Source organism: Streptomyces curacoi (assembly GCF_001513975.1).
In the GTDB taxonomy this organism is placed as follows: Bacteria; Actinomycetota; Actinomycetes; order Streptomycetales; family Streptomycetaceae; genus Streptomyces; species Streptomyces curacoi.
The window spans coordinates 1-115,343 of the sequence record NZ_KQ947995.1 but is presented as its reverse complement, the minus strand read 5'-3'; the positions used below and the strand labels follow the sequence as shown (position 1 = coordinate 115,343).

Annotated in this window: 82 protein-coding genes, 1 other RNA gene and 2 pseudogenes (1 of these 85 running past the window's edge); 35 read left to right on the top strand and 50 right to left on the bottom strand. The window is 70.8% G+C overall.

Translation table 11 applies throughout. From position 1 onward, the window contains the following. The 4 genes from AQI70_RS33020 to AQI70_RS33005 form a co-directional block, all read right to left on the bottom strand. On the bottom strand, positions 1-117 hold the start of the coding sequence (locus AQI70_RS33020) for a carbohydrate ABC transporter permease (RefSeq protein WP_079051580.1). Its footprint begins 795 nt before the window's first position; 117 of the gene's 912 nt are visible here — the first part of the coding sequence; its start codon is at positions 115-117; its stop codon lies off the left edge, out of view. A 14-nt stretch (positions 118-131) separates the two neighbouring features. Then, entirely contained in the window at positions 132-1,424 is a 1,293-nt protein-coding gene (locus tag AQI70_RS33015; RefSeq protein WP_062156128.1) for an extracellular solute-binding protein, read from the bottom strand. A gap of 212 nt (positions 1,425-1,636) precedes the next feature. After that, positions 1,637-1,918, bottom strand: a complete 282-nt coding sequence (locus tag AQI70_RS33010) for a DUF3039 domain-containing protein (protein WP_004000877.1) — start codon at positions 1,916-1,918, stop codon at positions 1,637-1,639. A gap of 29 nt (positions 1,919-1,947) precedes the next feature. Further along, positions 1,948-2,520 carry a YqgE/AlgH family protein gene (locus tag AQI70_RS33005; RefSeq protein WP_062156127.1) on the bottom strand — a complete coding sequence of 191 codons (573 nt, stop codon included), beginning with the start codon at positions 2,518-2,520 and terminating at the stop codon, positions 1,948-1,950. A gap of 252 nt (positions 2,521-2,772) precedes the next feature. Between AQI70_RS33005 and murA the strand changes: the two genes are divergently transcribed. Both murA and AQI70_RS39300 read left to right on the top strand, forming a co-directional pair. Further along, positions 2,773-4,113, top strand: a complete 1,341-nt coding sequence (gene murA / locus AQI70_RS33000; protein WP_004000875.1) for a UDP-N-acetylglucosamine 1-carboxyvinyltransferase — start codon at positions 2,773-2,775, stop codon at positions 4,111-4,113. A gap of 61 nt (positions 4,114-4,174) precedes the next feature. Further along, positions 4,175-4,330, top strand: a complete 156-nt coding sequence (locus AQI70_RS39300) for a hypothetical protein (protein WP_159042725.1) — start codon at positions 4,175-4,177, stop codon at positions 4,328-4,330. A 554-nt stretch (positions 4,331-4,884) separates the two neighbouring features. Here the strand turns inward: AQI70_RS39300 and AQI70_RS32995 are convergent. From AQI70_RS32995 to AQI70_RS32920, 15 genes and pseudogenes are all read right to left on the bottom strand, one after another. Then, the gene (locus AQI70_RS32995) at positions 4,885-5,166 is read right to left on the bottom strand and encodes an HU family DNA-binding protein (protein ID WP_004000874.1); all 282 of its coding nucleotides are present in this window, start codon (positions 5,164-5,166) and stop codon (positions 4,885-4,887) included. A 343-nt stretch (positions 5,167-5,509) separates the two neighbouring features. After that, complete coding sequence (locus AQI70_RS32990; protein ID WP_062156126.1) at positions 5,510-6,931, bottom strand: NAD-dependent malic enzyme; 1,422 nt, start codon at positions 6,929-6,931, stop codon at positions 5,510-5,512. A gap of 321 nt (positions 6,932-7,252) precedes the next feature. Next, positions 7,253-9,541 carry a HelD family protein gene (locus AQI70_RS32985; protein ID WP_062156125.1) on the bottom strand — a complete coding sequence of 763 codons (2,289 nt, stop codon included), beginning with the start codon at positions 9,539-9,541 and terminating at the stop codon, positions 7,253-7,255. Between the two features lie 69 nt (positions 9,542-9,610). Further along, positions 9,611-10,450 carry an anti-sigma factor family protein gene (locus AQI70_RS32980; protein WP_425264651.1) on the bottom strand — a complete coding sequence of 280 codons (840 nt, stop codon included), beginning with the start codon at positions 10,448-10,450 and terminating at the stop codon, positions 9,611-9,613. Then, positions 10,450-10,971, bottom strand: a complete 522-nt coding sequence (locus AQI70_RS32975; protein ID WP_010039908.1) for a sigma-70 family RNA polymerase sigma factor — start codon at positions 10,969-10,971, stop codon at positions 10,450-10,452. The genes AQI70_RS32980 and AQI70_RS32975 overlap by 1 nt, the downstream gene beginning before the upstream one ends. Positions 10,972-11,290: 319 nt before the next feature. Beyond that, on the bottom strand, positions 11,291-11,887 hold the full coding sequence (locus AQI70_RS32970) for a CGNR zinc finger domain-containing protein (RefSeq protein WP_062156124.1): 597 nt from the start codon (positions 11,885-11,887) through the stop codon (positions 11,291-11,293). A gap of 238 nt (positions 11,888-12,125) precedes the next feature. Further along, the gene (locus AQI70_RS32965) at positions 12,126-13,277 is read right to left on the bottom strand and encodes a uroporphyrinogen-III synthase (protein ID WP_062156123.1); all 1,152 of its coding nucleotides are present in this window, start codon (positions 13,275-13,277) and stop codon (positions 12,126-12,128) included. 152 nt (positions 13,278-13,429) lie between these two features. After that, entirely contained in the window at positions 13,430-14,812 is a 1,383-nt protein-coding gene (locus tag AQI70_RS32960; RefSeq protein WP_062156122.1) for a nitrate/nitrite transporter, read from the bottom strand. Between the two features lie 229 nt (positions 14,813-15,041). After that, a complete protein-coding gene (locus AQI70_RS32955) occupies positions 15,042-16,004 on the bottom strand; it encodes a hypothetical protein (protein WP_062156121.1) in 963 nt (320 codons plus the stop codon). A gap of 118 nt (positions 16,005-16,122) precedes the next feature. Beyond that, positions 16,123-16,839 (bottom strand): hypothetical protein, encoded by a 717-nt coding sequence (locus AQI70_RS32950; RefSeq protein ID WP_208607495.1) that lies wholly within the window; start codon positions 16,837-16,839, stop codon positions 16,123-16,125. 127 nt (positions 16,840-16,966) lie between these two features. Beyond that, on the bottom strand, positions 16,967-17,428 hold the full coding sequence (locus tag AQI70_RS32945) for a hypothetical protein (RefSeq protein WP_062156119.1): 462 nt from the start codon (positions 17,426-17,428) through the stop codon (positions 16,967-16,969). 92 nt (positions 17,429-17,520) lie between these two features. Further along, a pseudogene (locus tag AQI70_RS32940) lies at positions 17,521-21,669 on the bottom strand (polymorphic toxin-type HINT domain-containing protein); the annotation flags it as partial. A 9-nt stretch (positions 21,670-21,678) separates the two neighbouring features. Continuing rightward, positions 21,679-22,879: pseudogene (locus AQI70_RS38010) on the bottom strand (bifunctional polysaccharide deacetylase/glycosyltransferase family 2 protein); the annotation flags it as partial. Further along, complete coding sequence (locus tag AQI70_RS32925) at positions 22,879-23,769, bottom strand: hypothetical protein (protein WP_107117131.1); 891 nt, start codon at positions 23,767-23,769, stop codon at positions 22,879-22,881. The gene AQI70_RS32925 and the pseudogene AQI70_RS38010, both read right to left, overlap by 1 nt. A 98-nt stretch (positions 23,770-23,867) precedes the next feature. Beyond that, positions 23,868-24,842 (bottom strand): LysR family transcriptional regulator, encoded by a 975-nt coding sequence (locus AQI70_RS32920; protein ID WP_062156116.1) that lies wholly within the window; start codon positions 24,840-24,842, stop codon positions 23,868-23,870. An 84-nt stretch (positions 24,843-24,926) separates the two neighbouring features. On the opposite strand from AQI70_RS32920, the gene AQI70_RS32915 reads away from it, so the two are divergent. Then, positions 24,927-26,198, top strand: coding sequence for an MFS transporter (locus AQI70_RS32915; RefSeq protein ID WP_062156115.1), 1,272 nt, complete (start codon positions 24,927-24,929; stop codon positions 26,196-26,198). Positions 26,199-26,303: 105 nt separating this feature from the next. Here AQI70_RS32915 and AQI70_RS32910 read toward each other — a convergent pair whose 3' ends face one another. Continuing rightward, positions 26,304-27,677, bottom strand: coding sequence for a cytochrome P450 (locus AQI70_RS32910; protein WP_062156114.1), 1,374 nt, complete (start codon positions 27,675-27,677; stop codon positions 26,304-26,306). Between the two features lie 152 nt (positions 27,678-27,829). Between AQI70_RS32910 and AQI70_RS32905 the strand changes: the two genes are divergently transcribed. Genes AQI70_RS32905 through AQI70_RS32885 form a run of 5 tightly spaced genes read left to right on the top strand, consistent with a single transcriptional unit; the run spans position 27,830 to position 34,131 of the window. Next, a complete protein-coding gene (locus tag AQI70_RS32905) occupies positions 27,830-29,116 on the top strand; it encodes an ABC transporter substrate-binding protein (protein WP_062156113.1) in 1,287 nt (428 codons plus the stop codon). After that, entirely contained in the window at positions 29,113-30,027 is a 915-nt protein-coding gene (locus tag AQI70_RS32900; protein WP_062156112.1) for a carbohydrate ABC transporter permease, read from the top strand. Before AQI70_RS32905 ends, AQI70_RS32900 begins: the two co-directional genes overlap by 4 nt. Then, complete coding sequence (locus AQI70_RS32895; protein ID WP_062156111.1) at positions 30,024-30,857, top strand: carbohydrate ABC transporter permease; 834 nt, start codon at positions 30,024-30,026, stop codon at positions 30,855-30,857. The genes AQI70_RS32900 and AQI70_RS32895 overlap by 4 nt, the downstream gene beginning before the upstream one ends. Positions 30,858-30,868: 11 nt before the next feature. Next, positions 30,869-33,121, top strand: a complete 2,253-nt coding sequence (gene yicI, locus AQI70_RS32890) for an alpha-xylosidase (RefSeq protein WP_062156110.1) — start codon at positions 30,869-30,871, stop codon at positions 33,119-33,121. Beyond that, entirely contained in the window at positions 33,121-34,131 is a 1,011-nt protein-coding gene (locus AQI70_RS32885) for a LacI family DNA-binding transcriptional regulator (protein ID WP_062156109.1), read from the top strand. The genes yicI and AQI70_RS32885 overlap by 1 nt, the downstream gene beginning before the upstream one ends. A 517-nt stretch (positions 34,132-34,648) precedes the next feature. Here AQI70_RS32885 and dacB read toward each other — a convergent pair. Further along, entirely contained in the window at positions 34,649-36,241 is a 1,593-nt protein-coding gene (gene dacB, locus AQI70_RS32880; RefSeq protein WP_062156108.1) for a D-alanyl-D-alanine carboxypeptidase/D-alanyl-D-alanine endopeptidase, read from the bottom strand. Between the two features lie 191 nt (positions 36,242-36,432). Between dacB and AQI70_RS32875 the strand changes: the two genes are divergently transcribed. Continuing rightward, on the top strand, positions 36,433-39,915 hold the full coding sequence (locus AQI70_RS32875; RefSeq protein ID WP_062156107.1) for an nSTAND1 domain-containing NTPase: 3,483 nt from the start codon (positions 36,433-36,435) through the stop codon (positions 39,913-39,915). A gap of 1 nt (position 39,916) precedes the next feature. Here the strand turns inward: AQI70_RS32875 and AQI70_RS32870 are convergent, their stop codons facing one another. The 7 genes from AQI70_RS32870 to ftsE all read right to left on the bottom strand — a co-directional run bounded on the left by AQI70_RS32870 (position 39,917) and on the right by ftsE (position 46,125). Then, positions 39,917-40,900 (bottom strand): extracellular catalytic domain type 1 short-chain-length polyhydroxyalkanoate depolymerase, encoded by a 984-nt coding sequence (locus AQI70_RS32870; RefSeq protein WP_062156106.1) that lies wholly within the window; start codon positions 40,898-40,900, stop codon positions 39,917-39,919. A gap of 87 nt (positions 40,901-40,987) precedes the next feature. After that, complete coding sequence (locus AQI70_RS32865; RefSeq protein ID WP_062156105.1) at positions 40,988-42,043, bottom strand: DUF4232 domain-containing protein; 1,056 nt, start codon at positions 42,041-42,043, stop codon at positions 40,988-40,990. 138 nt (positions 42,044-42,181) lie between these two features. Then, positions 42,182-42,550: a transfer-messenger RNA gene (gene ssrA, locus AQI70_RS32860) on the bottom strand. A gap of 94 nt (positions 42,551-42,644) precedes the next feature. After that, positions 42,645-43,187 (bottom strand): SsrA-binding protein SmpB, encoded by a 543-nt coding sequence (gene smpB / locus AQI70_RS32855; protein WP_037888398.1) that lies wholly within the window; start codon positions 43,185-43,187, stop codon positions 42,645-42,647. Between the two features lie 59 nt (positions 43,188-43,246). Next, positions 43,247-44,413: a S41 family peptidase gene (locus AQI70_RS32850; protein WP_079051576.1), complete on the bottom strand. Its 1,167-nt coding sequence runs from the start codon at positions 44,411-44,413 to the stop codon at positions 43,247-43,249. 67 nt (positions 44,414-44,480) lie between these two features. Beyond that, entirely contained in the window at positions 44,481-45,398 is a 918-nt protein-coding gene (gene ftsX, locus AQI70_RS32845; RefSeq protein WP_062156103.1) for a permease-like cell division protein FtsX, read from the bottom strand. 37 nt (positions 45,399-45,435) lie between these two features. Continuing rightward, positions 45,436-46,125 (bottom strand): cell division ATP-binding protein FtsE, encoded by a 690-nt coding sequence (gene ftsE / locus AQI70_RS32840; RefSeq protein ID WP_004000799.1) that lies wholly within the window; start codon positions 46,123-46,125, stop codon positions 45,436-45,438. Between the two features lie 240 nt (positions 46,126-46,365). On the opposite strand from ftsE, the gene AQI70_RS32835 reads away from it, so the two are divergent. Next, positions 46,366-46,557 carry a hypothetical protein gene (locus AQI70_RS32835; protein WP_062156102.1) on the top strand — a complete coding sequence of 64 codons (192 nt, stop codon included), beginning with the start codon at positions 46,366-46,368 and terminating at the stop codon, positions 46,555-46,557. Positions 46,558-46,660: 103 nt separating this feature from the next. Here the strand turns inward: AQI70_RS32835 and AQI70_RS32830 are convergent, their stop codons facing one another. The 4 genes from AQI70_RS32830 to AQI70_RS32815 form a co-directional block, all read right to left on the bottom strand. Continuing rightward, entirely contained in the window at positions 46,661-47,317 is a 657-nt protein-coding gene (locus AQI70_RS32830) for an LPXTG cell wall anchor domain-containing protein (protein ID WP_062156101.1), read from the bottom strand. Between the two features lie 290 nt (positions 47,318-47,607). Further along, positions 47,608-48,714, bottom strand: a complete 1,107-nt coding sequence (gene prfB / locus AQI70_RS32825; RefSeq protein WP_062156100.1) for a peptide chain release factor 2 — start codon at positions 48,712-48,714, stop codon at positions 47,608-47,610. 280 nt (positions 48,715-48,994) lie between these two features. Beyond that, complete coding sequence (locus AQI70_RS32820) at positions 48,995-50,236, bottom strand: serine/threonine-protein kinase (RefSeq protein WP_062156099.1); 1,242 nt, start codon at positions 50,234-50,236, stop codon at positions 48,995-48,997. Positions 50,237-50,453: 217 nt separating this feature from the next. Continuing rightward, entirely contained in the window at positions 50,454-52,166 is a 1,713-nt protein-coding gene (locus tag AQI70_RS32815) for a serine/threonine-protein kinase (protein ID WP_062156098.1), read from the bottom strand. Between the two features lie 502 nt (positions 52,167-52,668). Between AQI70_RS32815 and AQI70_RS32810 the strand changes: the two genes are divergently transcribed. From AQI70_RS32810 to AQI70_RS32775, 8 genes are all read left to right on the top strand, one after another. Next, a complete protein-coding gene (locus AQI70_RS32810; protein WP_062156097.1) occupies positions 52,669-56,247 on the top strand; it encodes an FHA domain-containing protein in 3,579 nt (1,192 codons plus the stop codon). Positions 56,248-56,530: 283 nt separating this feature from the next. Beyond that, entirely contained in the window at positions 56,531-57,910 is a 1,380-nt protein-coding gene (locus tag AQI70_RS32805) for an ABC transporter substrate-binding protein (protein WP_062156096.1), read from the top strand. Positions 57,911-57,914: 4 nt separating this feature from the next. After that, on the top strand, positions 57,915-59,261 hold the full coding sequence (locus AQI70_RS32800) for a carbohydrate ABC transporter permease (RefSeq protein WP_425264650.1): 1,347 nt from the start codon (positions 57,915-57,917) through the stop codon (positions 59,259-59,261). Then, positions 59,258-60,172, top strand: a complete 915-nt coding sequence (locus AQI70_RS32795) for a carbohydrate ABC transporter permease (protein WP_062156094.1) — start codon at positions 59,258-59,260, stop codon at positions 60,170-60,172. Before AQI70_RS32800 ends, AQI70_RS32795 begins: the two co-directional genes overlap by 4 nt. A gap of 163 nt (positions 60,173-60,335) precedes the next feature. Further along, on the top strand, positions 60,336-62,597 hold the full coding sequence (locus AQI70_RS32790) for a bifunctional glycosyltransferase/CDP-glycerol:glycerophosphate glycerophosphotransferase (protein ID WP_062156093.1): 2,262 nt from the start codon (positions 60,336-60,338) through the stop codon (positions 62,595-62,597). Positions 62,598-62,754: 157 nt separating this feature from the next. Next, positions 62,755-64,956: a bifunctional glycosyltransferase family 2 protein/CDP-glycerol:glycerophosphate glycerophosphotransferase gene (locus AQI70_RS32785; protein ID WP_062156092.1), complete on the top strand. Its 2,202-nt coding sequence runs from the start codon at positions 62,755-62,757 to the stop codon at positions 64,954-64,956. A 1-nt stretch (position 64,957) separates the two neighbouring features. Next, positions 64,958-67,195 carry a bifunctional glycosyltransferase/CDP-glycerol:glycerophosphate glycerophosphotransferase gene (locus AQI70_RS32780; RefSeq protein ID WP_062156091.1) on the top strand — a complete coding sequence of 746 codons (2,238 nt, stop codon included), beginning with the start codon at positions 64,958-64,960 and terminating at the stop codon, positions 67,193-67,195. Between the two features lie 93 nt (positions 67,196-67,288). Next, a complete protein-coding gene (locus AQI70_RS32775) occupies positions 67,289-68,926 on the top strand; it encodes a hypothetical protein (protein WP_244181928.1) in 1,638 nt (545 codons plus the stop codon). 68 nt (positions 68,927-68,994) lie between these two features. Here AQI70_RS32775 and AQI70_RS32770 read toward each other — a convergent pair whose 3' ends face one another. Beyond that, positions 68,995-69,408, bottom strand: a complete 414-nt coding sequence (locus AQI70_RS32770; RefSeq protein ID WP_062156089.1) for an organic hydroperoxide resistance protein — start codon at positions 69,406-69,408, stop codon at positions 68,995-68,997. 124 nt (positions 69,409-69,532) lie between these two features. Here AQI70_RS32770 and AQI70_RS32765 point away from each other — a divergent pair, with 124 nt between their 5' ends. From AQI70_RS32765 to galE, 4 genes are all read left to right on the top strand, one after another. Then, on the top strand, positions 69,533-70,012 hold the full coding sequence (locus tag AQI70_RS32765; protein WP_062156088.1) for a MarR family winged helix-turn-helix transcriptional regulator: 480 nt from the start codon (positions 69,533-69,535) through the stop codon (positions 70,010-70,012). A gap of 131 nt (positions 70,013-70,143) precedes the next feature. After that, the gene (locus tag AQI70_RS32760; RefSeq protein WP_208607494.1) at positions 70,144-71,439 is read left to right on the top strand and encodes a glycosyltransferase 87 family protein; all 1,296 of its coding nucleotides are present in this window, start codon (positions 70,144-70,146) and stop codon (positions 71,437-71,439) included. A gap of 43 nt (positions 71,440-71,482) precedes the next feature. Further along, positions 71,483-73,249 carry a glycosyltransferase family 2 protein gene (locus AQI70_RS32755; RefSeq protein ID WP_062156086.1) on the top strand — a complete coding sequence of 589 codons (1,767 nt, stop codon included), beginning with the start codon at positions 71,483-71,485 and terminating at the stop codon, positions 73,247-73,249. Positions 73,250-73,330: 81 nt separating this feature from the next. Next, the gene (gene galE, locus AQI70_RS32750; protein ID WP_062156085.1) at positions 73,331-74,311 is read left to right on the top strand and encodes a UDP-glucose 4-epimerase GalE; all 981 of its coding nucleotides are present in this window, start codon (positions 73,331-73,333) and stop codon (positions 74,309-74,311) included. 37 nt (positions 74,312-74,348) lie between these two features. Here the strand turns inward: galE and AQI70_RS32745 are convergent, their stop codons facing one another. From AQI70_RS32745 to AQI70_RS32730, 4 genes are all read right to left on the bottom strand, one after another. Further along, positions 74,349-74,669 carry a hypothetical protein gene (locus tag AQI70_RS32745; RefSeq protein WP_159042723.1) on the bottom strand — a complete coding sequence of 107 codons (321 nt, stop codon included), beginning with the start codon at positions 74,667-74,669 and terminating at the stop codon, positions 74,349-74,351. Between the two features lie 107 nt (positions 74,670-74,776). Continuing rightward, on the bottom strand, positions 74,777-75,427 hold the full coding sequence (locus AQI70_RS32740; RefSeq protein ID WP_062156083.1) for a hypothetical protein: 651 nt from the start codon (positions 75,425-75,427) through the stop codon (positions 74,777-74,779). 122 nt (positions 75,428-75,549) lie between these two features. Continuing rightward, positions 75,550-76,260 carry a hypothetical protein gene (locus AQI70_RS32735; protein WP_062156082.1) on the bottom strand — a complete coding sequence of 237 codons (711 nt, stop codon included), beginning with the start codon at positions 76,258-76,260 and terminating at the stop codon, positions 75,550-75,552. Between the two features lie 242 nt (positions 76,261-76,502). Next, the gene (locus AQI70_RS32730; protein ID WP_062156081.1) at positions 76,503-77,141 is read right to left on the bottom strand and encodes a TetR/AcrR family transcriptional regulator; all 639 of its coding nucleotides are present in this window, start codon (positions 77,139-77,141) and stop codon (positions 76,503-76,505) included. 369 nt (positions 77,142-77,510) lie between these two features. Here AQI70_RS32730 and AQI70_RS32725 point away from each other — a divergent pair, with 369 nt between their 5' ends. The 4 genes from AQI70_RS32725 (at position 77,511) to AQI70_RS32710 (ending at position 83,421) form a co-directional block, all read left to right on the top strand. Further along, positions 77,511-78,449 (top strand): ABC transporter permease, encoded by a 939-nt coding sequence (locus tag AQI70_RS32725; protein ID WP_062156080.1) that lies wholly within the window; start codon positions 77,511-77,513, stop codon positions 78,447-78,449. Next, the gene (locus tag AQI70_RS32720) at positions 78,442-79,335 is read left to right on the top strand and encodes an ABC transporter ATP-binding protein (RefSeq protein WP_425264649.1); all 894 of its coding nucleotides are present in this window, start codon (positions 78,442-78,444) and stop codon (positions 79,333-79,335) included. Before AQI70_RS32725 ends, AQI70_RS32720 begins: the two co-directional genes overlap by 8 nt. A gap of 175 nt (positions 79,336-79,510) precedes the next feature. Continuing rightward, the gene (locus AQI70_RS32715) at positions 79,511-81,763 is read left to right on the top strand and encodes a CDP-glycerol glycerophosphotransferase family protein (RefSeq protein ID WP_062156212.1); all 2,253 of its coding nucleotides are present in this window, start codon (positions 79,511-79,513) and stop codon (positions 81,761-81,763) included. Next, entirely contained in the window at positions 81,760-83,421 is a 1,662-nt protein-coding gene (locus tag AQI70_RS32710) for a glycosyltransferase family 2 protein (protein WP_062156079.1), read from the top strand. Before AQI70_RS32715 ends, AQI70_RS32710 begins: the two co-directional genes overlap by 4 nt. A 330-nt stretch (positions 83,422-83,751) precedes the next feature. Here the strand turns inward: AQI70_RS32710 and AQI70_RS32705 are convergent, their stop codons facing one another. After that, positions 83,752-85,245 (bottom strand): hypothetical protein, encoded by a 1,494-nt coding sequence (locus tag AQI70_RS32705; RefSeq protein ID WP_062156078.1) that lies wholly within the window; start codon positions 85,243-85,245, stop codon positions 83,752-83,754. A 93-nt stretch (positions 85,246-85,338) separates the two neighbouring features. Continuing rightward, the gene (locus tag AQI70_RS32700; RefSeq protein ID WP_062156077.1) at positions 85,339-90,273 is read right to left on the bottom strand and encodes an NAD-glutamate dehydrogenase; all 4,935 of its coding nucleotides are present in this window, start codon (positions 90,271-90,273) and stop codon (positions 85,339-85,341) included. A gap of 1,031 nt (positions 90,274-91,304) precedes the next feature. Between AQI70_RS32700 and AQI70_RS32690 the strand changes: the two genes are divergently transcribed. Further along, entirely contained in the window at positions 91,305-91,871 is a 567-nt protein-coding gene (locus tag AQI70_RS32690) for a DJ-1/PfpI family protein (RefSeq protein ID WP_062156075.1), read from the top strand. Between the two features lie 134 nt (positions 91,872-92,005). On the opposite strand, the gene AQI70_RS32685 is transcribed toward AQI70_RS32690, so the two are convergent. The 3 genes from AQI70_RS32685 to AQI70_RS32675 all read right to left on the bottom strand — a co-directional run bounded on the left by AQI70_RS32685 (position 92,006) and on the right by AQI70_RS32675 (position 93,878). Continuing rightward, positions 92,006-92,419 (bottom strand): hypothetical protein, encoded by a 414-nt coding sequence (locus AQI70_RS32685; protein WP_159042722.1) that lies wholly within the window; start codon positions 92,417-92,419, stop codon positions 92,006-92,008. Between the two features lie 149 nt (positions 92,420-92,568). After that, complete coding sequence (locus tag AQI70_RS32680; protein ID WP_062156211.1) at positions 92,569-93,234, bottom strand: HAD family hydrolase; 666 nt, start codon at positions 93,232-93,234, stop codon at positions 92,569-92,571. 128 nt (positions 93,235-93,362) lie between these two features. Further along, a complete protein-coding gene (locus tag AQI70_RS32675; protein WP_062156073.1) occupies positions 93,363-93,878 on the bottom strand; it encodes a DUF6912 family protein in 516 nt (171 codons plus the stop codon). 353 nt (positions 93,879-94,231) lie between these two features. Between AQI70_RS32675 and AQI70_RS38005 the strand changes: the two genes are divergently transcribed. Next, positions 94,232-94,852 (top strand): Rv3235 family protein, encoded by a 621-nt coding sequence (locus tag AQI70_RS38005; RefSeq protein WP_079051575.1) that lies wholly within the window; start codon positions 94,232-94,234, stop codon positions 94,850-94,852. Between the two features lie 145 nt (positions 94,853-94,997). On the opposite strand, the gene secA is transcribed toward AQI70_RS38005, so the two are convergent. Continuing rightward, a complete protein-coding gene (secA, locus tag AQI70_RS32665) occupies positions 94,998-97,817 on the bottom strand; it encodes a preprotein translocase subunit SecA (protein ID WP_062156071.1) in 2,820 nt (939 codons plus the stop codon). 271 nt (positions 97,818-98,088) lie between these two features. On the opposite strand from secA, the gene AQI70_RS32660 reads away from it, so the two are divergent. Together AQI70_RS32660 and AQI70_RS32655 are read left to right on the top strand one after the other, a co-directional pair. Beyond that, entirely contained in the window at positions 98,089-98,682 is a 594-nt protein-coding gene (locus AQI70_RS32660; protein ID WP_062156070.1) for a GNAT family N-acetyltransferase, read from the top strand. A gap of 376 nt (positions 98,683-99,058) precedes the next feature. Beyond that, the gene (locus AQI70_RS32655) at positions 99,059-100,255 is read left to right on the top strand and encodes a winged helix-turn-helix domain-containing protein (RefSeq protein WP_062156069.1); all 1,197 of its coding nucleotides are present in this window, start codon (positions 99,059-99,061) and stop codon (positions 100,253-100,255) included. A 39-nt stretch (positions 100,256-100,294) separates the two neighbouring features. Here AQI70_RS32655 and AQI70_RS32650 read toward each other — a convergent pair whose 3' ends face one another. The 7 genes from AQI70_RS32650 to mtnA all read right to left on the bottom strand — a co-directional run bounded on the left by AQI70_RS32650 (position 100,295) and on the right by mtnA (position 109,501). Continuing rightward, on the bottom strand, positions 100,295-101,041 hold the full coding sequence (locus AQI70_RS32650; RefSeq protein ID WP_062156068.1) for a response regulator: 747 nt from the start codon (positions 101,039-101,041) through the stop codon (positions 100,295-100,297). Positions 101,042-101,242: 201 nt separating this feature from the next. Beyond that, entirely contained in the window at positions 101,243-101,935 is a 693-nt protein-coding gene (gene hpf / locus AQI70_RS32645) for a ribosome hibernation-promoting factor, HPF/YfiA family (RefSeq protein ID WP_374195845.1), read from the bottom strand. Positions 101,936-102,250: 315 nt separating this feature from the next. Then, positions 102,251-103,300, bottom strand: coding sequence for a ComF family protein (locus tag AQI70_RS32640; protein WP_062156210.1), 1,050 nt, complete (start codon positions 103,298-103,300; stop codon positions 102,251-102,253). A 302-nt stretch (positions 103,301-103,602) separates the two neighbouring features. Continuing rightward, on the bottom strand, positions 103,603-105,438 hold the full coding sequence (locus AQI70_RS32635) for an LpqB family beta-propeller domain-containing protein (RefSeq protein WP_062156066.1): 1,836 nt from the start codon (positions 105,436-105,438) through the stop codon (positions 103,603-103,605). Then, positions 105,428-107,500 carry an MtrAB system histidine kinase MtrB gene (gene mtrB, locus AQI70_RS32630; RefSeq protein WP_062156065.1) on the bottom strand — a complete coding sequence of 691 codons (2,073 nt, stop codon included), beginning with the start codon at positions 107,498-107,500 and terminating at the stop codon, positions 105,428-105,430. The genes AQI70_RS32635 and mtrB overlap by 11 nt, the downstream gene beginning before the upstream one ends. 1 nt (position 107,501) lies before the next feature. After that, on the bottom strand, positions 107,502-108,191 hold the full coding sequence (mtrA, locus tag AQI70_RS32625) for a two-component system response regulator MtrA (protein WP_016438163.1): 690 nt from the start codon (positions 108,189-108,191) through the stop codon (positions 107,502-107,504). A 158-nt stretch (positions 108,192-108,349) separates the two neighbouring features. Beyond that, a complete protein-coding gene (gene mtnA, locus AQI70_RS32620; RefSeq protein WP_062156064.1) occupies positions 108,350-109,501 on the bottom strand; it encodes an S-methyl-5-thioribose-1-phosphate isomerase in 1,152 nt (383 codons plus the stop codon). 140 nt (positions 109,502-109,641) lie between these two features. Here mtnA and AQI70_RS32615 point away from each other — a divergent pair, with 140 nt between their 5' ends. From AQI70_RS32615 to AQI70_RS32595, 5 genes are read left to right on the top strand one after another with little or no spacing between them, the layout of a single operon-like run. Further along, positions 109,642-110,970, top strand: coding sequence for a DUF7847 domain-containing protein (locus AQI70_RS32615; protein ID WP_062156063.1), 1,329 nt, complete (start codon positions 109,642-109,644; stop codon positions 110,968-110,970). A 4-nt stretch (positions 110,971-110,974) separates the two neighbouring features. Further along, entirely contained in the window at positions 110,975-111,784 is an 810-nt protein-coding gene (locus AQI70_RS32610) for a DUF4129 domain-containing protein (protein ID WP_062156062.1), read from the top strand. After that, complete coding sequence (locus AQI70_RS32605; RefSeq protein ID WP_062156061.1) at positions 111,781-112,983, top strand: DUF4350 domain-containing protein; 1,203 nt, start codon at positions 111,781-111,783, stop codon at positions 112,981-112,983. Before AQI70_RS32610 ends, AQI70_RS32605 begins: the two co-directional genes overlap by 4 nt. Beyond that, positions 112,983-113,972, top strand: coding sequence for an AAA family ATPase (locus AQI70_RS32600; RefSeq protein WP_107117130.1), 990 nt, complete (start codon positions 112,983-112,985; stop codon positions 113,970-113,972). The genes AQI70_RS32605 and AQI70_RS32600 overlap by 1 nt, the downstream gene beginning before the upstream one ends. After that, a complete protein-coding gene (locus AQI70_RS32595) occupies positions 113,972-115,282 on the top strand; it encodes a DUF58 domain-containing protein (protein ID WP_062156059.1) in 1,311 nt (436 codons plus the stop codon). Before AQI70_RS32600 ends, AQI70_RS32595 begins: the two co-directional genes overlap by 1 nt. Positions 115,283-115,343: the final 61 nt, after the last annotated feature.

Genomic DNA, 115,343 nt, shown 5'->3' with positions numbered 1-115,343 from the left:
GTAGATGGGGTGGACGAGCAGCCCACCGAGGACGACGAGAGCCGGGGCGAGATACAGCCAGGGGGTGCTCCGACGGCGCCAGGGGCGCGGCGCCGTCATCCGGCCGTGCGCCGTCATCCGGCCGTGCGCTGTCATCCGGCCGTACCGAACGCGTCATCCATCTTCTTGGCCGCGTCCTTCGAAGCCGCCGCCACACTCTTCTTGCCGCTGATGACCTCCTGGAACATGGTCGGCAGCACCAGCGAGGAGTCGATCTGCGCCCAGGCGGGCGAGGCGGGGACGAACCTGGTCCCCGCGGCGAGGGTCCGCGCGAAGGGCTTGACGTACGGCTCCTTCGCCGCGACCTGCTGCCGCACGTCGGAGAAGGTGGGCAGGAACCCCATCGCCCCGAACATCGAGGCCTGCGTCTTCTTCGAGGCCAATTGCCGCATCAGCGCGACCGCCAGCGTGCGGTGCGAGGTGCTCTTGAGCACCCCGATGTTGTTGCCCCCGGCGAACGCCGGCGCGACGGACCCCGCCCGCACCCCCGGCAGCGGTACGACCGCGTACTTGCCCTTGACCTTCCCGGCCTCCACGGCCGCATGGCTGAAGTCGCCGCCGATCGCCATGCCCGCCTTGCCGGCCGCGAACGCGGTGACCGTGTCGTTGCCGCCCATGCCCGCGCACTTGGCGGCGGGGCAGTTGTCGTCGGTGAAGAGCGAGGTGTACGCCTTGATGCCCTTCTGTGCCGCCGCGCTGTCGATCGCCGAGGTGTACGAGCCGTCCTTGCCCGTGGCGATCTCGCCGCCGTTGGCCCACACGAACGGCATCGCGCCGTACGTGTACGCCCCGCCGACCACAAGCCCGTACAGCTCGGGCCGGGCGGCCCGGATCCTGCGGGCCGTCGACGCCAACTCGTCCATGGTCCTGGGGACTTCCAAGCCGATTTCCTCGAAGACGTCCGTGCGGTAGTACAGGGCGCGGACGCCGACGTAGAAGGGTGCGCCGTAGACCTTGCCGGCCACGGTGACGGACTGTCTGGCGGTGGGGTCGGTGTCCTTCGCCTCGGGCCAGTCGCCGAACTCCTCGGTGACGTCGAGGAGTCCGCCGTCCTTCACATGACCGGCGGTGTCGGTGTTGCCGTACTCCATCACGTCGGGGGCGGACGCCGGGTCGTTGAAGGCGGCCTTGACGCGCTGGGCGCGAGTCTCGACGGGGATGTACTCGACGTCGACCTCCGTGCCCTCGTGGGCCTTCTCGAAGGCGGCCACGACGGAGTCGACGACCTTCTCCTTCGGCTTGTTGCCGACCTCCTGGAAGAGCCAGACCCGCAGGGTGCCGGTCTTGTCGTCCTTGTCGGAGGAGGAGTTGGCGGAGGTCTGGGGGGCGCAGGCGGTGGCGGCCATGACGGCGAGGAGCACGGCCGGGCGGGCGGGGAGCTTCATGGAGCGATCCTCCGAGCGTTGCAACATATGCAATGAGTGTTTTGCCCTGCACAACACTTCGGAGGCTAGGGACTACATGAACATGGCGACAAGAGGTCTCAACCACTCTGTGACCAGCCGACGCAGCCCGCGCAACGACAAAAGACACAAAGGCCCCGGAGCACGCGAAAACGCGCTCCGAGGCCTCAGGAGGTCCGGATGTGAGCGGGCTGCTACTTCTTGCCGTCGCCCTTGTCGTCGCCGCCGGCGCCCATGGACTCGTAGATCTCCTTGCACATGGGGCACACGGGGTACTTCTTCGGGTCGCGGCCGGGCACCCAGACCTTGCCGCAGAGCGCCACGACGGGGGTGCCGTCGAGGGCGCTCGCCATGATCTTGTCCTTCTGGACGTAGTGGGCGAAGCGCTCGTGGTCACCGTCGCCGTGGGAGACCTGTGGCGTCGGCTCTACGAGGGTCCCCGTACCAGTCCCGCGCTCGGGCTCGAGAGTGCTCATACCGCCAAGAGTACTGAAGCTCACATGTATCAGTTGAGCGAAGGGTCGTCCGGATACGTGGCCACCATCGCGAGTTCGTTGCGCTGGCGGCGCAGCACCTCGCGCCAGAGTCTCTCCGGCGACGGCGAGGAGACGTCTCCGGGCTCCGACTCCACGACGTACCAGGCGCCCTCCACCAGCTCGTCCTCCAGCTGGCCGGGCCCCCAGCCGGCGTATCCGGCGAAGATCCGCAGACTGCCGACGGCCGAGGCGAGCAGCTCCGGCGGTGCCTCCAGGTCCACCAGCCCGATCGCTCCGTGCACCCGGCGCCAGCCCAGCGGGGCGCTCTCGCCGGAGGCGTCACCGGGGATGACGGCGACGCCGAGCGCCGAGTCGAGGGACACCGGGCCGCCCTGGAAGACGACGCCGGGTTCACCGGCGAGATCCGCCCAGCCCTCCAGGATGTCGCCCACGTCCACCGGGGTCGGACGGTTGAGGACGACACCGAGGGAGCCCTCCTCGTCGTGGTCGAGAAGGAGCACCACCGCACGGTCGAAGTTCGGGTCCGCCAGGGCGGGCGTTGCCACGAGCAGCCGCCCTGTGAGCGAGGACACCTCGGTCATGCCAGACATGATCCCGCATCTTCCCCTCGCGTGGGGAGGCAATCCCGGTTCGGGAGTGAATGCAGCTCAGGGCGGAAAGGAGCGCCCCCGGGCGCACAGGGGCGGTGGTGACCGTTCGTGCCCGGCGGCGAACGGTTCGTGTTGTGACACAGCTATGACGTTCCTGGGCCGTACTTGGGCTTACAGAAGGGGGGTCCACGGCGATTACCCTTTCTCTCCGGCCCCTGCCCAACTCATCGGAACGCGAGATACATGACCGTCAACGACGATGTCCTGCTTGTCCACGGCGGAACCCCGCTGGAGGGCGAGATCCGTGTCCGCGGTGCGAAGAACCTCGTACCGAAGGCCATGGTCGCCGCCCTGCTGGGCAGCGCGCCAAGTCGACTGCGCAACGTGCCGGACATCCGTGACGTGCGGGTCGTACGCGGGCTGCTGCAGCTGCACGGGGTGACGGTGCGTCCGGGTGAGGAACCGGGCGAGTTGGTGATGGACCCGTCGCACGTGGAGAGCGCGAACGTCGCTGACATCGATGCCCACGCGGGTTCGAGCCGTATCCCGATCCTGTTCTGCGGCCCCCTTCTCCACCGCCTCGGCCACGCCTTCATCCCCGGCCTCGGCGGCTGCGACATCGGCGGCCGGCCCATCGACTTCCACTTCGAGGTGCTGCGGCAGTTCGGCGCGCGGATCGAGAAGCGGGCGGACGGGCAGTACCTGGAGGCTCCGCAGCGGCTGCGCGGTACGAAGATCCGGCTGCCGTACCCGTCCGTGGGCGCGACCGAGCAGGTGCTGCTGACGGCCGTGCTGGCGGAGGGCGTCACGGAGCTCTCCAACGCGGCCGTGGAGCCCGAGATCGAGGACCTCATCTGCGTCCTGCAGAAGATGGGCGCCATCATCGCGATGGACACCGACCGCACGATCCGCATCACCGGTGTGGACAGCCTCGGCGGTTACACCCACCGCGCCCTCCCGGACCGCCTGGAGGCCGCCTCCTGGGCGTCCGCGGCGCTCGCGACCGAGGGCAACATCTACGTCCGTGGCGCCCAGCAGCGCTCGATGATGACGTTCCTCAACACCTACCGGAAGGTGGGCGGCGCCTTCGAGATCGACGACGAGGGCATCCGTTTCTGGCACCCGGGCGGCCAGTTGAAGTCCATCGCCCTCGAAACGGACGTGCACCCCGGCTTCCAGACCGACTGGCAGCAGCCGCTGGTGGTCGCCCTGACGCAGGCGACGGGCCTGTCCATCATCCACGAGACGGTCTACGAGTCCCGCCTCGGCTTCACCTCCGCCCTGAACCAGATGGGCGCGCACATCCAGCTCTACCGCGAGTGCCTCGGCGGCTCCGACTGCCGCTTCGGCCAGCGCAACTTCCTGCACTCCGCCGTAGTCTCGGGCCCCACCAAGCTCCAGGGCGCCGACCTCGTCATCCCCGACCTCCGCGGCGGCTTCTCGTACCTCATCGCGGCCCTGGCGGCCCAGGGCACGTCCCGGGTCCACGGCATCGACCTCATCAACCGCGGCTACGAGAACTTCATGGAGAAGCTCGTGGAGCTGGGCGCGAAGGTCGAACTCCCGGGCAAGGCACTCGGCTGACGACACCCGCTCGGTCCGGCCGGATACAGCGTCCTCCTGCTGGGACCCGGGGGCCCCGCTCGTGAAGCCGGGCACAAAGGTGGAGTTGCCCGCCAAGACCCTCGGCCGACGGCACACCCTCGGCCCGGCCGGATACAGCGTCCTCCGGCTGGGGCCCGGGGGCCCGCTCGTGGAGCCGGGCACAAAGGTGGAGTTGCCCGCCAAGGCCCTCGGCTGACGCCAGGCCCTCGGGCCCGGCCGGGGGCAACGCCCCCCCCGGGGTGAGGCCCGGCGAGGGACAACGGCCCCCTGGCTGAGGCCCCGGGGCCCACGGCGGAGCCGCTGAAGGGCACAGCCCCCGGGAAGCCCAGCAGGGAGAAGCCCGTGGAGCCGGGCGCAAAGGTTGAGTTGCCCGGGAAGGCCACTCGGCTGACGTCAGGCCCTCGGGCCCGGCCAGGGACAACGCCCCCCGGCTGAGGCCCGGCCAGGGCAACGCACCCGGGTAGGGGCCGACCAGGGCAACGCCCCCGGGTGGAGGCCGGCCAGTGGCCCCCACCCCGCTGAGACCCGGGAGCCCGCGGCGGCGATGAATGGCACAGCCCCCGGATAGACGCCGGGCGCGAAGGTGGAGTTGCCCGGCAAGGCACTCGGCCGGCTTCGGCAAAACCGGCCTGGCCGGCGTTCGAGGCCATTGGCGGCAGCAACCACGATGGGGCGGCACCCGTGAACCGGGCGCCGCCCCATCGGCGTTCTACGAGCCGCACACCGTCCCGTGGTGTACAGACGGCAAGGTCACTTGCCCTTGGCGGCTTCCTTGAGCTTGGAGCCCGCGGAGACCTTCACGCTGTAGCCGGCCGGGATCTGGATCGGGTCGCCGGTCTGCGGGTTGCGCGCGGTGCGAGCGGCACGGTGCGTGCGCTCGAAGGTCAGGAAGCCGGGGATGGTGACCTTCTCGTCGCCCTTGGAGACGATGTCGCCGACGACCTCGGCGAACGCGGCCAGCACGGCGTCGGCGTCCTTGCGGGTCACCTCGGCGCGGTCGGCCAGCGCGGCCACCAGCTCACTGCGGTTCATGTTGTTACTCCCGTGTTCTTCTTGCCGTTGAGGCGTCAGATCGAAGCCGATGCTGCCAGGGTCCTCGGACAGTCCCCGGACCCGGGTCCGTCGTCAGACCCTCGCGCCCAGAGACGCATCCTGCCCCTACCTGCGGCGGGAAAGCCAATCCGGCACCCGGAGGAGTCGTGAGAACACCCTTGGGAGTCACACGAAGAGAGGGCCTGTAGCTTGGCCGTCACCATAAACGGCTGCCAGAGGCCCTTGGTTCCACGACGCGCCGTTACAAGGGCTTGCCGTGGCGATCCTCACAGCCGACGTCCGGGGACGGCCGCCCCCGGACGCCCGCGTCGAGGCCGGGTGCCTACTCGGCCGGAGCCGCGCTGACGGCCTTCGCCGCCTCCCGCACCGCACCGGCGACGGCGCCCGCGACCTTGTCGTTGAAGACGCTCGGGATGATGTAGTTCGGGTTCAGCTCGTCCTCGGTCACCACATCCGCCAGCGCCTTCGCGGCCGCGAGCATCATCTCGGTGTTGACCGTGCGGGACTGCGCGTCCAGCAGACCGCGGAAGACGCCCGGGAAGACCAGCACGTTGTTGATCTGGTTCGGGAAGTCGGAGCGGCCCGTGGCCACAACTGCCGCCGTCTGACGGGCGATTGCCGGATCCACCTCGGGATCCGGGTTCGCGAGCGCGAACACGATGGCGTCCTCGGCCATGGCGGCCACGTCGTCGCCGTCGAGCACGTTCGGGGCCGAGACGCCGATGAAGACGTCCGCGCCGCGCACGGCCTCCTTCAGCGTGCCGGTCAGGCCCTCGGGGTTGGTGTTGTCGGCGATCCAGCGCAGCGGCGAGTCGGCGGCGGCGTCCCGCAGGTCCTCGCGGCCGGCGTGCACGACACCGTGGATGTCGGCGACGACGGCGTTCTTCAGGCCCGCCGCGAGCAGCAGCTTGAGGATGGCCGTGCCGGCCGCGCCGGCGCCGGACATCACGACGCGGATGTTCTCAATGGCTTTGCCCGCCACGCGAAGTGCGTTGGTGAGGGCGGCCAGGACGACGATCGCGGTGCCGTGCTGGTCGTCGTGGAAGACGGGGATGTCGAGGGCCTCGCGCAGCCGCGCCTCGATCTCGAAGCAGCGCGGGGCGGAGATGTCCTCGAGGTTGATGCCGGCGAACCCGGGGGCGATCGCCTTGACGATCTCGACGATCGCGTCGGTGTCCTGGGTGTCGAGGCAGATCGGCCAGGCGTCGATGCCGGCGAACCGCTTGAAGAGGGCCGCCTTGCCCTCCATGACCGGCAGCGCGGCCATCGGGCCGATGTTGCCGAGGCCCAGCACCGCCGAGCCGTCCGTCACAACCGCAACGGAGTTGCGCTTGATGGTCAGACGCCGCGCGTCCTCGGGGTTCTCGGCGATCGCCATGCAGACGCGGGCCACACCCGGCGTGTAGACCATGGACAGGTCGTCACGGTTGCGGATGGGGTGCTTCGACGCCATCTCGATCTTGCCGCCGAGGTGCATGAGGAACGTACGGTCCGAGACCTTGCCCAGCGTGACGCCCTCGATGCCGCGCAGCTGCTCGACGATCTCGTCCGCGTGCTTGGTGGAGGTGGCCGCGATCGTGACGTCGATGCGCAGCTTCTCGTGGCCGGACGCGGTGACGTCGAGGCCGGTCACCGAGCCTCCGTGGGACTCCACGGCCGTGGTGAGCTGGGAGACCGCGGTTCCGCTCGCGGGCACCTCCAGCCGGACCGTCATCGAGTAGGAGACGCTGGGCGCCGTTGCCATGGCCGACTTCCTCTGCTTTCACCGTGTGACGCTGGGTATGCCGTCCGATCGTCGCACCTACCGCCGAGTAGGAGTTAGCCCGGCTGGGATTGCGAACGTATTGTTCGCCACGTCTTCGCATGAAAAGAGGCCCACGTCACACGGTGACGTGGGCCTCTTCGACGTTCATGACACCGACCCGCCATGCTCGCCTCGCGGCAAGTGGTCGCTCGTAGCGACGAAGGTTGGGCCCGGGGGCTTGGATCGGGCCGGTGCCACACCCAGGCTAACAAACAGATCCCGTAGAGCCATTCCCGTACCGAGAGTTCACCTTTACGGCGCTCAGTCCCGCAGCAGATCCGGCACCCCGGCCGCGTCCGGCTCGTCCCGCTCCCCCGACACGACCGTCAGCTGCTGGGTCGCCCGGGTCAGCGCGACGTACAGCACGCGCAGCCCGGCCGGGCTCTCGTCGGCGATCTCCGCCGGCGAGACGACGACCGTCGCGTCGTACTCCAGGCCCTTCGCCTCCAGGCTGCCGAGCGCCACGACCCGGTCGCCGAGCCCGGCGAGCCACTTGGCCGCCTCCTCGCGTCGCTGCATGGCGACGACGACGCCGACCGTGCCGTCGACCCGGTCCAGCAGCCGCGCGGCCTCCTCGCGGACGGTCTGCGCGAGGGAGTCGCGTACGACGGTGAAGCGGGGCTCGACGCCGGTGGAGCGCACCGCCGACGGTGCCGTCGAACCGGGCATGGCGAGGGCCAGCACCCTGGCCGCCAGTTCGGCGATCTCGGCCGGGTTGCGGTAGTTCACGGTGAGCTGGAAGCGGCGGCGCGGGCGGGTGCCGAGGGCCTCGTCCCTCGCCTCGGCCGCCTCGTCCACGTCGGACCACGACGACTGGGCCGGGTCGCCGACGACCGTCCAGGTGGCGTGGCGGCCCCGGCGGCCGACCATGCGCCACTGCATCGGCGTGAGGTCCTGGGCCTCGTCGACGATGACGTGGGCGTACTCGGTGCGCTCGGCCGCCAGCCGCTCGGCCCGCTCGCGCTGCGACTCCTCGCGGACCGGCATCAGCTCCTCCAGGCCGGTGAGCTGGTCGAGTGGGTCCAGTTCGCGCTTCTTCTTCGGGCGGGCCGGGGCGCCGAGGATCGCCTGCAGCTCGTCGAGCATGGCGATGTCGTGCACGGAGAAGCCGACCCGCCTGAGCGAGCGGGCCACCTTGCGGACCTCGCCGGGGTTGAGGATCCGGCGGGCCCAGCGGCCGAGCCGCCGCTCGTCGGCCATCGCCTCCAGGACCGCCTTCGGGGTGAGCTCCGGCCACCAGGCGTCGAGGAAGGTGAGGAAGCTGTCCTCAAAGGTCACGTCCTCGTCGAAGGAGGAGCGCAGTTCGGCGGCGAGCTCCGGGTCGGTGTGGCGGCCGGCGCCGCCCGACTTCGCCCACAGGGCGTCGAGCAGCAGCTTGCGGGCGCGCGGGCGCAGCAGGTTCACGGGCGCGGTGCCGCCCAGGGCGTTCCGGCGGATCCGCTCCAGCTCGTCGGCCTCCAGTTCCAGCCGGCGGCCGAAGGCGACGACCCTGAGGCGGGTCGGTGAATCGTTCAGCTCCAGGGCTCCGCGGGCGGCCTTCCGCAGCACCTTGAGCATGCGGTGGGAGCCCTTGGCGCGGGCCGTGGCCGGGGAGTCGTACAGCGTGGCCTCGGCGCCGTCGACGAGCGAGCCGATCGCGCGGATGGCGACCTGGCCCTCCTCGCCGAGGGAGGGCAGCACGCCTTCGGTGTACGCCACCAGCAGCGGGGTCGGCGAGACGATCAGGATGCCGCCCGCGTACCGGCGCCGGTCCTGGTACAGGAGGTAGGCGGCGCGGTGCAGGGCGACGGCGGTCTTGCCGGTGCCCGGGCCGCCCTCGACGTAGGTCACCGAGGCGGCGGGGGCGCGGATGACGAGGTCCTGCTCGGCCTGGATGGACGCCACGATGTCCCGCATGGTGTGGCTGCGGGCCTGGCCGAGGGCGGCCATGAGGGCGCCGTCGCCGATGACGGGCAGTTCGTGGCCGTGCAGGAACGCCTTGAGCTCGGGGCGCATGAGGTCGTCCTCGACGCCGAGCACCCTGCGGCCCTTGGAGCGGATGACCCGGCGCCGTACGACCCGTCCCGGATCGACCGGGGTGGAGCGGTAGAAGGGCGCCGCGGCCGGGGCCCGCCAGTCGATGACCAGCGGAGCGTAGTCCTGGTCGAGCACGCCGATGCGGCCGATGTGCAGGGTCTCGGCGATGTCGGCGGTGTTGTCCTCGCGGACCGCGCCCTCGGCGGGCTCGACAGCGGTGTACGCGCCGTCGGGCCCCTTCTTTCCGTCCTTGCCGAGCAGCAGGTCGATACGGCCGAAGAGGAAGTCCTCGAACTCGTTGTTGAGGCGGTTGAGGTGGACGCCCGCCCGGAAGACCTGCGCGTCCCGCTCGGCGAGCGCGCCGGGCGTGCCGACCTGGCCGCGCTTGGCCGCGTCGTTCATGAGGAACTCCGCCTCGTGGATCTTCTCCTCGAGCCGCCGGTACACCCGGTCCAGGTGTTCCTGTTCGACGCTGATCTCGCGGTCTCTCAGGGAGTCTTCGAGCGCGGTTTCCTGTTGAGCCTGAGCGGCCACCGGGCCCCCTTCTGACGTGCTGGGCAGCCGTCAACCGTACGCGAAGGGGACCCGGAAAAGCTACGGCGGCTACACGTCGACCTTGACAAGCGTCTTCCCGTCGAAGTCCATGACCTCGATGTGATCGACCTCGCCCTTGGCCATGGACACGCCGCCGGTGATGTACAGCGGGTTCCTGGCCTGCTCGGTCTTGCCGTCCGGGATGCCGTAGCCCCACTTGCCGACGGACCAGGAGGCGGCCGTCTCACGTTCGCCGTTCTTGCCGACGAAGATCAGGGAGCACTTGAGCGGACCCTTGACGCCCTTGAGCTCAAGACCCGTCTCGATGCCCCAGAGCTTCTCCTCCAGGCCGACGGTCGCGGTGACGCCGGTCGCCGAGTCGGTGCCGGAGACCTTGGTCTTCATCCTGGTGAACAGATCCTTGGCGGAGCTGGTCAGCGTGGTCGCCTGACTGGTCTTTCCACCGCCGCCGTCGTCGCCGGTGGTGGCGATCGCGGCGAACGGACCCGCGACGATCAGCGCGGCCGCCGCGGCCACCATGTAGAAGCTGCGCCGGCGCTTCTGGGCGCGGCGCTCGGCGACCTCGTCGACGAGCTTGTTCACCAGCCGCGGGCTGGGCTTCGCCGACAGGGACTCGCCGATGGCGGGCGTACCGGAACCGGGCAGGTCCGCGAGCGCGGCCAGCATCGGCTCCATCCCGGCGAGCTCGTCCAGCTGCTGAGCGCACCATTCGCAGGTCGCGAGGTGGGCCTCGAAAGCGGTTGCTTCGGCGTCGTCGAGGATCCCGAGGGCATAGGCGCCGACGGTTTCGTGCTCGTTCGGGCCCGGATGTCCCTGCATGGGGCTCATGGACCCAGACATACCCGAACCGCCCATCCCGAATCCCTGGTTTCCCCCGTAAACACTCATCACGCCGTCACCCCCCGCTCCTCCAGAGCCAGCTTCATCGACCGCAGGGCGTAGAACACCCTGGAGCGGACGGTGCCGCTGGGTATGCCCAGCGTCTCGGCCGCCTCATTGACGGTACGCCCCTTGAAGTACGTCTCGACGAGAACCTCCCGGTGTGCGGGGGTCAGGTCGTCGAGTGCGTCAGACAGCGTCATCAGCCACAGCGCCTTGTCGATCTCGTCCTCCGCGGGGATGACCTCCAGCGGCGACGGATCGACCTCCTGCGGCCGGGCCTGCCGGCTGCGGTGGCCGTCGATGACGATGCGCCGGGCGACCGTCACCAGCCAGGGGCGTACCGATCCGGTCGCTCGATTGAGCTGTCCGGCGTTCTTCCAGGCACGGATGAGCGTCTCCTGCACGACGTCCTCTGCTCGTTGCCGATCACCGGCGACCAGCCGAAGGACATACGCAAGGAGGGGTCCGGCGTGCTCTCTGTACAGCGCACGCATCAGCTCCTCATCAGGTTCCGAGGGCTGGGACATGCGATGTCGGGCCCTCGATCCACGTTCATTGGCCACGACGGAATCCTTGCGCACGCCCACCTCCGATGTCCGGGGGTTCCCCCAGTCGGTCGCTCGACTACCCGTACGCAGGCGGGGCTTTGAGTGTTCAAAGTGAGGCGACAGATTTCTGCGGAGTGACGTGACGAGCGGGACATGGCGGCACATTCCCGTCCCGCGATCTTTACATTTCCGTCACAGCGGCAAGATCGTGAAGGGCTTTCCCTACGGGCCCGTAGGGAAACGGGGTGTAATCGAAATCACTTCGACAGCCGCTCCGCAGAAGCGGCATAACGGACCGTCAGGCGCGGGCGAGTGCCGCGCGGCGACGGTGCCGGGCGACCCTTTCGCGGTTTCCGCAGACCTCACTGGAGCACCAACGCCTTCTGCGCCCCCGGGACGTGTCGAGATAGACGATGGGGCAGTTGTCGCCCTCGCACTCCCTCAGCCCCGCCCGCGCGACCGGATCGGTGAGCAGTTCCAGCGCGTCCCGCGCGACGGCGCCGAGCAGGGCGGCACACTCCGGCGGGTGGTCCAACTCCCGTACGAGGGTGCCGTCCTGGCCCCGTACGGCGCGGGGTGCCGGGGGTGCGGCGCGGGCGATGTCGTTGACGCGGGCGAGCGCGATGTCGTACGACGGCCAGGGCGCGGGATTGAGCCCGCCGCGCACCAACTGGCCTATGAGTCCGCGCAGTTCACGGAACCCGACCAGCCAGGAGGCGTCGACATGGGCCAGCGGGGTGTCCGGCGGGACGAGCCCGGCGCCGGTGATCCAGGCGCGCAACACCTCGACGGAGTCGAACCGTTCCTCGGGATGTGTGGTCGCGAGGAGATCCAGACAGGTCCGTCCCGCGTCGAAGCGCAGCTCGTACTCGCCCGTGGCCGTACCCAGTGCCATGTGCCTGTCACCGCCTAGGGGTCACCCCGGTCAGGAGGGGTCGGTGAGATGCCGTGAAAAGGGCTGGGGGAACCGTTCCCTCTCACAGTGCCTGCCCGGTGGCGGGCGCGGAACCCCTCGTACCGGGGGTTGGCGCTGGACGAGTGCGGCCGGAGCTGATGCCGGTCAGCCGAAACCGCCCGTCCGGGTCTCCCTTGACGGAGTTCGACGGGCAGGGGCGGCCGGGGCGAGGAACCGCTCAGGCGTCCGCGTACTTCGCGTCCGCCGCCGGGTCCAGCGCCAGCCGGTACCCCCGCTTGACCACCGTCTGGATCAGCTTCGGCGCCCCGAGTGCCGTACGCAGCCGGGCCATCGCCGTCTCGACGGCGTGCTCGTCACGTCCCGCCCCCGGCAGCGCCCGCAGCAGCTCCGCACGGGAGACCACCCAGCCCGGCCGTCGGGACAGGGCCCGCAGCAGGGACATGCCCGCGGGCGGTACGGGGCGCAGCGCCCCGTCCACCAGGACCGCGTGCCCGCGGATCTCCACCTGGTGCCCGGCGATCGGCAACGACCGGGCCCGGCCGGGCAGCTCCTGGCACAGCAGTTGCACCAGCGGGCCGAGCCGGAAGCGCTCGGGCTGGACCGTGTCGATGCCGCGTGCCTGCAACGGCAGCGCGGTGACCGGGCCGACGCAGGCCGGCAGGACGTCGTGGTTGAGGGCGGCGAGCACTTCGGGGAGCAGGCCCCGCTCCTCGGCCCGGGACAGCAGGGAGGCCGCGGCCGGGGCGCTGGTGAAGGTGAGGGCGTCCAGGGCGCGGGAGACCGTCGCGTCCAGCAGGCGGTCCACCGGGCCGATGTCCTCCGGCGGCAGCCACCGGTAGACCGGCACCCCGAGCACCTCAGCTCCGCCCTCCCGCAGGGCCTCCACGAACCCGGGCAGCGGCTCACCGTGCAGCTGGATGGCGATACGGCGCCCGTCGACGCCCTCCTCCAGCAGCCGGTCCAGCACCTCGGCCATGGACTCGCTGGACGGCGACCAGTCCTCCGTCAGCCCGGCGGCCCGTACCGCGCCCTTGACCTTCGGCCCGCGCGCGAGCAGCTCGACCTCGCGCAGCCGGGCCAGCAGGTCCTCGCCGAGCCCCCAGCCGTCGGCGGCCTCGATCCATCCCCGGAAGCCGATCGCGGTCGTGGCGACCACGACGTCCGGCGTCCGCTGGATGATCTCCTTGGTGGCGGCGAGGAGCTCGCTGTCGTCGGAGAGCGGCACGATGCGCAGGGCAGGGGCGTGCAGGACGGCGGCACCGCGTCGCTGGAGCAACGCCCCGAGCTCGTCGGCCCGGCGCGCGGCGGTCACACCCACGGTGAATCCCGCGAGGGGCCCGTGTTCGGGTTGCTGCTGTTCGTCGTACATAACTCTCGTCCCGCACTCGAGTCGTGGCGTTGCACCAGGTGATCACCGAGGGTGCTTCCTGATCGCACTCATGGTGGTTACACCTGCATGCCGATCGAGCCTGTCAACGGTGCGTGACAGGCTCGGTTCGGCTTGATGTCAGTGGTGTTACGTCACACCTCGGCGTAGCTGAGCTGCGGCTTTGCCTCGGTCGCCGCTGTGGTGTGGGTCTCGGAGGCGGCCGGGCGGCGAAGGTATACGGCCCAGGTGACCACGAAGCAGGCGGCGTAGAAGGCGAGGAAGGCGACGAAGGCGCCGGTGCCGGAGCCCACCGTGAGGAAGGACTGGCGGAAGGCGAGGTTGATACCGAGACCGCCGACCGCGCCCACCGCGCCGATGAGGCCCATGGAGGCGCCGGAGAGACGGCGGCCGTAGGCGGCGGCCTCCTCACCGGTGAGCCCCTTGGCGAGGGCCTTGTTGTGGAAGATGCCGGGGATCATCTTGAACGTCGAGCCGTTGCCGAGGCCGGACAGGACGAACAGGGCGATGAACGCGGTGGTGAACAGCGGCAGCGACTTCTGCATCGAGGCCACGATGATGACCGAGGTCGCGGCGGCCATGGCGACGTAGTTCCACAGCGTGATCTTCGCGCCGCCGAACCGGTCGGCGAGCGAGCCGCCCACGGGACGGATCAGGGAGCCGAGCAGCGGACCGATGAAGGTGACGTAGGCGGCCTGGAGCGGCGTACGGCCGAACTGGGTCTGGAGCACCAGCCCGAAGGCGAAGCTGTACCCGATGAACGAGCCGAACGTACCGATGTAGAGGAAGGACATGATCCAGGTGTGGGCGTCCTTCGCGGCGTCCTTGGCGGCGCCGGTGTCGTTCTTGACGGACGAGATGCTGTCCATCTTCAGCCATGCGAGGACGGCGGCGACCACGATGAGCGGGATGTAGATCCCGAGCAGCAGGCGCGGGCCGCCGCTGGCGCCGATGACCGCGAGACCGACGAGCTGCACGACGGGCACGCCGATGTTGCCGCCGCCGGCGTTGAGCCCGAGCGCCCACCCCTTCTTACGCAGGGGGAAGAAGGCGTTGATGTTGGTCATGCTGGAGGCGAAGTTCCCGCCGCCGACGCCGGCCAGCATCGCGCACAGCAGGAACGTCGTGAACGAGGTCCCCGGCTCCATCACGGCGAACGCGGCGACCGTCGGCAGGAGCAGCAGACTCGCCGAGATCACCGTCCAGGCCCGGCCGCCGAAGACGGCGACGGCGAAGGTGTACGGCACGCGGACGATGGCGCCGACCAGTGTGGCCATCGAGACGATGGTGAACTTGTCGGCCGGAGTGAGCCCGTACTCCGGCCCCATGAACAGCACCATCACCGACCACAGGGTCCAGATCGAGAACCCGATGTGCTCGGAGAGGACGGAGAAGAAGAGGTTGCGCTTGGCGATCTTCTCCCCGGTCTCGTTCCAGAAGGCCTCGTCCTCGGGGTCCCAGTGATCGATCCAGCGGCCTCCCCTGCCTGTGGCGGGGGCTGTGCTAGGGGCTGTCATGACGCCTCCACGGTACTTCGGGGCTCGGTCGCACTACGAGTGGCTGATCCCGAAGGTAGGGAGGGCTCGTTTCCGGGCTGTGGCATCGAGTGACCGGAAAGGAACTTTGCTCTCACCTGGAGGGCAGGGCGGATGAGAGGTTGTGTCGGGGGTGCCCCTATATAGGGGGCCGGCTGTATATAGGGGACCGGCTGTATAGCTGTATATAGGGGCGGCCGTCAGGAGGGCGTCAGTGCTGCGGCGGCTGCCAGTGGGGGTTCTGCTGGGGGTAGGGCTGCGGCTGGCCGTACGGCTGCTGCGGATGGGGCTGCTGGGGCTGTTGCTGGGGCTGCTGGGGAGCGCCGTACGGGCCCTGGGTGTGGGGAGCGGCATAGGGACCGGGCGCGGGCTGGTTGCCGTATGGGCCGGGGGCCGGGGCCGCTGGGGCTGGGGGCTGGGCGGGGTAGGCGCCCGGAGCTGAAGCTGGGGGCTGACCGGGATACGCGCCCGGAGCGGCGGGCTGGCCGGCGTACGGCCCCGGGGCCTGCTGGCCGTAACCGGCGGGGGCGGGTGGGGGCTGGTTGCCGTAGGGACCGGCGGCGAAGGGCTGCCCGGGCAGCTGGGTGCCGGGCGGTAGGTAGCGCACCCGCCCGGTGTCGTCGGTGACCGGCATGAACCCGGCGGCCTGGAGGCGGGCCGCGAACTTGACGTTGCGCTTGCGGTTGACGACGAAGACCACGCCGAGGATCGCCATGAAGAACACCCATGTGAGCAGCGCCGCGATCCAGGCGGGGGCGTCCGCCCCGAGCCGCACCCCGAGGATCACGGCACCGAGGGTGACGCCCACGGCCGCGTAGGCCGCCCGCTTCTCGGCGTTCTTGCCGGTGAGGTCGAAGTTGATGCGGGCCTTGAGGAGCTCGAAGGCATCGGGCACGAGGGGCGGTACGGAGACCCCGTCGGCGGCGTTCGGATACTGCGCCCAGTTCTGCGCGGCGCGGGCGCGGGCCTGGGGGCTGGGGTCGGGCGCGATCATCATGATCAGCGCGCCGTTGCGCCCGGTGCTCTGCCGTACGTCCAGGTACTCGTACCCGAACTGCTGGGCGATGAAGGCGAGTCTGGCGAGCTTCTTCACGGAGGCCATGGGACTGGTGAGCTCGACGGGTCCGCCGCTCGCCATCAGCTGCAGCATCTTCTGCACTTGCCGCTTGCTCATCGCCGTCCGCTCCCCACCGACCACCTGGCCACTCGGCCCTTCGGGCCACCCCGTTCACTTGCGCAACATCGTCAGTGTTCCACGGGGGACTGACAGTCGGATCCTGGGTGGGCATGCTTCACAGGATCTTGGCGGGGTCGAGGCGTCCGATCTTCTCCACTTGCGCCGTTACGAGATCATCCGGAACGCCGGCCGGCTTCTTGCCGTGCGGCCCTGTCGGCCGGTTGAAGTCATAGAACATCGCGATCGTGGTGCTCCTTCGAACCACCACCACCGCGTAGGGCACCTTCAGGGACTCGCCGTCCGGGTACGACACGACCTGTACGAGCCGCAGGGAGACGGATTCGTCCCCGTATCCGGGATCGGGCCGGACCTCGACTGCCTCGTAGTCGTACGACTGATCCACGTCGCGGAAGGCCGTGCATTTTTCGGCCGCCCTACGGAATGCCTCCACCACCGCTCTCGCATCCCCGATGTTGTGCGACGAGAGAGTCATGGTTGCCCCGGAGCCCGACCCCTTCGAGCTGAAGATCCGGCTGATCCGCGCGTCGGCGGCATAGGAACTGCTGCTCGTGCCCAGCGCCTGGAGGATCGGGCTGCACGTGGCAGGCTTCGCTGTCCTGGTGGAAGGACCAGCGCTCAGCGGCACCCGGCCGGACACCTCGAATCCGTCACGGTCACCGAGCGCCACCCGGTTCAGATCCGCCTCGGTCCACGGCTTGCCCGGGGCGCTGTTCAGCGACCGATCGGTCCGCTCCGAACCCACGGCATGTGTTTCGGCATTCTCCCCGCACCCGGCAAGGGGGACTAAAACCAACACGACGGCTGCCGCCATGCGGGCGCGAACGCCGCCTATCCTTCTCATGAAGCCCCCACCCCCCCGTCCTTGTCCGCGCCAGGCGATCCAGAATTCAGCATGGAATCCCATTAATGAGTACAGCCATGCACCCGAGCGACTAAATTCAAGCGAGCTCCTGCGAGACGTCAAATTCCACGGGGACCTTGTCTCGAACGACCCCCCAAACGGGATCCCGTCTCACCGATTCGAGCCATTCATCGAATGACATCCCGCCCTCACGAAACCACCAGGAGTTGCGACTTTGAAGTGACCGCAGGTCGGCATCGACCCGATATCTGTACTCGAGCTGAACCTGCGAGTATCCTTCATGGTCACCTTCAGCATCAACGATTTCCATCTGACGCACGAAGCCCACCGCGAATGTAGGCTCAGCAAACCAGTTCACTTCGCCATACTGAAACAGAAAACCGTCCGAGTCAGCGCTGGCGGGGACCTCGAATCCAATCCGCTCGAAGCTGCGGACGGTCGCTATAACTTCCTCGACAGTCGGGACCTCTCGACTCGGCACCAACTGGTCAACGATGTCTTGTACCACGCTTAGCGCAGAGTCGATCGGTCGCCTCATCACCTGTCTCCCTCGCTTGCTCCAAGATTCAACACCTTGCCGTGGTGCGGCCGCAGGGGCGCGGCCGCACCACGGCAAGGCTACACACTTAGCTACGGCCAGTACCCGCCTTGCAGCTGCCTTCGTATGTGGGCCAGCACATCTCGGGCTTCTCTTGCGTTTCTCGCACCGCCCATCAAGTCATTAACGTAGGCATAGTAATCATTCGTGTGAATGCGCGAATGAACTGAGGCACCTGTCGGATTCGCAGACGCCGACCCCCGCGGCAGGAACACGCCATTGCTCGCATCGTTGATATCGATTCCGAACCTGGAGAGTTGCTTCCGTGCCGCTGCGGCCTTCGGAGAGGTACTGGCCACGATGTGATGCGCGGCAGTATCCGCAGGTCGAGCGACCCCGGAAGCCTCCAGATTCTCACCAAGAATCTTGGCGTTACTGGAGCAGTTGGAATTGTGTACGAGCACCGGCGTCTCGCCCGCCAGCACATAGTACGTGTGCAGGTCCTCAACCGTGAGGTTGTACGTTCGGGCGTGCTTGGTGAACGCGCGATTGCCCGTGACGATCACGGTGTCGCCGTCGTCGGTCAGCAGGGTCATGCCCGGCTTCAGGGCACCCGCCTCGATCCAATCCTGTTCGGAGGGGGACCAGAAGGGATGCTCGTGGGTGGCCGTCAGCTCTTCGATGCCGTCCTCGGTTGCTATCGACAGCTCGTTGAAGTGCTTGTCGGCCTCGGTCCTGATGAGCCGGGTCACCTTTCGGGGGCCGGTCTCACCGGTTTCCGGGTCAGTGGCCTGGACCTCGTCGCCGAGTTCGATGTCATCGATGTTTTTCGTCGTGCCGTCTGCCATGAGGACGTCCGTCCCGGCCAGGAAGCACCTGCAACCGGTGAGCCCTTTGCTTGACTTCGGAGCCCGGCCGCCAGTGATCAGGGCAGCAATGAAGTCCTCGATCAGCTTGCCGCGCTCGAACGCCTCGGCGTCCGCCACACACTTGTTGAAGTTCTCGACGCAGTAGTTGGCGGCGATGCGCTTTGCCTCGGCCGCATCGTCGTGATTCAGCAGGTACTTGTACGCCTGGCGGCAGGCCTCCCGGCCAAAGCATGCGTTGCCCTGGCCGCTGTTCTCGTAGACGGGAGTGACCCAGTAGTTGGTGGTCGGCGAGTCACCGTTCGGGCTGTTCATCTGGAAATGCCGCAGCAGATCCTGGACGTCGTTCGTCGTGGGCGTCTGGCTGCTGACCCACGCCACGTCGTTGACCGAGTCGTTGCCGCCACCGCCGTAGCTGGGGCGGGAGCAGCTTCCGTTGTGGCAGCTGCCCGCGCTCGGGTTTCCGGGGTCGATGGGCCCGGTGGTGATGATGTCGCCGGATCCGTCTCCCTTCGGGACACCGACGCCGCACTGGTCGGCGCGGCACAGGCCGGTGGGGTCGGAATGTGAAACCGGGCTGTTGCCGGCGTAGGCGTACCCGTTCATCTGGAGCGGCTCAGTGATGTCGATGAGTGGGTCGGCCGAGAGGAAGCGGCCCGAGTTCTGGTCGTACTCACGGGCGCCGATGTGGGTCAGGCCGGTGGCTGCGTCGTCGATGCCAACGCCCAGGTAACTGCGCTTGTTCGGCCATGCCGACGGCTTGGGGCCGCGGAGTTCCCCGAACGGCTTGAAGGCGCGGCGGGTGACGGGCTGGCCGCTCGACAGCTCCACTGTTGTGTTCGCCGTGCCGAGGTGGTCCGCGAGCAGGACGTTCAGCTTGTGGCCCGTCGTGGCGCCATTGCTCGTGGTACGGGTCACCGTAGGTGCGCCGGGTTGGGCGTACGAGCGGGAAGCCTTCGTGATCGCCCCGGTTGTGCCCGTCGTCACCTCGGTCTCGCCCAGGTAGAGCGTGGAGCCCGACGGTGAGTTCTCCAGGATGCGGTTGCCGGCGGCGTCGTAGACGTACGTCGTCTTCTTGCCGTCGTCCGTGATCGTGTCGAGCTTGTTCTCGGACGTCCAGGTCAGGTTCTGCGTGGTGGCGGGCAGGTCGCGGACCTCGGTGTTGCCCGCGGCGTCGTACGTGTAGACGCTGTCCTTGCCCGCCGGATCGGAGCTGATCCACTTCATCGTGTGCGGCTGCGCGGTGGTGCCGTAGCCGTACGTGTAGCTGACGTTCTTGGTCGCGTCCGCCGGGTCGTGTTCCGTCAGGGTGGCGCGGTTGCCCAGCCAGTCGTAGGTGAACGACTGGCGGTACGCCGTCGTGCCCGTGGCGACGGTCGCCGCGTCGGGTGCCGTGGCCGACAGGGTCGACGACAGGGAAGCGTCCGGGCTCGACTTGTCGCTCGCCGTGTCCGGTGCATGGGCCACCGGGCCGGAGGAGTTCCGGTAGTCGGTGCGATAGCCCCACGTCGTGCCGTTCGCCGCCTTGCAGCCGGTGGCGTTGCCGGCCGGGGTGATCTTCGACGTCCAGGCGTTCACCAGCTCGCCCATCACGTCGTACGTGAAGCACTGGGTGTCCCACGTCTCGCCCGAAGCATCCGACAGCATGCGGGCGTTCGACGCGATGGTGCCGGACACGTCGTACGAGTAGTAGCTGTCCGTGATGCGGTGCGGGCCGGAGGTCTCGCGGTCGGTGACCGTGCGCTGCAGGCGGCCGGTGTGCGGGTCGACGAAGTTGGTGGTCCAGACCCGGTAGGGCTGAGAGCCGGACACCGTCCGCAGGACCTCGCCGTACGGCGAGTAGGTGGCGTCGGACGTGTACCAGGCGAGGCCCGAGGTGGACTCGGCCAGGCCGTCGCCGTTGTAGCGGGTGACGACCTTCTCCTTCGCCAGTCCGCCCACGGCAGGCAGGGTGACCGACTGCGGCTTGCCGGTCGGGGTGTGGGTGTACGCGTAGGCGTACGTGCCCGCCAGGCCTGCTGTCAGCGTGTTCGACGGGATGACCGTCTCACTGCCCGTCGGCCGGTAGTCGGTGTCGTAGCCGGTGACCCGGTTGATGTAGTCGCCGCCCGACGTGTGCCGGGTCGAGGCGACCGGCTGGCCCAGCGCGCCCGGCAGGCTGTCGTACGTGAACGACTTGACCGGGGCCGCGGTTGCCGAGCCCTCACGGACGAACGTGATCCGGCCGAGCTCGTCGTAGGTCGTGTACGTGGTCCGCGACTTGGCGTCCGTCGCCTTGACCGGGCGGTCGGCGTCGTCGTACCAGATCTCCGTCCTGCCGGTGTCCGGGTCGGTGGCCGACGTCACCCGGCCCCGGGCGTCGTACGTGTAGCTCCAGGTGTTGCCCGCCGGGTCGGTGACCTTCGTGCGGTAGCCGCGGGCGTCGTACTCGTACGTCGTCTTGCGGCCGCTGGTCTCGGAGGTGGCGGGGTCCCAGTTGGCCGTTGCGACGTTGTCCTTGTAGTGGCGGATCGCGGTGACCCGGCCGAGGGCGTCGGTGTACGTGCGCGTCTGAGGAGCGGTCGAGCCTGCCGGGTCCGTGAAGGCGCTGGTGTCGTCGTGGAAGGTGTACGACACGTGTCGGAAGGCGTCGCCGTGGTACGTCAGCTGAATCGACGGCCGTTCCAGACCGTCGTAGCCGTACGTGACCCGGCTCGGGATCAGCGCTTTCGATCTCGGCGCGAACAACTCGGCCGTCGGCTCGCCCTTCGCGAGGTAGCCGCTCGTCCGTTCGGCGACCAGGCCATGGTCGTCGTACTTCGTGTCGGTGATGATCCGCCCGGGGCCGTGCGCCTCGGACTGGGTCTGGACCTGGCGCATCAGGCCGTCGTAGATCGTCACTTGACGGCTGTACGTACCGTCGTCCTTCAGCGTCTTCGTGGTGACAGCGGCAGGCCTGGTCTCGGTGGAGGTGGCCACCGCCGCCTGGTACGCGATCTCCACGTCGGGGGACTTGCCACCCGAGGAACGCGACGGTGACCAGCCCTTCACCTGGCGGCCGAGGGCGTCGTACTCGTTGCGCGTGACTCGGCCGTTGGCGTCGCTGACCGTCAGCGCCAGGCTGCGGCCCGGGTCGAGGGTCGTGGTGACGGCGTGGCCCTTGGCGTTGATCGTCTTCACCGAGGTGACCGGTCCGCCCGTGTCCCCGGGCGTGTACTGCGTCTCCGTGGTGCCTGCGTCCGGCTTGGTCATGGTGCGGATGCGGCCCAGTGGGTCGTACGTGGTCTTCGTGACGACCGAGTACGAGGTTCCCGCGCCGTTGACCCCGGCAGCCGAGGTGACCAGCCCCTTGGTCGGTGTCTCGCCGTACCCCAGGCTGTCGTAGCTGTTCCGCACTGCCTTGATGGTCGCCCGAGCCGTCGTCGACGACGATCACCTCGATCGGGTGCTCGCTCGCCGTCAACGAACGCACGGTGTTCTCGATGCACTTGGCCTCGTTGTACGCGGGCACGAGCACCGACACCGGTTCCGTCACCGCCGGGCCCCAGCGAAAGCCGCGGCGGCGTACCCGGCGGGCGTGGACGCCGGAGAGCAGGAGCATCAGGGCGAAGCGGCCGATGACCAGGAACCCGGTGGCGGCGAGACCGACGACGAGGACGCCCGTGAGGGTGTCCGAGGCCTGCACCAGCAGGATCCAGGCCTTGCCCTTCCACAGGCCGGCGCCGGTGACCTCGGTGTGCGCGCCGGCCGCGCCGAGAGCTTCGGTGAGGGTGTCGAACTCGTAGCCCCGCGCCTTGAGCCGGGGCAGGAGCCGGTCCAGGGCCCGCACCGTCTGGTGGCGGTCGCCGCCGGAGTCGTGCATCAGGACGATCGCGCCCCTGCCGCCCTCGGGCGTGGCGTTGCGGACGATCCGCTCGACGCCGGGCCTGCGCCAGTCCTCGCTGTCGGTGTCGTTGACGACGGTGAGGTAGCCCCGGCTGCCGATGTACTCGGTCACCGCCCAGGAGGCGTTGTCCATGGCGGACGCGGAGGACGAGTACGGCGGGCGGAACAGTGAGGTGCGGATACCGGCCGCGCCGGTGAGCGCGAGCTGGTTCTGGGACAGCTCCCAGTCGATGCGCTGCTTCGACCGGCGGGAGAGGTCGGGGTGGTTGAAGGTGTGCAGGCCGATCTCGTGGCCCTCGTCGACCATGCGCCGCACCAGGTCGGGGTGGCGCGAGGCCATGGTGCCGGTGATGAAGAACACCGCGAGGGCGCGGTGCTTGTCGAGCACGTCCAGGACCTTGGGGGTCCACTCCGGGTCCGGGCCGTCGTCGAAGGTGAGGACCAGACGGTGGTCCCGCAGGCGCAGGCTCTGGGTACGGCCGCCGCGGGTGTCGATGACCGGGCCGCCCTTCAGGATCCGCTCCGGCACCCGGTCGGCGGCGCCGGGCGGCCGTACGCGGTGGTCGGCCAGGATCTCGTTGTGGACATAGCCGTGCAGCATCAGCATCGCCATCAGGGCGACGAGGGCGAGCGAGGGCAGCAGCAGGCGCATGGGGAGACGGCGGCGTAAGCCGTCGCGGGCAGCGGAGGCGGGCCCGGGACGACGGGTGCGGGCTGCCATCAGAGGGTGTGCTCCGGGTCCTTCGGGGACTCGGCGGCGACGGGACGGGGGCCGCTCGCGCCGTCGGCCACCGTCTCGGTTCCGCTCCCCGGGCCGGCGCTGCCGTCGGCGGGCAGGTCAGGTGGGCCGAGGGAGGGTTCCTGGGTGGTGGGCGGGTCGGGGGTGCCGGTCACCGACGGGGCGGTCGGCTTCTCGGGGTCCGGGGTCGGGCCGGCCCCGGTGCGCGGCGTCGTCCGCGTCTCCGTCGGCTGGGGGACGGCGGAGGGGACGGGCTCGGCGGGGCGGGCGGAGGCGCCGGACGTGGTGGTGCCGGCGCTCGGGGACTGCGTCGTGGTGTCATCGGGCGCCGGCGGGACAGCGGGCCGGCCGCCGCCGGTTCCGATGCCGCTACCGGCGGCGGTGGGCTCGGCGAGCTCCGCGGGCAGCGGCGGGTTCTCGACCCGGCCGGCCTCCTTTCCCTCCCCCTGGTCCGGCACGGGCAGCCAGGGCGCATGGGAGTTGCCGGCCAGCAGGGTGGCGACGATGACGACGGCGTAGACCGCGCAGGTCGTGCCGGCGAGGATGCCGATACGGCGGTATCTGCGGCTGCGGCGGCCCGACTCGTCCACGAACACCGGGCCGTCGGAGCCGTCCGCCGCGGCGCCCTCCGGCCGGCCGGTGAGCCGTTCGCCGGGCAGTGACGCGACGGCGTCCAGCTGGACGGTCACCTCGTGCGGGTCGTGGATGTCCTCCCACGGGTCGGGGAAGGCGGCCGTCCGGGTTCCCGTCTCGGTGAAAGCCTGGGTCGCGTCCCCCGTCGCCGGGGTTCCCCTCGTCCCGGATGCCGCGTCGGGCCATTCCGGTTGGGCGCTGTTCGGCCACATGTTCTCGTTGTTCTGGCGCACGTGCATCCCCCCACGGGACCGTTCCGGGTGCGCTCACGACCCCGAGCACCCGTCGACGGACCCGGCGAATGTAGTGCGCTCATGGGTCATGTGGTGCCTATATGTCAGATGTGGACATTCATCAGCATGGTGTCAATGGCCGGAAGCCATCCCCCCGCGGGCCTGAGCAGCCATCCCTGCGCCGCGGAGAGCTCGGCCGCCGCCCGGCGAAGGGCGTCCATCCCGGGGTGCGTCATCCCCTTGCGCCAGACCAGTGACACGGGCGACAGGGGGACCGGATCGACCAGCGGGCGCAGCACCGTGTCCGGCATGGCGGGGAAGCCCACCACGGCGAGGATCGGGTTCCGCCACTTGGCCATGACCCGCTGGAACTCCTCCTCGCCGACGGCCAGCGGCCCGGGCGACGCGATCTCGATCCCCCGCCCCTCGAACAGCTGACGCGCGAGGTCGGTCCACTCCGGCGTACGGGGATTTCCGGCCCCCGCGTACACGGTCTCGCCCGCCAGCTCGGGCAGGGGCACGGCGTCCAGTTCCGCCAGCCGGTGGTCCTCGGGCAGCAGGATCGCCATGGGCTCGTAGCGGACGGGCTGGTGGTCGAGGCCCGTCCGCAGCGCCGGGGCCAGACCGGCGAACCGGCCGAAGGACGCGTCGAGGCGGCCCGCGAGCACCTCGGCGGCCGCTCCGGTCAGGCCGCTCTCGTAGCGGGCCATCAGCTCGCAGTCGGGGGCGAGTTCGCGGGCCCGGTGCAGGACCCTGCGGCTCGTTTCGAGACCCGGCGAGTTCAGGTCCACCAGCAGGGGGCGGGCCTGGCCGAAGGCGGCGAGCAGGTCGTCCTGGGCCTGGAGGGCGCGGCGGGCGTACGGCACCAGTCGCTCGCCGTCGGCCGTCAGCGTGACCTGCCGGGTGGTCCGGACGAACAGCTCTGCGCCCAGCTCCCGCTCCAGCCGCCGTACGTCCCGGCTGAGCGCCTGCTGGGCGACGTACAGGCGGGCCGCGGCGCGCGTGAAGTGCAGTTCCTCCGCCACGGCGAGGAAGGCGCGCAGCAGGCGGGGGTCGAGGTGAGCGGAGTGGGCGGGCATGCGGCGAAACCTACAACGCAGGTGCGTCAATCCGCGACGGACAGGTGTTGGACCCCTTGATCCTCTTCGGGCGACGGTGGACCCATGCCGCAACAGCCCACCCCGGACGCCCCGTTGCTCACCGTCACCGCCGACACCCTCGTAGCCGTCGACTTCGGGCGGCGGACGAGGAACCGCCCGCCCGGCCCGTACCGTCGGCTCTTCGCCCGCCCCGGCGCCCGCGCCTTCACCCTCGGCAACCTGGTCGCCCGGCTGCCCATGGGCATGTTCAGCGTGAGCGCCGTCGTCATGATCGCCGGTACGCGCGGCTCGTACGCCCTCGCCGGCGCGGTCACCGCGACCGGCCTCGCGGCGACCGCGCTGGTCGCCCCCTGGACCGCGCGGCTCGTGGACCGGTACGGCCAGGCCCGCGTCGCCGTACCCGCCACGGTCCTCGCGGCACTGGGCAGCCTCGCGCTGGTGCTGTGCGTGCGCTACGACGCCCCGGCCTGGACCCTCTTCGCCGCGTACGCCGCGACCGCGACCACCCCCAACACCGGCGGCATGTCCCGCGCCCGCTGGGCCCATCTGCTCAAGGGCGACGCCGCGTCCCTGCACACCGCGAACTCCTTCGAGCAGGCCGCGGACGAGCTGTGCTTCATGCTGGGCCCGGTGCTCGCGGCCTTCCTGTGCGGGGTGTTCTTCCCGGAAGCGGGGACGCTGGTCGGAGCGGTGCTCCTCGTGACGGGCGTGCTGGTCTTCGCGGCCCAGCGGTCGACGGAGCCGCCGCCCGCGCCGCATACGCACACGACCGGGAAGTCGCCTTTCCGCGCCCCCGGTATGCCCGCTCTGCTGGCCGTCTGCCTCGCCATGGGCGCGGTGTTCGGCTCGACGGAGGTCGTCACCATCGCCTTCGCGGACGCCCAGGGCCACCGTACGGCGGCGGGCGCGGTACTCGCCCTCCAGGCTGCCGGGTCCTGTGCGGCGGGCCTGCTGTACGGCCGACTCAGGCTCCCCGGTGCCGCCGAGTACCGCTACCCGTGGTGCATAGCGGCGATGACCACGCTGCTGACGTTGCCCCTGCTCGCCGCGTCCCTCACCGGCTCGCTCCTTGTGCTGTCCGGCGCCCTGCTGATCTCCGGCATGGCCACGGCCCCGACCATGATCACCAACATGGCCCTGGTCCAGCAGCGCACCCCGGACGGCCGCCTCAACGAGGGGATGACCCTCGCGGTGACAGCCCTGCTCGGCGGTATCGCCTGCGGCAGCGCGCTGGGCGGCTGGACGGTGGAGCACCTGTCCACGACGGCCGGATACGGAGTACCGATCACCGCGGCGGCAGCGGCACTGCTGATCGCGCTCGCAGCAACGCCCTGAAGGGGCGCGGGGCTGAATCAATATGCGGCTCCGCCGCGCGGGCGCGACCAGCCCCAACGGCGCCGCAGACAAACAACGCCCCATCGCGGCACTCCCCCCAACCGCTCACCCCCGCGGAGCGATCCGTGCCCGAGCCGGCCCCTTCGCCATCAGCGTGATCCCCGCCCCGAGCGGCACCTCTCCCGCCTCGGCGTCCTCGAACTCGAACTCCCGCAGCAGCACCGCGAGCCCGAGCACCGACTCCAGCATCGACAGGTGCCGGCCTATGCAGGCACGCGGCCCGCCGCCGAACGGGAACCAGGCATAGCGCGGCCGGCCCGCCTCCGCCTCCGGGGTGAAGCGCGAGGGGTCGAAGCGCTCCGGGTCGGGCCAGTAGTCGGGGTGGCGCTGGGTGACCCAGGGGCTGACCAGGACGTCGGCACCGGCGGGGATCCGTACGCCCTCGATCTCCGCGTCGGCGACCGAGCGGCGGCCGATGACGGGCGCGGAGGGATACAGCCGCATGGCCTCCTTCAGGACCCTCGTCAGACACGGCAGCGCCTCCATGTCGGCCGCGGTGGGCACCCGTCCGCCCGGGCCGCCGAGCACTCGGTCCACCTCGTCCCGCACGCGCCGCTGTTCCTCCGGATGCCGGGCGAGGAGGTGCAGGGCGAAGGCGAGCGCGGTGGCGGTCGTCTCATGGCCGGCCAGCAGGAAGATCAGGACCTGCTCGCGGAGTTCGTCGGCGTCGAGGCTGCCGTCCTCGGCGTTCTCGGCGTGGACGAGGAGGGTGACCAGGTCGTCCCCGTCCTGACGGCCCCGGCGGCTTTCGATGATCCCGTCGCACAGGCCGTACAGCTCCGCCTGGAGGCGTCCGGCGCGGCGGTTGGCGGGGGTCGGCCAGGTGCGCGGCGCCTTGAGCGGGGAGAAACCGCGCTTGAGGGAGTACTCCTGGAGCGGGGGCAGGGTGCGCTCGATCACCTCGAACGCCTTCTCCACGTCCGTCCCGAACAGGATGCGGCCGACGACGCGCAGGGCGAACCGGTGCATCTCACCGACGAGTTCGACGCTCCCGCCCGGCGCCTCGCGCCACACCGCCGCCAACGCGGCCGCCTCCCCGGCCACCTGGGACGCGTAACCGTTCACCCGGCGACGCGTGAACAGCGGCTGCACCAGCCTGCGCTGCCGCAGGTACGCCTCGTCCTGGCTGGTGAGCAGCCCGTTGCCGACCGACTGGCGCAGTTCCTCGTAGAAGACGTTGTCCTTGCGGAAGTCGGCCGCCCGGGTCGCCAGCACCTGCTGGGCGCCCTCGGCCGAGAACACCGCGTAGATGTCCGACCGCAGTCCCGGCGGCCCGGCCCGGAAGCGGACCACGTCGCCGTGGTCGCGGCGCGCCCGCAGATAGGCTCCGAGGGGATCGTTCAGCAGGTCGCCCATCGAGCCGAACAGCGGGCTCGCCGTCACGATCGGCGCCTGGGGCGCCGAGGTCGTCATCGTCATGGTTCACCAATTCCCGCCCGATCCATTGACTCACCCACGGGTCGCACATACCTTCGCCCGTCGAAGCGCTTCGACGTCACGCATCGAATCGATTCGACAGACACTGTGTGACGTCGCCTCCGACTCCCGTCCGACTCCCCTGGAGGCACCGGATGTTGACGGCACGTAGGCGTGTGGCCGCCCTGGCCGTGGTCCTCGGCGGATCACTGCTGCTGGCCTCCTGCGGCGGCTCGGACAGTGGCTCCTCCGGCGACACCCTCCGCCTCTGGCACTACGAGGGCGCCAACAGCGCGATGGGCGTCGCCTGGGCGGAGGCGGTCAAGGAGTTCGAGGCGAAGCATCCGGGCGTCGAGGTGGAGTACGAGGAGAAGAGCTTCGAGCAGATCCAGAAGACCGCCCAGATGGTCCTCAACTCCTCCGACGCCCCCGACATCCTGGAGTACAACAAGGGCAACGCGACGGCGGGCCTGCTCTCCAAGCAGGGGCTCCTCACCGACCTCACCGACGAGGTGACCAGGCGCGGCTGGGACAGGAAGCTCAGTGCGGGCGTCGCCACCACCAGCCGGTACGACGCACAGGGCGTGATGGGCTCCGGCAAGTGGTACGGCGTGCCCAACTACGCCGAGTACACGATGGTCTTCTACAACAAGGACCTGTTCGAAAAGCACGGGATCGCCGAGCCGAGGACGTTCGACGAACTCACCGCCGCGATGGACAGGTTCGTCGACGAGGGCGTCACCCCCCTCGCCAACGCCGGCAACGAGTACATCGCCCACCAGTACCTCTACCAGCTGGCCCTGTCGAAGGCGGACCGCGCCTGGGTCGACGCGTTCGAGCTGTACAAGGGCGAGGCCGACTTCCACGACGAGGCGTGGACGTACGCGGCCGAGACCTTCGCCGACTGGGTGAAGAAGGGCTACATCAGCAAGAAATCCACCGGCGTCAAGGCCGAGCAGGCGGGCGTCTCCTTCATCCGGGGCGAGTACCCGATCCTGTTCTCCGGCAGCTGGTGGTTCGGCCGCTTCCAGGCGGAGGCGGCATTCGACTGGGGCACCTTCCTGTGGCCCGGATCCGACCTGACCCTCGGCTCCGGCGGCAACCTGTGGGTGGTCCCCGAGAACGCCGAGAACAAGGAGCTCGCCTACGACTTCATCGACATCACCATGTCGAAGAGGATCCAGAACCTGCTCGGCAACAAGGGCGGCGTCCCCGTCGCGGCCGACGCGAACGCCATCACCGACCCGCAGTCCAAGGCGCTCATCGAGAACTTCAACACCCTCTCCGAGAACGACGGCCTGGCCTTCTACCCCGACTGGCCGGTCACCGGCTTCTACGACGTCCTCGTCTCCGAGACCCAGAAGCTGATCACCGGCAGCGCGACACCGGACGCGTACCTGGACGCGCTGCAGGAGGCCTACGACAAGGGCGCACCGGAGTGAGGGCAGGCCGCGGCCCTCGGCATTCCTACGCCCTGTTTCTCCTCCCGGGCGCCCTGGCGTTCCTGGCGGTCATGGTCGCCCCCTTCCTGATGAACACGGCGGTGAGCTTCACCGACTGGCAGGGCGTGGGGAGCCCGAAGTGGTCGGGGCTCGCCAACTACCGGGAGCTGATGGACGACTCCGAGTTCTGGGCGTCGTTCCGGCACAGCCTGTTCATGGTCGTGGCGATGGCGGCCGTACCGACGGTCATCGGCCTCGTCCTGGCCGCCGCCCTGTTCGACTACATCGGCCGGCACCACGGCTCGAAGGTCGTCACCGTCCTGCGCGCCTGCTTCTATCTCCCCCAGGTGCTGCCGATCGCGGTCGCCGGCATCGTCTGGAGCTGGATCCTCGCCCCGGAGAACGGCTCCCTCAACGCACTGCTGGAGGCCGTCGGCCTCGGCTCCTGGCAGCAGGACTGGCTCGGCGATCCCGACCTCGCGCTGTACTCGGTCATGGGCGTCATGGTCTGGGTGCAGCTCGGTTTCCCGCTGGTCGTCTTCATGGCCGGGCTCCAGCGGGTGGACCCGCAGCTGCACGAGGCGGCGGAGCTGGACGGCGCCGGCTGGTGGCGCCGCTTCCGGCACATCACGCTGCCGCAGATCCGCCCGGAGACCTATGTCGTCCTGACCTGGTGCACCATCGCCGCGCTCAAGGTGTTCGGCGCGGTGTACGTGCTGACGAAGGGCGGCCCCGGCGGGGCGACCAACGTCCCCTCCTACTTCTCCTTCACCACGTTCTTCGAGAAGACCCAGGTCGGCTACGGCGCCGCGATCTCCACCGTGCTGACGGTGATCATCCTCGTCCTCGCCCTGATCGGCCTGAAGTTCCAGACGCGGGCCGAGGACGCCGAGGAAGGGGCCCGCACATGACGAGCAGGACAGCCGCCCTGCGGCGCTCCCCCGTCCTCCTCGCCCTCTGCCTCGGGGCCCTCTTCATGGTCGTCCCCTTCCTGATCGTCGTCGTCAACGCGGTCAAGTCCCCGGCGGAGTACTCCCAGAACGGCCCCCTCAGCCTCCCCGAGGGCCTCTACCTCGACGGCCTGAAGGACTTCTGGGAGCGCGTCGACTACGGCCAAAAGCTCCTCAACTCCCTGCTGATCAGCGGCGCGGTGGCGGTGCTCGCCGCGGCCCTGTCGATCCTCAACGCGTACGCGATCGGCATCGGCCGCATCAAGGGCCGCACCTGGGTGCTGGCCTTCTTCGTGCTGGCCAACATGCTGCCGCAGGAGGCCCTGGTCTATCCGATCTACTACCTGAGCAAGGAGGCAGGCCTCTACGACACCCGCCTCAGCGTGATCATCGTCTTCACGGTGCTCCAGGCGGCCTTCGGCACGTATCTGCTCTCCGCCGTCCTCGGCCGGTTCCCCCGCGAGATCATCGAGGCGGCCCGCATCGACGGCGCGAACAAGTGGCAGGTGCTGTGGCGGATCGTCGTCCCGGTCAGCCGCCCGACCCTCGGCGTGCTCCTGGTCTTCTTCTTCATCTGGACCTGGAACGAGTTCCTGCTCCCCCTGGTGATGCTGATCTCCAACGACAACCAGACGGTGTCGGTGGCCCTCGGCGTCCTCCAGGGCCAGCGCCTGATGGACGCCACGATGACCAACGCGGCCGCCCTCCTCGGCGTCCTGCCCGCCCTCGTCTTCTTCCTCGTCTTCCAGCGGACCCTCACCCGCGGCATCGCCGTGGGTGCCGTGAAGTAAGGACCCCCCACATGAAGTTCACCGACGGTTACTGGCTGCTGCGCGAGGGCGTCACCGCGGCCCATCCCGCCGAAGTCCTCGATGTCACCGAGTCGGACGGCGCCCTGGAGATCCACGCGCCGACCCGGCCCATCCGCACACGCGGCGACCTGATGACGGGACCGGTCATGACGATCAACGCCCACACGCCGATGCCCGACGTCATCGGCCTCACCCTGACCCACTTCTCGGGCGAGCAGCCCCGCGGCCCCGAGTTCGAGCTCACCGAGTCGGACGAGACCACCCCGCAGATCTCGTACGACGAGGAGCACGCGACCCTCACCTCCGGCGCGCTGTCGGTCCGGGTCGCGCGCACCGGCTCCTGGCAGGTCGAGTTCCTCGCCGGCGGTCGCACGCTCACCTCCAGCGGCCCCAAGAGCATGGGCATCATGCGCGACGGATCCGGGGCGCACTATCTGCGCGAGCAGCTGAACCTCGGTGTGGGGACGTCCGTCTACGGCCTCGGCGAGCGCTTCGGCCCTCTGGTGAAGAACGGGCAGGTCGTCGACCTCTGGCAGGCCGACGGCGGCACGTGCAGCGAGCAGGCGTACAAGAACGTCCCCTTCTGTCTCACGGACGCGGGCTACGGCGTCTTCGTCGACCACCCGGGCAAGGTCTCCTTCGAGGTGGCTTCCGAGGTCGTCTCCCGGGTGCAGTTCAGCGCGGAGACACAGGAGCTGACGTACTACGTCATCTACGGTCCGACCCCGAAGGACATCCTCCGCAAGTACACGGCCCTGACCGGCCGCCCCGCTCTCCCGCCCCCGTGGTCCTTCGGCCTGTGGCTGTCGACGTCCTTCACGACGTCGTACGACGAGGAGACGGTGACGTCCTTCGTGGACGGCATGCGCGAGCGTGAACTCCCTCTCTCGGTCTTCCACTTCGACTGCTTCTGGATGCGCGAGTTCAACTGGTGCGACTTCCAGTGGGACCCGCGGGTCTTCCCGGACCCGGAGGGGATGCTGTCCCGGCTGAAGGCGAGGGGACTGCGGATCTGTGTCTGGATCAACCCGTACATAGCCCAGCGCTCTCCCCTGTTCGTGGAGGGAAAGGCACTGGGGCATCTGCTCAGGCGCCCGGACGGCAGCATCTGGCAGTGGGACCTGTGGCAGCCCGGCATGGCACTGGTCGACTTCACCTCCCCCGCCGCCCGCGACTGGTACGCCGCAAAGCTGGAGGCGCTCCTCGCGCAGGGCGTCGACTGCTTCAAGACCGACTTCGGCGAACGCGTCCCGGTCGACGTGCGGTGGGCGGACGGCTCCGACCCGGAGCGGATGCACAACTACTACACGTTCCTCTACAACCGCACCGTCTTCGACGTGCTGCGCAAGCACCGCGGTGAGGAGGAGGCGGTGGTCTTCGCCCGATCGGCGACGGCGGGGAGCCAGAAGTTCCCGGTGCACTGGGGCGGCGACTGCGAGGCGACGTACGAGTCGATGGCGGAGTCGCTGCGCGGTGGGCTGTCCCTGGGCCTGTCCGGCTTCGGGTACTGGAGCCACGACATCGGCGGCTTCGAGGGGACCCCGTCACCGGCGCTGTTCAAACGGTGGCTGGCGTTCGGCCTGCTGTCCTCGCACAGCCGCCTGCACGGATCGTCGTCGTACCGCGTCCCATGGCTGTTCGACGAGGAAGCCGTGGACGTGGCAAGGCTCTTCACCCGCCTGAAGCTGCGCCTCATGCCCTACCTCTACGAGGCCGCCCGCACCGCCCACACCGAGGGCGTGCCGATGATGCGGGCGATGGTGCTGGAGTTCCCGGACGACCCCGGGTGCGCGCATCTGGAACGGCAGTACATGCTCGGGCCGGACCTGCTGGTGGCGCCGGTGTTCAGCGACGAGGGGGAGGTGGCCTACTACGTCCCCGAGGGCACCTGGACCCACTTCCTGAGCGGGCGGACGGTGACCGGCCCGCGCTGGGTGCGCGAGAAGCACGGCTTCCTGAGCGTGCCGCTGCTGGTGCGGCCGGGCGCGGTGATCCCGGTGGGCGCGGTGGACGACCGGCCCGACTACGACCATGCCGACGGGGTGACGCTGCGGGCGTACGGGGTGGAGCGGGGCGCGCAGCGGACGGTGCGGGTCGGGGACGTCGTCTTCACCGTCGTACGGGAAGGGGACACGTTGCGGGCGTCGTGCGGTGACCCGGCCGCGCCCTGGGGGCTGGCGGCGGGTGAGCGGGAGGTCCGGGCGCAGGCCGGGACCGGGTTCCTCACGGTGGAGCTGGGCTGATGGTGAAGATCACTGATGTGGCGCGGCATGCCGGGGTGTCCCCCAGCACGGTGTCCTACGCCCTGAGCGGCAAACGCCCGATCTCGGAGGAGACCCGGCGCCGCGTCGAGGAGGCCGTCCGCCGACTGGGCTACCGCCCGCACGTCGGCGCCCGCGCGCTCGCCAGCAGCCGGTCGAACGTGCTGGCCCTGATGGTGCCGCTGCGGGCGGGCATCAATGTGCCGGTGGTGATGCAGTTCGCGGTGTCCGTGGTGACGACGGCACGGCGATACGACCATGACGTGCTGCTCCTGACCCAGGAGGAGGGCGAGGACGGGCTGCGGCGGGTCGTGGACACGGCGCTTGCGGACGCGCTGATCGTGATGGACGTGCAGCTCGACGATCCGCGGCTGCCGCTGTTGCGGGGACTCGACCGGCCGTCGGTGCTGATCGGCTTCCCGGCGGACGCGGAGGGGCTGACCTGCATCGACCTCGACTTCAGGGCGGCCGGTGAGGCGTGCGTGGAGCATCTGGCGCGGCTGGGGCACCGGGTGGTGGCGCTGGTGGGGTCGCCGCCGGAGGTGTATGTGCGGGGGACGGCGTTCGCGCAGCGGGTGGTGCAGGGGTTCACGGCCGCCGCCGACCGGGGGCGGCTCGCCTCCGCCGTACATCCGTGCGAGGCGTCGCCCGCGGCGGCTCGTGCGGTCGCCGAGCAACTGCTGCGGGAGCAGCCCGCGTTGACGGGGGTCGTCGTGCACAACGAGGCGGTTCTGGAGCCGCTGATCGACGCGTTCGAGGAGTTGGGGTTGCGGGTGCCGGGGGATCTGTCGGTCACCGCGATCTGCCCGGATGAGCTCGCCGAATCGCTGCGGGTGCCGGTGACGTCGATCGCGTTGCCGTCCGCCGAGGTGGGGGCGCGGGCGGTGGAACTGCTGATGGGGAAGCTGGGCGGGAAGGGGGTGCCGGAGGCGACCTTGCTGGCGCCGAGGATGACGGAGAGGGGGAGTACGGGGCGCCGGGCGGTGGCGTGAACTGTGGGTGATCGTGGTGCCGGGGCGGGGGCTGTTGTGCTGTACTTGGAAGCGGACTGGAATCCGAGCGAGGGCCAGGCTCAGCAGGAGCTTGTCGGATGTCCCCAAGCTCCGTGGGGACATCCGGCTGTCTCTTGGCCCACCAGAAAAGGTGGGCCCCCGCATCGGACCGGTATCCGAGCGGGGGCCCAGGCTCAGCAGGAGCCTGTCGGATATCCCCAGCTCTCTGGGGGATATCCGGCTACCTGCTGAGCCACCAGAGCAGCCACCTCCTCGCGTGCCTTGCCGCCCGCTCCGGCAAGAGCCGGATCAGCCGCATGACGAGAGTCGGTTTCTTCCCCTCGTGACGGCACATGCTGGGGCGTCCTCCCTTCGACGTGAGGCAGCCAGTCACGGTCCCGGGACCGCTCTCGTCGGGCCGGGCCCCGAGGGGACGGGGCCCGGAGTGAAGGGAGGACGCACCCGAGGGGTGCGTCACGGCGTCAGATTACTGTATTCACGCGCTTACTATGCGCAATCAGCAGATATCCGGCTTACGCCAACTGCACTCGATGTCGATGTTCGTTCCGCCCCGCCGGACCGACGCCGAACCGGCCGCCTGAGCAGTCGACTTGGCCAGCGTCACCACGATCGCGTCCTCCAGCGGCTTCACGGACGAGGCCAGATAGTTGTTGAGAACGATGCTGTAGACGAGTTCACGTCCCCCGGCGTCCGTGACGTACCCGGACAGCCCCGACGCCCCCGTCAACGACCCCGTCTTCGCACGGGCGTTGAGCGCGGCGGCCGTCCCGCACATCCGCGACCGCAACGTACCGCCGACGAACCGGTCCGGGGCGCAGGCGACGGGCAGTGAGCGGTACCAGTCGGCGTTCCAGGGCTCGTCCCGCACGGCGAGGAGCAGCTTGACGAACTGCCCGGCCGGGAAGCTGTCCATCCGCGAGAGCCCGGACCCGTCCACCTGCCGCACCTTGCCGGTGTCGACGCCGATGCCCTTGAGGTAGCCGCTGATCGCGGCCAGCCCTGCGCTCCAGGTCCCCTGCCGCGAGACCTCGTAGCCCATGGCCTTGGTGAGGACCTCGGCGTGCATGTTGTTGGAGAGCTTCATGAACGGGATCAGCATGTCCTTCAACGCCATGGAGTCATGTGCGGCCAACTCCCTTGCTCCTGCGGGAGTCTGGCGTCCCAGGCGCGTCGGCCCCACGACCTTCACACCGTGCTCCACGAGCGCGTCCCGGAAGACGGCGGCGGCGTATCCGGTGGGCTCCCACACGGTGACCCACTCCTTGGCGCCGGCCCCGCCGACGGGTGTCGTACCGCTCACGACGATGGTGTTCGTGCCGTGCTCCCGCTCGACGGTGAGGTCGTTCGCGCCGCCGGCGGCGACGGTCGTGGCCCTCACGTCGAGGTCGACGTAGTCGGTGTCGGGCGTGACGGTGACGACCGGTTCGTCACCGGCCGCCTCCCCCGGCGTGACGGTGACGATCACGGTCCCGGTGTCGTAGTCGGTGTCCGGTGCCACGCTGAGCGCGCTGATCTGCGCGGAGTAGTAGGAGGACTCGTCGTCGGCGGCCCAGGAGCGGCCGAGCCGCTGGGTGTCGAACCGGGTGTCGTCGGCGATGAGCCGTCCGTCGACGCGGGTGATCCCCGAGTCGGCGATCCGCTCGGCGAGTTCGTCGTAGTCCTCGGCGAGCAGGGTCGGATCCCCCGTGCCGCGCAGATACAGATCGCCGTGCAGCAGGGAGCCGTACCGCCGCCCGTTCGTCAGGACTTCGGTGCTGAACCGGTACTCGGGCCCGAGGATCTCCATCGCGGCGGCCGAGGTGGTGAGCTTGGTGTTGGAGGCGGGCATCAGCCGGGTGGCGGGCAGATGCTGGTAGAGGAGCTCGCCGCTGCCGGCGTCGGCGACGACGACACTCGCCGTGCCGCCCTCCATGCGCGGATCGCCCAGGATGGTGTCGATGGCCTCGGCGAGACCACTGCGGTCCGCGTCCGCACCGGCCTGCGCGCCGGGCCCGAGAACGGCGGCGACGAGCGCGACCGCGACGGACCAGATCCACACGCGTTTACGGGAGTTGAAGCTTCTCCCGGCATCTCTCACGGGTCTGCTCATGCGACAGCAGGATCCCGGACACACCGGCTCCGCGACAGACCGCTCCACCCGGGCGTCGGCGTTTCGGCCCGCGAAGACCGCGACATGTCGGCGTAACCCGCTGCGGAGGTGGGGAAGGAGTGGGCAAGGTGTCGGGCGATGGTCCGTGGGACAGCGCGCTACCGCTCTCGGGGGGTGACGAACAGGAAGCCATGGAGGTCGACAGCGCAGCGCCGGGGGACGCCGCCGTCGTCAGGATCCTCGATGTGACGGGCCGGCCCGTGGGGTCCGGCTTCCTCATCGGACCGGGCGAGGTGCTGACCTGCGCCCATGTCGCGGCCCAGGCTCTGGGGGCGCCGCCGGACACCGAGGACTTGCCCGCCGGGCGGCTGCGGCTGGACTTCCCCTTGGCCGACCCGGGCCGCGAGATCGAGGCGAGCATCGCGGACTGGACACCGGTGAAACCGGGCGGGTCGGGCGACGTGGCCGTGCTGCGGCTGCTGTCCGAGCCGCCCGAGAAGGCGCCGGTGGCACGTCTGGTCGACGATGTCGCGGGCCCCGACCGCCGGGTGCGCACCTTCGGCTTCCCGGCCGGTTACGACGACGGTGTGTGGAGCGTCGGCTGGCTGAGGGGACGTCAGGGCGCCGACTGGTTCCAGTACGACACCGACCCGGCCGCCCAGCACCGCATCCGGCCCGGCTTCTCCGGCGCACCGGTGTGGGACAGCGACACCGGCGGCGTGGTCGGGATGGTCGTGGCCGCCGACCGCGCGGCCGATGTCCGCACCGGGTACCTGATCCCCACCCGGGTGCTGCGCGCGAGCCGGCCCTCGCTCGGCGACGCCGCCCTCGGCGCGAACCCGTTCCGGGCCCTGGACCACTTCCATGAGCGGGACGCCGCCCTGTTCCACGGCCGCGAGGACCCCGCCCGGCGCATCGTCGACCGGCTCGGCTACGCGCCCGCGACCTGCCTCGTCGGCCCCTCCGGCAGCGGCAAGAGCTCGCTGCTGTTCGCCGGGGTGCTGCCCCTGCTGCGCGGCAGCGGCCCGGGCGGGCACCGGCTGCGGACGGTGGTCCTGCGGCCCGGCCGGCCCGGCCCGAGCCCGCTCACCACCCTCGCCCTCACCCTGCTTCCGCTCCTCGAACCCGACCTCACCGAGACCGCCCGGCTGGCGGAACGCCCCCGGCTGGAACGGCTGCTGGGCGACGGCGGGATGCCCGCGGTCGTGGAGCGGCTGCTGGAGCGGCAGGGCAAGGACCGGCTGCTGCTGGTCGCCGACCAGTTCGAGGAGACACTCGTCGGCCCGGCCCGGGCCGACCTCGCCCCGTTCGCCCGGGCGCTCGCCCACTGTCTGGAGCCCGGCTCCCGGCTGCAGGTGCTGCTCGGGCTGCGGGCCGACTTCCTGACCGCCGCGCTCGACCAGCCGGAACTGGCCTCGCTGCTGGCCGGCGACCGGCTGTTCACGCTGGTCGCGATGTCGGACGCGGAACTGCGCGCCGCGATCGTGCGACCGCTGGAGCGGACCGGGGTGTCGTACGAGCCGGGGCTCGTGGACCGGATCCTGCAGGACATCGGACGCGACCCGGGACGGCTGCCGCTGCTCCAGTTCACCCTCACCCGGCTGTGGGAGCGCCAGGAGCGCGGTGTCATCGGGCACGCGGCGTACGAGGCCCTGGGCCGGGTCGACGACGCGCTCGCCAACTACGCGGAGCAGGTCTGGACGGCCTGGCTGACCAGGGACGAGCAGCGGGCCGCCCGGGCGCTGCTGACCCAGCTGGTCCACCCCGCCGAGGGCCGCACCGCCCCCGCCCGCCGCACCGTGCGCCGCTCCGAGCTCCAGCCCGAACGGTGGCGGATCGCCCAGCGGCTGATGACCACCCGCCTGGTCGTGCCCGGCGCGGACCACCTCCCGGAGGACGGCCCGCCGGAGGAGACCGTCGAACTCGCCCACGAGACGCTGCTGGCGCAGTGGGCCCGGCTGAAGGAGTACGTCGCCGCCGACCACGACTTCCGCGCCTGGCAGGAGGACCTGCGCCGGCGGAGCACCCTCTGGGAACGCGCCGGCCGGCCGCGGCGCCGCCTCCTGCACGGCGCGGACCTGCGTGACGCACACCGCTGGCTGAGCCGTCGGCCCGGCGAACTCAGCCCGGCGGACGAGGAGTTCGTGGCGGCCAGCGGGCGGGCGGGACGCCGGCGTCTGGCCGGCCGCGGCACGGCCGCCGTCGTGGCGTTCGTGACGGTGCTCACCGCCTTCCTGGTCTCGGGCAACCCGCAGGACCCCTCCGAGGAACTGGCCGCTTCCGTGGCGCGCGAGCTGCGGCTGCGCGCGGAGGACGAGGCCGAGGACTCCTCGGGGAACATGTACACCGCGCTGCTGCTGGCCATGCGGGCCTACCGGACGCACTACACGAAGGGCACCCGGGAGGTGCTGGGGCAGATGCACGCGCGGTACGGGTTCGCCGACCTGCTCGTCCCCGACTACCCGACCGACGCCCGGCCGCACGAGGCCTGGTCCCCGGCCTACGCGGTCGACCGGCGGGGCCGGGTGATCGCCTCGCAGACCGCCGACGGCACGGCCGCCGTGTGGGTGCGCGACGGCTCGGCTCACCAGCGGCGGTCCCTCCGGCACAGCGGCGGCGTCACCGGCATCAGCCCGGACGGCTCGGTGGTGGCGCTCAGGCCGGCCTTGGCGGCGACGAGCTCGACCGGGGCCCCGCGGGCGGCCCACGTCCACCTGTACGACGTGAGAGCCCGCAAGACCAGGCGGGTGGACCAGCCCGCCATCGAACCCGGGTCGATCCGTTACGGACTCGTCTTCGCCCCGGACCACGAACAGCTGATGGGCCAGTACGCCGACGGCGTGTTCCAGTGGAACACCGCGAACGGCGCCTTCCGGCAAGTGTCCTTCACCGACAGGGAGGAAACGGTCGTCGGTGCGAACAGGAACGGGCTGGTCACCTGGTCCACCTCCAGCGGTCTCACCGCGGCGGCGGCGAGCGAGATCGAGGTGACGCACCGGTTCTCGCTGTGGGACCTCGACGCGGCCACGTCGAAGCCGCGACGGACCCACACCTTCCAGTACGTCGACAACGGCTTGGAGAAGCCGTTCGCCTTCGACGTGAGCCCCGATCTGACACGTCTGGCGATCGCGGAATCCGTGCAGGAGACGCCGGACTCCGAGTGGCGGACGACCACGGTGACCGTGTACGACGTGTCGAGCGGGCGGGTGGAGTGGCGGGACCGGTTCGCTGCCGAAGCCGGACCGGACCACATCGCGGTCGGCGATCAGGGCCGGCCGACCCTCCTCTACGGCTCCCGGCATTCCGCCCTGCCCTGGGAAGCCGCGGCCCAGGCCGCCCACATCGCCGCGCACTGGACGGCCATGGACCTCCTCGGCACGCCGGCCAAGCCGGTGTGGGTCCTGCAGCACCGTGGAGTCATCGCGCTCGTCGACGCCCGGGCGGGCGATCCGGCGGAAGCCCTCCCCACCGAGTCGGAGCACGTGCCCATGTCAGCACGGCGCCCCTCCCCCGACGCCTCAGCCTCAGCCTCCGCATCCGCATCCGCATCCGCCGACGAACGCCGCGAGGCCGAGGCGTGGATGGCGGACCTGTGCCGCATCCTCGGCGACGAGCGACTGCCCCCGGAGCAGCACCTGCCCCCCGGCGCCTACAAGGGCCCGCTGTGCCCCTGATTCACCCCAGCCCCCACGCCCGCCCCATCCGGTGGGCGGCGCACAGATTCGCGTCGAGGAGATAGGCCCCGGCGACACCGCACTGCTCGCTCCCGCTCCCGGGGTCGACGGGCTGCCCGTGCCCCATCCCGGTGAGGCTGTACGTCTCCACGACCGCACGCCCGCTCACGTCCTCGAAGACCTGGTGCGGATACCCGGCGACGCTGTCGCTCACGTCGGCGGCCTGATCGGCCCCGTGCACATCCGTCCACTGCCGCGTCAGGTCGGTCATGTTGACGGGCTTCACGGTGTGGTCGGCCGTGCCCTGGAAGGCCACCAGCGCCGGCCAGGGCCCGGCGTACCCCGGGCGGGCGGCGCGCACCCGGTCCCCCCACTGCCTCGGCGTCTGCGTGGCCCCGACGTACATGCACACATACGGCGACCCGGCGGCCTGCGCACACCCGTACGGCAGCCCGGCGACGATCCCGCCCGCCACGAACCTCTCCGGGTACGCCGCCATCATCACGGCGGTCATCCCGCCCCCGGCGGACAGCCCGGTCACATACACCCGTGATGCGTCCCCGGACACATCGGCGAGCTGCCGGTCCACCATCTGCGCGACGGAGGCGGCCTCGCCCTGACCGCGTGCGATGTCACCGCTCTGGAACCAGTTGAAGCAGAGGGAGCCGTTGTTGGCGCTCTGCTGCTGCGGCAGCACCACGGAGAAGCCCCACCGGTCGGCGAGCTGGATCCACCCGCTGCCGGTGCCGTACCCGGAGGCGTTCTGCGTGCACCCGTGCAACGCGACGACCACGGGCCGGCCGGCGGGCAGCCCGTCGGGGACGTACCGGAACATGCGCAGCGCGCCGGGGTTGGCCCCGAACCCGGTCACCTCCTTGAGGGAGGCGGCCTCGGCCCTGCCGGGCGTGAGGAGGGCGGCGAGCAGGGCGGCCAACAGGGTCCCCAGGACGGTGATACGACGACTTGCGGCTCTGGTCTGTGTCATGCGGAGGGACCGTAGAAGCGTGCATGACCCGCCGATATGGAGTGGGACAACACAACAGACACGCCCGCCATGTGAGGGCAGCGCGTCCTACGGCGCCGCCGTCGGCCGGGGCGTGACGCCGGCGTCACTTCGGAACGTCTCGTCCTTCTCCCACGGCCCGACACCGAGCTTCCCCGTCGTCCCGAGATCGAGTTCCGGCATCACCGTGACCGGGCGGGCGCCCGGCCTGGCTGCCACGCGGACGTACGGCGCGTGCACCGGATCGCCGAAGCCGGTGGTGTTCCGCCATGCCAGCGTGGCCTCCGCGGCCTCGCCCGGCCGCAGCACGACGGGCTGCGGACCGCCGGCGCCTCCGATGCCGGTGCTGATCCGGTCCGTCCCGTGCAGGATCCGCACGCCGTCCACCGTGTCGTGGTCCTCGTCGAGGAGTTCGAGCTCCGGGTAGCCGTCGAGCCGGTAGGGCCGGGTGCCGCAGTTGACGAGATGCAGCCCGACGACGCGCAAGCCCATGGCGGCGTCCCCCTCGTCCGCGTAGACGTGCACCCCGGACGCGGGGCACGGCCCCGAGGCGGACGGCGTCTCGTCGGCGGGAACGCTGCGCACCTTCTCCACCTTGACGTTCGACACCTCGGACGCGTCCCCGAGCGACGTCCCCATGCCGACGGTCGCCTTGACGGTCCGCCCCGGCCCGACCGACGCGACGGTCTGCTCCACATGGTCGACGATGCTTCCGGACGCCGAGAAGAACCCGACGGTGACGGTGTAAGTCGCCTTCTCCGTCCCGCGGTTGGTCACTGCCAAGTCGGCGGAGAAATCGGCCTCGCAGCCACTGTCGTCCCCCCAGGCATACAGCCCGGTGACCTTCACGTCGCCCTCAACGGTCCCGTCGGTCGAGGGCAGGGGAAGCGGCGTCGGTGCCCCGGAGGGACGGCTGCCGGCGGATGGCTCAGCGGACGCCGCCACCCGGCCGTACTGCGAGAACCCCGACGGACACACCGCCTCGACACCGACCGCCCCACCGTCCCCCCGAGCGCGCCCCGCGTCACCGCCCGGCGAGGCACTCTCGGAACCGCACGCGGCGAGCAGCAGAACACCGGCGAGGACGGCCGGAACGGCGGGAAGCGCGCGAAGGCTGGTAGGCATGTGCCCACCCCAACAGGCCCCGACCTCACAAGCTGTGGTGGAACCCACACCTCCGGTCACAGCGGTGTCACAGCCGCAAGACCCGACAAGACAAAGGCCCCGCCACCCGAAGGTGACGAGGCCTTGCCCACATGGGGTAAGTGGAGATGGCGGGAATCGAACCCGCGTCCAACGGTGCAGAATCAGGGCTTCTCCGTGTGCAGTTCGCTGTGATTTTCTCGGCCCCGGCGATCACGCGAACAAGTCGCCGACGGGCCCAGTCACTGTTTGGTTTCCCTTTTCACCCCGTGACCGGGATCAAGGTTTAGTTCCCTAGCTGATGCCAGGATCCGGGTCGGGAACAGCCCCGGGCTGACACTTCGCAAGTCGCTACTTAGGCAGCGAGGGCGAAGGAATCGCGCTTGGTGTTGGCGATTATTTTTTGCGACATATGGTTTACGAGATCATTGCCGCTTCCTCGACACGCTTCCCCTGCTTCAACAGCCGCTGTCGAAACCGATCATCCCCATGTTGATTTTTCAATCCACGTGCCCGCTGTGGGGCACGAGTGCCATCGTACGTGACCAACGCACGACGATGCCAGCGTATTCCCCGCGGCCGCCTAGACGCCCCGCTGCCTGCGCCGTGCCGCAGCGATCGCCCGGTCCGACTCCCGCCGGTCCTGCTTCTCCCGCAGGGTCTGGCGCTTGTCGTACTCCTTCTTGCCTCGCGCGAGAGCGACCTCGGCCTTCGCGCGACCGTCCTTGAAGTAGATGGCGAGGGGCACGATCGTGTGACCCGTCTCCTGGGACTTGGCCTCCAGCTTGTCGATCTCCTCGCGGTGCAGCAGCAGCTTGCGCTTGCGGCGCGCGGAGTGGTTGGTCCAGCTGCCCTGGTGATACTCGGGGATGTGGGCGTTGTGCAGCCACGCCTCACCCCGGTCGATCTGGACGAAGCCGTCGGTCAGCGAGGTCCGTCCCTCGCGCAGCGACTTGACCTCGGTGCCGGTGAGTACGAGGCCGGCCTCGTAGGTGTCGATGATCGCGTAGTCGTGCCGGGCCTTCTTGTTCTGGGCGACGATCTTGCGCTTGCCGCCCTTCTCGCCGTCCCTGGCCTTCGCGGCCGCCCCGCCCTGCTTGGGCTGGGACTCCTTCGGTACGTACATTCCCTTGCTCATAGTGCCGTCCATTTTCGCACTACGGACGGGGTTCGCGGAAAGCCGATTTACGAGTCGCCCAGTCCGCTGAGCACCGTCTCGGCCCGCTCCAGGACCTCCTGGTCGGCCTCCAGGTCGGGGGTGATCCCCGTGCCGTCGACGGTCCGTCCGGAGGGGGTGCGGTAGTGGCCGACGGTCAGCTCGGCGACGGAGCCGTCGGGCAGGCGGCTCGGCATCTGGACCGAGCCCTTGCCGAAGGTGCGGGTGCCCACGACGACCGCCCGCCCGCGGTCCTGCAGGGCGCCGGTGAGCAGCTCGGCCGCGCTCATCGTGCCGCCGTCGACCAGCGTGACGAGGGGTCTGCGGGTCTCGCCGCCGGGCTCGGCGTGCAGGGCGCGCTGCTCGCCCTCGACGTCGTACGTGGCGACGAGGCCGCCGTCGAGGAAGACCGAGGCGGCGGTGACGGCCTCGGTGACCAGGCCGCCGGAGTTGCCGCGCAGGTCCAGGATGACGCCGGCGCCGGCCGGGGCCTGCTGCGCGGCGGCGCGGACCGCGTCACCGGAACCCTTGGTGAAGGAGGAGATCCGGATCACGGTGATGCCGTCGGCGAGTTTTCGAACAGTGACCGAGTCGGTGGACAGCCGGGCCCGGCGCAGAGTGAGGTCCCACGCGCGCGTGCCGCGCTCCAGCCCCACCTTCACCTCCGTACCGGCGGGCGCGTCCGTGGCGTCGCCGCGCAGTAAGGAGACGACCTCGGTGACCGGGCGCCCCTCGACCTGCTCTCCGTCGATGCTGCGCAGCCGGTCGCCCACGCGGATCCCGGCGGTCGCGGCGGGCGACCCCGCCCGCACCCTGGTCACCTCGATACGGCCGTCCCGCTCGCGCCGCGCCCACAGCCCGACGCCGGTGTACTCGCCGTCGAGGGCCTCCTCGAACTCCTCGTACTCGCCCTGGGAGTAGACGGCACCCCAGCGGTCCCCGCTGCGGCTGACCGCGCGTTCGGCGGCCTCCGTGGGGGACTTGCCGGCGGCCATGGCCTCGGCGGCCGCCTCGGCGACGTCCTCGTGGTGGTCGGCGGGGGTGGCCGAACGGGCCTGGCCGGGCGGGGATTTCCGGTCAGGGCCGGGCAGGGAGCCGGTCGCGGCACCGGCGACGAGCACGCTCGTGAAGACCAATGTCAGGGCGGCCCCGCGGCCGAAGCGGCGGGGCTGACAGAACGGGTCACGACCTGACATGCCGGTGAGTCTAGGACAACGCAAGGGGCCGTACGGTCCGTTGCCCGTACGGCCCCCTTGGCATTGGTCACACCTTCAGATACTTGCGCAGCGCGAAGAACGCCGCCAACGCGGGCATCAGGAAACTCGTCATGAGGATGAGCGGCAGATACTTCAACACCGCGTCCCAGCCGATGAAGTTGATCAGTGTCAGCTTCTCCGACAGGGCCAGTCCATGATCGATGATGAAGTATCTGGCGATCACCAGGAACCCGCACGCGACCGTCCCGCCGATGAGCCCGGCGACCGCGGCCTCCATGATGAACGGCGCCTGGATGTAGAAGCCCGAGGCGCCGACCAGGCGCATGATCCCGGTCTCACGCCGCCGGCTGAACGCCGACACGCGTACCGTGTTGACGATCAGCATCAGCGCCACGACCAGCATGAGCGCCATGACGGCTCGCGCGGCCCAGTTCATGCCGTTCAGCAGCTCGAAGAGGTTGTCCAGAATGCCCTTCTGGTCCTGCACCGACTGCACGCCGTCCCGCCCGTCGAAGGCGGTGGCGATGACCTGGTACTTCTCCGGGTCCTTCAGCTTGATCCGGTACGACTCCTGCATCTGGTCCGGCGTGAGGGAGGCCGCCAGCGGGGAGTCGCCGAACTGTTCCTTGTAGTGCTTGTACGCCTGGTCCTGCGACTCGTACGTCACCTTCTCGACGACCGACATCTTGTCCAGGTCGGCGAGGATCTCCTTCTTCTGGTCCTCGGTGACCGCGCCCTTGGCGCAGTTGGGGTCGGACTCGGCGTCGCTCTTGTTGCAGAGGAAGATCGAGACGTTGACCTTGTCGTACCAGTAGCCCTTCATGGTGCTGACCTGGTCGCTCATCAGGAGCGACCCGCCGAACAGGGCGAGCGACAGGGCGACGGAGACGATGACGGCGAAGGTCATCGTCAGATTGCGGCGGAGACCGACACCGATCTCGGACAGTACGAACTGGGCGCGCATGGCGGCTTCTTCAGGCCTTTCCGGACTTCTACGGGGGTCAGTGCTGGTAGCCGTAGACGCCGCGCGCCTGGTCGCGGACGAGGCGGCCCTTCTCCAGCTCGATGACGCGCTTGCGCATCTGGTCCACGATGTTCTGGTCGTGCGTGGCCATCACCACGGTCGTGCCCGTCCGGTTGATCCGGTCGAGCAGCTTCATGATGCCGACGGAGGTCTGCGGGTCGAGGTTGCCGGTGGGCTCGTCGGCGATCAGCAGCTTGGGCCGGTTGACGAAGGCGCGGGCGATGGCGACGCGCTGCTGCTCACCACCGGAGAGCTCGCCGGGCATCCGGTCCTCCTTCCCGCCGAGCCCGACGAGGTCGAGCACCTGCGGCACGGACTTGCGGATCTCGCCGCGCGACTTGCCGATGACCTCCTGCGCGAAGGCCACGTTCTCGGCGACCGTCTTGTTCGGCAGCAGCCGGAAGTCCTGGAACACGGTGCCCAGCTGGCGGCGCATCTGCGGCACCTTCCAGTTGGACAGGCGCGCGAGGTCCTTGCCCAGGACGTGCACCTGCCCGTGGCTGCACCGCTCCTCGCGGAGGATCAGCCGCAGGAAGGTGGACTTTCCGGAGCCGGAGGACCCCACGAGGAAGACGAACTCGCCCTTCTCCACTTCCAGGGAGACATCCCTGAGTGCGGGGCGGGTCTGCTTGGGGTAGACCTTGGAGACGTTGTCGAATCGGATCACGGATGCACCACGGGTCGCCGGGGGTAGATGAGCGTGACCATACGCGAACCGGGTGCGCCAGCGCAGTCGCCGGGAGGGGTTGTGCCGGGGTTGTGCGTTTTTGTTGGGGACCGTGCCGCATCAGGGGCCGCGCTTCGGCGTCCCTGCGCAACCTCCGGAGGAACCTGGCACAGTGGAGGGGGAACGTTCGCGTACCGACGAGCGTTGTCCAGAGGGAACCAGCGGCAAGGAGGGTGGCGCATGACGTACGACCGGCTGGTGTGCGCGAACTGTGCCGCGCCCGTCAATGAGGGCCGCTGCCCCGTGTGCCGGGCCAACCGCGAGCGGCTGCAGCAGGAGAACCCGTTCGCGGGCCTGAACCCGATGACTCTCGTCGCCCTGCTGGTGATCCTGATCGCAGCGGTGGCGCTGCTGGCGCACCAGACGGCGTAGGCCGGCGCGACCTGCACGGACACACGAGGGGCCCGGAGCGAAGCACGCTCCGGGCCCCTCGGCCGTACGGCGTCAATCACGCACCGTAAGCAGTCGGCCACCGTCAGGCGGCCGCACCGCCACGGCCGCCCGCCAGGCGCGGCAGGATGCGGAAGCCGATACCGCCGGCGATCATCGTGGCGGCGCCGACCAGCAGGAAGGTGGTCTGCGCGGCACCCGTCTCGGCGAGCTCCTCGCCGCCGCCCTGGGCCGACGTGCTGGTGCCCGTGCCGGTGCCGGTGTTGTCCGAGCCGGTGTCGGTCAGGGAGGAGGAGCCCTCCTCCTGGGTGGAGGCGCCACCATCGGGGTCGGTGTTGCTGTTACCGCCCCCGTTGTTGCCGTTCCCGTTCCCGTTCCCGTTGCCGTTCCCGTTGCCATTGCCGTTGCCGTTGCCGTTCCCGTCACCCGGGTCGGACGGGTCGGTGGTCGGGTCCTCGGTGGGGTCCGTCGGCTCGGTCGGCTCCAGCGTCGGGTCCGTGGGAACCGTGGGCTCGTCGGTCGGGATGCCCGGGTCCGTCGGGATGTCGGTCGGGATGTCCGTCGGCGGGTCGGTGGGCACCGGCGGCTCGGTCGGGTCGTCGTCCCCGAGGCAGATACCGAGGAAGCAGGGCTCCTGCGTCTCCGCCGCAGATGCGGCACCCGCGGCCGTCAGCGAGGCGCCGGCCGCGATCACGGTGCCGGCCGCGATCCGCGCGATGCGGATCCGCGTCTTCTTCGTCATGTGCTTGCTACCCCCAGTAGCTGAATCGTCAGTGAGGCGGCGCCCGGGGCCGTGATCGACAGGGGTAGCTGAATGTGAGCCCCCCGGTTCACATGCGCCCCAGAGATACGCATGCCACGCTTTACCCTTCCCATTTTTCGAAGACACGTCAAGGCCGTTTACTGGCGCCATGTCCAAATACGGGAACTATGCCGGGGATTGAAGGCTGTGAGTGTGATGTAAAACCCAGACATGCGGGCACACAAAAGACAACTGCCGCCGGGGCGGCGGCAGTTGTCATGTCGACAAAGTTACTTCTCCTGCTGCTTGCGCCAGCGAATTCCGGCCTCCAGGAACCCGTCGATCTCACCGTTGAACACGGCCTCGGGGTTGCCGACTTCGAACTCGGTCCGCAGGTCCTTGACCATCTGGTAGGGGTGCAGCACGTAGGAACGCATCTGGTTGCCCCAGGAGTTACCGCCGTCGCCCTTCAGAGCGTCCATCTTGGCCCGCTCCTCCTGGCGGCGCCGTTCGAGCAGCTTGGCCTGGAGGACGTTCATCGCGGTGGCCTTGTTCTGGATCTGCGACCGCTCGTTCTGGCAGGAGACCACGATGCCGGTGGGGAGGTGGGTGATCCGGACCGCGGAGTCGGTGGTGTTCACGCCCTGACCACCGGGCCCGGAGGACCGGTAGACGTCGATCCGCAGGTCGCTCTCGTCGATCTCGACGTGGTCGGACTGCTCGACGACGGGAAGGACTTCCACACCCGCGAAAGAGGTCTGGCGCCGGCCCTGGTTGTCGAAGGGCGAGATACGCACGAGCCGGTGCGTGCCCTGCTCGACGGAGAGGGTCCCGTAGGCGTACGGCGCCTGCACGGCGAAGGTGGTCGACTTGATGCCGGCCTCTTCGGCGTACGACGTCTCGTAGACCTCGGTCTTGTAGCCGCGCTGCTCGGCCCAGCGCAGGTACATGCGCTGCAGCCGCTCGGCGAAGTCCGCGGCGTCGACGCCACCGGCCTCGGCGCGGATGTTCACGAGCGCCTCGCGGGCGTCGTACTCCCCGCTGAGGAGCGTGCGCACCTCCATCTCGTCCAGCGCCTTGCGGACGGCGGCGAGCTCGGACTCGGCCTCGGCACGGGTGTCCGGGTCGTCCTCCTCCTCGGCCATCTCGAACAGCACGGCGAGATCGTCGATCCGCGAGCGCAGGGCCTCGGCCTTCCTCACCTCCGCCTGGAGGTGGGAGAGCTTGCTGGTGATCTTCTGCGCCTCGTCCGGGTTGTCCCACAGGGACGGCGCGGCCGCCTGCTCCTCGAGCACGGCGATGTCTGCCCTCAGCTTGTCGAGGTCCAGAACGGCCTCGATCGACTCCATGGTCGAGGAGAGGGACTTGAGCTCTTCGGATACATCGACGACTGCCACGCCCTCCAGCGTAACGGCTCCGCCAAGTGGGGAGCGCCGGGTGACCGCCCCGCACGGGGCACCCGGCCCGGGGGCGTGCTCACCAGGGGGTTCGACTCAGCCCGTCCGGCGTCGCCCCGGCATCGTCCTCCGAGGCCACCAGCCAGGCACCCACACCCGCCGCGGCCGCCAGCGCCACCGCCACCCCGAACAGGGGGCGCCCCGGCCCGGCGGGCGGGCCCACCAGGACGTTCGGCTCAGCCCGTCCGGCGACCGGCAGGGGCGACGCAGGCGAGGAACGCTACGGCGTCGCCGGGGCGGAGCTGTTCGAGTCCTGCGGCGTCGCCCCGGCATCGTCCTCCGAGGCCACCAGCCAGGCACCCACACCCGCCGCGGCCGCCAGCGCCACCGCCGCCGCCCCGAGTGCCACCCGCCGTCTCCGGGTCGCCGCCCGATGGCGGGCCGAGCCCGGACGGGGGGCGCCCGTCGGCCTCGGTACGCGGGCCGTACCGCGCGCGCCTCCGGCCAGCTCATCGGGCCCCGGCACGCGCATCGACGTATGTGTGTCCCGGTTGGAGTCGGCCGGCTTCGCCCCCGGCACCAGCGGCACCGCGCCCCGCCGCCGCACCCGCTCCCCCGCCGGCGCCGCCTCCTCGGCGGCCGGAGCCTCGTCCGCCGCGGGCTCCGCGTCCGGCTCGTCCACATCCAGCGGCGGCATCCCGGTGACCAGCGGCAACAGTTCCCGCAGCCGCGTCCCCAGCTCGGAGGCGCGCAGTCGGGAGGCCGGCGCCTTGGCCAGGCACTGCACGATCAGCTGCCACAGCTCGTCGGGGATGCCGGGCAGCGGGGCCACCCTCTCCGTGACGTGGCGGCGCAGCACCGCGCCCGGGTGGCCGCCGCCGAACGGCGTGAAGCCGGCCAGCAGCTCGTACAGCACCGTGGCGAGTGCGTAGATGTCGACCGCCGCCCGCGGCGGCAGGCCCTCCACGATCTCCGGCGCCAGGTAGTCGGGCGTGCCGATGATCTTGGTGGCCCGGGTCCGGCGCGGTGTGTCGATGAGCTTCGCCACACCGAAGTCCGTCAGCAGGGCCGGATGCGAGCCGCCCGGCCCCAGCGGGCCCTGCATGTCCAGCAGCACGTTCTCCGGCTTCACGTCCCGGTGCACGACCCCCGCCGCGTGCGCCGCCGCCAGCCCGTCCGCGACGTCCGCGACGATCGCCACCGCCGCCTCGGGCGCGAGCCGCCGGTCGCGGTCGAGGCGGGTGCGCAGGTCGGTGCCCCGGACGAGGTCCATGACCAGCGCGAGGTCGTTGCCGTCGACCACCAGGTCACGTACGGAGACCACGTTCGGGTGCTCCAGGCCCAACAGGGCCGTCCGCTCCTGTACGAAGCGTCCGACGAGCTCCTGGTCGGACGCGAGATCCTCGCGCAGCAGCTTGATGGCGACGGGCCCCTCGGGTCCCTCGCCCAGCCACACCGTGCCGGCGCTGCCCCGCCCCAGGATCTGGTTGGCGGTGTACCGGCTGCCGATCTTCCGTGCCAAGACTGCTCCTACCGACGCGTGTCGTCGCTGCTGCGTCACCCGGTCGACAAAACTACGCGTTCGAAGAGCCAACCTTCACCGCGGAGGCGGAAATCACCCGCCCGGTGTCGACAAATCCCCAAACCAGCCAAGGCCGTACTGCCTCCGATCAGAAGTCAGTACGGCCTCCGGTCAGGAGTCGGTACGGCGTACGGCCACAAGCCGGTACGGCCTCCGGTCAGTTGGTGCCCGAGCTCCCGCCCAGGTCCCCGATCCACCCGGTCACGGTGCTGAACCAGTCGGTCAGCTGCTGCCAGTAGCCCTTGCCCGTGCCGATCCAGTCCTGCAACGGGCTCAGCTCCCAGATCAGCCAGCCCGCGACGAACAGGATGACGATGGTGAACAGGCATCCCTTCAGACAGCCGAGGCCGGGGATCCGCATCGGGTTGGCGCTGCGCTGCCGGGGCGGGCGCGGTTCACGCTGGGGCCGCTGCGGCTCCGGCGCGGGCGGCGGGGCGTAACGCTGCGGCTGGGGCCGCTGAGGCTGCTGCGGCGGGGCGTAGTGCTGAGGCTGTTGCTGCTGCGGGTGGCCGTACCCGGGCTGGCGGCCCTGCGGAGGCCGCTGCTGGGGTCGCGGCGGCTGCTGCGGCTGCTGCGGGCGGGCGACCTGGCGCTGGGGGCGGCGGCGCAGCGGGTCCTGGCTGGGGTCGAGGTACTGGACCTGCGTCTGCTCGTTGCGGTCCCGGGCGGCCCGCAGCTGGTTCTGCCAGGGGTGCGGCTCCTCGGGCCCGGGCCCGCCGGGCTGCCCGCCGGGCTGTCCCGGTGGCATCGGCGGCATCACGGCCGTCGGATCGGCGGCGCCAGGGCCGCCCGGGCCGCCCGTGTTCGGCAGTACGGCCGTGGGGTCGGCGGCGCCCGCCGGGCCGGGGGCGCCGGTGTGCGGCAGGACGCTGGTCGCGGCGTTCGGGTCGTAGGCGCCGGGGGCCGCGCCGTGCGGCAGCACCTGCGTGGGGTCGGCCGAGCCCGGCACGGTGGCCGGCGAGGGGTCGGGGGCGAGCAGCGCGGCGACGCCCTCGGCCGCGGCGATCTGCGCGGAGTTGGCGTGCACGCCGATGCCCTCGGCGACGACGCGCAGGGCGCGGGCGAGGTTCTCGGCGCTGGGCCGTTCGTCGGGGTTCTTGCTCAGGCAGCGGGCTATGACCGTCCAGAGGGGGTCGGGGACCGTGGACGGGCGGCGCGGCTCCGCGCTCAGGTGCTGGTGCAGGACCTCCAGGGCGGAGCCGCCGCCGAACGGCGGACGGCCGGTGACCAGCTCGTACAGGAGGATTCCGGCGCCGTAGATGTCGACGGCGGACGTCTGCGGGCGGCCCTCGGCGGACTCGGGCGCGACGTACGCGGGGGTGCCGACGAACTCGTGGGTGCGGGTCAGGCCCGGGGAGTCGGCGAGGCGGGCGATGCCGAAGTCGGTCAGCATCGGGTGCATCTGGCCGCCGTCCTGCTTCAGCAGGACGTTGGCGGGCTTCAGGTCGCGGTGGACGACGCCGTCGGCGTGGCTGGCGGCGAGGGCGTCGGCGATCTGGGCGGTCAGCAGGGCGGCGGCGACGGGGGTGAAGGGGCCGTTCTCGCGCAGGTAGCGGTGCAGGTCGGGACCTTCGACGAGGTCCATGACCAGGGCGAGCAGATCGCCCTCGACGACCAGGTCGCGGACCCGGACGATGTTCGGGTGGGTCAGGCGCAGCAGGACGGAGCGCTCCCGCAGGAACCGCATGACGATGTCCGCGTCGCCGGCGAGCTCCTCCTTGAGGACCTTGATCGCGACCGTCTCACCGGGCTGCCCCGGCACGGCCGCCTCGGCGCCCGCGGTCTCTCGCTGGCGGGCTCGCCAGACGGTCCCCGTGGCGCCGCGACCGAGCGGCTCCTCGAGGAAGTACTTGCTGCCTACCGGCCGCACGTCGCGCTCCCTGCTGCTTGCCTACGTTCCGACCCACTGTAGTGCCGTGCCCCCGGGCACCGGCCTGTCGTCATTCTGTGCGTCTTACGTACGGCTTCCCGTACATGTTCGAAGGAAAGACGCGCGCCTCTGTCTCCCGGTTGCCCGAAGCGGACGTGACCGATCTCAAGCGGTCGCCGGAAGGTCAACTGTCAGGCACTTTTGCGGGCAGAGCCGACCAATCAAGATCACTTGCCTCCGGGCGGGGGGCGCGCTGTCAGTGGCAGGTGCGAGGATGCGTGCAGTACTGGCCGATGTGCTCGTGTGGGGTGGGGAGGGCCCGTCCGATGGATCTCCGCGGAAGAAGGAGCGGCGTTCGGCGCGTGCTCTCGCGCGGTGCGGCGAGCGGGGGCCGCGCCCACACCCTGGCGGCGGTGGGGAAGCGTGCCGGGCGTCACGACGCCGCGGAGATCCGTCGGACGGGCCCTGGTCCGCGCCCGCGCAGAAGGGACCGCTGACGCCGATGCAGATCCGGCTGACCGTCGTAGACCCGCTGGCCCCGCCTTCCCCCAAGCTCCCGGCCTCGCGCGAGCACGGTGCGTCCCCGTCGGCCCGGGGCCGCGCAGCGAGCTGCGACGTGCTGGTCACGGCGCCCGCGGGTACGGCCCTGGCCGCGGTGGCGTCGGCGCTCGCCTCGGCGGTGTCCGGGGGTGACGGCCCGGTCGTGCTGTACGCGGGCGCGGAGCGGCTCGACGACCGGCGCAGCACGCTCGGCGAGCCCCCGCTGACAGACGGCGCGGTGCTGTCCCTGGGCGCCCCGGCGGCGCCCGAACCCCACCCCGAGCTGGACGACGCCCCGACCCAGCTCCATGTCGTGGCCGGGCCGGACGCGGGCGGGGTCCATCTCCTGCACGGCGGCGAGATCCGCATCGGCCGCTCCGCCGACGCCGACGTCCCGCTCGACGACCCGGACGTCTCCCGGCTGCACTGCGTGGTCACGGTCACCGCCGACGGCCGCGTCTCGGTCGCCGACCTGGGCTCCACGAACGGCACGACACTGGACGGCTCACGCGTGACGACCCACCCGGTGCGGTTCGGGCCGGGAGCACTGCTGCGGATCGGCGAGTCGGCACTGCGGCTGACGCCGGCCGGCGGTCCGGGGGCGCGGGTGCGGACGGAGCCCGACGGGGAGGGGCATGTACGGGTGCCCGCCGGAGCCGACGCCGCGGTGCCGCACGCACGCGTGGCGGACGGCGGCGACGCGGCCACCCCGGGGGGAGGCGGCCTCCCGCCCGCTCAGGAACACGGCCCCGTCGAACCGCCCGTCGTGCCGGTGCAGGGCGGGGCACCACGGATCGAACGGCACGGCCGGTCCGACACACCGCTGCCGGGACCACGCGGAGGCGACACCCACGGCACCGGCTTCGGGCTGGGCGCGCTCGACGGGGGCGAGGGGGGCCACGGCGGCGCGGGCACCGACCGCACCCCGGGCGACGGCGCCCCTGCGGGCACCCCGGCGAACGGCAGCAGCCGCAAGGGCACTCCGCTGCGGGGCACCGACGTACCGCAGGGCGTGCGCAGGCGGGGCGGGCTCACGGCGTGGGCGCGGCGGCTGGCCGGCGGGCGCGGGGAGCAGGGGGCGACGGCCCGGCGTGGGACGTACGACGACGATGGGCCGGCCGAGACGACCGGGCAGCCCTCGACGGCGAACGGCCTGCGGCTGCCGGAGGCCTGGCCGGACCCGGCGTCGCTGCTGCTGATGGCCCTGGGCCCCGGCCCCCGGCTGTGGGAGCGCGCCCCGGGTCACCCGGAGGCGCTCACGGTGCGGCTCGGCACGGCCGACCGCGCGGCGCCCGACGGTTCCGGGCTGCTGCCCGCGGTGCCGGTGACCGCCGATCTGCGTGAGGTCGGGGCGCTGGGCCTGTCCGGACCCCGCGAGCGGCTCGCCGGGCTGGCCCGCGCGGTGATCGCCCAGCTCGCCGCGCTGCACTCCCCCGACACCCTGGAGATCGTGCTGCTCAGCGCGGACCGCTCCCGCCCCCTGGAGGAGCGCACCGCCGAGTGGGCTTGGCTGGGCTGGCTCCCGCATGTCCGCCCCGGACACGGCCAGGACTGCCGCCTTCTGCTGGCCTACGACCGCGAACAGGCGACGGCGCGCACGGAGGAGCTGCTGCGGCGCCTGGAGGACCTGGACGCGGAGGCGGGGGACGTCGGGAGCGGGCCCGTCGGCATCACGCCCGCCGACCAGGCCACGGCCGGGCGTGCCGTTCGGCGGCCGTCCTGGGCGCGCGACGACGACCCGGCCGACGGGGCGGACGGGTTCGCCGGTCCGTACACGGTGGTCGTGGTGGACGGGGATCCCGGAGGCGCCGACGTGCGCGAGGCGGTGGCGCGGCTGGCGCTGGAGGGGCCGCGGGCGGGGATACACGTCGTGTGTCTCGCCGAGACGGCTTCGGCGTCTCCCGCGTCGCCGGTGACGGAGACCTATGAAGCGGCGTGCACGGTGTCCCCCGTGTTCCGGGAGTGCGGGGCGGTGGCGCTGCTGAGCGGTGACGTGGCGACGGCGCTGCGGCTGATGCGCGTCGCGCGGGCCGGGGCGCTCACGCGCGGCGGAGCGGCCGTCCGGCCGAGCGGGGCGGAGTCACCCGCGGGCGAGGCAGGTACCTGGAGCGTGGCGGAGACCCGCCCGGAAGCGGCCCGGACGGGCACCGCCCCCCAGCCGGCCGACGGGCGCGCTTCCACGGAGCACGGCACGGCCGGCCACGGCCCCGCCGGACATGACCGGGTCGTCCACGGTCCCGTCGGACACGGCACGGTCGCCACGGTGGACGCCGTCTCCGTGGCGTGGGCGGAGCGGTTCGCGCGGGCTCTGGCGCCGTTGCGCACGGAGGGGACCACTGGAGAGCGGCACACGCGGGTGTCCGTGCCGTTGCCTCAGGCGGCTCGGCTCCTGGACGAGCTGGGCCTGGCCCGGGCCACCCCGGCGTCGCTGATGGCGCGCTGGGCCGACGCGGCCGATGACGCGCAGGCCCTCGGCGGGCGGGCGTGTGCGGTGCTGGGCGCCGGGCCGCGCGGGCCGGTCAGCGCGGACCTCGCCGCCGACGGCCCGCATCTGCTGATCGAGGGGCCGCCCGGCAGCGGGCGTACGGAGCTGCTGCGGGCGGTCGTCGCCTCGCTCGCCGCCGCCGAGCGGCCGGACCGGCTGGGCATCGTGCTGATCGACGGCCGGGACAGCGTCGGCGCGGGCGGCGGGCACGGCGAAGGGCTGCGGGTCTGCACCGACGTCCCGCACGTCACCACCCACCTCACCGCCAACGACCCGGTCCGCATGCGGGAGTTCGCCCAGTCGCTCAGCGCCGAGCTGAAGCGGCGCGCGGAGCTGCTCGGGCGTTCGGACTTCGCCGAGTGGCACACCGGCCGTGAGCTGTCGGGCCGGATGGTCGCGCAGCGTGCGGCGGGGGCCGGTATCGGTACCGGAGCCGGTATCGGCACCGGGACCGGTGAGGGTGCGGGGGATCTGGACACACCCCCCAGTTCCACGCTCCGGCTGCGGCCGGGTGCGGCCCGTCGGCAGGCCGCGGCCGTGCCGCCGTTGCCCCGGCTCGTCGTCGTGGTGGACGACCTGGACGCCCTGGTCTCGCCCCCGCTGGGCTCCCCGGGCCGGCCTGCGGCAGGCTCGGTGATACGCGCGCTGGAGGCGGTGGCGCGGGAGGGCGAGCGGCTCGGGGTGCATCTGGTGGCCGCCGCGGGGATCGGGGGCCGTACGGCGGAGTCGGAGCCGGCGCGACGGGCGACGCTGCGGGTGACGCTGGACGCGGTGACGGCGGGCCCGGACGAACCGGCACCGGGCCGCGGGCGGCTGGCCTGGGCGGACGGCAGAGTGGTGCCGTTCCAGGGCGGGCGCGTCACGGGGCGTATCCCGCGCACGGCGACGCTGCGGCCCACGGTCGTGCCGTTGGAGTGGCACCGCATGGGTGATCCCCCGGCCCGGCGTCAGGTCCGCGAGCTGGGCAACGGACCGACGGATCTGGCGTTGCTGGCCAGCGCGCTGGAGCGGGCGGCGCGGGAGGTCGCGGCGACCGAGGTGCCCTCGCTCTTGTAGTGCCGGTCCTGTAGCGCCGGTCTCGCAATGCCGGTCGTGTAATGCCACTGACGCAGATTCAGCCCCTCCGGTGATTGAGGACGAGGCCGTTGAGGCCGATAGCGGGGGTCTGGGGGCGGCAACCCCCAGGGACGTTCACCTCAGCGGCGTACCTGGTCACGAGGCGGTCACGATCCCCCGCTTGACAGCGGACGCGGTCTTGCCGCCCCCCATACCAAGGCGTAGACCAGATCGCACGGGACAGCGCTCGAACGTTCGACGAGGCACGAAGAACGGGGCAGTGATGCGCAGCACGAGCAGCAAGAACCGGACACGCAGGGGCGCCAGGGCCGCGGCAGCCGTACTCGCGGGCGCCCTCGCACTCTCGCTCACCGCATGCGGAGGCGATGACAACGACAGCGGCAACGAACAGAGCGGCACCGGCCAGGAGACCGGCAACACCGTCACCCTTCCCAAGCTGAACGGCGAATCCCTGGAGGTCGCCGCCGTCTGGACCGGTGCCGAACAGGCGAACTTCAAGAAGGTCCTCGCGGAGTTCGAGAAGCGCACGGGCGCCAAGGTGACCTTCGTGCCCGCCCAGGACCCGATCATCAACTTCCTCGGCTCGAAGGTCGCGGGCGGCCAGCCGCCGGACATCGCGATGCTTCCGCAGCCCGGCGCCATCAAGCAGGCCGTCGACAAGAAGTGGGCCAAGCCCCTCGGCGCCGACGTGATCAAGGAGCTCCAGGAGAACTACTCGCAGGGCTGGCAGGACATCGGCAAGGTCGACGACAAGCAGTACGGCGTCTACTACAAGGCCGCCAACAAGTCCCTGATCTGGTACAACGCGCAGGTCTTCGACAACGCGGGGGCCCGCGAGCCCAAGACCTGGGACGAGCTCCTCAGCACCGCCCAGACCGTCTACGACTCCGGTGTCACCCCGTTCTCCGTCGGTGGCGCGGAGGGCTGGACCCTCACCGACTGGTTCGAGAACGTCTATCTCTCCCAGGCCGGTCCCGAGAAGTACGACCAGCTGGCCAAGCACGAGATCAAGTGGACCGACCCGTCCGTGAAGGACGCGCTCACCACCCTCGCCCAGGTCTGGGGCAAGAAGGACTACATCGCGGGCGGCGCGACCGGTGCGCTGCAGACGGACTTCCCGGAGTCCGTCACGCAGACCTTCACCGGCGGCGACCAGCCGAAGGCCGGCATGGTCTACGAGGGCGACTTCGCGCAGGTCAACATCACGCAGGCCAAGGCGGAGGTCGGCACGGACGCGAAGGTGTTCCCGTTCCCGGCCGTCGGTGACACCGCACCCGTCGTCTCCGGCGGCGACGCGGCCGTCATCCTGCAGGACTCCAAGGCGGCGCAGGCCCTGGCCACCTGGCTCGCCTCCCCGGACGCGGCGACGATCCAGGCGAAGCTCGGCGGTTACCTCTCGCCGAACAAGAACGTGGCGAACTCGGCGTATCCGAACGAGGTCCAGCAGAAGATCGCCAAGGCGCTCATCGACTCCGGTGACGACTTCCGGTTCGACATGTCCGACCAGGCCCCGCAGGCCTTCGGCGGCACGCCCGGCAAGGGCGAGTGGAAGATCCTGCAGGACTTCCTGAAGAACCCGTCGGACATCGCGGGCACACAGCGCAAGCTCGAAGCCGACGCGGCCGCGGCGTACGGAAACTGACGTCATGGCGTCGGCGGAAGCGGCAGGGGTCCCTCCGACCCCTGCCGCACCCAAGTCGCGCAAGAGTGTGACCGGCACGCGCTGGACCATGGCGGCCCTGTTCCTGCTGCCCGCTCTCGTGCTGCTCGGCGCGCTCGTGGTCTACCCGATCGGGTACTCGGTCGTGCGCAGTTTCTACGACCAGTCCGGCGGCGGCTTCGCCGGACTCGACAACTACGAGGCTCTCTTCACCGACGACGGCATCCGCACCGCCCTCAAGAACAACGTCCTGTGGGTGGTGTTCGCCCCCACGATCGCCACCGCGCTCGGTCTGGTCTTCGCGGTGCTGACCGAGCGGGTGCGCTGGGGTACGGCGTTCAAGCTGGTCGTCTTCATGCCGATGGCGATCTCGATGCTGGCGGCGGGCATCATCTTCCGGCTCGTCTACGACCAGGACCCGGACAAGGGCGTCGCGAACGCGGTGTGGGTGGGTGTCCACGACACCTTCGCGCAGGCGTCCGCGTTCCCGAAGGCCCACCCGGGCCGGGAGTCGCCGCTCGAAGCGGCACCGGGCGGCGGTTTCATCACCAAGGCCACCGTCAGCGCCGGCACCCCGGTGACCCTGCCCCTGGTCGGCGTCGCCCCCGACCAGATGCCCGGCGGCGCCGAGAAGGCCGTGGCGGCGCAGGCGGAGCCGGGGAAGGTCACCGGCACCACCTGGCAGGACTTCACCCGCGGCAGGGGCGTCGGCACGCTCGGCGGCGTCGACGCGTCCGAGCTGGGCTATGCCGGGATGAAGATCGAGGCCGTCAAGGACGGCGAGGTCGTGGCGTCCACGACGGCGGCCGACGACGGCACGTTCACGCTGCCGGCCGCCGCCGACGGGGCACAGCTGCGGCTGCCGGCGGACAACTTCAAGGAGGCGTACAACGGGCTGGACTGGCTCGGCCCGTCCCTGGTCACACCGGCCATCATCGGGTCGTACATCTGGATGTGGGCGGGTTTCGCGATGGTGCTGATCGCGGCCGGGCTCGCGGGCATCCCGCGCGATCTGCTGGAGGCGGCCCGGGTCGACGGCGCCAACGAGTGGCAGGTGTTCCGCAGGGTCACGGTGCCGCTGCTGGCGCCCGTCCTCGCGGTCGTCACCGTCACCCTGATGATCAACGTCCTGAAGATCTTCGACCTGGTCTTCATCATCGCCCCGGGCTCCTCCCAGGACGACGCGAACGTGCTCGCCCTGGAGCTGTACCGCAAGGGCTTCTCCGAGGACCAGCCGGGCATCGCCAGCGCGATCGCGGTGTTCCTGCTGCTGCTCGTGATCCCGGTGATGTGGTTCAACATCCGTAGGCTCAGGCGGGAGGGGCGGCGATGAGTGCGAACGCCGGCGGGCTCACGAAGACGGCACCTCCGCCCCTGACGGTCGTCAAGGCCAAGCAGTCCCTCGGCGGCCGGCTCGTCTCCGGCGTCAGCGGCGGGCTGGTGCGGGTGTTCCTCATCGTCGTCGGCCTGTTCTGGCTGGTGCCGACGATCGGGCTGCTGCTGTCCTCCCTGCGCCCGCCGCAGGAACTGGCCGCGAGCGGCTGGTGGGAGGTGTTCAGCAAGCCTTCCCAACTCACCTTCGAGAGCTACGACAAGCTCCTGAGCAACCCGGACATCACCGACTCGATCCTCAACACCGTGCTGATCACGGTGCCGGCGACGGTCCTCGTCGTCGTCATCGGCTCGCTCGCGGGGTACGCGTTCGCGTGGATGGAGTTCCCGGGCCGCGACTGGTGGTTCCTGGGCGTGGTCGGCCTGCTGGTCGTGCCGGTGCAGGTGGCGCTGATCCCGATCGCCGAACTGTTCGGCAACATCGGCATCTTCGGCTCCCTGACCGGCGTGATCCTCTTCCACGTCGGCTTCGGGCTGCCGTTCGCCGTGTTCCTGCTGCGGAACTTCTTCGCGGAGATCCCGAGGGAGCTGCTGGAGGCGGCCCGCCTGGACGGTGCCGGTGAACTGCGCCTGTTCCTCCGCGTCGTGATGCCGCTCGGCGGGCCGGCGATCGCCGCGCTCGGCATCTTCCAGTTCCTGTGGGTGTGGAACGACATGCTGGTCGCGCTGATCTTCACCGACTCCGGCAGCCAGCCGATCACGGTCGCGCTGCAGACACAGGTACGGCAGTTCGGCAACAACATCGACGTCCTGGCGCCCGGCGCGTTCATCTCCATGGTGATCCCGCTGGTCGTGTTCTTCGCCTTCCAGCGGCAGTTCGTGTCCGGTGTGATGGCGGGCGCGGTCAAGTAGCCGCGCGGGCGTGGCGCTCCAGGGGGCGGGCCGGCACCGGTCCGCCCCCTGTCGTGGACGCTCCGTCCCTCGTATGCCGTACGCACCGTAACCAAGTCACTCCATTGGCCGTTCCCGGCAGGGCGACAGCCCCCACCGCCCAGGTCGACCCAGTGGATGTCCCTTGCCCAGGTTCAGTGTCATTGTCCCCGCGTACAACGTTCAGGCGTACCTGCACGAGTGCCTGGAATCGGTGCTCACACAGTCGTGTCCCGATCTCGAACTGATCGCCGTCGACGACTGCTCGCCGGACGCGTGCGGCGCGATCATCGACGAGTTCGCGGCCCGCGACACGCGTGTGCGCGCCGTGCACCTCACCGAGAACCAGGGGCTGGGGCCGGCCCGCAACGCCGGTGTCGCGCAGGCCACCGGCGACTACCTGATCTTCCTCGACAGCGACGACACGCTCACCCCGGACGCCCTGCGCGCGATCGCCGACCGGCTGAAGGAGACCGGCGAGCCGGACGTCCTGGTCTACGACTACGCGCGCACCTACTGGACCGGCGAGACTATCCGCAACCAGGCCGCCGCGCAGCTCACCGAGGAGGGCCCGGCGCCCTTCCGGCTGACGGACCGCCCGGGACTGCTGCGGATGCTGATGGTCGCCTGGAACAAGGCGTACCGGCGGGACTTCGTCGAGGAGGAGGGCTTCGCCTTCCCGTCCGGCTACTACGAGGACACGCCCTGGACGTACCCGGTCCTGATGGCGGCGGAGTCGATCGCGACCCTGGACCGGGTGTGCGTGCACTACCGGCAGCGGCGCCGGGGCGGCATCCTCGGCACGGTCAGCCCGCGGCACTTCGACATCTTCGAGCAGTACGACCGGGTCTTCGCGTACGTCGACCGCAACCCCGAACTCGCCCGCTGGCGCCCGCTGTTGTTCCGCCGGATGGTCGACCACCTGGTGGTGGTGTTCACCCGCCGCGACCGCCTCCCGCGCCGCAGCCGCGCCGAGTTCCTGCGCAGGGCCCGCACGTACTACCGCCGTTACCGCACCCCCGGCGCGCCCGTCCCGCCGCGCGCCCGTGTCCACCACACCCTGGTCCGCCTGGGCCTGCACCGCACGTACGGCGCCCTGCGGCTGACGGCGGCCCTGGCCCGCCGTGCCGCCAAGCTGGCCGACCGCCTGCTGAAGGGCCTGCGTGTCACCGCCCTGCGCCTGCACTACCGCATCCAGCGGCGCCTCCCCCTGCGCGCCGACCGCGCCGTCTTCGCCGCCCACGGCACAGGCGGCCACGGCGGTGACCCGGGCGCCCTGGAGCAGGCGTTCCGCACGCACGTCCCGCACATCCGCACGGCCTGGGTCGCCGACGCCGAGCAGCACCACACCGTCCCCGCGGGCACCCGCCGGCTGCGCCCCGGCACGGCCGCCTACTGGACGGCCCTCGCCCGCTCCAAGTTCCTCGTCCACAACGCCGCCTTCGACCGCCGCCTGGTCAAGCGCCGCGGCCAGGTCCTGGTGCAGACCCGGCACGGCACCCCGCTCAAGCACATGGGCCTGGACCTGATCGAACGCCCGGCGGCCGCCGCGGGCATGGACTTCGACGCGCTCCTCGACGACGTCGACAAGTGGGACTACGTCCTGTCCGCCAACCGCCACTCCACGCTGACCTGGGAGCGCGTGTACCCCGGCGGCTACACCACCCTCGAATACGGCAGCCCGCGCGGTGACGTCTTCCAGCAGGCGACTTCGGCGGACGTGAGCCGGATCCGCAAGTCGCTCGGCATCCCCGAGGGCGCGGTCGTGCTCCTCTACGCGCCCACCCACCGCGACTACCGCCGCACCCAGCGCACCACCCTCGACCTGCACCGCGTGCTGAGCCGCCTGGGCCCCCGCTTCGTCGTCCTGGCCCGCGCCCACCGCCTGCACGGCGGCCCCCTCGCCCCGACCGCCGGCCAGGTCATCGACGTCACCGACCACCCGAGCGTGGAGTCGCTGTGCCTCGCCTCGGACGCCCTGGTCACCGACTACTCGTCGATCATGTTCGACTACGCCAACCTGGACCGGCCAATCGTGATCCACGCCGAGGACTGGGAGGCGTACGAGGCGGCCCGCGGCACCTACTTCGATCTGCGGTCCTTCCCGCCGGGCGCGGTGTCGCGCAGCGAGGACGAGCTGATCGACATCTTCGCCACCGGCCACTGGCGCGGCTCGCGCTCCGCCCAGCTGCGGTCGGCGTTCCGTGAGCGCTTCTGCCCGCACGACGACGGACGCGCCGCCGAGCGGGTCGTACGCCATGTGGTGCTGGGCGAGAGGAACCACCCGCCCGTCGTGCCGCTCGGCAAACGCCACCCCGTGCCGTCCCCGGCCGCTGGCCTCGCGCACTCCCCGCTCGCCACCGTGCCCCCACCCACGGGGCCCCTGACCGTCACCGACAGCCACTGAGCGCCGTTCTCACTGAAGAGGAGTCCGTATGCCCTCCAGCCCGTCACGGCCCACTCCGAGCCGGCCGTCCACCTGGCGTCCGGTCGGACGGCCCGGCCGATGTCGCGCCGGCTGAGGCCGGCCCCGCCTCCTGCAGAACATCGACAGAAAGAGCAGTATGCCCCGCTTCAGCATCATCGTCCCGTCCCATGGGGTCGCGGGCCGGCTCTCCCAGGCGCTGGACTCGGTCCTCGCCCAGTCGTTCGGCGACTTCGAGCTGATCCCGGTCTGCGACGCCCCCGACTCCCCGGCGGCGGACGTCGTCGCCGGGTACGCCGAGCGGGACTGCCGGGTGGCGCCGGTGAACTCGCCACCGACGGCCGGGCTGGCCGGGGCGCGCAATGCGGGGCTGCGTGCCGCGATCGGCGACTGGCTGCTGTTCCTGGACGGCGACGACGTGCTGGTGCCGGGCGCGCTGGCGGCGCTGGACGCACGGCTGGGCGAGACCGGTGACGTGGACGTCCTGTACTTCGAGCACGAGCGGACCCCGTGGTGGGTGGGCGAGCCGACCAACCCGGCCGCACTGCTGCTGGCGACGGCGCCGGACGGGGACTTCGCGCCGGAGCGGGCTCCGCAGTTGACGGGGGTGCAGCTGCCGGCGTGGAGCGCCACCTACCGGCGCGCCTTCCTCGCCGAAGGACGACTCGCCTTCCCCGACGGCCACTTCACCGACGTCGGGTTCGGCGGCCTGGTGGTGCTGGGCGCCGAGCGCGTCGCGGTGCTGCGCCGGGTCGTCGTACGGCATCTGCTGCGACGGCAGGGCAACCTGCTGGGGCTGCCGGGAGAGCACCACTTCGAGCTGCTGGACCAGGCCGAGCTGGTGCTGACGCGGGCGGCCGAGCGGGGGCTGTCCGAGGAGCGGTTCGGGCCGCTGTTCGAGCAGCTCTTCGCCGTCGTACTGAAGACGGCCGCGCATCCGCGGCGGCTGGGGCGCGGGCGGCGCGCCTTCTTCCGCCGGGCGAGCGGCCTCTACCGGCGGCACCGGCCCGCCGGGTTCCGGACCCCGGGCGGCAGCCTCGGCGTGCAGCACCGGCTGCTGGCGAGCGGGGCCTACGCGGCGTTCCGGGCGCTGCGCGGGGCCAACCAGGCGGCGGCACGGATGGCCTCGGCACTCCCGCGCCCGCGCGGACTGCGGACCCGGCTGCGCTACCGCTGGCAGCTGCGCCGCCCGCTGGATCAGAACCTCGCCGTGTACTGCGCGTACTGGGGCCGCGGTTACGTCTGCAACCCGGCCGCGATCCACGCCAAGGCGCGCGAACTCGCCCCGCACATCCGCTCGGTGTTCCTGGTCGAGCCGGACGCGGTGGACAGCATGCCGAAGGGCGTGGAGTACGCCGTCATCGGCAGCCGTGTGTACTGGGACGTGCTGGCCCGCGCCAAGTACCTGATCAACAACGCCAACTTCGCGGACGCCGTCGTCAAGCGCGAGGGCAGCGTGCATCTGTCGACCCAGCACGGCACCCCGCTGAAGAAGATGGGCGCCGACCAGGCGACGTATCCCGTGGTGGCGGCGGCGACCGGCAGCTTCGCCAGGCTGCTGGCGCGCGTGGACCGCTGGGACTACAACCTCAGCTCCAACCGTCACTCCACCCAGATGTGGGAGCGCGCGTTCCCCGCCGAGCACGAGACCCTGGAGTACGGCTATCCGCGCAACGACGTGTACTACACGGCGACCGCCGCCGACGTCGCCCGGGTCCGCCGCGAACTGGGCGTTCCCGAGGGCAAGAAGGCGCTGCTGTACGCGCCCACGCACCGCGACCACGCCACCGGCTTCGAGACCGGCCTCGATCTGCAGGCGCTGTGCGAGGAGATCGGCGACGAGTACGTCGTGCTGCTGCGCGCCCACTACTTCTACGACCAGGGCACCGCGCGCGGCTCCGGCCGGATCATCGACGTCACCGGACACCGCTGCGCCGAGGACGTGTGTCTGGCCGCCGACGCGCTGATCACCGACTACTCGTCCATCATGTTCGACTACGCCAACCTGGACCGGCCGATCGTCGTCTACGCGGACGACTGGGACGTCTACCGGGAGCTGAGGGGCGTCTACTTCGACCTGATGGAGAACGCGCCGGGCCGGGTGGTGCGCACCCCGCAGGAGCTGGCGGCCGTCATCCGCGACGGCTCGTACGCGGACGAGGAGGCCAGGGCCCTGCGCGCCGCGTTCCGGGAGCGCTTCTGCCAGTTCGACGACGGGCGCGCGGCCGAGCGCGTCGTACGCCGGGTGCTGCTGGGCGAGCCGCCCGAGGCGGCCGAGCCGGTGATCCCACTCGCCGAGCGCATCCCCGCCCCCGCCGCGACGACCCTCGTGAGGAACTGACGTGCCCCGCTTCAGCATCATCGTCCCCGTCTTCAAGGTGCAGGGCTACCTGCGGGAGTGCCTCGACTCGGTGCTCGGGCAGTCGCACACCGACTTCGAGGTGATCGCCGTCGACGACCGCTCCCCCGACGGCTGCCCCGCCATCCTGGACGAGTACGCCGAACGCGACGCACGCGTGCGGGTGCTGCACCTGCCGGAGAACGTCGGTCTCGGCCGGGCCCGCAACGCGGGGCTGGAGCAGGCGAGCGGTGACTACGTCCTCTTCCTCGACAGCGACGACCACTACACGCCGGGCCTGCTGACCGCCGTCGCCGCGCATCTGGAGGCGACCGGCGACCCGGACATCCTGGTCTTCGACCATGTGCGCACCCACTGGTGGGGGCGCGGCGGCCCCAGTACGTCGGCGGATCTGCTGGCCGCGGCGGGCACCGGCACCTTCAACGTCCGTGAGAGCCCGGAGTACCTGCATCTGTTCCTGGTCGCGTGGAACAAGGCGTACCGGCGTGACTTCTTCCTGAAGCACGAGCTGCGCTACGCCCCGGGCCTGTACGAGGACGCGCCCGTCACCTACCGCTCGATGGTCCTCGCCGACCGCATCGCCTGTCTGGAGCGGATCGGGGTCGAGTACCGGCAGCGCCGGCAGGGCGCGATCACCAAGACGCCGGGGCGGCGGCACTTCGACATCTTCCCGCAGTACGAGGGCCTGTTCGCGTTCCTGGAAGAGCGCCCGGAACTGGCGTGGGCGCGCCCGCTGCTGTTCGAGCGGGCGTTGGACCACATGCTGTTCGTGCTCGCCCGTGAGGACCGGGTGACGCCGAAGGACCGACCGGACTTCTACCGCGAGATCCGCTCCTTCCACGCCCGTCACCTCCCCGAGGGCTTCATCCCGCCGGACGGCTGGCGCGGCCGGGAGATGCGGCTGCTGGCGACGGCGCCCTACGCGTCGTACGCCATGGCGCGCGGCCTGCGGGATCTGCGCCGGGCGGCGGGCAGCGGCAAGCGGCGCGTGACGCGGGCGGCGTCGGAGCGGGCCCAGCGGGCCTGGTACGCGGCCCGGTCGAAGCTGCCGCGCGATCCGCATCTGGCCGTCTACTCGGCGTTCTCGCATCGCGGGGTGCTGGGCGATCCGGCGGCGATCCACGCCAAGGCCCGCGAGATCGCCCCGCACCTCAAGGGCGTGTGGGTGGTCCGGGAGGACGCGGTGGACGCGCTGCCGCCCGGCATCGACTTCGTGACGCCGGGCTCGCGGCGCTACCACGAGGTGATGGCGCGGGCCACGTACTGGGTGAACAACGTCAACTGGCCCGGCACCCTGGCCAAACGCCCCGGGAGCGTCCACATCCACACCCACCAGGGCACCCCGCTGAAGTACATGGCGGCGGACCTGCTGACCAAGCCCGGCGCCCGGCACGGCTTCGACGTGCCGAAGATGCTGTGGCGGGCGGACCGCTGGGACTACAGCCTGGTCGCCAACCGGCATTCGGAGCTGGTGTGGGAGCGGGCGTATCCCTGTCACTTCACCTCGCTCAGGACCGGGAGCCCGCGCAACGACGTGCTGGTCAACGCGGGCCCGGAGGCCGGTGAGGCCGTCCGTGCGCGGCTCGGCGTGCCCGAAGGGCACACCGTCGTGCTGTACGCGCCGACCCGGCGTGAGTACCGCCGGGGCGGCCATGTCGACCGGTTCGATCTCGCCCGGTTCGCCGCGGACCTCGGCCCGGGCCACACGCTGGTCGTGCGCCTGCACCCGTCGCTGGCGCACGGCACCGCTCGCGGGATGGGGCTGGCCGATCTGCACCGGCGGGGCGTGGTGATCGACGCGACGGACGAGCCGCATGTCGAGGACGTGCTGCTCGCCTCCGACGTCCTGGTCACCGACTACTCCGCCCTGATGTTCGACTACGCCAACCTGGACCGCCCGATCGTGGTCCACGCCGACGACTGGGGGGCGTACGCGGCGAGCCGGGGCGCCTATTTCGACATCACGGCCGACGCGCCGGGCCATGTGTCGCGTTCCTACCGGGAGTTGGCGTGGCTGTTCGCGTCCGGTACCTGGCGGGACGGGGAGTCGGCGCGGTTGCGGGAGGGATTCCGGGAGCGGTTCTGCGAGTTCGACGACGGGCGGGCCGCGGAGCGGGTGGTGCGGATGCTGATGCTGGGCGAGTCGATGCCGGAGGAGACCGGCGCGCCGGGGGCGGTGCCCGCTCCGGCCGGCGAGAGGTCGTTCACGGACGCCCGCTGAAGAGTTTTCGTGCGGGGCGTTCCCCTGATGATGGGATCACTCGATGAGGTGATGTGAGGAACATCCGTTGACCCCACCGGGAACATACGGCAAATGCCTCAAACCCCCGCAACCTCCATGTTCGGAGCCGCGGGCGCCGATGTCGGTGCCCTCGTCCGGAGGACCGTGCGCGGCGCGAGTGCCCTGCGCGGCGGCCGCGGCCCGCGTCCGACGCCGTATCAGGTCTTCGGTTTTCTGTTCTGGCTGGTGATGTCACTGGCGTACTGGCGCGTACCGCTGTGCTGCGACGCGGGCCAGCACGCGGCCGTCGTGGAACGCCTGAAGGCGGACCTGCTCCACCCGCGCCACCCGATGGCCGACCTGCCGGGCGCGGGCAGCCCCTACTACTCGCCGTACGCGGTCGCCCAGGGGGTGTTCGCCCGGCTGACCGGGCTGGGCGGCTGGGAGGTGGTGCGGCTGGCGGGTCCGCTGAACCTGCTGGTGCTGCTCACCGGCATCGGCCGCTTGGTGCGGGTGCTGACACCGAGGCCGTGGGCGCCGGTGCTCGCGGTGGGCGCGATGACACTGCTGTGGGGGACCGAGCGGGTCTGGTGGAGCGGGTTCCTCAGCCTGATGTCGATGACGGGGAATCTCGGCTACCCGTCGGCGTTCGCCATCGGACTCACCTTCTGGGCCTGGGCGTTGACGGGGGCGCAGGCCCGGGGGGAAGGGCCGGTCCGGTACGTCGGGCCGAGCGGGCTGCCGGGGTTCGCCGGGTACGCGGGGCTCGGCGTGTTGTACGGGCTGATCCTGCTGATCCATCCGATCACCGCGGCCGCGGCGGTGCTGGGCGCGGTGGCGTTCGCGGCCGGGTGGCAGCGGGGGACGGGGGTGCCCGCTGTCCGAGCGAAGCCGAGAACCCGGGGGAGGGCCGCCGTGCTCGTGCGGTGGGGGGTGACGGCGGGTACGGCGGTGCTGGTCGCCGAGTCCTGGCCGTACTTCGACGTGTTCGCGCTGGCCGGGGACAGCAGCGTGGACGCGATGCACCGACGGCTGTACGAGCACCTCGGCGGGCAGTTCTGGCTGGCGCTGCTGGGGCTGCCGGCACTGTGGCGGCGGTGGCGCAGGGGTTCCCGGCGGGATCCGCTGGTGCTGCTGTTCGTCCTCGACTGCCTGCTCGTGGCGTACGGCTGGGTCAGCGGCCACTACACCTACGGCAGGATCCTGGGGCTCACCCTGGTGCCCCCGCAGTTCGCGCTCGCGGTGGAGCTGGCGGCGCCCCGGCCGTGGGGCAGGGCGCGCAGGGCGCTGGGCGGGGCGGCGGCCGCCGGGGCCTGTGTCGGGTTCCTCACCGTGCAGGGCGGGGCGGTCGTGCCGCGCGCGCTGGATCCGGTGGGGCTGGAACAGCCGTCGCGCTGGCCGTCGTACGCGTGGGTGGCACGGCACGTCGGCAAGGGCGAGGTGGTGATCTCCGACGGGCACTTCGCGCCGCGCTCCATCCCCGGGTACGGGCTGAACCTCGCCGCGCCGACCTGGCCCGACCCCGCCCTGGACGAGCGGGAACGGGAACGCCGGCTCGCCGATGTCCGCGCCTACCTCTCCCCCGCGTCGACCCGGGCCGAGCGCACGGCCATCGCCCGGCGCCACCACGCGCGCTGGCTGCTGCTGACGCGGTGGAAGCGGGTGCCGGAGGAGGCGGTGGTGGTGGCGTGGAGTCGGCGGACGGGGGAGGTGTTGGCGCGGATCGGGTGAGGAGCGCGGTCGCTGTCGCTCCGCGGCTGCGGCGGTGCTGGGTGCCGAGTGCCAGGTGCGGGGTGCTGTTACTCGATGACGAGGTCGACGTCGATGTTGCCGCGCGTGGCGTTGGAGTAGGGGCAGACCTGGTGGGCCTGCTCGACCAGCTTGCGGCCGGTCGCCTCGTCCAGGGTGTCGGGGAGCTCGACGCGCAGCGTCACCTGCAGAGCGAAGCCCTCGCCCTGCTTGCCTATGCCGACCTCGGCGGTGACGGCGGCGTCGCTGACGTCGACCTTGGCCTGACGGCCGACGAGGCCGAGGGCACTGCCGAAGCAGGCGGCGTACCCGGCGGCGAACAGCTGCTCCGGGTTGGTGCCCTGGCCGTTGCCGCCCAGCTCCACCGGCATGGCCAGCGCGAGGTCGATCTTGCCGTCGTTGGTGACGGCGCGGCCCTCGCGGCCGTGGGTGGCGGTGGCGACAGCGGTGTAGAGCGCGTCCATGGAAAACCATCCCTCTCAAGTCACGTTCCGGCGGTCCGGTCGGTGGCCGCCGTACGACGACAAGTAGAGCACACAATTCAGTTGTGCACAACTAAATGACGGACGCGCGAGCTACCCTGGAGGCATGACGACCACGCCCACGGCCGACTGGCTCCGCCTCGACCAGCAGATCTGCTTCTCCCTGAACGCCGCCTCGCGCGCCTTCGGCGGCGTCTACCGCGTGGTCCTGAAGGACCTGGGGCTCACCTATCCGCAGTACCTGGTGATGCTGGTGCTGTGGGAGCGCGGCGACCTGCCCGTGAAGAAGCTGGGCGAACACCTGCGCCTCGACTCCGGAACGCTGTCACCGCTGCTCAAGCGGCTGGAGGCGGCGGGCCTGGTGCGCCGGGAGCGCAGCGCGCGCGACGAGCGCTCGGTGGAGGTGCGGCTGACCGGGGAGGGCGCGGCGCTGCGCGAGCGGGCACTGGAGGTGCCGCGCCGGATCGCCGCGGCGACGGGGTTCGACGTGGACGAGATCCGCGAGCTGCGGGCGCGGCTGGATCAGCTCACCGCGGCGCTGGACGCGGCGGCACTGGAGGAGATGCCGGGGCAGGGCGTGCAGTAGCCCCCTCCCCCCCTCGGCTCCTGTTTGCGGGCCCACCGCACGCCCTGTTTCGTCTTATTAACCGACACTTACTGTCTACTGACGGCGTATTACCTCAGATATGGCATTCACCCGGCTTACGATCCGCCGTGATGAATCGCCCGCGCCTCACCCGCCCCGCCGTCCCGGCCCTGGCCGCCGCCTGGCTGCTCAGCCGCGCCCTGATGCTGTGGCTGCTCGCCCACAGCTCCCTGCCCCTGCTGGGCGGCGGCGCGGTCTCCCGTGAGGTGTGGGGCCTGTACGGCCGCTGGTACGAGGTCCTCTCCCACGGCACCTTCCCGGCGCACGACCCGCTGTGGCAGTACCCGCCCGGCGCCGGCCCGGTGCTGCTGTCCCCCGCGCTGCTGCCCGGCCTGACGTACCTCCAGGCGTTCGCCGTCCTCACCCTCCTCGCGGACGCGGCGATCACCCTCGCGCTGACCCGCGCGGGCACCCGCCCCGGCCGCACTCTGCGCGGCGCGGCGCTGTGGACGGGCGGCCTCCCGCTCCTCCTGCACATCCCGTTCGCCCGCTACGACGTGCAGGCCACGGCCTTCGCCGTCATCGCCCTGTTGACGTTGCAGCGCTCCACGCGCGCGTGCGGTGCGCTCGCGGCGCTGGGCGCCCTGGTGAAGGTGTGGCCCGCGCTGGTACTCGTCGGGACCCGGAAGGGACGCCCGTCGCGCTCGGCCTGGGCGTGGGGCGGCGGCGTCGGGGCGGCGGCCCTGGTGCTGCTCACGGCCTCGTTCGACCACCCCTTCGCCTTCCTGCCACAGCAGGGCGGCCGAGGCGTCCAGATCGAGTCCCTCGGCGGCACGGTGCTCGGCCTCGCGTCCCATGCCGGGTGGCCGGGCAGGGTGCGCTATCAGTACGGCGCGATGGAGTTCACCGGCCCGTACGTCTCCACCGTGGCACACGTGTCCCTCGCGCTCACGGCGCTCGCCTTCGCCGCGCTGCTGCTGTGGCGGTTCCGGTCGGCGGCCGGGCGCTGGACGGAGGCGACCCCGTACGACGCCGCGCTGACCGCCGTGCTGCTCTTCACCGTCACGAGCAGGGTGATCAGCCCGCAGTACATGATCTGGCTGCTGGGCCTGGCCGCCGTGTGCCTGACCTCCCGGCAGACCACCCAACGCCCGGTAGCCGCCTTGATCGTCCTGGCCACCGCGGTGAGCGCCGTCGTCTTCCCCGCCCTGTACCGCCAGGTCGAGACCAGCACCTGGGCCGGCTGCGCGCTGATGGTCCTGCGCAACGGGCTGCTGGTCGCGGCCGCCACCCTCGCCTTCAGGCGCCTGTGGCGCTCGACCGGCCCCTCCGTCCCCCGCCCGTCCACCCTCGAAAAGCCGCTGCCCGCGAGTGAACCGGACCTCGGCTCCCGCCGTCTTCCGGAACGGGCCGCGAGCCCCTCTTGACGGGCGATGACCCACCATTCCTACGATTCCGGAACGTGGCCCCATGCAGCCTCACGCCCCGCGCTCCGCGCGCGACCCGCAGGTCGGCGTCATCGTGATCGGCTACAACGACGCCGCGCATGTGACGACCGCCGTCCGCTCGGCGCTGGCGCAGGGCCCCGCCGTCCGGGAGGTCGTCGCCGTGGACGACTGCTCGACGGACGACAGCGTGGCGCTCCTCACCCGCCTCGCCGCGACCGACCCGCGCGTGAAGGTCGTCCGGCGCCGGGTCAACAGCGGCGGCTGCGGCAGCCCGCGCAACACCGGGCTCGACCGGGTGACGGCGCCGTACGTGATGTTCCTGGACAGCGACGACGTCCTCCCGCCCGGCGCGGTGGACTCGCTGCTCGCGGCGGCGACGGGGGCGGGCGCGGAGGTGGCGGGCGGGCTGTGTGTGCGGCGGGAGCTGCCCGAGGGGCGCGAAGTGCCCTGGCAGGCGTCGCTCTACGCCGCGCACGCCGTGGTCGAGCGCCCCGCACAGCGCCCGCGCCTGGTCCACGACACGCTCTGCGTCAACAAGCTCTACCGCACGGACTTCCTGCGCGAGCACGGCATCCGCTTCCCCGAAGGCCGCTTCCCCTACGAGGACTTCGTCTTCACCGCGCGCGTGCTCGCCGCCGGGCCGCGCATCGCCCTCGTCCCGGACCGGGTGTACGTCTGGCACGTGCGCCGCAGCGCCCACCGGCTGTCCATCTCCCTGGACCGCGCCGACATCGGCAACTGGCGGGCGCGTACGGAGGCGGGCCGGGTGGCCCACGAGATCCTCCTCGGCGCCGGGCAGAAGGAGCTGGCGCGGGCGGCACGCGCCAAGTTCCTCGACCACGAACTGCGGATGTACACGCGCGAGCTGGGGTTGCACGACTCGCACTACCAGCGCGCGTGGTGGGCGCACACGCGGGCGTATCTCGCGGAGTACGACGCCTCCGACTGGGCCCACAACCCCACCGCGCCCGGCCGCCTCATCGGCCGCGTCATCCTGGCCTCCCCCGAGCCGCGCGACCTGCCCCGCCTCAGAGACCTCGCCTCCCGCCCCGCACGCCTCCTCCCGCCCTACGCCCACGCCCCCGACGGCACTCCCGTCTGGTCGGCCGACCTCCCCCAGCTCACCCTGGAGCCGCTGCTGACCCGCCCGGTCCGCCTCCTCCCCCTCGCCGTGGACGCGGAACTGCGCCCACGCGCGCGTGCAGCCCTGCTCCGGCTACGTCTGCACGAGCTGTACGGCAGGGTCGCGCAGGCGGGGCCCGAGGCGCTGGAGGTGGAGTGGCGGTGCCGGGAGACGGGGCGCGTGGCGGGGGCGGGGGCGGGGGCGGGGGCGGGTACGACGGTGGGGCTCACGGGGGCGGGTACGACGGTGGGGCTCACGGCTGCGGGGGGCGGCGTGTGGACGGCCGAGGTCGCGGTCGGGTGGGCCGCGTTCGGCGGGTCCGGGGAGGGGCTCGACGGGTCCGGGGAGGGGCTCGGCGGGTCCGGGGAGAGCTTCGGCGGGTCCGGGCAGGAGCTCGGCGGGTCCGGGCGGGGCAGGTCCGGGAAGGGTACGTGGGATTTACGGCTGCGCGTGCGCTTCCGAGGAGGCGCGTATCGCGAGGTCACGGCGCACGCCCTCACGGGCCCCGGCCTGCTGCGCCGTCGCGCCGTGGTCAGCGCCCGTCACGCCGTCATACTCGTACAGCCGTACGCCACGCACTCGGGAGCGCTGGCACTGCACGTAGCACCCGGTTTACGTGGAGTCACGTCAGTGGTCCGTGGCAGACTCCGCCGCCTGCTTCACTGATACGGAGATCCGCAGCACGGGCACCGGGATCCGGGATCCGCACCGCACCACGACAGTCCACGGACGAGGGGACGGCCGCACATGACCTGGCTGATCACCGGCGGCGCCGGTTACATCGGAGCGCACGTCGTACGGGCGATGACCGAGGCGGGCGAGCGCGCCGTGGTGTACGACGACCTGTCCACCGGCATCGCCGACCGCGTGCCCGACAGCGTCCCGCTGGTCGTCGGCTCGACCCTGGACGGCGCGCGCATCGCTCGCGCCATCGCGGCCCACCGCATCACCGGTGTCGTCCACCTCGCGGCGAAGAAGCAGGTCGGCGAGTCGGTCGACCTTCCCCTGCACTACTACCGGGAGAACGTCGAGGGCCTGCGCATCCTCCTGGAAGCCGCGACGGCGGCCGATGTGCGGTCCTTCGTCTTCTCCTCGTCGGCGGCGGTGTACGGCATGCCCGATGTGGACCTGGTGACGGAGGAGACGCCCTGCGCGCCGATGTCGCCGTACGGCGAGACGAAGCTCGCGGGCGAGTGGCTGGTCCGGGCGACGGGCCGCGCCACCGGCATCGCCACGGCATCGCTGCGCTACTTCAACGTGGCCGGCGCGGCCACCCCGAAGCTCGCCGACATCGGCGTCTTCAACCTCATCCCCATGGTCTTCGAGAAGCTGACGGAGAACGCGCCCCCGCGCATCTTCGGCGACGACTACCCGACCCCCGACGGCACCTGCATCCGCGACTACATCCACGTGGTCGACCTGGCGGAGGCCCATGTGGCCACGGCCCGCGCCCTCCACTCCTCCCCCGGCCTGGACCTCACCCTCAACATCGGCCGCGGGGAGGGCGTTTCGGTCCGCGAGATGATCGACCTCATCAACGCCGTCACCGGCTACGACAGCCCCCCGACCGTCACGCCCCGCCGCCCCGGCGACCCGGCCCGCGTCGTCGCCTCCGCCGACCGCATCGCCACCGAACTGGGCTGGAAGGCCAGGCACGACGTACAGGACATGATCACCTCGGCGTGGGAGGGGTGGGTGCGGCTGCATCCGGGGGCGGCGCGGGACTGAGCCACCGCTGCCGGAGCCGATCAGGGGCAGGAACCGATCAGGAGGCCGAAGCCGACGACTGCTTCAGGCCGCGTGGAGACTCGGCGAACGCCATCTCCGCGTCGACCTCGTAGCAGACGTTGATGCTCGAGTCCCCGAGAGTTGTGTCGACGAAGCGCTGGACGTCCTCGACGGATTCCGTCTCCCAGAGGCACGTCGCGGCGGACCCTTCGACATGGGGGTAGAACTGCAGCACCCGGGTGCCCTCGGGCGCCCCGGTTCCGTCGATAAGGGCCTGGCCGCGGGGGAACGCTGCCTCCGGCTTCAAGAACTTGTGCTGGACCACGACGTACACGGGGTCCTCCTCGTTCGCTGTCATGTCGTTCGACGATGCGACGCCGGGCGTGCGGAGGGGACGCCGCGTCGCGCAGGTTCACCCATTCCCTTTCGCTCATTCCATTGTGGGCTCGGATCGCCGTAAAGGGCTCACTGACCGGGAGGCAGTTTCGCGGTGACGGAGCGAGCGACGCGGACCACCTTGTCGTCCGACACAGGGGTCGGCTTTGTCGAGGTGTCCGCCGAGGTCGCGAAGGTCATCACCCAGGTTCGGGCTCCCGCGTCCCACACGACGAAGGTGATGTGCTGCCGCGCCTGGACCTGACGGCTGGTTTCCCGGAAGCCCCGCCGGCCCAGGTCGCTCACTGGCTCGACCCGCACGTCGCGCATCCCGGCCGGGGCCGGGTTCGCCCTCAGGTCGTGGGCGGCGGCCAGTTCGGTGTCGTAGGTGCGGGAGGCCGGGGAGAGGGACAGCGTCGCCCCTCCGTCGGCGGCGGTGTAACCGCAGACGTCCGGGGCTTCTCCCTTGTCGGGGCTGACCCGGGCCGTGGGTCGAGCGTCGGCGATGAGCTGCTTGGCGACGTCCACGGTCAGGATCGTGCACAGCTCGGACGGCGGCAGCGTCTTCACCGAACCGGCGGCGCCGCTGCCGGTGCCGGTGCCAGCGCCGGTGACGGGAGGGGACGTGCGGTCGGCAACCGACGGTGTGGACTGGGTTGATGTGCCGCAGGCGGTCAGCAGACCGAATGCGATCACCGTGATCGAACCGGCGGCGGCACGGGAGAAACGACGCACCATCATGCGATAGGTCCTGTTGGTCGGGTGAACTCGGGAAGTGTTCGAGCCGAGAGGCACCCCGCCGGTCGGCGGGGTGCCTCAGCGGACCGGTCACGACCGAACGCGGTCATGACCCGGAAGGGTCACTACCAGACGTGGTACGTCCCGTAGTCGCTCACGCGCAGATTGGTCGTCCAGCTGCCCCAACGCTCGTTGGGGGACCAGGTGTACCGGTAGGCGTTGCCGTTCGGCCTGGTCGGGCTCGGCAGGCAGGACTTCCCGGTCGAGTGGTAGATGCCGACGTAGACACCCTTCGTCCAGCGGCGCTCCACGACCTGGATCGGCTGGGCGAACTGCCCAGGCTTCAGGTTGGCCGTGTAGGTGAACGAGGTGGTGGTGGAGCCGTTGCGCCCGTACGAGGGTGTGAGGCCGGCGAGCTCGCTCAACGCCTTGCTCAGGCCGCTCGGGACCTTGACGTTGAGGCCGACCGACCACTGCCAGCCCGTCGTCTTCGACTGCTGCCAGGCGTAGGAGCAGCTGGGCACGTTCCAGGGGCACTGGAACTTGGGGCCCCGCCAGACCCAGTCCTGCCAGGTCTTGGACGCCTGCTGCACGCTCACCGACCGTGTCTTGTCGGGAGTCGACCAGTTGCCGGCGATATCGCTCTGGGAACCGTCCGCGTTCTGCAGGCACACCGTGCTGGCCGCCGAAGCGGAGCCGGGAGACGCGAGCACCACCAACGGGGCCAGCGCCAACGTCAGCAGCCCCACCCACCTGCTCCGTGTCGGACTCTTCTTCCTCTTCTTCCGTAGGGCCACGAGGCCCTCACTACGGCGCGCGCCGCCGTTGATCTTCACCCTGGTCTCCTCTGCGTTTCGGCATCGTGCGCCGGAAGCGTGCGCCCGGCGTCCGAGCACCGAGACTGACCACCAGGGAGTTGTTTGCACACCCGTCCCATCAGGCCGATCAATTACCCGGCCGGATCTGCGGGATCGTTCTCCGGCGCGTCACCTTGCCGTCGCACACCTGTCACCGTGGGTGGACCAGCCTCTCGGCGGCGCGACGGCCGGTGCCACGCGGCCTACTGCCTACGGCTCGCTTACAGAGCCTTGAGCGCATGGGCGGTGGCGCGGGCCAGGGCGTCGAGATAGCCCTTGGGCAGCTTGGGGCTGCGGATCACCACAGAGCGCCAGTACAGGGGACCCGAGATCAGGTCGAGGGCCAGCTCCTCGTCGATGCCCGGACGCACCTCGCCGCGCTTCTCCGCGGCCATCACGATCCCGCTGGCAACACTCGCCTGCCCCTCCCGCAACGCCTTCTGCAGCGCCTCGGCGATCTCAGGGCTGCGGGCCGCCTCGGCCTGGAGGTCCGGCAGGATCTGCGAGGCCAGGGGGTGACGCAGGGCGCGCGCGGTCACCTCGTACAGCAGCCGCAGGTCCCCCTCCAGGGAGCCGGCGTCCGGCACGGGCAGCCCCATGACGGCGACCGCCGACACCACGTCGAGCACCAGGTGCAGCTTGGAGCGCCAGCGGCGGTACACGGCGGTCTTGCCGACGCCCGCGCGGCGCGCGATGCCCTCTATCGACATCCGCGCGTAGCCGACGGCCGCCAGCTCCTCGAAGACGGCCGCGCGAATGGCTTCCGTCACGTCCTCCCGAAGTACCGCCGCCCCGGCGGGAGCCCGGCGGCGCGCACCTCTCTGGGGCTGGTCGGCGTTCGTCGTCATGTGGACCAGCATAGGGCGTTACGACGATACGGGCCCGTCGCTACGTCGGGCTCGTCGCTACGTCGGGCACCTCGCTCCGTCGGGCACCTCGCTACGTCAGGCACCTCGCTACGGCGAGCGCCGTCCACGTCACGACGAAACGGTTACGTCCTCATGCCGGCCACCGCGCCCGCCGACTGTCGCCAACGTCACGACGAAACGGTTGCGTTCCGACGCCCCCTCGACCTACGCTCACGTTGCGACGATACGGTCCCGTCCCGACGTAAGAAGACGTGAAGAGTCACGTAAGGAAACGCCGGGCGACAGACACAACCAGCCGCACGCGCACCCACCGCACGCGCACCCCCCACGCGCACCACCCCACGAGCGAAAGCAGCGGATGTGACCCAGGCCCTCCACACACCGCCCCCGACGATCTCGGCACCCCCGGCACCCCCGGCCCCACCCGAAGCCGACCTCGCGGCCCTCGCCGCCCGGCACGGCCTCTCGGTCAGCGGTGCCCGCCCCTCCCTGCCGGAGTACATCCGCCAGCTGTGGGCCCGCCGCCACTTCATCGGCGCCTTCGCCACCGCCAAGCTCACCGCGCAGTACAGCCAGGCGAAGCTGGGCCAGGTGTGGCAGGTGCTGACGCCGTTGCTGAACGCGGCGGTGTACTACTTCATCTTCGGCAAACTGATGGGCACCAGCCGCGGCATACCGGACTTCATCCCGTTCCTGGTGACGGGGGTGTTCGTCTGGACGTTCACGCAGAGCTCGATCATGGCGGGGACCCGCGCGATCTCCGGCAACCTGGGCCTGGTGCGGGCCCTGCACTTCCCGCGTGCCGCGCTGCCGATCTCCTTCGCGCTGCAGCAGTTCCAGCAGCTGATGTTCTCGATGGCGGCCCTGGTGGTCATCCTGCTCTGCTTCGGCACACCCGTCGCCGCCTCCTGGGTGCTGGCGGTCCCGGCGTTGGTGCTGCAGTCCGTCTTCAACACCGGCATCGCGATGATCATGGCCCGGATGGGCGCGAAGACCCCGGACATCGCCCAGCTGATGCCGTTCGTGCTGCGGACCTGGATGTACGCGTCGGGCGTGATGTTCAGCATCAGCCACATGATGAGCAAGCACACGGACTGGCCGTCCTGGGTGACCTCGGCCCTGCAGGCCAACCCCGCCGCCGTGTACATCGACCTGATGCGCTTCGCACTGATCGACAGCTTCCACGCGAGCCAGCTCCCGCCGCACGTGTGGGCGATCGCGACGGGCTGGGCGCTGCTCGCCGGAGTCGGCGGCTTCATCTACTTCTGGAAGGCTGAGGAGACGTACGGCCGTGGCTGAGAACACGAACCCGCAGCAGCACCCCACCCACAAGGCCCCCACCGACCGGATCCCCACCGACCGGATCCCCACCGTCATCGCCGACGACGTCGACATCGTCTACCGCGTCAACGGCACGGGCGCCGGCCGCGGCTCCGCCACCGCCGCCCTCAACCGCATACTCCGCCGCAAGCAGACCGAGAAGGCGGCGGGCGTGCGCAAGGTGCACGCGGTCAAGAAGGTCTCCTTCGTCGCCTACCGCGGCGAGGCCATCGGCCTCATCGGCACCAACGGCTCCGGCAAGTCGACCCTGCTCAAGGCGGTCGCCGGCCTTCTCCCGGTGGAGAACGGCCGTATCTACACCGACGGCCAGCCCTCCCTCCTCGGCGTGAACGCGGCCCTGATGAACGACCTCACCGGCGAGCGCAACGTCCACCTCGGCGGCCTCGCCATGGGCATGTCCCGCGAGCAGATCAAGGAGCGCTACCAGGAGATCGTCGACTTCTCCGGCATCAACGAGAAGGGCGACTTCATCACCCTGCCCATGCGCACCTACTCCTCCGGCATGGCGGCCCGCCTGCGCTTCTCCATCGCCGCCGCCAAGGACCACGACGTCCTGCTCATCGACGAGGCCCTGGCCACCGGCGACCGCTCCTTCCAGAAACGTTCCGAGGCCCGCATCCGCGAGCTGCGCAAGCACGCGGGCACGGTGTTCCTGGTGAGCCACAACAACAAGTCGATCCGCGACACCTGCGACCGCGTCCTGTGGCTGGAGCGCGGCGAGCTGCGCATGGACGGGCCGACGGACGAGGTCCTGAAGGAGTACGAGGCCTTCACGGGCGACAAGAACGACAGGAGCGACAAGGCAGCCAAGCCGAAACCGAAGCCCGTCCCTCTCCCCTCATGACCCGCCCTCTCTTCCCTCGTTACCCACCCCTCTCCCCTCGTCAGGCGCACCTGTTCCCTCGGGCAGCGCAACAGCAGACCACCCTTTCGCCCTATTAGTGTCACTATGACCGAACAGGGTGCGCCCGGCGCAACGGAGTAGGTGCGCGATGGAGCAGGTGAAGGAGTCCCCCGCGATGCCCGTCCCCGCGATGCCCACCCCCGCCACGCCACAGCTCAGCGTCGTCGTCCACGGACCCAACACCCAGGACCGCCTCACCGCACTCCTCGCCTCCCTGTCCGCGCACCCGCACCCCGAGGTCGAGGTGATCGTGGCCGCCGTCGGCGCCTGGGCGCAGGAGACGGCCCGGGCCCACGCCCCCGAGATGCCGGTGCTGCCCCTGCCGGACGGGACGGACGACGCCACGGCCCGGTCGGCGGGGGCGGCCCGGGCCTCGGGCCGCTGGCTGCACTTCGTGCACGCCAAGGACGGTCTGCCCGCCGGCGCCCCGCGCACGGTCGCCGAGCGCACCGCGGACCTGCCGGACGAGGTGGACGTCCTCCTCTTCGACCACGTCGGCTCCACCTGGGAGACCTCCGGCCTCCCCTCCGAGGACGGCCCCCTGCTGGCTCGCGCGGGCCGCGCCGCCCACCCCCTCGACGACATCGCCCGCACCGCGCTCCGCATCACCCCGCTGCTCGGCAACCGCGCGCTGCGCACCACCTTCTGGCGGGCGCACGAACACCGGCTCACCACCCCCGACGAGCCGTTCGCGGCGTACGCCGCCCTCCTCCTCGCCGACCACATCGCCGCCCTGAACCAAGTGGCGTACGAGCACCACGAGCTGCGCCCCGAGAGCCTCCCCCCGGTCACCCCCGAGGAGCGCTACGCCCTCATCGACCGCTACGAGACACTGCTCGCCCTCGCCCGGAACCGCGCCCCCGCCACCCCCACCGCCGGTACGGCGCCGCCCCCCACCGTCCTCTACGACGTCATGGTCCGCGACTGCCTGCGCACCTTCGCCCGTACGGCGATGCCGGAGCCGGTGGCCAGGGAGTTCTTCCGGCGCGCCGCCGAGGCGGCGGTCCGGCAACGCCCGCCCGAGCACCGTCGCCCCGCCGGTCCCGAGGGCTTCCGCCGCGCCCTCCTGGAGGAGAACGCCTACACCAGGTACCGCGCCTTCCAGGCCGCCAACCGCGCCCGCCGCGCCGCGAAGTCGGCCGTACGCACCCGCGGCCGCCGGGTCGCCGCCGCCCTCGGCGACCACCACTACCGCGCGGCCCTGTCCCGCCCGGTCAACCCCAACCTGGCGGTTTTCGCGGCGTACTGGAACCGCGGCGTCGCCTGCAACCCGGCAGCGATCGCCGCCAAGCTCACCGAACTCGCCCCGCAGATCCACCCGGTGTGGGTGGTGACGCCGGAGAACGCGCCCCTCCTCCCACCGCACACGGACCATGTCATCCCCGGCACCCGCCGCTACCGCGAGGTGCTGGCCACGGCGAAGTACCTGGTCAACAACGTCAACTACCCCAACGCGGTGGTCAAACGCCCGGACGCGGTCCACCTCCAGACCCACCACGGCACCCCGCTCAAGCGCATGGGCGTGGACCAGATGGAGTTCCCGGCCGCCGCCAAGGGCCTCGACTTCCAGGCCCTGCTCGCCCGGATCGACAAGTGGGACTACAGCGTCTCCGCGAACAGCCACTCCACCCGCATGTGGGAACGCGCGTATCCGTCCCGTTTCGTCTCCCTCGACCACGGCTATCCGCGCAACGACGTCTTCTACTCGGCCACCGCCGCCGACATCCGCGCCGTCCGCGACCGCCTGGGCATCCCCCCGACCCACCGCGCGATCCTCTACGCCCCCACCCACCGCGACTACGAGGCCGGCTGGACCCCCCGCCTCGACCTCGCCACGTTCGCCGACCAGCTCGGCGAGGACACGGTCCTCCTGGTGCGCGGCCACTACTTCTACGACGGCACACAGTCCCCCCTGACCGCCCTGCGCCGCACCGGCCGGATCATCGACGTCTCCGCCTACGACCCGGTCGAGGACCTGTCCCTGGCCGCGGACGCGCTGGTCACGGACTACTCGTCCATCATGTTCGACTACGCCAACCTCGACCGCCCGATCGTCATCTACGCCGACGACTGGGAGACCTACCGCTCCACCCGCGGCGTCTACTTCGACCTGATGGCCGAGCCGCCGGGCCAAGTGGCCCGCACCCAGCGGGAACTGACCGAGATCCTCAGCACCGAGGCGTGGCACGACGAGAGCGCCGCGAAGGCCCGGGCGGCCTTCCGCCGCCGCTTCTGCGAGTACGACGACGGACGCGCCGCCGAACGCGTCGTACGCCGTGTGTTCCTGGGCGAGAGCGAGGACGCCCTGCCGCCGGTGATCCCGCTGGAGGAACGCACACCGGCGCCGAGCCCTCGGGAGGCCGTATGAAGCCCGATGTCACGGTCACGGTGATCGTCTACAACGACGCGGAACGCCTCCCCCGAGCCGTGGAGTCGGTACGCCGCCAGACCCACACCAACATCGAGATCATCATCAGCGACGACCACTCGACGGACGAAACCCCGGACGTCGCCCGGCGACTGGCGTCCCAGGACCCCCGCATCCGCCACCTCCGCCTGCCGGAGAACAGCGGCGGCTGCAGCGCCCCGCGCAACCGTGCCCTGGAGATCGCGAGGGCACCGTACGTCATGTTCCTGGACAGCGACGACGAACTCCCCGACGACGCCGTGGAGTTGCTCCTGGCGGCCCACCGTGAGCGGGAGATCGACTTCGCGATGGGCGCGGTGGTGCGGATCCGGGAGGACAGCGGCCGCCGTACGAAGTGGATGCCGCATCTGGTCGCCGAGCGCCGCACCGTGCTCGGCATCGAGTCCGAACCCCGGCTGCTCTTCGAGCACCTGTCGACGAGCAAGATGTACTCCCGCGCGTTCCTGGACCGCCACGACCTGCGTTTCCCGGAGGGCATCCACTACGAGGACCAGCTCTTCACCACGCAGGCGTACTGCCTGGCCAAGGAGTTCACGATCATCCCGGAGCCGGTGTACCGCTGGCACATCGCGCCCTTCGCGGCCACGGACGCGGCATCCATCTCCAACCAGCGCGACAGACTCGACAACGTCCGCGACCGCGTCCAGGTCCAGCGCCTGATCGACGGTTTCCTCACCGAGAGCGGGCACGGGGCGCTGCGCGAGGACAAGGACTACAAGTTCCTCAAGCACGACTTCCGCATGTACGCCGGGGACCTGCCCTACCGGGACGACGACTGGCTGGCGTCCTTCGCGGACCTCATGGTCCCCTACCTGGAGACCCTGTCTCCCACGGCCTACGCCCGCCTGCCCCGTACGGAACGAGTGGTCCTGCAGTTGGTCCGCGAACGCCGCTTCGCCCAGGCCCGCTTGGCGGCCCGCGGCCTCGGCCACGGTGTGGCGCCGAGACACGTCACCCCGGACGCCGACGGCCGCACCTACTGGGGCGAGGACATCCCCACCACGGACTGGGCCCGCCGCGAACTGGACGTCTGCGACCTGGAGCTGGACACCCGCCCCTTCCGCAGCGCCCAGTTCCGCCACGAGATCACGGAACTCACCCGCGGCCCCGGCGCCTCCATCGACCTCACGATCCGCACCTACGACCCGGGCCTGAGCCTCCCCGTGGGCCCCCACCGCGCAAGCCTGGTCCTCGCCCCCGGCCGACGCCGCCTCACGACCCCCTTCCGCCTGTCCCCCGTCCGCCCCGGCATCTTCGAAGGCCACGTCCACCTGGACCTGACCTCGGCCCCCGTCCCCCACCACGGCTTCGCCGGCGCACGCCACCCACTGCTCCGCATCGAACACCAGGGCCAGACCCAGACGGCCGTACTCCTGGCGCCGTTGTCCTTCCCCACCCTGACGACCCGCATCGACTACCACAGCGGCACGGCCCCCCACCGAGTCACCGTCGAACCGGAGGCCCGCGGCCCCGGCCGCCTACAAGTGCGATGGCAACCGGTAGGAGTGACGGCCCGCCTGGTGCGCCCGGTGGCGCGCCACCTGGCCCGGCCGAGGGTGAGAAGAGCAGCACGCTTGGTGAGAAGCGCCCTGCGATAGGACGTCCCCCCTCACGGCGGCGGCCACTTTCCAGCACCGGCCGGCATCCTCCAGCCCGCCCAGCACCCGAGGCCAAGCCCGCACCATCCCCAGCCCCCACCCACCCGCTGGGGCCGCACGCCCGGCAAGCGGTCACGTCACAGCGCCGGTCCCGGCAATCTCAGCCCGTCTGGGGGTCCCCCTGCTCGAAGAGCTTGGGGGAGTTTGAGGACGAGGCCCGTTCAGGGCCGAAGCGGGGGTCTGGGGGCCGCAGGCCCCCAGGGGCCGGGGTCGAAGGGGCAGCGCCCCTGGAGGATGGGACGGGTAGGGGCGGCGGGGGCGAGAAACCCCTCACCGCACCACCTCATACAGCACATCCCCACCCGGCCCCCGAGCCACCACCCGCAGCCCCATCCCCGCCTCAACCCCCCGGTCCACCACCCACCGCACCCCATACGCCCGCACGATCCCCCACCGCACCCCCTCCGACGTCCCCTCCGCGAAGTACCGCCGCACATCCGCCACCCGCCGCCCCTCATCCGGCAGGAAGAAGTCGGGATACCCGGGCGCCACGGTGTACGCCCCGTACGCCGGAATCTGCCGTGCCGCAAAGGTCCGCGCCATGACCACGTCCCCGTACTTCACCCACGGCGTCACCCAGTGGTACCCCACCCACGGCGCCCGGTACCTCGCCGCGACCACCTCCGGCAGCGCACCCCGCGGAACGACGTATCCGACGGTCCCGACCTGCGTCCACGCCCCCACGGCCAGCGCCCCGACCAACACCCCCGCCCACACCCCACGCCCGACCGACACCCCCGGCCACACCGCCCGCCCGGCCCGCAGCCCCTCCACCGCCCCCAACGCGGCAGCGATCTGCGCCGGAATCAGCACGGCAGGCAGCGCCCTCCCCCACGAGTAGTGGCCGCTCACCCCGCCCAGCGCGACAACCACCGCGCCCAGCACGAAGAACAACACCAGCGGATCCCACCGGTCCCGCCGCCACCGCAGCACCAGCGCCACCACCCCCAGCAGCACCAGCCAGTACCTGCCCAGCAGGTCCCGGTACAGCGCCCGATGCACCGACTCCAGATCGGCGCCCGCCCCGACCAGAGCGAAGAAGTCGTAGTACGGCCACACCCCCAGGACGACCACGCCCGTCGCCAGCCCGCCCCCTAGCCGCAACCACACCCCTCGCCCCACCCGCGCAGCGACGACCGTGGCCAGCGCCCCCAGAGAAGCCACCACCCCCGAGAACTGATGACACAGCGAAATCACCGCCCACAGCACCCCGAGCCCGAACCACACCCCCCACCCAGCGGCCGGCTCGCGCACCGCCCCCGCCAGCCACGCCCAGAGGTGAAAGGCCAGCCCCAGCGCGAACACACTCGGATACGACACCGTGAGCGCCAGCGAGTTCAGCCCGAGAAACCCGCTCCACGCGAACAGCGAGGTCCCCCACAGGAACACCAGACACAACACGGCGAGCGCGGGCGCGGCCCGATGCGCGCTCAGGGTGCGCACATACCGCCACACACCACTGACGAGCAGCGCCAGCCCGACCACCGCACCGATCCGCAGCACGACGAAGACCGAGAACCCCGTCACCCGCGCGACACACCCGAGCACCAGCATCCACGGCGAGTAGTACGGACTCGGCGTGTCCGCGTCGACCAGCGGATTGCCGGGGTCGACCAGGTCGTGCCGCAGACGTTCGACGGTCGCCGCGTGCATCCCGAGGTCACCGGCCCATGGAAGCCGGGCGATCACGAGGAGGAGCAGCAGGACGACCAGTACGGCGGCCGCCTGCGGAACGACGGTCGTTCTCCGCAGCGCGGCCCGCATCGTGCTCACCCGAGCACTTTAATTGCCGTTTTGCCCCAAATGCGCGAGCGCCCCGGACTGTCACAGCCCGGGGCGCCCTGATCCACGTACGGCCTACGAATGCTGCCGCAGCAACGTCCGCATGGTCCGCATCGCCACCGACAGGTTGGCCAGGTCGAAGGCCTCCGACCCCTGGATCTCCTCCAGGGTCGTCCGCGCCCGCCCCAGGATCGCCGCGTTCTTCTGCTCCCACGCCTTGAAGCGCTGCTCGGGCGTCGCGGATCCGTTGCCGGCCGCCAGGACGTCCGAGGTGAGGGCCGCGTGGGCGGCGTAGAGGTCCTCGCGGATGGAGGCGCGGGCCATGGACTGCCAGCGGTCCGCGCGGGGCAGCTCGATGATGCGGTCCATGAGCTGGGTGATGCGCAGCCGGTCGGCGAGGTCGTAGTAGACCTCGGCGACGTCCATCGGGTCCTTGCCCATGCGGTCGGCCACCGAGACGATGTCCAGCGTCGGGAAGGCGGAGGAGAACCCGGCCACGCGGGTGGCGACTTCGTCCGGGACGCCGGCACCGGTCAGCTCGTCGTAGATCTGCTGGTACCACTCGAGGTCGGCGCCCCGCAGCAGCTTCGGCAGCTGCGACCACACCTGCTCGACCCGCTCGGCGAAGAAGTCGACGGTCTCGGCGAGCTCCAGCGGCTGCGGCCGGTTGTTGAGCAGCCAGCGCGTGCCGCGCTCGACGAGGCGGCGCGAGTGCAGCCGGATCCGGGTCTGGACGGCGGCCTCGACCTTGTTGTCGAGCGCCTCGACCGCGTCCCACACCGCCGCCGAGCGGAAGATCGCGCGGGCCACGGTCTGCGCCCGGACGATCTCCTCCAGCGAGGCGCCGGTCTCCTCGCGCAGCCGGTGCAGATACGTCGTACCGCCCGTGTTGACCGTGTCGTTGACCAGCACGGTCGTGGTGATCTCACGGCGCAGCGGGTGACTGACGAGGTGCTCGGGGAACCGCTCGCGCAGCGCACTCGGGAAGTACGCGTGCAGCAGGGTGCTCAGGTACGGGTCGTCCGGCAGCGAGGTGTGCAGCAGTTCCTCGGCGACCGTGATCTTCGTGTACGCGAGCAGGACGGCCGTCTCCGGGCCGGTCAGGCCGTGGCCGGAGGCGAGGCGTTCACGGATCTGGCGGTCGGTGGGCAGGAACTCCAGCGCCCGGTCCAGGTGGCCCTCCCGGACCAGGTGCTTCATGAAGCGCTGCTGGGCGTGGAGCATGGCGCCGGACTGGGCGAGGGCGTTGGCGATCGCCGTGTTCTGCGCGTAGTTGTTGCGCAGGACCAGACGGCCGACCTCGTCGGTCATCTCGGCGAGCAGCTTGTTGCGCTGCTTGACGGTCATGTCGCCCTCGGCGACCAGGCCGTTGAGCAGGATCTTGATGTTCACCTCGTGGTCGGAGGTGTCCACGCCCGCGCTGTTGTCGATGGCGTCGGTGTTGATACGGCCGCCGTGCAGCGCGAACTCGATCCGGCCGAGCTGGGTCAGGCCCAGGTTGCCGCCCTCGCCGACGACCTTGACGCGCAGGTCGGCGCCGTCGACGCGGATCGAGTCGTTGGCCTTGTCGCCGACGTCCGCGTGGGACTCGGTGGAGGCCTTGACGTACGTACCGATGCCGCCGTTCCACAGCAGGTCAACCGGCGCCTTGAGGATGGCCTTCATGAGCTCGGCCGGGGTCATCTTGGTGACCTTGCCCTCGATGCCCAGGGCCTCGCGGATGTGCGCGTTGACGGCGATCGCCTTGGCGCTGCGGGGGAAGATCCCGCCGCCGGCCGACAGCAGCTCGGTGTTGTAGTCCTCCCAGCTGGAGCGCGGCAGCTCGAACAGGCGGCGGCGCTCGGCGTAGGAGGTGACCGCGTCCGGGTGCGGGTCGATGAAGATGTGCCGGTGGTCGAAGGCGGCGACCAGGCGGATGTGCTCGCTGAGCAGCATGCCGTTGCCGAACACGTCACCGGACATGTCGCCGATGCCGACGACCGTGAAGTCCTCGGACTGCGTGTCCACGCCCAGCTCCCGGAAGTGCCGCTTGACGGACTCCCAGGCGCCGCGGGCGGTGATGCCCATGCCCTTGTGGTCGTAGCCGGCCGAGCCGCCGGAGGCGAAGGCGTCGCCGAGCCAGAAGTTGTACTGCTCGGCGACCCCGTTGGCGATGTCGGAGAAGGTCGCGGTGCCCTTGTCGGCGGCGACGACGAGGTAGGTGTCGTCCTCGTCGTGCCGGACGACGTCCGGCGGCGGGACGACCTCGCCCGCGACCATGTTGTCGGTGATGTCGAGCAGCGCCGAGATGAACGTCTTGTAGCTGGCGATGCCCTCCGCCATCCAGGCGTCCCGGTCCACGCTCGGGTCCGGCAGCTGCTTGGCGACGAAGCCGCCCTTGGCGCCGACCGGCACGATGACGGTGTTCTTCACCATCTGCGCCTTGACCAGGCCGAGGATCTCGGTCCGGAAGTCCTCACGCCGGTCGGACCAGCGCAGGCCACCGCGCGCGACCTTGCCGAAGCGCAGGTGCACGCCCTCGACACGCGGCGAGTACACCCAGATCTCGTACGCCGGCCGCGGCGCGGGCAGGTCGGGGATGGCCTGCGGGTCGAACTTCATGGAGACGTAGTCGTGCGGCTTGCCGCCCGCCGCCTCCTGGAAGAAGTTCGTCCGCAGGGTCGCCTTGATGACGGTGAGGAAGGACCTGAGGATGCGGTCCTCGTCGAGGCTCGCGACCTGGTCGAGCGCCGCGTCCACCTCTTCGAGCAGCGCGTCCACGATCTCGCGGCCCGCGCGCTGGCGGTCCGGCGACATCCGCGCCTCGAACAGGGAGACGAGGAGGCGGGTGGTGTGGACGTTGTTGCGGAGGGTGTCCTCCATGTAGTCCTGCGAGAAGGTGGAACCGGCCTGGCGCAGGTACTTCGCGTACGCCCGCAGCACCATGGCCTGCCGCCAGGTCAGCCCGGCGCTCAGCACGAGGGCGTTGAAGCCGTCGTTCTCCGCCTGGCCGGTCCAGGTGGCGGCGAAGGCCTCCGAGAACCGCTCGCGCGCGTCGTCGCCGAGGTAGTCACCACCGCTGGCCGACTTGGGCATGCGCAGCCCGAAGTCGTAGATCCAGGCCACGCTGCGGTCGGCGCAGCGCAGTTCGTACGGCCGCTCGTCGACGACCTCGACGCCGAGCCGGCTGAGCACCGGCAGGACGGCGGACAGGGAGACGGCCGCGCCCTTGCGGTAGATCTTGAAGCGGCGCTCCTCGGGGGCGGCGCCGACCGGCTCGTACAGGCTCAGCGAGAAGTTGTTCTCCTCGGTGAGCTGTTCCAGGTGGACGAGGTCGGAGACCGCCGAGCGGGGGGTGTGGTCGGCCTTGTAGCCCTCGGGGAAGGCGCCCGAGTAGCGGCGCAGCAGCTCGGCGGCGCGTTCCTCGCCGAGTTCGGCGTTCAGCGCGTCGGAGAAGCCGTCGGCCCAGGAACGCGCGGCCTCGACCAGGCGCGCCTCGATGCGCTCCTTGTCGGAGTCGGACAGCTGCGGCAGCTCGGTGCCCTGCGGGACGCGGACCACGAAGTGCAGCCGGGAGAGGATCGACTCGGTGTTCCAGGCCGTGAAGTCGACGCTGGTGCCGCCGAGTTCCTCCTTCAGGATGTCGATGATCCGCAGGCGCACACCGGTGGTGTAGCGGTCGCGGGGGAGGTAGACGAGCGCGGAGTAGTAGCGGCCGTACTCGTCCTGGCGCAGGTAGAGCCGCAGCCGACGGCGTTCCTGGAGGTAGAGGACGGAGGTGGCGATGCTCTGGAGCTCGGGGACCGGGGTCTGGAAGAGCTCGTCGCGCGGATACGTCTCCAGGATCTGCAGCAGGTCGCGCCCGTCGTGGCTGTGGGGCGAGAACCCGGAGACCTGCAGCACCTCGTCCACCTTGCGCCGGATGACCGGGACGCGGCGGACGGACTCGGTGTAGGCGGCGGAGGAGAACAGACCCAGGAAGCGCCGCTCGCCGACGACCTCGCCGTTCTCGTCGAACTTCTTCACACCGACGTAGTCGAGATACGACGGCCGGTGCACGGTCGCCCGGCTGTTGGCCTTGGTGAGGACGAGGAGCTTGTGCTCGCGTGCCTTGGCACGGGCGTCGGCGGGCAGCCGCTCGAAGGACGGGCTGACGGGGTGGTTCTCGTCCTCGGCGTGGTGCGGGTCGGAGCGCAGGATGCCGAGCCCGGTGCCGGGCACGGCGGCCAGCGAGTCGTCCTCGCGCAGCTGGTACTCGCGGTAGCCGAGGAAGGTGAAGTGGTCGTCGGCCAGCCAGCGCAGCAGCTCGCGGGCCTCTTCGATCTCCTGCTCGCGCAGGTCGGACGTGGGCTCCTGGGGCAGCTCGTCGGCCATGCGCAGGGCCGCGTCACGCATCTTGGCCCAGTCCTCGACGGCCTCGCGGACGTCGGACAGGACGCGCAGCAGGTCGGCGGTGATCTGCTTCAGGTCGGACCGGTCGGTCTCACGGTCGATCTCGACGTGGATCCACGACTCGGCGTGCGTGTCGTGCGGCAGCTCACCGGCCGGCCGCGCGGGGAGCACCTCGATCAGCTTGCCGGTGAGGTCGCGGCGGACGTGGACCTGCGGGTGGATGACCACATGGATCCCCCGCCCCTGCCGGGTCAGCTCGTTGGTCACCGAATCGACGAGGAAGGGCATGTCGTCGGTGACGACTTCCACGACGGAGTGGCTGCAGGTCCACCCGTTCTCCTCCACGGTGGGCGTGTGCACCCGCACGTTGGCCGTGCCCTGAGGGCGGTTCTCGGCCAGCCGGTAGTGCGAGAAGGCGGCTCCGAAGATGTCGACCGGGTCGCGGTCGGTGAGGTCCTCCGGGGCGGTGTGCAGGTAGTAGCGCTGGAGGAACGCGAGCACGGTGTCGTGGTCCGGGGTGCCGGGGGTGCTCTCGTCCGTCGTCCCAGTCGGTAGGTACCCCCCGACCGGGCTGTTCTCAGCTACCCGGGCGGCCCTCTCGAGCAGCTCGGCCTTGGCTTCGTCCAGCTTGGTCTGCATTGTCCTCTGGCTCCTGTCGCGCGCCGTTGCGTGACGTTGAAGGAAGTACGGAGTCCTCTCCTGCGACGTAACGCCGTGACGCGGGGTGTCCGGTCTGGTTCGACGCTATGCCGCGAGGTGAGATGAGCGGGGATATATGAGCCATTCTTGAGCTGCCCACGGGGTGTGACACTGCTCTCTGCGACGCCTGGGCCCGGGGTGTGCAAGACGTCCCGGGAGCCCTTACGCCCCCCTCCCGCCCGCGAAGACCAGCGACTGCCGCCCGGTCACGGATGTCGTCCGTGCTCACCGGGCGCAGGGCAGGGGCGACAGTGCCCCCGCGAGATATCGCGCTGATCACGCCACCAAGGCTATCGCTCCTTACAGGGGGCCCGTCATGAGCCGTATGTGTACAAAACCGGGGGTAGAACTTTGACGTTCTGCACAGGGGCAAAGGGGGCGCGGAGGGCGTAACTGGCGGGGCGGGACGCCGAGGGGGAGGCTGGCCTCAGAGCTGAAGCAAGAAACCGAGGCGAAAGCACGCCATCGGGAGGCGGGCCGTGTCCGAAAACAGCGGTAGCCGGAGCCGCTGCATACACACCCTGCGGGCAGTCCACACCTTCGCAGCCTGCGGGCAGTCGTGCCGCTGGGGCGGCACGGGTGGGCGCAGGCGGCACCCCGCCAGCGCCGGGCCGCGCAACGCCCCCGCCCCAGCCACAACCGCGAGCACCTGCAAGCACCGATGCCGCCGCGAGCCGCCCCACCCCCCAGCCCGCGAGCACCACACCTTCGCAGCCTGCGGGCAGTCGTGCCGCTGGGGCGGCACGGGTGGGCGCAGGCGGCACCCCGCCAGCGCCGGGCCGCGCGACGCCCCCGCCCCAGCCACAACGCCAAGCACCCTCCGCGCACCGGCAAGCGAAACCCACCCTCCCGGCACCCAGCCCCCCGCACAGCCCCTTGGCAAGACCCCCCACCCGAGGCACGTTGCCAAAGACGCCCCACGGAGACACAGGCCAACCCAACACCCCGGCCCAAAGAGGAGCGCACCCGACATGACAGCGAAAATCCTCATCGTCACCGGCGACGCCGCAGAGTCACTGGAGGTCCTCTACCCCTACCAACGCCTCCGCGAAGAGGGCTACGACGTCCACATCGCGGCCCCCACCCGCAAAAAGCTCCAGTTCGTCGTCCACGACTTCGAACCCGGCTTCGACACCTACACCGAGAAACCCGGCTACACCTGGCCCGCCGACCTCGCCTTCTCCGAGGTCGACCCCGGCGACTACGTCGCCCTCGTGATCCCCGGCGGCCGAGCCCCCGAGTACCTCCGCAACGACCCTGAACTCCGCAAGATCCTCAAGTCGTTCTTCGACGCCGACAAACCGGTCGCCCAGATCTGCCACGGCCCCCTGCTCACCGCCGCGATCGACAGCCTCCGCGGCCGCCGCGTCACGGCGTACCCCGCTCTGGAGCTGGACATGCAGGCGGCCGGCGCCACCTTCCAGGACGCCGAGGCGGTGGTCGACGGCACCCTGGTCTCCTCCCGCGCCTGGCCGGACCACTCCCGCTGGATGCGCGAGTTCCTGACCGTGCTGCGCGCGAAGGCACCGGTCACGTGACGTCCACGGCACCGACGACCTGACCGCCCGAGTTCAGTGATGGAGCCGGGACCAGGTCAGGGCCCCGCTCCACCACGACATCCTCGACATCCTCGACAAGTGAAACAACGGAAACAACTCAAACAACGTCCCACTCACGGCGTGAGCGGATGCGAGTCCGGCCGCGAGCAGTTGATCCACCCGATGTCGTTGCTGTAGTCCCTCGCACAGACCTTGAACGTCACGGTGCCACGCTGGTTCAGCCCCGTGACGGTACACAGCGTCGTGCCGTTGTTCGCCCCGTTCTTGTCCACGCACTCGCCCGTCGTGCCGCTGCTGGACGTCCAGCGGATCGCGACACTCATCCCGTCCTTCTTCCTGTCGATGGCACCGGCCTGGTCGGGGTAGTTCTCCCGGTTCGGCCAGTTCTCGAAGAAGCCGTCGCCCTCGCCCTGGGTCGTGGACCCCCAGGCGGCAACGGCGTTCGCCGGCCCCGCCGTCAGGGCAAGAACGGCGACGATGCCACTCGCGACACCCGCAACGGTCATCACACGTCTGGTTCGCGCCATGAAAGGTCCTCGTCTCTCACTGAATGGTTTCCCCCTGGCTCCACGCAGCGGAGCTCCAGCCAGGTGAGGAGATCATGACAGCTCACTCACAGCGACGCCCCCGTAATTTTTCAGCCAAAAACCGAGCCACCGCCCCGTAGGCCCGCCCCCTACGCAGCCAACCGCTGCGCCTCCGCGACCGCCTCCCCCAACGTGTCCACCACCGGCACCCCCACCTCCTCAAGGCTCGCCCGGCTGTGCGACCCCCCGGTGTAGAGCACGGCCCGCGCCCCCACATGCAGCGCCGCGACCGCGTCGTCGGCGGCGTCCCCGATCACCACCGTGCGCGCCGGATCCACACTCGCGAGCGCCTCGATGTGCCGCACCATGTGCTCGGCCTTGCTGCCCCCGGACCGCCCGGTCCGCCCGTCGACGCGCAGGAAGTGCTCCTCGATCCCGAACCCCCGCACCAGCGGCACCAGTTCGTCATGCACGTACATGCTGAGAATCGACTGGCTGCGGCCACCCGACCGCCACTCCACGAGCAGCTCCGCCACGCCTTCGGTGAGCCCGCATCTCACCCGGTGCTCGGCGTAGTACCGGTGGAAGGTCTCATCCATGACCTCCCACTCGGCCTCGGTCGGCAGCCGCCCCAGCAACCGCTCGTAGAACTTCGGCACCGGCACGCAGTACAGCGCCCGGTACTGCTCCATCGTGATCGGCTCAAGTCCCAGCTCGGCGAACGCCGCGTTCGTCGCCCCGATGATCGCGTCATTGTCGTGGAACAGCGTCCCGTTCCAGTCCCAGACGATATGCGCCCCTACGTGCTTCCCCATGTCGAAAACCGTACCGGCCCCCACTGACAATCAAGAGAGCAGCAGGTCAACGAGGCTCAGTGCGGCAGAGCACCCGCACGCGTCCGGACGCCGCGGCACGCCGCCGCGCCGCCGGCCGGCCAGCCGGCTCAGTCTGCGAGCCCCACCAGGTTCGGGATCTCCTGCGTGGCGTACCACAGCAGCTCATGGTCCCCGGCCCCGTCCACGACGAACTGAGCGTCGTCGTCCCCACCGTCCGCCGCCTCCAGCGCCTCGACGGCCGCCGCCACGTCCGCCTCCGCGTCGCCCGAGTCGACGTGCACGGAGGCCGCCTTGGCCAGCGCCACGCCCCCGGCGATCCGCACCTCACCCAGCGCCGACGGGTCCAGCCCCCGGTCGGGGTCGGCGACGGCCGCCCCGTCGGGCACGTCGACGGCGACCACGACCCGGCGCCGCACCGCCCCGGCGTCCGCCGCCAGCAGGCGCAGCGAGGCGAGCGCGGCCCGGTTCAGCGCCGCGTACTCCAACTCCTCGATGTCGTCGGAGAGATACCACTCGCGCAACGCGGGCGTGACGGCGTAGGCGACGAGCGGCCCGGTCCCCAGCTCGCCCGTCTTGTACGCCTCGGCGAGACCGGGGAGGGTCAGGGGGACGTAGACGCGCATGGCTGACCGCTTTCGTGTTCGTAAGGCTCCGCAAGGACCCGGTTCATAAGACTCCGCAAGGCCCCGGAGAGGGCGCTCCCGCACCTCCCGCAGGGCCTTCAGGATACGTGCGCGTGTCCCCTTTCGAGTCCCCGCCGCAGCCTCGTCCGGCGTCCACCCCGGTCCGCGGACTCACCCGGTACCGGCCCGCCGGCACGGGCCTTTCGCACCCTTCGATCACCCGGATAAGTGAACTTTGCGGTCGCCCGTTCCGAGCCCTCGCTTTCTTGCAGCCGACCCCCGGGACCCCGTACAAGATCACCGACCTCGAAGTTACTGCCCGGTATCGCCGGGCCACGCCGAACGGGGACCCCATGAACAAGGTCATGACCAGGACCCAGCACCGCCCCGGCACCCGCCCACCGAGCCGCCGCGACACCCGTCGCCCCGGCGGCGCCCCACCCCGCACACCGAGTGGAGGCACGCCCCGTACGACATCCCCCGGCGGCCGCCCACCCGGCTCTCCGGGCGCCCCGGGGGCCCGCGCCCGCACCAGGCCCACCGACACCCGTCCACCAAGCGCCTCCACCGCCGGGGCACCGCGCACCCTGCCCCCACCGACCGGCGAGGCCCCGTACACACCCGCCGTCCCGCACACCCGCCCCACCGACGTCTTCGCCGACCGCCTCCTTCTGGTCCTGAGCGGTCAACGCCCCGTCCACTGGATGCTCCGCCACACCGCGGGCCGCGCCTACGACGAACTCGCCTGGCTGGCCGAACGCAGCCCACTGCGCACCCGAGGCACCCGCCCCGTCGTCCGCGACATCGGCTACTTCGAGCCCCGCCCGGGCGCCGTCGAGGCCTTCGCCCGCATCGGCGCCGGAGACCAGCTGCGCGCCATGGCGTTCCGCCTGGAACAGGGCCGGGACCTGCGGTGGCGCTGCACGGCGGTCGAACTCGGCGGCCCCCGCAGGCCACGCGCGGACGACGACTGACCACGCACAGCGGCCCCTACTGCCCCTACGCACGGGAAGGGCCGGACACCCACAGGTGCCCGGCCCTTCCTCAGCCGCTACGGCGCCCCAGGCGCCATCACTGCCGCCTTACGGCGTCATACGGCGTCTACGGCGTCATGTGGCGTCACTTCTTACGGCGGCGCCCACCACGCGCCTGCTTGCGCCGCTCCGCGCGCGTGAGCCCGTCCGCCTCGGAACGCACCGGCTCGTCGCCGTTGGCGAAGTCGCCCTCGACGATGTCGCCCTCGCCGTCCACCTTGGGCGCGGTGAAGTGCAGCCGGTCCGGACGGCGCGGAGCCTCCAGACCCTTGGCGCGGATCTCGGGACGCGAGCCCGCCTGCGCCGGCACCGCGTCCTGCTTCTCCAGGTCGGCCACCGGCTTGGCGTCCTCGACCGGGACCTCCTCGACCTGCTGCTCGACCTGGACCTCCAGGTTGAACAGGTAGCCGACGGACTCCTCCTTGATGCCCTCCATCATGGCGGTGAACATGTCGAAGCCCTCGCGCTGGTACTCGACCAGCGGGTCCTTCTGCGCCATCGCGCGCAGGCCGATGCCCTCCTGGAGGTAGTCCATCTCATAGAGGTGCTCACGCCACTTGCGGTCCAGGACCGACAGCACGACCCGGCGCTCCAGCTCACGCATGATCTCGGAGCCGAGCTGCGCCTCCCGCTGGGCGTACTGCTCGTGGATGTCGTCCTTGATGGACTCGGCGATGAACTCGGCGGTCAGCCCGGCGCGGTCGCCTGCCGCCTCCTCCAGCTCCTCGATGGTGACCTTCACCGGGTAGAGCTGCTTGAAGGCGCCCCACAGCCGGTCCAGGTCCCACTCCTCGGCGAAGCCCTCGGCGGTCTCCGCGGCGACGTACGCGTCGATCGTGTCGTCCATGAAGTGCTGCACCTGCTCGTGCAGGTCCTCGCCCTCCAGGACGCGGCGCCGCTCGCCGTAGATGACCTCGCGCTGGCGGTTGAGGACCTCGTCGTACTTCAGGACGTTCTTACGGGTCTCGAAGTTCTGCTGCTCGACCTGCGACTGGGCGGACGCGATCGCGCGCGTGACCATCTTGTTCTCGATCGGCACGTCGTCCGGGACGTTGGCCATCGACATCACGCGCTCGACCATCTGGGCCTTGAACAGGCGCATCAGGTCGTCACCGAGCGAGAGGTAGAACCGGGACTCGCCGGGGTCGCCCTGACGGCCGGAACGACCGCGCAGCTGGTTGTCGATACGACGCGACTCGTGCCGCTCGGTACCGAGCACGTACAGGCCGCCGAGGGACTCGACCTCTTCCTTCTCGGCCTTGACGGCCGCCTCGGCCCGCTCCAGGGCGGCGGGCAGGGCGTGGGCCCACTCCTCGATGTGCTCCTCGGGGTCGAGGCCGCGCTGGCGCAGCTCCGCCTCGGCGAGGTCCTCGGGGTTGCCGCCGAGCTTGATGTCGGTACCACGGCCGGCCATGTTGGTGGCCACCGTCACGGCACCCTTGCGGCCGGCCTGGGCGACGATCGTCGCCTCACGGTCGTGCTGCTTGGCGTTCAGCACCTCGTGCTGGATGCCGCGCTTGCTCAACTGCTGCGACAGGTACTCGGACTTCTCGACCGACGTCGTACCGACGAGGATCGGCTGGCCCTTCTCGTGCTTCTCGGCGATGTCGTCGACAACGGCCTCGAACTTGGCGACCTCGGTGCGGTAGATCAGGTCCGACTGGTCCTTGCGGACCATCGGCCGGTTGGTCGGGATGGGGACCACGCCGAGCTTGTAGATCTGGTGGAACTCGGCGGCCTCGGTCATCGCCGTACCGGTCATGCCGGAGAGCTTGCCGTAGAGGCGGAAGAAGTTCTGCAGGGTGATCGTGGCGAGCGTCTGGTTCTCGTCCTTGATGTCCACCCCTTCCTTCGCCTCGATCGCCTGGTGCATGCCCTCGTTGTAGCGGCGGCCGGCGAGGATACGGCCGGTGTGCTCGTCGACGATCATGACCTCGCCGTCGATGACGACGTAGTCCTTGTCCTTCTTGAACAGTTCCTTGGCCTTGATGGCGTTGTTCAGGTATCCGACGAGCGGCGTGTTCACCGACTCGTACAGGTTGTCGATACCCAGCCAGTCCTCGACCTTGGAGACGCCGGCCTCGTGGATGGCGACCGTGCGCTTCTTCTCGTCGACGTCGTAGTCGCCGGTCTCCTCGATGCCCTTGAGGGGGTTGCCGGCCTCGCCGCGCTTGAGGCGCGTGACCAGCTTGGCGAAGTCGCCGTACCACTTGGTGGCCTGGTCTGCCGGACCGGAGATGATCAGCGGCGTACGGGCCTCGTCGATGAGGATGGAGTCGACCTCGTCGACGATCGCGAAGTTGTGCCCGCGCTGGACGAGTTCCTCCTTCGACCACGCCATGTTGTCGCGCAGGTAGTCGAAGCCGAACTCGTTGTTCGTGCCGTAGGTGATGTCGCAGTTGTACTGCTCGCGGCGCTGGGCCGGCGTCATGTTGGCGAGAATGCAGCCGACGGACAGACCGAGGAACTTGTGGACGCGGCCCATCATCTCGGAGTCGCGCTCGGCCAGGTAGTCGTTGACCGTGATGAGGTGAACGCCGTCTCCGGAAAGAGCGTTCAGATACGCGGGCAGCGTGCCGACCAGGGTCTTGCCCTCACCGGTCTTCATCTCGGCGACATAGCCGAGGTGGAGGGCGGCGCCGCCCATCATCTGCACGTCGTAGTGCCGCTGTCCGAGGACGCGCTTGGCAGCCTCGCGGACGGTGGCGAAGGCCTCGGGAAGGAGATCGTCGAGGCTCTCCCCATCCGCGTACCGCTGCTTGTACTCATCGGTGAGGGCCCGCAGCTCGGCGTCGGAGAGGTCGACGAAGTCCTCTTCGATGGAGTTGACCTGGTCCGCGATGCGGTGCAGCTTGCGCAGGATCTTGCCTTCGCCTGCACGCATGATCTTCGAGAGGACGGACACGGGGGTTGGTCTCCTTGCCGGTCGGGCCTGGGACGGTCGGTTTCCATTTGACTTGACTGAGCAACGGCCATCGTATGCGAGGACCCCGCCGGGTCGGGAGGCCTGGCGGCCAGGGCGACGGTCCGCCGCTTCAAATCTGCTTCAAAGGGCACAACGGACGGGCCCCGCGGATGGTGCCGCGTCGCACTGATGAATTGCGCGAATTGTGATCACCCGCTCACGCATGGCGAAAAGATGGCGCTTTCTCCGGGCTCCCGAGCAGAATCGGCCGATGGAACCCGTCACGCTCGCCACCGGACGCCTCCTCCTGCGCACGGTCGGCCCACAGGACACGAACGCCGTGTACGAGGCCGCCCAGGACCCCGACATCCAGCGCTGGACGACCATCCCCTCCCCCTACCTCCGCGAACACGCCGAGAGCTTCACGGAGCAGCTGGTGCCCGACAGTTGGGCGAACGGCTCGATGTTCACCTGGGGCCTCTTCCTCCCCGAAGGGGAGGAACTGGTGGGCATGCTCGGCCTCACCATGCGTTCCCTGAGCGTGGCCGAGATCGGCTTCTGGGGCACCAAGGAACACCGCGGCAACGGCTACATCACCGAGGCCGTCCTCACGGCCTCCCGCTGGGCCTTCGTCCACCTGTCGATCGACCGCGTGGAATGGCGCGCGGAGGTCGGCAACGAACCCTCCCGCGCCGTGGCCGAACGAGCCGGCTTCACCCTGGAGGGCACCCTTCGCTCCGCCATCGTCCACCAGGGCGTACGCCGGGACTGCTGGGTGGGTTCCCTGCTCCCGTCGGATCTTGGACTCCCGTCGATGGCGCCCTACCTGCCTGCACGAACATCACCCAGCCGACCCGTCGCTTGAGCCCTCCCCGGTGGCCCGCCGACATCCTCCAGCCCATCGAACGCCCGAGGCCCAGCCCGCACCGTCCCCAGCCCCCACCCACCCGCAGAGGCGGCACACCCAGCGGCGGCCACTTCCAACGCCGGCCGGCATATTTCAGCCCGTCTGGGGGTCCCCCCTGCTCGAAGAGCTTGGGGGAGTTTGAGGACGAGGCCCGTTCAGGGCCGAAGCGGGGGTCCAGGGGGCGGCAGCCCCCTGGCCGGGGTCGAAGGGGCGGAGCCCCTTCAGGATGGGACGGGTAGGGGCGGCGGGGGCGAGAAAACCCCAAGGCCGCCCCCCTCCCACAAACCCGCAGCTCACTCCCCGTTGTCAGTGCCACCCCCTATCGTCCGACTCCATGACAACCCCGCGCCCCACCACCGAACTCTCGGCAGACGAGGCCCGCCGCATCGCCCTACGCGCCCAAGGCTTCCTAGGCGCCCCAGACCGCCGCAACGGCGTCCGCGGCATACTCCGTCACCTCGGCGCGATCCAACTCGACACCATCTCGGTCCTGGCCCGCTCCCACGAGCTCATCCCCTACGCCCGCCTCGGCGCAGTGAGCCGCAAGACGGTCGAGAACGCCTACTGGACGCCCGCACCCACAGACGCGCCTTCACAACCGCACGCCTTCGAGTACTGGTCCCACGCCGCCTGCATCCTCCCCATCGAGGAGTGGCCCCACTTCGCCTTCCGCCGCCGCGCCTACCGCAACCGCCCCCACTGGAACCACGAACTCCCCGACGGCGCCTACGACGAGGTCATCAAGCAACTCCGCGCGGAAGGCCCCCTCACCGCAACCGAACTGGGCGGCGCGAAGCGGACCAGCGAGTGGTGGGACTGGTCGGGCTCGAAGGTCGCCGTCGAGCGCGCCCTGATGTACGGCGAGGTGGTCTGCGTCGAGCGCCGCGGTTGGAAGCGCGTCTACGACCTCGCCGAACGCGCCATCCCGGAGCCACTGCTGCACGACGAACTGGACGACACCGAGTGCCTGCGCCGCCTGGTCCGCCTGGCCGGCCAGTCCCTCGGCGTGGGCACGCGCGCGGACATCGCCGACTACCACCGCCTCAAGGGGGAACAGGTGGACGCGGTGATCACCGACTCGGGCCTGGTCCCGGTCACGGTCGAGGGCTGGGGCAAGCCCGCCTGGGCAGACCCGGCGGCCCTGGAGACACCCCCGCGCGGCCGCCACCGTACGACGCTCCTGTCCCCGTTCGACTCCCTGATCTGGGAACGGGCACGCACAGAGCGGATCTTCGGCTTCACCCACCGCCTGGAGGCCTACGTCCCCAAGCAGAAGCGGGTCTACGGCTACTTCGCGATGCCGGTCCTGGCCGGCGGCCGGCTCGTCGGCCGCGTGGACCCGGCCCGCGACGGCCGCACGCTGGTGGCCAAGCAGGTCACTCTGGACGGCCCGAAGGCGGTCCCGGCAGTGGCTCAGGCCCTGGCCGAGGCGGCGGGTTGGGTGGACTGCACGGACGTACGCGTGGAACGGGTCGACGCACCCGACCTGCGCGAGCCGCTCACCAGGGAGCTCGCCCGCATACTGGCGTGACCCGCAGAACCGCCCAGAACCGTCAGGCCGGCCGGTCCCTCAGCGAATCTCCAGGATCTTCTCCCGCATCGCATACACCACGGCCTCCATCCTGGAGTGCAGCTGCAGCTTCTCCAGGATGTTGCGCACATGGTTCTTCACGGTGTTCTCGGAGATGAACAACTCCTTGGCGATATCGCGGTTGTTCATCCCCGTGGCGACGAGCTTGAGGACCTCCAGCTCACGGTCCGTCAGCCGCGGCGCGGGCACCAGCCGGCGCTCGTCCGTCCGCTGGATCATCGACTTGAACTCGGTCAGCAGCTTCGACGCCATCGACGGGCTGATCTGCGACTGACCGTCGGCCACCGCGCGGATGGCGGTGGCCACCTCGTCAGTAGAGATCTCCTTGAGGAGATACCCGGTCGCACCCGCCTTGATCGCGTCGTAGAGGTCGGCCTCCTCGTCGCTGATCGTCAGCATGATGATCTTCGCGCTGGGGGCCACCTCCTTGATGGAGGTGCAGGCCTCGATCCCGCCCCGCTTGGGCATGCGTACGTCCATCAGGACGATGTCCGGCAGCAGGTCAGCGGCCTTGTCGACAGCCTCCGCGCCGTCGCCCGCCTCGCCCACCACCTGGATGTCCTCCTCGGCGGCGAGCACGATCTCCAGTCCACGGCGGAACAGGGCGTGGTCGTCGACGACGAGGACTCTGATCGGCTCCTTGCGTGGAGAGCCCGCGTCAGGGCCCATGCCGACGACATCGCCGTCGGCATCCTCGTCCCGCATCGGTCCGAAGCTGTCCGCCATCGTTCCTCCCCCTGAAGGCTGTGGCTGGTCATCTGCCGTCGCCAACCCAAGGCAGCGGCCCACCGGTTGGGCCGGTGCGGCCATGATTTCATGCCCGGCTGACACCGCGGTGACGTGCAGGGCGCGAAGTGGTCGCACACCGGTGCCCCTGGGGGCGCACACGCGCTCCAGGGGCACCGGCTCAGCTGTCAGCCGGGTTGGTCAGCCGCCCAGCGTGCCACCAGCCGCGGGAGCCTGCGCCTGGGCGACCATCGGGTCCGTGCTGAGGTGGATGACGCCGTAGTCGTAGGCGTGCCGCCGGTAGACGACACTCGGTTCCTTGGTCTCGGAGTCGATGAACAGGTAGAAGTCGTGCCCGACCAGCTCCATCTCGTAGAGGGCCTGGTCGAGAGTCATCGGGGAGGCGACATGCGTCTTCTCGCGGACGACGAGGGGTCCTTCGCCCTTCACTTCCAGCGAGCCGATCTTCTTGGTGGGAATTCCCTCCGGCTCTTCTTCCTGGAAGGTGTGCCCGTTGCCATTGAGCGTCGCCGCGCCCGGAACGTGGTCGGGGACCTCGGCCGCCGAGATTCGGCGTGCGCCTCGGCGCGAGAAACGCTTGTCGTGCTGCTTGCGCAGCCGGGCATCCAGCTTCTCCGCCGCGAGGTCGAGCGCCGCATACGGATCGCTGGCCGCTGCCTCCGCCCGGATCACCGGACCGCGGGAGCGGAGCGTGATCTCCACTCGATCACTGCGGTCGGCCTGTCGGGGGTTGGGCTCCTTGGACACCTCGACGTCGAGGCTGATCACCTTGGCATCGAGCCTCTGGATCTTCTCCAGCTTCAGCTTCTCGGCCACGTGCTTGCGGAACCGCTCGGGCACCTCGGTCTTGCGGCCCTTGACGACGATGTCCACGCAGAACTCCGTTCCCGGATCGCTCCGCTCCATCGGCGGAGCATCTCCCTTTTGCACCAGGCTCCGGTGAACCCCGGAACCTCGGACTCGGTGACTTCCACCTCCTCCTCCCCCATGGGCAAGATCTCCACCCCATCGCCGCGGGTGATTGCCGAAAACCCGCAGCACGGCATTCGGATATGAGAGGGCTGGCCTGCGCCTTTCCCTCACAACCGAACATATCTCGCCCGGACGGATGTCGTCACCCTCTACTGCGGCGTACCTCCGTTCCGGTGAATTGCCCCTCTCGTTACCTGCAACGATGCAAGTTCGCAGTCAGTTCCGGTTTATTTCGAAAGAATCCGGCGACGCAGCGACCACCGCCGCGCAGACCACGTCACCAGCTGGTCCGGCGCCCCCGATTCCCGGCACCTCACGCGTCCGCCGCACGACTCCCTCCCTCGATCCAGCCCTCCGTTCCCCTGTGCTTTCCCGACTTCCCGTCAGGTACACAGCGGTTGTCCCGTCACCACCCGCACCGGACTCCGCAGTCACCCATCCATACGCGTCCACCTCCCCGACCGTTCTGCCGTACACCGCTGACTGCACCGCCCTGTGGGGACCCTCACCCGCCGGGCTGCAGGGTCCCGCCCCCGCCGCCAAGGCCGCTCGCACCGCCCGCGCCGCCTCCGCCAGGGACGCGCCCGTCGTCATCAGGTCGTCGACGAGCACGACCGGACCGCCGGCGAGCAGCCGGGCCCCGCCGGGAGCCACGGTCAGCGCGTCCGCGAGATTGTCGAGCCGCTGCCGGGAGTTGAGCCCCGACTGATCGGCCACCGCCCGCCGCTGCCGCAGCACGGCGAGCACACGCGCCGGCGTACCGCCCCGCCGCAGTTCACCCGCGGCCGCGAGCGCGATCCGCCGGGCCGGATCGTGCCCCCGTGCCCGCACCGCCCCACGCGCGGACGGAACGGGTACGAGCAGCACAGGCGCACCGACGCCCCAGAACCGCGGCCCCGACCCGTCGGCCGACACCCGGTACCCCCGGGGCCGCACAGCCCGCCCGGACGCCCCACCGCCCTGCGCACCGGCCTCCCGAAGCCCCGCCCGCACGGCCCCCGCCAGAGCCGTCCCGAGTGGCGCCGTGAGCGCAAGCGCGCCGCGTTCCTTGTGGGCCAGCAGCACCGCCCGCACCTCGTCCGCATACCGGGCCGCCGCGTGCACCTCTGGCAGCCCCGGCGGCTGAGGCACCGGCCGCACCCGGCTCGGTGCGGTCCCGCTCAGGACGGCACGGCACCCCGGGCAGAGCACCGTGCGAGGCCTCCCGCAGCCTCCGCACTCGGCCGGCAGCACCAGGTCGGTCAGGTCCTGCCACCACCCCCGCATGCCCACCACTGTGCCAAGGCCCGCGCCGACGGACCACCCCTGTGGATAACGCCCTGTGGAAAACTCCGGCCCCTGCGCGGACGTCCTTTCCGCCCCGGGGCCGGCACCCCGAGTCCCATCCCAAAAAAAGGCCTCACAGAGACCCCACAGAGGCCACGGAGCCCCCAGAGGACCACAGAACCCACAGAGGCCCCAAAGAGGCCCCAAACAGACAGCGACCGCCCCCAGCCGGAGTCTCCCCCAGCCAGGAAGCGGCCGCCCACTCTCAGTCCTCGAACCTCAACGGCCCGCCCCGGACAGGCTCACCCCGGATAGACCGGCGCCGTGCCGTCCGTCACCACCTTCTGCCACTGCGCCCCGGGCGACAGCCGTACGATCCCGTCCTCCGAGTAGCCGACCAGCGGCAGCCCCACGTCCTCGGACGCGGTGATCTCCTTGACCCCGCTCAGGGCCGCGGGCGCCGGTCCCTCCGGTGTGGAGCCGTCGACCTGCACATACCGCATCGTCTGCACGCCGCCCTGCTCACGCCCGACCACCACGAGCCGGCTGTCACCGGCCCACGACATGGCCGTGACCTCCTCCAACTCAGGCGTCGCGGAGCGCAGTTCGTGCACCGAGACGACCGAACGTTCCTCCGCCTTGCCGTCCTCGCTCCGTTCGATCCGCCCGATGAGCAGCGAGGACTTGTCGCCCTGCTTCACCACGAGCGCGATCCGCACCCCGTCGGCGGCCACCCGCACGGACTCGATGCGGCCCTGCAACCCCGGCGTCTTCACCACCAGCGGGTCGCCGACGCCCTCCTTCAGCAGCAGCAACCGAGGGTTGCGGGGATCACGGTCGGCCACCCACAGGTCGCCCTGGGCGTCCCAGCTGGGCGCCGACAGCCGCTCCTCCGGGGTCCGGCCGGCGCTGGTCAGTTCGGGGTCCCCGAGTGGACCGCCGGCCACCAGCGCGCCGACGTACAGCTCCTTGCCGTCGGTGCCGACCCCGGCAGCCATGTCCTCATCCCGCGACACGGCCACCGAATGCAGCTCCCTCTCACCCTCGCCGAGGGCACCCGGCACGGGATCGGGCTTCGTGTCGTTGATGGCGGCCGCCAGCCGTACGAGCCGGTGCTTGTCGTCGAGGAAGTACAGATGCTCGGCGCCCTGCACCGAGCCGCGCGCGGCGACGTCCTCCGCCCCCGCCTCGGTGAGCGCGCACAACTGCCTGCCGCCCGCCCGCAGAGCGACCTCGTCCACCGTGGGGGTGAGGTTCTGCAGGGTGAACAGGAGCTGGGCCGCCATCTCGTTGCACTTGACCGGCCCGACCCGGGCCGCCTTGTCGTTCAACGGCACGGTCAGCCTGTTCTGATCGTCCGGCGTCAACGAGTCGTCCTTCTTCAGCGCCGTACCAGTGGGGAAGCTCGATCTGACCGCCCGGTCGAGCCAGCTGGTGGGCCCCTTGAGCAGGGAGCGCACCATCTCCGTCAGGGGATCCACGTTCCTGCGCACATAGACGGGATCGGCGACGGCCGCGGTGTGCGGGGAGGTCCCGAGTGTGGTGTTCGTGGCGAAGTAGTACTTGTCGACGGACATGTAGTTGCGCTGGAAGTCCGACTTGCCCATGACGACGCCGCGCGGCGGCACGTCGATGCGCCACTGCCTGGTCTTCTTGTCCCGGGTGAGGTGCATCGTCTCGCTGTAGTCCCCGCTGGCCGGCGAGTACGACTGCTGCGCGTCGACCGTGGCGACCTTGGTACCGGTCAGCGTGTACGAGAGGTTGTCGCTCTCCTCCCGGCCCCCCACCCGGTCGGGCTCGGCGCCCGGTCCGTCGGCGAGCACCGTCGTGGACAGCAAGGGCCGCCACTTGGCCGACGCCTCCGTGGTCAGGTACTTGCGCGCTATCTCGTAGTTCGGATCGTCGCTGGTCAGTGCCTCCAGGAAGCCCGACACGATCTCCGAGGACGAAGCGTCCTCATGCGGCGGCATGGCGAAAACCCGCACCTGAGTGTCCTGGCGCGGCGTGGACTCGACGCCCCGCAGATCGCCACTGTCAGGCATCGAGGCACACCCCGCCAGCAGTACGACGCCACAGGCGGCGTACGCCACCGCGCGCCCCGGCCCGCGCCGGGCGCCCCCTTCGCGCTCAGCGCCCACGAAATGCCTCCCCCTGCTTGTTCGACTCCTCGGCCTGCCCGGCCTGCTCGCCCGACGGCTCTTCCGCGGCGGGCGTGTCGTCCTGCCGCGCGCCCGAGGCGGGCCGGGGGACCACACGCGCGCCGTTGCCGGGCAGGGCCGTCGGATCGGCCTTGGGCGTGACCGCGGCCAGCCGCGTGGCGAACGGATCCCTCGACTGCATCGAAGGCACCTGGTCACCCGTGGACTGGGACGGCACCGTCGCGGCCCTCTCACCGCCGCCGCACGGCAGACCGGCGTCATCGAGTCCACGATTGCGTCGCGAGTCCTTGGGCTCCAGCGGTATCGGCGAGCCCCGCAGCGGCTCGTCCGCCGTGCGCGGCAGCGTCAGCCGGAACTGCGAACCGCCACCCGGTTCGCCCCACGCCTGCAGCCAGCCGCCGTGCAGTCGCGCGTCCTCCAAGGCGATGGACAGACCCAGACCCGTACCGCCGGTGGTACGCGCGCGTGCCGGGTCGGCCCGCCAGAAGCGGCTGAAGACACGGGTCGCCTCGCCGGGCTTGAGCCCGACACCGTAGTCGCGCACCGCGACCGCGACCGCCCCGCCCGCCGCGGCGAGCTTCACGACGACGTCCCTGCCCTCACCGTGCTCGACGGCGTTGACGACGAGGTTGCGCAGCACGCGCTCGACGCGCCGGGCGTCGGCCTCGGCGACGATGGGCTGCTGGTCGCCGACCACGCGTATTTGTGTGCCCTTGCGCTCGGCGAGCGGCTCGGCCCCGCTGACCACACGCCGCACGACCTCCCTGAGGTCGATCGGCTCCGCCTCCAGCGCCGCCGCGCCCGCGTCGAACCGGCTGATCTCCAGCAGGTCGGCGAGCAGCGACTCGAACCGGTCCAGCTGGTCGGCGAGCAGCTCCGCCGACCGCGCGGTGACCGGGTCGAAGTCCTCCCGCGCCTCATGGATGACGTCGGCGGCCATGCGTACGGTCGTCAGCGGCGTCCGCAACTCGTGCGACACGTCCGACACGAACCGCCGCTGCATCCGCGACAGGTCCTCCAGCTGCTGGATCTTCAGCTGGAGGTTCTGCGCCATCTTGTTGAAGGCCTCCCCGAGCCGCGCGATGTCGTCCTCGCCGGTGACCTTCATCCGCTCCTGCAAGCGCCCCGCCGACAGCCGTTCGGCGATCCCCGCCGCCATCCGCACCGGCGTGACGACCTGGCGCACCACGAGCCAGGCGATGGCCCCGAGCAGTACGACGACGAAGAGCCCGGCGGTGGCGAGCGTCCCCTTGACCAGGCTCAGCGACTTCTCCTCCTGGGTGAGCGGGAAGAGGTAGTAGAGCTGGTACAGGTCGCCGTTGGGGTCGCTGACCTGCTTGCCGATGACCAGCGCCGGCTGGGACTCCTTGTGCTCGCTGGGCTGGTAGACGATGCGGGTATAGCTCTGGAACGCCCCCGTGGAGCCACCGATCCGCTCACGCAGGGCCTCGGGCACGCTCGCCGTCGGGTCCACACCGCCGGAGGCCCGCCGCCCACGCCCACTGGTGTCATCGCCCGTGGAGGCGGGAAGCGTCACCACCTCGAAGGCACCCTGCCCACCGCTGGAGAGCGAGGAGACGAGGTCACTCATCCACGGGATGACGTTCTGCTCGGAACGCTCGTCCCCCGTCGCACCGTCGTCGGCGGTCCCGGCGGCCGCCTGGTCGGCCCGCTGCTTGGCCACCGAGAACCCGCCGGTGGCCTGACTCTGCGAGGCCTTCACCTTGGCGTCCAGCAGGCCGTTGCGCACCTGCCCGATGACGACGAAGCCCAGCAGGAGCACGACGCCGAGCGACATCACCAGCGTCGTGACGACGACCCTGAGCTGGATGTTGCGCCGCCACAGCCGCATGACGGGCAGCAACGGCCGGCGCACCCAGCGCAGGACCAGGCGGAGAACCGGGCTGCCCTGGACTCCGCCCTGCAGCAGCCCGCCCTCGAGGAACCGTCCCCAGCGGGAGCCCGCCCGCTTCCGGCCGACAGGCCGCTCCGGACGGGCCCCGGTCCGACCGGGGGCCGCAGCGGCACTGTCCCCGGACATGTCAGCTCGGCCCTGCCTTGTAGCCGACGCCACGGACCGTCACGACGATCTCCGGCCGCTCGGGGTCCTTCTCGACCTTGGAACGCAGCCGCTGCACATGCACATTGACCAGACGGGTGTCGGCCGCGTGCCGATAGCCCCACACCTGCTCCAGGAGCACCTCACGGGTGAACACCTGCCACGGCTTACGGGCCAGCGCGACCAGCAGGTCGAACTCCAGCGGCGTCAGCGCGATCGACTGCCCCTCCCGCTTCACGGAGTGCCCGGCCACGTCGATGACGAGGTCACCGATGGCGAGCTGCTCGGGCGCCGGCTCCTCCGACCTCCTGAGCCGCGCACGGATCCGGGCCACCAGCTCCTTCGGCTTGAACGGCTTCACGATGTAGTCGTCGGCGCCGGACTCCAGGCCCACGACGACATCGACGGTGTCGCTCTTGGCCGTCAGCATCACGATCGGCACCCCGGACTCGGCCCTGATCAGACGGCACACCTCGATGCCGTCCCGCCCGGGCAGCATCAGGTCGAGCAGCACCAGGTCGGGCTTGGACTCCCGGAATGCGGCCAGCGCCTTGTCGCCGTCGGCTACGAAAGACGGCTCAAAACCTTCACCACGCAGCACAATGCCGAGCATCTCGGCCAGTGCGGTGTCGTCGTCGACGACAAGGACTCGTCCCTTCATAAACGACATCATCCCATTCTCATAACAGTGGCGAAGGCAGTGGTGAGGTACGTCACCGGCCAGTGACCTTAGTCGTAGGCAGTCGCCACTGTCTGCCCTCATGTACATCACAGGGCGTGACTTTTGGGCAGGTCTGCCCCGCTCTGCCACTGGCCGGCTCCGCTTCTACCTCACCAGGTCTGCGCCACCTCCCGCGACCTGGCACACAGCTCGGCCAGCGCCTCGGCGGTCACAGGAGACACCGCCCCCTCCTCAGTGACGATCGCCGTCACCAGCTCGGGCGGCGTCACATCGAAGGCCGGGTTGTACGCCTGGGTCCCCAGGGGCGCCATCGGAATCCCGCCTCCCGGTTCCGCTCCGGCCACCGGCACCTGCGGCGGTGCGATCTCGGTCACCTCGAACCCGGGACGCTGCTCGACCTCGATGGCCGCCCCGTCCGGCGTGTCCGGATCCACCGTCGTCAGCGGTGCCACCACGATGAACGGCACATGGTGGTAGCGCGCGAGCACCGCGAGCGGATAGCTCCCCACCTTGTTCGCCACCGAACCGTCGGCCGCGATGCGGTCCGCCCCGATCAGCACCGCGTCCACCTCGCCGGCAGCGAACAGCGAGCCCGCCGCGTTGTCCGTGAGCAAGGTGTACGCCATGCCGCTGCGCGCCGCCTCGTAAGCCGTGAGGCGAGCCCCCTGCAGCAGCGGCCGCGTCTCGTCCACCCACAGCCGCCTGAGCCGCCCCACCCGGTGCGCCGCGAGCGCCACCGCGAACGCCGTGCCCTCCCCGCCCGACACCAGCGACCCGGTGTTGCAGTGCGTGAGGATGCGGTGCCCACCGCCGGGCAACAGCTCGTCCAGCAGCGCCAGCCCCCGCTCCGCCATCCGGGCGCTGGCCTCGGCATCCTCCTTGTGCAACGCCCGCGCCGCCCCCAGCGCCGCAGCTGCGGCCCGCTCGACGTCCCCGCTCCCGGCCAGCTCGGCCCGGTACGCGGACTGAGCCCTGCGCACCCCGACCGCCAGGTTCACCGCGGTGGGCCGGGCGCCGGCCAGCGATTCCGCGGCGTCGTCCACGTCGTAGCCGCGCGCGGCGGCGAGCGCGACGCCGTACGCCCCGGCGATGCCGAGCAACGGAGCCCCCCGCACGGCGAGCGAACGGATCGCCTCCACCAGCACGGGCGCGTCCGTACAGACCAGCTCGACCTCCTCGGCCGGCAGCCTCGTTTGGTCGAGAAGGACCAGTACTGGGCCTTCGGGTGGTTCCTCCCATCGGATCGCCGGTATCTCGATCGGCCTGCTGTCCTCGCCGGATTGCGCGTACTGATCAGCCATGCGATCAGTCTGCCCCGTGTACGGCGGACAATTGAAGGTGTGCAGCCCATACCGCGGCCGGTACCTCGCCGACCTCCCCATGGCACGATGGCTGCCAACCTGCCGCCGCGACCGCGGACGGGCACCGTGAAGGAGCGACGATGAAAGACACTCCGGGCTGGGCCTCGCCCGGATCCGCCCCGTCCGACGGACAGGAACCCGGCGCGTCCGGCCCTGCCGAGCCCGCGGACCGTCCCGAGCCCGCGCAGGAGCCGGGACCGGACGCACAGGGCTCCGGCCCGAAGTGGTCCAAGGAGCAGCCGCCCGCCGGCCAGTGGTCCGCGCCGACGGGAGCACAGGCCCCCGGCCAGGCCCCGCCGCCCCCGCCGCCCGGCCCGGGCTGGGGACCTCGTCCTCCCGCCGGCCCAGGCGGATACGGCGGCGGCCAGCCGGGCTACGGCGCCCCGGGCGGACACGGCGCCTGGGGAGGCGGCTGGGGTGGCCCCCCGCCCGCTGCCAAACCCGGCGTGATCCCGCTGCGCCCCCTCGGCGTCGGCGAGATCCTCGACGGCGCGGTCTCCACCATGCGCACCCACTGGCGCACGGTCCTGGGCATCTCGCTGACCGTCGCGATCGTGACGGAGATCGTCGTCATCCTCCTCCAGGGCCTCGTCCTGAACGACCGCACCAGCACCGAGGCCCTCAACGACCCGAGCGCCACCCTGAGCGAACTGGCCCGCGCCACACGCGACGCCCTGCTCAGCTCCAGCGTGCTCCTCCTGATCTCGGTGATCGGCGCGATCGCCGCGACCGCCCTGTTGACGACGGTCACCAGCCGCGCGGTGCTCGGCAAGTCGGTGACCACCGGCGAGGCCTGGCGCGACGCCCGCCCTCAGGTGCTGCGGCTCTTCGGCCTGCTCTTCCTGCTGCTGCTCATGATCTTCGGCCTTGTCTTCGTGGGTGCCCTGCCCGGCATCCTCGTGGCCGCCACGGGCGCCGGTGAAGCGGGCGCGGCACTGGCCGTGCTGGGCAGCATCGGCACCGGCGTCGTCGCCCTGTGGCTGTGGTTCCGCTTCTCCCTCGCCTCGCCCGCGCTGATGCTGGAGAAGCAGGGCATCGTGAAGGCGCTGAGCCGTTCCGCGAAGCTGGTCCGGGGCTCCTGGTGGCGCGTCTTCGGCATTCAGCTGCTGGCCACGATCATCGCCAACGTCGTCGCGGCGATCGTCGTCATCCCCTTCACCTTCCTCGCCGGCGCACTCAGCGGCGACGGCGCCACCAGCTTCCTCAACGGCACCACCGACCTCGGCTGGACGTTCCTCATCGTCAGCGGCGTCGGCTCGGTGATCGGCTCCATGATCACCTTCCCGATCACGGCCGGCGTCACCGTCCTGCTCTACATCGACCAGCGCATCCGCCGCGAGGCCCTCGACCTCGAACTGGCCCGCGCAGCCGGCGTCCAGGGCTACGGCACCGACACCCCGGGGAGCTGAACCGGTGAGCCTGGCGGGGGGAGTTCTCACAACGGCGTCAGCACTGCCGGACGCCGCCGCACGCGCGGTACTGCGCGCCGGCGACACAGCCGTACTGTCGCTGTCGCGCTCCGGCGACACCTCCGTACTCTCACTGCTGACACGCTCGGACGACGAGCCACCGCTGACCACCCCGCGTGACCCCGCGCGCGAAGCGGCCCGGCGCGAGCTGTCCAAGCGCATGTACCACGAGCACGAACCCAGCTGGTTCCAACGCGCCCTGGACACCTTCTGGGACTGGGTCGAGGACCTGTTCAGCAGCGCCTCGACCGTGGCACCCGGCGGAACACTCGGCCTGGTCGTCGTCGTCCTGGTCGTCCTCGCGGTCGTCGGCGCCCTGTGGTGGCGCCTCGGCACCCCCCGCCGCCGGCCCACCTCCTCCGCCGCCCTGTTCGACGACCGCCCCCGCAGTGCCGCCGAACACCGAGCCGCCGCCGAAGCCCACGCCGCCCAGGGCCACTGGAACCAGGCCGTCCAGGAACGCATGCGCGCCATCGTCCGCTCCCTCGAGGAACGCGCGCTTCTCGACGTCCGTCCCGGCCGCACCGCGGACGAGGCCGCCGCCGAAGCAGGCCGCTCACTGCCCTCCCACACGGACCGGCTGCGCGCCGCCGCCCGGGACTTCGACGACGTGACATACGGCGGGCGGACCGCGACCCAGCAGGCGTACAAACGCATCACGGAACTCGACAGCGACCTGGAGAGCACCAAGCCACAGCTCGCGAGCAGCGCCCCCAGCACGGCCCCCAACACCCGCCAGGGAGCCGCCGGATGACCACCGAGGACACGCTCCCGTCCACCTCGGCCTCGCCCACCGCACGCCAGGTGTGGACCCGCACGCGAGGCATCGCCCTCGCCTTCGTACTCCTGCTGGCGGCGGCAGTGGCCATCGCCACGATCCGTTCCGACGCCCAGCACGGCACCCTCGACCCACGCGCCGCCGACCCCAAAGGCAGCCGGGCGGTCGCCGAACTCCTCGCCGATCGAGGCGTCGACACACGGGTGGTCACCACCCTGGACGAGGCACGCGCCGCTGCCACGCCGGACACCACACTCCTGGTCGCCGTCCCCGACCTGCTGACCCAGCGTCAACAGACTCGGCTGCGCTCGGCCACCGCAGGCTCCGACGGCCGTACCGTCCTCGTCGCCCCCGGCAGCTCGTCCGTGGAAAGGCTCATCCCCGGGGTCACCGCGGACCCCGCCACCAGCCTCGAATCCGAGCTCGCCCCCGACTGCGCCCTGCCCGCCGCCCAGCGCGCCGGCACCGCCGACCTGGGCGGCATCCGCTACACCACCACCCACCTCGACGCCGACCAGTGCTACCCCAGCGAGCGCCTGGCCACCCTGCTGCGCGTCCCGGAGACCAGCGGGGACGGCGACACCATCGTCCTCGGCGCGCCCGACATCCTCTACAACGACCACCTCGACGAGCAGGGCAACGCCTCGCTCGCCCTCCAACTCCTCGGCTCCCGCCCCCATCTGGTCTGGTACCTCCCCTCGCTCTCCGACACGTCGGCCGCCGACGCGGACGGCGAACGCAGCTTCTTCGACCTGCTCCCCTCGGGCTGGCTCTGGGGCACCCTGCAGCTCTTCATCGCCGCAGCCCTGGCCGCCCTCTGGCGGGCACGCCGACTCGGCCCCCTGGTGCCCGAAAAACTCCCCGTGGCGATCCGCGCCTCCGAAACCGTCGAAGGCCGCGCCCGCCTCTACCGCAAGGCCAACGCCCGCGACCGCGCGGCCGCCGCTCTTCGCTCCACCACCCGCACGCGCCTCGCCCCCCTCGTAGGTGTCCCCGTCTCCCAGGCGCACGCGCCCGAGGCCCTGCTCCCCGCTCTGTCCGCCCATCTCCACAACCACGGAGACGGACAGACCCTGCACGCTCTCCTCTTCGGCCCGCCGCCCAGCGACGACACGGCCCTCATCGCCCTCGCCGACCAACTCGACGCCCTCGAAAGAGAGGTACGCCGTCCATGATGGACCCGACCACTGACAACGCCGGGAACACCGGGGACCCGGGCACCGCCCGCGCCTCCCTGGAGGCCCTGCGCGCCGAGATCGCCAAAGCCGTGGTCGGCCAGGACCCCGCCGTGACCGGCCTCGTCGTCGCCCTCCTCTGCCGCGGCCACGTCCTCCTCGAGGGAGTCCCCGGCGTGGCCAAGACACTCCTCGTCCGTGCCCTGGCCTCCGCGCTCGAACTCGACACCAAGCGCGTCCAGTTCACCCCCGACCTGATGCCGAGCGACGTGACGGGCTCCCTCGTCTACGACACCCGCACCGCCGAGTTCTCCTTCCAGCCCGGCCCGGTCTTCACCAACCTCCTCCTCGCCGACGAGATCAACCGCACCCCGCCGAAGACCCAGTCGTCCCTGCTGGAGGCCATGGAGGAACGCCAGGTCACGGTCGACGGCATCCCCCGCCCCCTCCCCGAGCCGTTCCTGGTCGCCGCGACCCAGAACCCGGTGGAATACGAGGGCACATATCCCCTCCCCGAAGCCCAGCTGGACCGTTTCCTCCTCAAACTCACGATCCCCCTCCCCTCCCGCCAGGACGAGATCAACGTCCTCACCCGCCACGCCGAGGGCTTCAACCCTCGCGACCTGCGCGCCGCCGGCGTACGCCCGGTAGCGGGCCCAGCAGACCTGGAGGCGGCACGCGCAGCGGTGGCCAAGACGACGGTCTCCCCGGAGATCACGGCCTACGTGGTCGACATCTGCCGAGCCACCCGGGAATCGCCGTCCCTGACCCTGGGCGTCTCCCCACGCGGCGCCACGGCCCTCCTGGCCACCGCCCGCGCATGGGCCTGGCTGACGGGCCGCGACTACGTCATCCCCGACGACGTGAAGGCACTGGCCCTCCCCACCCTCCGCCACCGCGTACAACTCCGCCCGGAGGCCGAGATGGAAGGCGTCACGGCCGACTCCGTCATCAACGCGATCCTCGCCCACGTCCCCGTCCCCCGCTGATGGCACTCACCGGACGCGCCGCACTTCTCGCGGCCCTAGGCTCCCTCCCCGTAGGCATCTGGGACCCCAGCTGGACAGGCATCCTCGCGGTCAACGCACCCTTGGCAGCCGCCTGCGCCTGCGATTTCGCACTCGCGGCACCCGTACGACGCCTGGGCCTGACCCGCTCCGGTGACACCTCGGCACGCCTGGGCGAGACGGCCGACGTCACCCTTACGATCACCAACCCGTCCAGCCGCCCGCTCCGCGCCCACCTCCGCGACGCCTGGCCCCCCAGCAGCTGGCAGCCGGGCACGGAGACGGCGGCCTCCCGCCATCGCGTAACGGTCCCCGCCGGCGAACGCCGCCGCATCACAACCCGCCTACGGCCCACCCGGCGCGGCGACCGCCAGGCCGACCGTGTGACGATTCGCTCGTACGGTCCCCTAGGCCTCTTCTCCCGCCAGGGCACCCACAAAGTCCCCTGGGCGGTACGCGTCCTGCCCCCCTTCACGAGCCGCAAGCACCTACCGTCGAAACTGGCCCGCCTGCGCGAGCTCGACGGCCGCACCAGCGTCCTCACCCGCGGCGAAGGCACAGAATTCGACAGCCTGCGCGAGTACGTCCCCGGCGACGACACCCGCTCCATCGACTGGCGCGCTACGGCCCGACAGTCCGCGGTCGCGGTACGCACCTGGCGCCCCGAACGCGACCGCCACATCCTCCTCGTCCTGGACACCGGCCGCACCTCGGCAGGACGCGTCGGCGACGCTCCCCGCCTCGACGCCTCCATGGACGCGGCCTTGCTTCTCGCCGCCCTCGCCTCCCGAGCCGGCGACCGTGTGGATCTCCTCGCCTACGACCGCCGAGTACGCGCCCTCGTCCAGGGCCGCGCAGCCGGCGACGTCCTCCCGTCCCTGGTCAACGCGATGGCCACACTAGAACCCGAACTGATCGAAACGGACGCCCGCGGCCTCACAGCAACGGCTCTCCGCACGGCACCCCGCCACTCCCTGATCGTGCTGCTCACGACACTCGACGCGGCCCCGATCGAGGAGGGCCTGCTGCCCGTACTGTCTCAGCTCACCCAGCGCCACACAGTTCTGCTGGCATCAGTGGCGGACCCCCACATCGCACGCATGGCCACCGCACGCGGAAACACGGACGCCGTGTACGAGGCCGCAGCCGCATCCCAGGCCCAGAGCGAACGCCACCGCACAGCGGAACAACTCCGCCGTCACGGCGTTACGGTCGTCGACGCGCCCCCGGAGGAACTCGCACCCGCACTGGCAGACGCGTATCTGGCTCTCAAGACAGCAGGGCGACTGTGATCAGGGACCGTGAATGAATCGAAGTCGATAACGATAAAAGGGCTCTCCTCGGAGAGCCCTC

Excerpts from the sequence above, each read along its gene's own strand:
- AQI70_RS33015 (WP_062156128.1), bottom strand. The coding sequence starts at position 1,424 with ATGAAGCTCCCCGCCCGCCCGGCCGTGCTCCTCGCCGTCATGGCCGCC.
- AQI70_RS33010 (WP_004000877.1), bottom strand. The coding sequence starts at position 1,918 with ATGAGCACTCTCGAGCCCGAGCGCGGGACTGGTACGGGGACCCTCGTA.
- AQI70_RS33005 (WP_062156127.1), bottom strand. The coding sequence starts at position 2,520 with ATGACCGAGGTGTCCTCGCTCACAGGGCGGCTGCTCGTGGCAACGCCC.
- murA (WP_004000875.1), top strand. The coding sequence starts at position 2,773 with ATGACCGTCAACGACGATGTCCTGCTTGTCCACGGCGGAACCCCGCTG.
- AQI70_RS32995 (WP_004000874.1), bottom strand. The coding sequence starts at position 5,166 with ATGAACCGCAGTGAGCTGGTGGCCGCGCTGGCCGACCGCGCCGAGGTG.
- AQI70_RS32990 (WP_062156126.1), bottom strand. The coding sequence starts at position 6,931 with ATGGCAACGGCGCCCAGCGTCTCCTACTCGATGACGGTCCGGCTGGAG.
- AQI70_RS32980 (WP_425264651.1), bottom strand. The coding sequence starts at position 10,450 with ATGAGTGTTTACGGGGGAAACCAGGGATTCGGGATGGGCGGTTCGGGT.
- AQI70_RS32975 (WP_010039908.1), bottom strand. The coding sequence starts at position 10,971 with ATGTCCCAGCCCTCGGAACCTGATGAGGAGCTGATGCGTGCGCTGTAC.
- AQI70_RS32970 (WP_062156124.1), bottom strand. The coding sequence starts at position 11,887 with ATGGCACTGGGTACGGCCACGGGCGAGTACGAGCTGCGCTTCGACGCG.
- AQI70_RS32965 (WP_062156123.1), bottom strand. The coding sequence starts at position 13,277 with ATGTACGACGAACAGCAGCAACCCGAACACGGGCCCCTCGCGGGATTC.
- AQI70_RS32960 (WP_062156122.1), bottom strand. The coding sequence starts at position 14,812 with ATGACAGCCCCTAGCACAGCCCCCGCCACAGGCAGGGGAGGCCGCTGG.
- AQI70_RS32955 (WP_062156121.1), bottom strand. The coding sequence starts at position 16,004 with ATGAGCAAGCGGCAAGTGCAGAAGATGCTGCAGCTGATGGCGAGCGGC.
- AQI70_RS32950 (WP_208607495.1), bottom strand. The coding sequence starts at position 16,839 with ATGGCGGCAGCCGTCGTGTTGGTTTTAGTCCCCCTTGCCGGGTGCGGG.
- AQI70_RS32945 (WP_062156119.1), bottom strand. The coding sequence starts at position 17,428 with ATGAGGCGACCGATCGACTCTGCGCTAAGCGTGGTACAAGACATCGTT.
- AQI70_RS32925 (WP_107117131.1), bottom strand. The coding sequence starts at position 23,769 with ATGCACGTGCGCCAGAACAACGAGAACATGTGGCCGAACAGCGCCCAA.
- AQI70_RS32920 (WP_062156116.1), bottom strand. The coding sequence starts at position 24,842 with ATGCCCGCCCACTCCGCTCACCTCGACCCCCGCCTGCTGCGCGCCTTC.
- AQI70_RS32915 (WP_062156115.1), top strand. The coding sequence starts at position 24,927 with ATGCCGCAACAGCCCACCCCGGACGCCCCGTTGCTCACCGTCACCGCC.
- AQI70_RS32910 (WP_062156114.1), bottom strand. The coding sequence starts at position 27,677 with ATGACGATGACGACCTCGGCGCCCCAGGCGCCGATCGTGACGGCGAGC.
- AQI70_RS32905 (WP_062156113.1), top strand. The coding sequence starts at position 27,830 with ATGTTGACGGCACGTAGGCGTGTGGCCGCCCTGGCCGTGGTCCTCGGC.
- AQI70_RS32895 (WP_062156111.1), top strand. The coding sequence starts at position 30,024 with ATGACGAGCAGGACAGCCGCCCTGCGGCGCTCCCCCGTCCTCCTCGCC.
- yicI (WP_062156110.1), top strand. The coding sequence starts at position 30,869 with ATGAAGTTCACCGACGGTTACTGGCTGCTGCGCGAGGGCGTCACCGCG.
- AQI70_RS32885 (WP_062156109.1), top strand. The coding sequence starts at position 33,121 with ATGGTGAAGATCACTGATGTGGCGCGGCATGCCGGGGTGTCCCCCAGC.
- dacB (WP_062156108.1), bottom strand. The coding sequence starts at position 36,241 with ATGAGCAGACCCGTGAGAGATGCCGGGAGAAGCTTCAACTCCCGTAAA.
- AQI70_RS32875 (WP_062156107.1), top strand. The coding sequence starts at position 36,433 with ATGGAGGTCGACAGCGCAGCGCCGGGGGACGCCGCCGTCGTCAGGATC.
- AQI70_RS32870 (WP_062156106.1), bottom strand. The coding sequence starts at position 40,900 with ATGACACAGACCAGAGCCGCAAGTCGTCGTATCACCGTCCTGGGGACC.
- AQI70_RS32865 (WP_062156105.1), bottom strand. The coding sequence starts at position 42,043 with ATGCCTACCAGCCTTCGCGCGCTTCCCGCCGTTCCGGCCGTCCTCGCC.
- smpB (WP_037888398.1), bottom strand. The coding sequence starts at position 43,187 with ATGTACGTACCGAAGGAGTCCCAGCCCAAGCAGGGCGGGGCGGCCGCG.
- AQI70_RS32850 (WP_079051576.1), bottom strand. The coding sequence starts at position 44,413 with ATGTCAGGTCGTGACCCGTTCTGTCAGCCCCGCCGCTTCGGCCGCGGG.
- ftsX (WP_062156103.1), bottom strand. The coding sequence starts at position 45,398 with ATGCGCGCCCAGTTCGTACTGTCCGAGATCGGTGTCGGTCTCCGCCGC.
- AQI70_RS32835 (WP_062156102.1), top strand. The coding sequence starts at position 46,366 with ATGACGTACGACCGGCTGGTGTGCGCGAACTGTGCCGCGCCCGTCAAT.
- AQI70_RS32830 (WP_062156101.1), bottom strand. The coding sequence starts at position 47,317 with ATGACGAAGAAGACGCGGATCCGCATCGCGCGGATCGCGGCCGGCACC.
- AQI70_RS32810 (WP_062156097.1), top strand. The coding sequence starts at position 52,669 with ATGCAGATCCGGCTGACCGTCGTAGACCCGCTGGCCCCGCCTTCCCCC.
- AQI70_RS32805 (WP_062156096.1), top strand. The coding sequence starts at position 56,531 with ATGCGCAGCACGAGCAGCAAGAACCGGACACGCAGGGGCGCCAGGGCC.
- AQI70_RS32800 (WP_425264650.1), top strand. The coding sequence starts at position 57,915 with ATGGCGTCGGCGGAAGCGGCAGGGGTCCCTCCGACCCCTGCCGCACCC.
- AQI70_RS32795 (WP_062156094.1), top strand. The coding sequence starts at position 59,258 with ATGAGTGCGAACGCCGGCGGGCTCACGAAGACGGCACCTCCGCCCCTG.
- AQI70_RS32785 (WP_062156092.1), top strand. The coding sequence starts at position 62,755 with ATGCCCCGCTTCAGCATCATCGTCCCGTCCCATGGGGTCGCGGGCCGG.
- AQI70_RS32775 (WP_244181928.1), top strand. The coding sequence starts at position 67,289 with ATGCCTCAAACCCCCGCAACCTCCATGTTCGGAGCCGCGGGCGCCGAT.
- AQI70_RS32770 (WP_062156089.1), bottom strand. The coding sequence starts at position 69,408 with ATGGACGCGCTCTACACCGCTGTCGCCACCGCCACCCACGGCCGCGAG.
- AQI70_RS32765 (WP_062156088.1), top strand. The coding sequence starts at position 69,533 with ATGACGACCACGCCCACGGCCGACTGGCTCCGCCTCGACCAGCAGATC.
- AQI70_RS32760 (WP_208607494.1), top strand. The coding sequence starts at position 70,144 with ATGAATCGCCCGCGCCTCACCCGCCCCGCCGTCCCGGCCCTGGCCGCC.
- AQI70_RS32755 (WP_062156086.1), top strand. The coding sequence starts at position 71,483 with ATGCAGCCTCACGCCCCGCGCTCCGCGCGCGACCCGCAGGTCGGCGTC.
- galE (WP_062156085.1), top strand. The coding sequence starts at position 73,331 with ATGACCTGGCTGATCACCGGCGGCGCCGGTTACATCGGAGCGCACGTC.
- AQI70_RS32745 (WP_159042723.1), bottom strand. The coding sequence starts at position 74,669 with ATGACAGCGAACGAGGAGGACCCCGTGTACGTCGTGGTCCAGCACAAG.
- AQI70_RS32740 (WP_062156083.1), bottom strand. The coding sequence starts at position 75,427 with ATGATGGTGCGTCGTTTCTCCCGTGCCGCCGCCGGTTCGATCACGGTG.
- AQI70_RS32730 (WP_062156081.1), bottom strand. The coding sequence starts at position 77,141 with ATGCTGGTCCACATGACGACGAACGCCGACCAGCCCCAGAGAGGTGCG.
- AQI70_RS32715 (WP_062156212.1), top strand. The coding sequence starts at position 79,511 with ATGCCCGTCCCCGCGATGCCCACCCCCGCCACGCCACAGCTCAGCGTC.
- AQI70_RS32710 (WP_062156079.1), top strand. The coding sequence starts at position 81,760 with ATGAAGCCCGATGTCACGGTCACGGTGATCGTCTACAACGACGCGGAA.
- AQI70_RS32705 (WP_062156078.1), bottom strand. The coding sequence starts at position 85,245 with ATGCGGGCCGCGCTGCGGAGAACGACCGTCGTTCCGCAGGCGGCCGCC.
- AQI70_RS32700 (WP_062156077.1), bottom strand. The coding sequence starts at position 90,273 with ATGCAGACCAAGCTGGACGAAGCCAAGGCCGAGCTGCTCGAGAGGGCC.
- AQI70_RS32690 (WP_062156075.1), top strand. The coding sequence starts at position 91,305 with ATGACAGCGAAAATCCTCATCGTCACCGGCGACGCCGCAGAGTCACTG.
- AQI70_RS32685 (WP_159042722.1), bottom strand. The coding sequence starts at position 92,419 with ATGGCGCGAACCAGACGTGTGATGACCGTTGCGGGTGTCGCGAGTGGC.
- AQI70_RS32680 (WP_062156211.1), bottom strand. The coding sequence starts at position 93,234 with ATGGGGAAGCACGTAGGGGCGCATATCGTCTGGGACTGGAACGGGACG.
- AQI70_RS32675 (WP_062156073.1), bottom strand. The coding sequence starts at position 93,878 with ATGCGCGTCTACGTCCCCCTGACCCTCCCCGGTCTCGCCGAGGCGTAC.
- AQI70_RS38005 (WP_079051575.1), top strand. The coding sequence starts at position 94,232 with ATGAACAAGGTCATGACCAGGACCCAGCACCGCCCCGGCACCCGCCCA.
- AQI70_RS32660 (WP_062156070.1), top strand. The coding sequence starts at position 98,089 with ATGGAACCCGTCACGCTCGCCACCGGACGCCTCCTCCTGCGCACGGTC.
- AQI70_RS32655 (WP_062156069.1), top strand. The coding sequence starts at position 99,059 with ATGACAACCCCGCGCCCCACCACCGAACTCTCGGCAGACGAGGCCCGC.
- AQI70_RS32650 (WP_062156068.1), bottom strand. The coding sequence starts at position 101,041 with ATGGCGGACAGCTTCGGACCGATGCGGGACGAGGATGCCGACGGCGAT.
- AQI70_RS32640 (WP_062156210.1), bottom strand. The coding sequence starts at position 103,300 with ATGCGGGGGTGGTGGCAGGACCTGACCGACCTGGTGCTGCCGGCCGAG.
- mtrB (WP_062156065.1), bottom strand. The coding sequence starts at position 107,500 with ATGTCCGGGGACAGTGCCGCTGCGGCCCCCGGTCGGACCGGGGCCCGT.
- mtrA (WP_016438163.1), bottom strand. The coding sequence starts at position 108,191 with ATGATGTCGTTTATGAAGGGACGAGTCCTTGTCGTCGACGACGACACC.
- mtnA (WP_062156064.1), bottom strand. The coding sequence starts at position 109,501 with ATGGCTGATCAGTACGCGCAATCCGGCGAGGACAGCAGGCCGATCGAG.
- AQI70_RS32615 (WP_062156063.1), top strand. The coding sequence starts at position 109,642 with ATGAAAGACACTCCGGGCTGGGCCTCGCCCGGATCCGCCCCGTCCGAC.
- AQI70_RS32605 (WP_062156061.1), top strand. The coding sequence starts at position 111,781 with ATGACCACCGAGGACACGCTCCCGTCCACCTCGGCCTCGCCCACCGCA.
- AQI70_RS32600 (WP_107117130.1), top strand. The coding sequence starts at position 112,983 with ATGGACCCGACCACTGACAACGCCGGGAACACCGGGGACCCGGGCACC.
- AQI70_RS32595 (WP_062156059.1), top strand. The coding sequence starts at position 113,972 with ATGGCACTCACCGGACGCGCCGCACTTCTCGCGGCCCTAGGCTCCCTC.